This is a genomic window from Gaoshiqia sediminis (assembly GCF_025907915.1).
Classification (GTDB): domain Bacteria; phylum Bacteroidota; class Bacteroidia; order Bacteroidales; family Prolixibacteraceae; genus Gaoshiqia; species Gaoshiqia sediminis.
In genome coordinates this window covers 1-115,343 of record NZ_JAPAAF010000005.1, presented here as the reverse complement: position 1 = coordinate 115,343, position 115,343 = coordinate 1, and the positions used below count along the sequence as shown (strand labels likewise).

General features: G+C 44.9%; 88 protein-coding genes and 2 tRNA genes (1 of these 90 running past the window's edge). 47 read left to right on the top strand and 43 right to left on the bottom strand.

What is annotated here, in order from left to right:
• Positions 1–962: the 3' portion of an ABC transporter permease gene (locus N2K84_RS05495; RefSeq protein WP_282590782.1), read on the top strand. Its footprint begins 2,269 nt before the window's first position; 962 of the gene's 3,231 nt are visible here — the last part of the coding sequence; the start codon falls outside the window, past its left edge; it ends in the stop codon at positions 960–962.
• Positions 963–1,029: 67 nt separating this feature from the next.
• Here the strand turns inward: N2K84_RS05495 and N2K84_RS05490 are convergent, their stop codons facing one another.
• From N2K84_RS05490 to N2K84_RS05475, 4 genes are all read right to left on the bottom strand, one after another.
• A complete protein-coding gene (locus N2K84_RS05490; protein WP_282590781.1) occupies positions 1,030–2,631 on the bottom strand; it encodes a DUF5123 domain-containing protein in 1,602 nt (533 codons plus the stop codon).
• 64 nt (positions 2,632–2,695) lie between these two features.
• Positions 2,696–4,558, bottom strand: coding sequence for a RagB/SusD family nutrient uptake outer membrane protein (locus tag N2K84_RS05485; RefSeq protein ID WP_282590780.1), 1,863 nt, complete (start codon positions 4,556–4,558; stop codon positions 2,696–2,698).
• Positions 4,559–4,569: 11 nt separating this feature from the next.
• Positions 4,570–7,794: a SusC/RagA family TonB-linked outer membrane protein gene (locus N2K84_RS05480; RefSeq protein WP_282590779.1), complete on the bottom strand. Its 3,225-nt coding sequence runs from the start codon at positions 7,792–7,794 to the stop codon at positions 4,570–4,572.
• 154 nt (positions 7,795–7,948) lie between these two features.
• Entirely contained in the window at positions 7,949–9,331 is a 1,383-nt protein-coding gene (locus tag N2K84_RS05475) for a pectate lyase family protein (RefSeq protein ID WP_282590778.1), read from the bottom strand.
• Between the two features lie 937 nt (positions 9,332–10,268).
• Here N2K84_RS05475 and N2K84_RS05470 point away from each other — a divergent pair.
• On the top strand, positions 10,269–12,419 hold the full coding sequence (locus N2K84_RS05470; RefSeq protein ID WP_282590777.1) for an alpha-glucuronidase family glycosyl hydrolase: 2,151 nt from the start codon (positions 10,269–10,271) through the stop codon (positions 12,417–12,419).
• Between the two features lie 203 nt (positions 12,420–12,622).
• On the opposite strand, the gene N2K84_RS05465 is transcribed toward N2K84_RS05470, so the two are convergent.
• Together N2K84_RS05465 and N2K84_RS05460 are read right to left on the bottom strand one after the other, a co-directional pair.
• Positions 12,623–12,880, bottom strand: coding sequence for a hypothetical protein (locus tag N2K84_RS05465; RefSeq protein ID WP_282590776.1), 258 nt, complete (start codon positions 12,878–12,880; stop codon positions 12,623–12,625).
• A 216-nt stretch (positions 12,881–13,096) separates the two neighbouring features.
• The gene (locus N2K84_RS05460) at positions 13,097–14,926 is read right to left on the bottom strand and encodes a sodium:solute symporter family protein (protein ID WP_282590775.1); all 1,830 of its coding nucleotides are present in this window, start codon (positions 14,924–14,926) and stop codon (positions 13,097–13,099) included.
• A 287-nt stretch (positions 14,927–15,213) separates the two neighbouring features.
• On the opposite strand from N2K84_RS05460, the gene N2K84_RS05455 reads away from it, so the two are divergent.
• From N2K84_RS05455 to N2K84_RS05425, 7 genes are all read left to right on the top strand, one after another.
• Complete coding sequence (locus tag N2K84_RS05455; protein ID WP_282590774.1) at positions 15,214–15,786, top strand: RNA polymerase sigma factor; 573 nt, start codon at positions 15,214–15,216, stop codon at positions 15,784–15,786.
• A 49-nt stretch (positions 15,787–15,835) separates the two neighbouring features.
• Complete coding sequence (locus N2K84_RS05450) at positions 15,836–16,258, top strand: anti-sigma factor family protein (protein WP_282590773.1); 423 nt, start codon at positions 15,836–15,838, stop codon at positions 16,256–16,258.
• The gene (locus N2K84_RS05445) at positions 16,258–16,773 is read left to right on the top strand and encodes a Spy/CpxP family protein refolding chaperone (RefSeq protein ID WP_282590772.1); all 516 of its coding nucleotides are present in this window, start codon (positions 16,258–16,260) and stop codon (positions 16,771–16,773) included. Before N2K84_RS05450 ends, N2K84_RS05445 begins: the two co-directional genes overlap by 1 nt.
• Positions 16,774–17,044: 271 nt before the next feature.
• Positions 17,045–17,872 (top strand): sulfide/dihydroorotate dehydrogenase-like FAD/NAD-binding protein, encoded by an 828-nt coding sequence (locus N2K84_RS05440; protein WP_282590771.1) that lies wholly within the window; start codon positions 17,045–17,047, stop codon positions 17,870–17,872.
• 43 nt (positions 17,873–17,915) lie between these two features.
• A complete protein-coding gene (gltA, locus tag N2K84_RS05435) occupies positions 17,916–19,388 on the top strand; it encodes an NADPH-dependent glutamate synthase (protein ID WP_282590770.1) in 1,473 nt (490 codons plus the stop codon).
• Between the two features lie 134 nt (positions 19,389–19,522).
• Positions 19,523–20,509 carry a dihydroorotate dehydrogenase-like protein gene (locus tag N2K84_RS05430; RefSeq protein WP_282590769.1) on the top strand — a complete coding sequence of 329 codons (987 nt, stop codon included), beginning with the start codon at positions 19,523–19,525 and terminating at the stop codon, positions 20,507–20,509.
• A gap of 110 nt (positions 20,510–20,619) precedes the next feature.
• Positions 20,620–22,992, top strand: coding sequence for a LysM peptidoglycan-binding domain-containing protein (locus N2K84_RS05425; RefSeq protein WP_282590768.1), 2,373 nt, complete (start codon positions 20,620–20,622; stop codon positions 22,990–22,992).
• Between the two features lie 84 nt (positions 22,993–23,076).
• Here N2K84_RS05425 and rocD read toward each other — a convergent pair whose 3' ends face one another.
• The gene (gene rocD, locus N2K84_RS05420) at positions 23,077–24,300 is read right to left on the bottom strand and encodes an ornithine--oxo-acid transaminase (protein ID WP_282590767.1); all 1,224 of its coding nucleotides are present in this window, start codon (positions 24,298–24,300) and stop codon (positions 23,077–23,079) included.
• Between the two features lie 212 nt (positions 24,301–24,512).
• Between rocD and N2K84_RS05415 the strand changes: the two genes are divergently transcribed.
• On the top strand, positions 24,513–26,405 hold the full coding sequence (locus N2K84_RS05415; RefSeq protein ID WP_282590766.1) for a tetratricopeptide repeat-containing sensor histidine kinase: 1,893 nt from the start codon (positions 24,513–24,515) through the stop codon (positions 26,403–26,405).
• On the opposite strand, the gene N2K84_RS05410 is transcribed toward N2K84_RS05415, so the two are convergent.
• Entirely contained in the window at positions 26,386–28,440 is a 2,055-nt protein-coding gene (locus tag N2K84_RS05410) for a BatA domain-containing protein (RefSeq protein ID WP_282590765.1), read from the bottom strand. The two genes, N2K84_RS05415 and N2K84_RS05410, sit on opposite strands and share 20 nt — an antisense overlap.
• 227 nt (positions 28,441–28,667) lie before the next feature.
• On the opposite strand from N2K84_RS05410, the gene N2K84_RS05405 reads away from it, so the two are divergent.
• From N2K84_RS05405 to hemH, 5 genes are all read left to right on the top strand, one after another.
• Entirely contained in the window at positions 28,668–29,543 is an 876-nt protein-coding gene (locus N2K84_RS05405) for a MerR family transcriptional regulator (RefSeq protein WP_282590764.1), read from the top strand.
• Between the two features lie 169 nt (positions 29,544–29,712).
• Positions 29,713–31,089 (top strand): oxygen-independent coproporphyrinogen III oxidase, encoded by a 1,377-nt coding sequence (hemN, locus tag N2K84_RS05400; RefSeq protein ID WP_282590763.1) that lies wholly within the window; start codon positions 29,713–29,715, stop codon positions 31,087–31,089.
• A 62-nt stretch (positions 31,090–31,151) separates the two neighbouring features.
• Positions 31,152–32,498 carry a protoporphyrinogen oxidase gene (gene hemG, locus N2K84_RS05395; protein ID WP_282590762.1) on the top strand — a complete coding sequence of 449 codons (1,347 nt, stop codon included), beginning with the start codon at positions 31,152–31,154 and terminating at the stop codon, positions 32,496–32,498.
• 52 nt (positions 32,499–32,550) lie between these two features.
• Positions 32,551–33,447 (top strand): oxygen-dependent coproporphyrinogen oxidase, encoded by an 897-nt coding sequence (gene hemF / locus N2K84_RS05390; RefSeq protein ID WP_282590761.1) that lies wholly within the window; start codon positions 32,551–32,553, stop codon positions 33,445–33,447.
• Positions 33,448–33,460: 13 nt separating this feature from the next.
• A complete protein-coding gene (gene hemH / locus N2K84_RS05385) occupies positions 33,461–34,486 on the top strand; it encodes a ferrochelatase (protein ID WP_282590760.1) in 1,026 nt (341 codons plus the stop codon).
• A gap of 77 nt (positions 34,487–34,563) precedes the next feature.
• On the opposite strand, the gene rplT is transcribed toward hemH, so the two are convergent.
• The 5 genes from rplT to N2K84_RS05360 all read right to left on the bottom strand — a co-directional run bounded on the left by rplT (position 34,564) and on the right by N2K84_RS05360 (position 38,960).
• Positions 34,564–34,941 (bottom strand): 50S ribosomal protein L20, encoded by a 378-nt coding sequence (gene rplT, locus N2K84_RS05380; protein WP_428221980.1) that lies wholly within the window; start codon positions 34,939–34,941, stop codon positions 34,564–34,566.
• 62 nt (positions 34,942–35,003) lie between these two features.
• A complete protein-coding gene (gene rpmI, locus N2K84_RS05375) occupies positions 35,004–35,201 on the bottom strand; it encodes a 50S ribosomal protein L35 (protein WP_282590759.1) in 198 nt (65 codons plus the stop codon).
• Between the two features lie 27 nt (positions 35,202–35,228).
• Positions 35,229–35,726, bottom strand: coding sequence for a translation initiation factor IF-3 (gene infC, locus N2K84_RS05370; RefSeq protein WP_282590878.1), 498 nt, complete (start codon positions 35,724–35,726; stop codon positions 35,229–35,231).
• A gap of 81 nt (positions 35,727–35,807) precedes the next feature.
• Entirely contained in the window at positions 35,808–37,757 is a 1,950-nt protein-coding gene (gene thrS, locus N2K84_RS05365) for a threonine--tRNA ligase (protein WP_282590758.1), read from the bottom strand.
• Between the two features lie 144 nt (positions 37,758–37,901).
• Complete coding sequence (locus N2K84_RS05360; protein WP_282590757.1) at positions 37,902–38,960, bottom strand: DUF6588 family protein; 1,059 nt, start codon at positions 38,958–38,960, stop codon at positions 37,902–37,904.
• 172 nt (positions 38,961–39,132) lie between these two features.
• Between N2K84_RS05360 and N2K84_RS05355 the strand changes: the two genes are divergently transcribed.
• Positions 39,133–41,325, top strand: a complete 2,193-nt coding sequence (locus N2K84_RS05355; protein ID WP_282590756.1) for a S9 family peptidase — start codon at positions 39,133–39,135, stop codon at positions 41,323–41,325.
• A gap of 14 nt (positions 41,326–41,339) precedes the next feature.
• Here the strand turns inward: N2K84_RS05355 and N2K84_RS05350 are convergent, their stop codons facing one another.
• Together N2K84_RS05350 and N2K84_RS05345 are read right to left on the bottom strand one after the other, a co-directional pair.
• Complete coding sequence (locus tag N2K84_RS05350; protein ID WP_282590755.1) at positions 41,340–41,834, bottom strand: hypothetical protein; 495 nt, start codon at positions 41,832–41,834, stop codon at positions 41,340–41,342.
• Positions 41,835–41,856: 22 nt separating this feature from the next.
• Positions 41,857–42,522 carry a hypothetical protein gene (locus N2K84_RS05345; protein WP_282590754.1) on the bottom strand — a complete coding sequence of 222 codons (666 nt, stop codon included), beginning with the start codon at positions 42,520–42,522 and terminating at the stop codon, positions 41,857–41,859.
• 349 nt (positions 42,523–42,871) lie between these two features.
• On the opposite strand from N2K84_RS05345, the gene N2K84_RS05340 reads away from it, so the two are divergent.
• The 4 genes from N2K84_RS05340 (at position 42,872) to N2K84_RS05325 (ending at position 46,983) form a co-directional block, all read left to right on the top strand.
• Positions 42,872–42,955 (top strand) — tRNA-Leu (locus N2K84_RS05340).
• A gap of 85 nt (positions 42,956–43,040) precedes the next feature.
• Entirely contained in the window at positions 43,041–43,919 is an 879-nt protein-coding gene (locus tag N2K84_RS05335; protein WP_282590753.1) for a PfkB family carbohydrate kinase, read from the top strand.
• Positions 43,920–44,005: 86 nt separating this feature from the next.
• Positions 44,006–45,901, top strand: a complete 1,896-nt coding sequence (locus N2K84_RS05330; protein WP_282590752.1) for a SpoIIE family protein phosphatase — start codon at positions 44,006–44,008, stop codon at positions 45,899–45,901.
• Between the two features lie 38 nt (positions 45,902–45,939).
• Positions 45,940–46,983 (top strand): mechanosensitive ion channel family protein, encoded by a 1,044-nt coding sequence (locus N2K84_RS05325; RefSeq protein WP_282590751.1) that lies wholly within the window; start codon positions 45,940–45,942, stop codon positions 46,981–46,983.
• A gap of 37 nt (positions 46,984–47,020) precedes the next feature.
• Here N2K84_RS05325 and N2K84_RS05320 read toward each other — a convergent pair whose 3' ends face one another.
• Positions 47,021–49,534, bottom strand: a complete 2,514-nt coding sequence (locus N2K84_RS05320) for an ATP-dependent Clp protease ATP-binding subunit (protein WP_282590750.1) — start codon at positions 49,532–49,534, stop codon at positions 47,021–47,023.
• Between the two features lie 279 nt (positions 49,535–49,813).
• Here N2K84_RS05320 and gyrA point away from each other — a divergent pair, with 279 nt between their 5' ends.
• On the top strand, positions 49,814–52,318 hold the full coding sequence (gene gyrA, locus N2K84_RS05315; RefSeq protein ID WP_282590749.1) for a DNA gyrase subunit A: 2,505 nt from the start codon (positions 49,814–49,816) through the stop codon (positions 52,316–52,318).
• Positions 52,284–53,558: a tetratricopeptide repeat protein gene (locus N2K84_RS05310; RefSeq protein ID WP_282590748.1), complete on the top strand. Its 1,275-nt coding sequence runs from the start codon at positions 52,284–52,286 to the stop codon at positions 53,556–53,558. The genes gyrA and N2K84_RS05310 overlap by 35 nt, the downstream gene beginning before the upstream one ends.
• 636 nt (positions 53,559–54,194) lie before the next feature.
• Here N2K84_RS05310 and N2K84_RS05305 read toward each other — a convergent pair.
• The 8 genes from N2K84_RS05305 to N2K84_RS05270 all read right to left on the bottom strand — a co-directional run bounded on the left by N2K84_RS05305 (position 54,195) and on the right by N2K84_RS05270 (position 62,294).
• Positions 54,195–54,701 (bottom strand): flavodoxin, encoded by a 507-nt coding sequence (locus N2K84_RS05305; protein ID WP_282590747.1) that lies wholly within the window; start codon positions 54,699–54,701, stop codon positions 54,195–54,197.
• A 10-nt stretch (positions 54,702–54,711) separates the two neighbouring features.
• Complete coding sequence (locus tag N2K84_RS05300; RefSeq protein ID WP_282590746.1) at positions 54,712–56,757, bottom strand: alpha-ketoacid dehydrogenase subunit alpha/beta; 2,046 nt, start codon at positions 56,755–56,757, stop codon at positions 54,712–54,714.
• Positions 56,758–56,763: 6 nt separating this feature from the next.
• The gene (locus tag N2K84_RS05295; RefSeq protein WP_282590745.1) at positions 56,764–58,083 is read right to left on the bottom strand and encodes a dihydrolipoamide acetyltransferase family protein; all 1,320 of its coding nucleotides are present in this window, start codon (positions 58,081–58,083) and stop codon (positions 56,764–56,766) included.
• Positions 58,084–58,259: 176 nt separating this feature from the next.
• On the bottom strand, positions 58,260–58,706 hold the full coding sequence (locus tag N2K84_RS05290; RefSeq protein WP_282590744.1) for a hypothetical protein: 447 nt from the start codon (positions 58,704–58,706) through the stop codon (positions 58,260–58,262).
• A gap of 102 nt (positions 58,707–58,808) precedes the next feature.
• The gene (locus N2K84_RS05285; protein WP_282590743.1) at positions 58,809–60,083 is read right to left on the bottom strand and encodes a serine hydrolase domain-containing protein; all 1,275 of its coding nucleotides are present in this window, start codon (positions 60,081–60,083) and stop codon (positions 58,809–58,811) included.
• 48 nt (positions 60,084–60,131) lie between these two features.
• A complete protein-coding gene (locus N2K84_RS05280; protein ID WP_282590742.1) occupies positions 60,132–61,046 on the bottom strand; it encodes a dihydroorotate dehydrogenase in 915 nt (304 codons plus the stop codon).
• Positions 61,034–61,813: a dihydroorotate dehydrogenase electron transfer subunit gene (locus N2K84_RS05275; protein WP_282590741.1), complete on the bottom strand. Its 780-nt coding sequence runs from the start codon at positions 61,811–61,813 to the stop codon at positions 61,034–61,036. The genes N2K84_RS05280 and N2K84_RS05275 overlap by 13 nt, the downstream gene beginning before the upstream one ends.
• A gap of 37 nt (positions 61,814–61,850) precedes the next feature.
• Entirely contained in the window at positions 61,851–62,294 is a 444-nt protein-coding gene (locus N2K84_RS05270; RefSeq protein ID WP_282590740.1) for a helix-turn-helix domain-containing protein, read from the bottom strand.
• 742 nt (positions 62,295–63,036) lie between these two features.
• On the opposite strand from N2K84_RS05270, the gene N2K84_RS05265 reads away from it, so the two are divergent.
• Complete coding sequence (locus tag N2K84_RS05265; protein ID WP_282590739.1) at positions 63,037–64,449, top strand: metallophosphoesterase; 1,413 nt, start codon at positions 63,037–63,039, stop codon at positions 64,447–64,449.
• Here N2K84_RS05265 and N2K84_RS05260 read toward each other — a convergent pair.
• On the bottom strand, positions 64,441–67,335 hold the full coding sequence (locus N2K84_RS05260; RefSeq protein ID WP_282590738.1) for a TolB-like translocation protein: 2,895 nt from the start codon (positions 67,333–67,335) through the stop codon (positions 64,441–64,443). The genes N2K84_RS05265 and N2K84_RS05260 overlap by 9 nt on opposite strands.
• A gap of 503 nt (positions 67,336–67,838) precedes the next feature.
• Between N2K84_RS05260 and N2K84_RS05255 the strand changes: the two genes are divergently transcribed.
• Positions 67,839–69,677 (top strand): vWA domain-containing protein, encoded by a 1,839-nt coding sequence (locus N2K84_RS05255; protein ID WP_282590737.1) that lies wholly within the window; start codon positions 67,839–67,841, stop codon positions 69,675–69,677.
• Positions 69,678–69,687: 10 nt separating this feature from the next.
• A complete protein-coding gene (locus N2K84_RS05250) occupies positions 69,688–70,743 on the top strand; it encodes a DUF6340 family protein (RefSeq protein WP_282590736.1) in 1,056 nt (351 codons plus the stop codon).
• 15 nt (positions 70,744–70,758) lie between these two features.
• Here N2K84_RS05250 and lgt read toward each other — a convergent pair whose 3' ends face one another.
• Entirely contained in the window at positions 70,759–71,574 is an 816-nt protein-coding gene (lgt, locus tag N2K84_RS05245; protein ID WP_282590735.1) for a prolipoprotein diacylglyceryl transferase, read from the bottom strand.
• Positions 71,575–71,586: 12 nt separating this feature from the next.
• Positions 71,587–74,901 (bottom strand): preprotein translocase subunit SecA, encoded by a 3,315-nt coding sequence (gene secA / locus N2K84_RS05240; protein WP_282590734.1) that lies wholly within the window; start codon positions 74,899–74,901, stop codon positions 71,587–71,589.
• 244 nt (positions 74,902–75,145) lie between these two features.
• Between secA and N2K84_RS05235 the strand changes: the two genes are divergently transcribed.
• The gene (locus N2K84_RS05235) at positions 75,146–75,370 is read left to right on the top strand and encodes a hypothetical protein (RefSeq protein ID WP_282590733.1); all 225 of its coding nucleotides are present in this window, start codon (positions 75,146–75,148) and stop codon (positions 75,368–75,370) included.
• A 61-nt stretch (positions 75,371–75,431) separates the two neighbouring features.
• On the opposite strand, the gene N2K84_RS05230 is transcribed toward N2K84_RS05235, so the two are convergent.
• The 4 genes from N2K84_RS05230 to N2K84_RS05215 form a co-directional block, all read right to left on the bottom strand.
• Positions 75,432–75,902 carry a hypothetical protein gene (locus N2K84_RS05230; RefSeq protein ID WP_282590732.1) on the bottom strand — a complete coding sequence of 157 codons (471 nt, stop codon included), beginning with the start codon at positions 75,900–75,902 and terminating at the stop codon, positions 75,432–75,434.
• Between the two features lie 235 nt (positions 75,903–76,137).
• Complete coding sequence (locus N2K84_RS05225; RefSeq protein WP_282590731.1) at positions 76,138–77,280, bottom strand: pyridoxal phosphate-dependent aminotransferase; 1,143 nt, start codon at positions 77,278–77,280, stop codon at positions 76,138–76,140.
• A gap of 645 nt (positions 77,281–77,925) precedes the next feature.
• A complete protein-coding gene (locus N2K84_RS05220) occupies positions 77,926–78,516 on the bottom strand; it encodes a porin family protein (RefSeq protein ID WP_282590730.1) in 591 nt (196 codons plus the stop codon).
• Positions 78,517–78,698: 182 nt separating this feature from the next.
• Positions 78,699–79,307, bottom strand: a complete 609-nt coding sequence (locus N2K84_RS05215) for a thioredoxin family protein (protein ID WP_282590729.1) — start codon at positions 79,305–79,307, stop codon at positions 78,699–78,701.
• 296 nt (positions 79,308–79,603) lie between these two features.
• Between N2K84_RS05215 and N2K84_RS05210 the strand changes: the two genes are divergently transcribed.
• Complete coding sequence (locus tag N2K84_RS05210) at positions 79,604–79,810, top strand: hypothetical protein (RefSeq protein ID WP_282590728.1); 207 nt, start codon at positions 79,604–79,606, stop codon at positions 79,808–79,810.
• 25 nt (positions 79,811–79,835) lie between these two features.
• Here the strand turns inward: N2K84_RS05210 and N2K84_RS05205 are convergent, their stop codons facing one another.
• On the bottom strand, positions 79,836–80,804 hold the full coding sequence (locus tag N2K84_RS05205) for a D-2-hydroxyacid dehydrogenase (RefSeq protein WP_282590727.1): 969 nt from the start codon (positions 80,802–80,804) through the stop codon (positions 79,836–79,838).
• 156 nt (positions 80,805–80,960) lie between these two features.
• The gene (locus N2K84_RS05200) at positions 80,961–82,004 is read right to left on the bottom strand and encodes a Kelch repeat-containing protein (protein WP_282590726.1); all 1,044 of its coding nucleotides are present in this window, start codon (positions 82,002–82,004) and stop codon (positions 80,961–80,963) included.
• Positions 82,005–82,319: 315 nt separating this feature from the next.
• Here N2K84_RS05200 and N2K84_RS05195 point away from each other — a divergent pair, with 315 nt between their 5' ends.
• The gene (locus tag N2K84_RS05195; protein WP_282590725.1) at positions 82,320–83,645 is read left to right on the top strand and encodes a DUF4270 family protein; all 1,326 of its coding nucleotides are present in this window, start codon (positions 82,320–82,322) and stop codon (positions 83,643–83,645) included.
• On the top strand, positions 83,638–84,900 hold the full coding sequence (gene bamG, locus N2K84_RS05190) for a BamG family beta-barrel-assembly machinery protein (protein ID WP_282590724.1): 1,263 nt from the start codon (positions 83,638–83,640) through the stop codon (positions 84,898–84,900). Before N2K84_RS05195 ends, bamG begins: the two co-directional genes overlap by 8 nt.
• A 260-nt stretch (positions 84,901–85,160) precedes the next feature.
• On the opposite strand, the gene odhB is transcribed toward bamG, so the two are convergent.
• From odhB to N2K84_RS05170, 4 genes are all read right to left on the bottom strand, one after another.
• Positions 85,161–86,405: a 2-oxoglutarate dehydrogenase complex dihydrolipoyllysine-residue succinyltransferase gene (gene odhB, locus N2K84_RS05185; protein ID WP_282590723.1), complete on the bottom strand. Its 1,245-nt coding sequence runs from the start codon at positions 86,403–86,405 to the stop codon at positions 85,161–85,163.
• Positions 86,406–86,421: 16 nt separating this feature from the next.
• Positions 86,422–89,148, bottom strand: coding sequence for a 2-oxoglutarate dehydrogenase E1 component (locus N2K84_RS05180; RefSeq protein ID WP_282590722.1), 2,727 nt, complete (start codon positions 89,146–89,148; stop codon positions 86,422–86,424).
• Between the two features lie 248 nt (positions 89,149–89,396).
• Positions 89,397–90,143 carry a 3-oxoacyl-[acyl-carrier-protein] reductase gene (fabG, locus tag N2K84_RS05175; protein ID WP_282590721.1) on the bottom strand — a complete coding sequence of 249 codons (747 nt, stop codon included), beginning with the start codon at positions 90,141–90,143 and terminating at the stop codon, positions 89,397–89,399.
• A gap of 174 nt (positions 90,144–90,317) precedes the next feature.
• Positions 90,318–91,088, bottom strand: coding sequence for a glycosyltransferase family 2 protein (locus N2K84_RS05170; protein WP_282590720.1), 771 nt, complete (start codon positions 91,086–91,088; stop codon positions 90,318–90,320).
• Positions 91,089–91,261: 173 nt separating this feature from the next.
• Between N2K84_RS05170 and mnmE the strand changes: the two genes are divergently transcribed.
• A complete protein-coding gene (gene mnmE, locus N2K84_RS05165) occupies positions 91,262–92,656 on the top strand; it encodes a tRNA uridine-5-carboxymethylaminomethyl(34) synthesis GTPase MnmE (RefSeq protein WP_282590719.1) in 1,395 nt (464 codons plus the stop codon).
• Between the two features lie 15 nt (positions 92,657–92,671).
• A complete protein-coding gene (locus tag N2K84_RS05160; RefSeq protein ID WP_282590718.1) occupies positions 92,672–93,007 on the top strand; it encodes a 4a-hydroxytetrahydrobiopterin dehydratase in 336 nt (111 codons plus the stop codon).
• 17 nt (positions 93,008–93,024) lie between these two features.
• Here N2K84_RS05160 and N2K84_RS05155 read toward each other — a convergent pair whose 3' ends face one another.
• Positions 93,025–94,932, bottom strand: a complete 1,908-nt coding sequence (locus tag N2K84_RS05155) for a RecQ family ATP-dependent DNA helicase (RefSeq protein ID WP_282590717.1) — start codon at positions 94,930–94,932, stop codon at positions 93,025–93,027.
• Between the two features lie 145 nt (positions 94,933–95,077).
• Between N2K84_RS05155 and guaB the strand changes: the two genes are divergently transcribed.
• The 6 genes from guaB to N2K84_RS05125 are packed head-to-tail and all read left to right on the top strand — an operon-like array spanning position 95,078 to position 103,256.
• The gene (gene guaB / locus N2K84_RS05150) at positions 95,078–96,553 is read left to right on the top strand and encodes an IMP dehydrogenase (RefSeq protein ID WP_282590716.1); all 1,476 of its coding nucleotides are present in this window, start codon (positions 95,078–95,080) and stop codon (positions 96,551–96,553) included.
• A 45-nt stretch (positions 96,554–96,598) separates the two neighbouring features.
• On the top strand, positions 96,599–98,545 hold the full coding sequence (locus tag N2K84_RS05145; protein WP_282590715.1) for a peptidylprolyl isomerase: 1,947 nt from the start codon (positions 96,599–96,601) through the stop codon (positions 98,543–98,545).
• Positions 98,545–99,396, top strand: a complete 852-nt coding sequence (locus tag N2K84_RS05140) for a hypothetical protein (protein ID WP_282590714.1) — start codon at positions 98,545–98,547, stop codon at positions 99,394–99,396. Before N2K84_RS05145 ends, N2K84_RS05140 begins: the two co-directional genes overlap by 1 nt.
• A 6-nt stretch (positions 99,397–99,402) precedes the next feature.
• On the top strand, positions 99,403–100,752 hold the full coding sequence (locus N2K84_RS05135) for a peptidylprolyl isomerase (RefSeq protein ID WP_282590713.1): 1,350 nt from the start codon (positions 99,403–99,405) through the stop codon (positions 100,750–100,752).
• A gap of 16 nt (positions 100,753–100,768) precedes the next feature.
• Entirely contained in the window at positions 100,769–101,731 is a 963-nt protein-coding gene (locus tag N2K84_RS05130; RefSeq protein WP_282590712.1) for an AAA family ATPase, read from the top strand.
• The gene (locus N2K84_RS05125; protein ID WP_282590711.1) at positions 101,718–103,256 is read left to right on the top strand and encodes an OstA-like protein; all 1,539 of its coding nucleotides are present in this window, start codon (positions 101,718–101,720) and stop codon (positions 103,254–103,256) included. Before N2K84_RS05130 ends, N2K84_RS05125 begins: the two co-directional genes overlap by 14 nt.
• Positions 103,257–103,414: 158 nt before the next feature.
• Here the strand turns inward: N2K84_RS05125 and N2K84_RS05120 are convergent, their stop codons facing one another.
• From N2K84_RS05120 to N2K84_RS05110, 3 genes are all read right to left on the bottom strand, one after another.
• Positions 103,415–103,636: a DUF2795 domain-containing protein gene (locus N2K84_RS05120; protein WP_053183863.1), complete on the bottom strand. Its 222-nt coding sequence runs from the start codon at positions 103,634–103,636 to the stop codon at positions 103,415–103,417.
• Between the two features lie 77 nt (positions 103,637–103,713).
• A complete protein-coding gene (locus N2K84_RS05115) occupies positions 103,714–104,286 on the bottom strand; it encodes a cob(I)yrinic acid a,c-diamide adenosyltransferase (RefSeq protein ID WP_282590710.1) in 573 nt (190 codons plus the stop codon).
• On the bottom strand, positions 104,286–104,984 hold the full coding sequence (locus tag N2K84_RS05110) for an ABC transporter ATP-binding protein (RefSeq protein ID WP_282590709.1): 699 nt from the start codon (positions 104,982–104,984) through the stop codon (positions 104,286–104,288). The genes N2K84_RS05115 and N2K84_RS05110 overlap by 1 nt, the downstream gene beginning before the upstream one ends.
• 59 nt (positions 104,985–105,043) lie before the next feature.
• Between N2K84_RS05110 and recG the strand changes: the two genes are divergently transcribed.
• The 8 genes from recG to rsxA all read left to right on the top strand — a co-directional run bounded on the left by recG (position 105,044) and on the right by rsxA (position 112,984).
• A complete protein-coding gene (recG, locus tag N2K84_RS05105) occupies positions 105,044–107,143 on the top strand; it encodes an ATP-dependent DNA helicase RecG (protein ID WP_282590708.1) in 2,100 nt (699 codons plus the stop codon).
• A gap of 278 nt (positions 107,144–107,421) precedes the next feature.
• Positions 107,422–107,853 (top strand): SoxR reducing system RseC family protein, encoded by a 432-nt coding sequence (locus N2K84_RS05100; protein ID WP_282590707.1) that lies wholly within the window; start codon positions 107,422–107,424, stop codon positions 107,851–107,853.
• A 6-nt stretch (positions 107,854–107,859) separates the two neighbouring features.
• On the top strand, positions 107,860–108,789 hold the full coding sequence (locus N2K84_RS05095; RefSeq protein WP_282590706.1) for a Fe-S cluster domain-containing protein: 930 nt from the start codon (positions 107,860–107,862) through the stop codon (positions 108,787–108,789).
• Positions 108,790–108,804: 15 nt separating this feature from the next.
• Positions 108,805–110,136, top strand: a complete 1,332-nt coding sequence (gene rsxC / locus N2K84_RS05090) for an electron transport complex subunit RsxC (RefSeq protein ID WP_282590705.1) — start codon at positions 108,805–108,807, stop codon at positions 110,134–110,136.
• 57 nt (positions 110,137–110,193) lie between these two features.
• Complete coding sequence (locus N2K84_RS05085; RefSeq protein WP_282590704.1) at positions 110,194–111,177, top strand: RnfABCDGE type electron transport complex subunit D; 984 nt, start codon at positions 110,194–110,196, stop codon at positions 111,175–111,177.
• Positions 111,177–111,818, top strand: coding sequence for an RnfABCDGE type electron transport complex subunit G (locus N2K84_RS05080; protein ID WP_282590703.1), 642 nt, complete (start codon positions 111,177–111,179; stop codon positions 111,816–111,818). Before N2K84_RS05085 ends, N2K84_RS05080 begins: the two co-directional genes overlap by 1 nt.
• Entirely contained in the window at positions 111,815–112,399 is a 585-nt protein-coding gene (rsxE, locus tag N2K84_RS05075; RefSeq protein ID WP_282590702.1) for an electron transport complex subunit RsxE, read from the top strand. Before N2K84_RS05080 ends, rsxE begins: the two co-directional genes overlap by 4 nt.
• 12 nt (positions 112,400–112,411) lie before the next feature.
• Positions 112,412–112,984 carry an electron transport complex subunit RsxA gene (gene rsxA / locus N2K84_RS05070; protein WP_282590701.1) on the top strand — a complete coding sequence of 191 codons (573 nt, stop codon included), beginning with the start codon at positions 112,412–112,414 and terminating at the stop codon, positions 112,982–112,984.
• A gap of 140 nt (positions 112,985–113,124) precedes the next feature.
• On the opposite strand, the gene N2K84_RS05065 is transcribed toward rsxA, so the two are convergent.
• Positions 113,125–113,196: transfer RNA gene (locus N2K84_RS05065), tRNA-Arg, on the bottom strand.
• Positions 113,197–113,357: 161 nt separating this feature from the next.
• On the opposite strand from N2K84_RS05065, the gene N2K84_RS05060 reads away from it, so the two are divergent.
• Together N2K84_RS05060 and N2K84_RS05055 are read left to right on the top strand one after the other, a co-directional pair.
• Positions 113,358–114,143, top strand: a complete 786-nt coding sequence (locus N2K84_RS05060) for an HD domain-containing protein (RefSeq protein ID WP_282590700.1) — start codon at positions 113,358–113,360, stop codon at positions 114,141–114,143.
• A gap of 62 nt (positions 114,144–114,205) precedes the next feature.
• Positions 114,206–114,415: a (2Fe-2S)-binding protein gene (locus N2K84_RS05055; protein WP_282590699.1), complete on the top strand. Its 210-nt coding sequence runs from the start codon at positions 114,206–114,208 to the stop codon at positions 114,413–114,415.
• 38 nt (positions 114,416–114,453) lie between these two features.
• Here the strand turns inward: N2K84_RS05055 and N2K84_RS05050 are convergent, their stop codons facing one another.
• Positions 114,454–115,212 carry a ThuA domain-containing protein gene (locus tag N2K84_RS05050; RefSeq protein WP_282590698.1) on the bottom strand — a complete coding sequence of 253 codons (759 nt, stop codon included), beginning with the start codon at positions 115,210–115,212 and terminating at the stop codon, positions 114,454–114,456.
• Positions 115,213–115,343: the final 131 nt, after the last annotated feature.

Here is a 115,343-nt window from a genome sequence, read left to right as displayed (position 1 = left end):
TGTTACATGATTTGAATAGCGCAGAAGGTCGTTTTGAAGTGGGTGTGGAGGAACTACAGGCTGATTTTGTGCAGTTTCAGGCGGTGCCGGGTGACGATGCCAGCTGTCTGAACCTGAACCGGGTGAGCCGTCCGCGACTGTTGGGTTTCGATCCATCCTCGCTGGATAAACGGCAGGCGTTTTCATTTACCACAAAAACGGACGAGTTGGATGCGGAACATCCCTGGTTGTCGCTCAACAAACTTTTGCCAAACGGACAAATACCAGCCATTGCTGATCAAACGGTAATTAAATGGGGGCTCGGCAAGTCGGTGGGCGATACGCTGGTCTATCAGAACGAAGCCGGTGAACCGGTCGTGTTGAAATTGATCGGGGGATTGGCTAACTCCGTTTTTCAGGGAAACATCCTGATTGGTGACAGTCTGTTTTACGCTAATTTCCCGTCGGTGAGTGGATCACAGGTATTTTTAATTCAAGCACCGGAACTGGAAGAAGAAGCTCTTCGCTCGGCCTTTCGGAACTATGGTTTGGAGCTTACCACAGCTAAAGAACGCCTGTTGTTGTTCTATCAAATCGAAAACACATACTTGAATATCTTCTTGATGCTTGGCGCTTTAGGGCTGCTAATCGGAACAATCGGTTTGGGTATTATTATTTTTCGTAGCATCTTTGAGAAGCAGTCCCAATATGCCCTGCTGGAGGCTATTGGTTTCCGGAGAAATGTGATTAGGAGAATGGTTCTTCGTGGTAATTTATTTCTGGTTGTGTTGTCTCTTTGCATCGGATTGATACCTGCCGTGCTGGCTGCTTTGCCCAGCCTCCTTTCCTCGTTATATGCCGGATTGTTGTACTGGAGTTTGTTCATCTTTTGGGTTGTACTTGCCAATGCCTGGTTATGGGTATTTATTGGCAATCGCCTGGCTATGAAATCCAATTTATACGAAGCTCTTCGGAATGAATAGGGTACAAGGAAAACAAAAAAAACTGCCCCCGAAGGAGCAGTTTTGAACTAGTTAGAACTTTTATTTTTTATTGAAATCTCCAGCGAGGATCACCTGCCGAACTCTTTCCATCAAAAAGTTCGTCTTTGATGGTGAAATCGCCGTTGGCCGGATCGGCAAACAAGTCGGTTGAAAGTCCCAGATAGTCGATTAAACCACTGATGGAACTTCCGCCTAATACAAAGTCGGAAGTTGCAAAGGTGTTCGTGACAACCGGAGCGCTTGCTGCGCGGATACCACGAGCGTTATCATCCGCTGTATCGCCAAAGATACTGTTGGTGATTTTAAATTCGCTTGTTGGTCCATAACTGGTGCTCATATCGATGAAGTAACGACCTGAAGCCAATACATTATTGAACGTACAGTCTGAAATAACCAGGCTCTCGTTATTGGAATTCGTATGCATGATCATGCGCATGATGTTGTGGAAGGTCGAGTTGGTGATGCTGATATTCGCCATCTGACAGGTACTGACATTTGAATTGATGAAGTAGTATGAATCCGGCATGTTGTAAACCAGGCAGTTGTCGATTTTAACCAACCCAATATATTTGTTGCTTCCACTACCCTGTAAGCGGAGCGGTGTTCTGCCGAGGTCGCGGATCAAACAGTTGGAGAATTCAATTGATCCAACTGTTGCTTCATCCGATTGGTTGAATAGGTAGTCGTACACAGCTCCTGTGGGAACACCATTTTCGTAAACCATCCCTGTTACATCCAGGTTGATGAATTTGATGTACTCGTGGTTGGTCCCCATGTTAATTTGCTTGATGTTCAGAATAGCTTTTGTATCCCCGGGCAAGCCGAAGAAGTTGAAAGCCACATCAGTCGGCAACTGCAACGTTTCGCTGAAGTTATAATAGGTACCCGCCGGGAAGGCAAAGGTTACCGACGAAACAGTCAGCGTATCGAAGGTCTCCTGAGTAAGCACATCAGTTGCCTCCATCATAAACAGCAGGTCGGCGTCGGGCACATCCGGATAAGTGGTGAACGTAGCCGAACCTCTTTGTTTGGTACCATTCAGCAATACGGCAGTATAGCTGGTTTCCGGCGACAGACCAGTTACTTTCAAGCTTCCGGCAGCCATCGTTTCGGCGCTGATAGCCAAATTCATCACTTCAGTGCCATCTCCGTCCAAAATCTGAAGATTGGTAACGGTAGCGCCGGCTGTCCAGCGTAGGTTAACGCTGCGGCTCATGATATCACCCGGTAAAACGGGTTCCATGATTTGCTCGGCACGGGTATTAAAATACAATTCACTCCAGGCCGATGAAGGTTTGCTGGCATCTGCAGAGATAGCTTGCACTCGGATGGAGTATGGGCTGTTACTTTCCAGATTCTGTAGTGTAAATTGGTTGGCAGTTGTGTCCAAGGTGGCTACAATGCTTTCGAACACCAGGCTGTCCTGGCTCAACTCCACTAAATAGTAAGCCGATCCGGGAATGGCTACAAAGTTTACATCGGCGGTGGTGGCAGTAACACCCGTTACGGCCAGGTTTGCCGGGCGGAACATGCGGCTGTACGAGCTGTCCACGTCCCAATCATTTTTGTCAACACAGGCATTGAACAGCAGGAGTCCGGCCAGGGTCGCAAAAATCAGACGGATATTTATTGTCTTTTTGAAATTCATTTTTTAAAAGTTTAAGGGGGCATTTGTGTTTCGCCAGCGAAACACAAATGCCCGGTTGATTGATTTAGAAATTGTACGAATTCTGAATTGTCCCGTTTGACTGGGTTACAATTTCCTGATAAATCGGGAACAGGTGACGGTTGGGAACTTCAGCATCCAAACCTGAGCTGAACTTCTCAACAGTTTCCAGGTAAATATCTTTATTGGTATCCGAGAAACCAGTCATCCAGCCAATCGGATCGGCATAGCCGCTGATGATATCATTGCCTTTGTCTTCGTAAAAGTTCACTTCGTTTTCGTTGATGGTTTCTTCGTCATCGTTGTATTTCACAAAGATGGCTTGCGGAATGGTAATTTCCTGACCCAGTTCATTCGTCAGGGTACCTTCGTTAATCATGCTGCGGAAACCTTCGCGCTGTTTTTCGATTTTCGCGCCCAACAGGTTCCAGCGAATCAGGTCATATTTGCGGATCCCTTCGCCACCAAACTCGAACATGCGTTCGTTCACAATGGCATTGAAGAATTCTTCTTTGCTACCCAAATTATTGACGTAAGCTTCAACCTTAACAGCCTGGTCGGCTTCGGCAAAGGCGCGGCTGCGAACTGCTTTCATGGCATCTTTTGCGGCTTGCGTGGGGCCGTTCAGTTCGTTTTCGGCTTCGGCAAACATAAGCAGGATGTCGGAGTAGCGCATCATCACCCAGTTAATCCCTGAACCGATTTTTGATGTAGCAGGAAGGTTAATGTTTTTAAATTCCTCGCTCATCCAGCGCTGATCGTATTTGGCGATGGTCCAGAAGAACGGGTTGCTTACGAAAGTTTCTTTCGGAACATTCTTGTCGTCGGGACGATATTCGTAACATGCAACCGACACGTCGCGGCGCAAGTCGGCCTGATCGAACTGGTAGAAGTAATATGGGGTGGTTGATACCACGTTGGCGTTGTTGCCATAGCCATATTTCGTGTTTGTACGGAAACGGACACCAATAGAATAACCAACTTCGCTACTGCGTGAAAGTCCCATTGCTACTTCAAACAGGTTTTCGTACGACGACAGGTCCAAATCCAGGGCACAAAGCTTCTTAAATACATCTACATAGTTGGTGTTAAGTTTGTGCGGGCCTTCGTTGATTACTTTGGCGGTGGCATCGCGAGCGATCTGGTAATAGTATTCGTGGTTGTCGCCACGCTCGGTAGGGAAGCCTTCTTTATTACGGATGGAATAACCACCTCGCCACAAAGCCATTCTTGCCTGCAAACCAAGTGCAAAGCCTTTGCTCATCCTTTCAGGGGTGGTTCCCCAGTCCATTATCTCGGCTGCTGTTGCCAGGTCTTCGATCATGTATTCCAGGATTTCGTCGCGATCGGCAACAGCCGGGTAAAAGTTTGAACCATCCGAAAGCGTTGGATCCAATTTAAAAGGAACATCACCCCAATGACGGACCAGCTCAAAGTAGAACAAGGCACGAAGAGTCAAAGCTTCTCCATAGTAGTTTTGCATGGCCTTTTTGGTGTCTTCATTGGTATAGGCAGCACTTTGCGGAATTTCCGCAATGGCCAGGTTGGCGCGTTCAATGGCTTTGTACAGCGCTTTCCAGGTACGGTCGAGATGGCCCGACCAGCTGGGAGTTGCCGTGTAATTACTGATCCCACGGTTACCTTGTTGGTTGAAAGAGTTGCGGTCGGCGCCAACGATTTCGATATCTGAGTTTTCACTGTACATCAGTGCCATGCGCGACGAATACATTTCGTCGAGGGTCATCACCGAGTAAATACCCATGATGGCAGAGTTGGTATAAGCCGGCGTGGAGAATACCACGTCGCTGGTGTATTCTGAATCGGAAGTCTGCTCCAGGAAATCGGTACACGACGCGAAGCCCAGAGTCAGAACGGCTAAAATTGCTATTAGAAATTTATTTTTCATCATTGTGCTTGTAATTAGAATGATAAGTTAACACCAAAAACATACTGGCGGCTGCGCGGATAAGCGGAGTAATCAACCGAAGGAGTCAGCGGAGTGCTTCTGCGGGTATCCACTTCCGGGTCGAAACCGGTATAGTTTGTCCAGATGGCCAGGTTGTACCCGGTGAAATAGAAACGAAGTGTTCCTTTGTTTTCGCCGGCATTCCAGCTCAGAGGCAGGGTATAACCTACGGTAACATTGTTCAAACGCAGGAACGAACCATCTTCGATGGCATATGAATGAAGGGCTGTCGTGGTGTGCAAAGGCATCCACATTTTTTTACCTTCGTTCAGGCTTTGCAACAGGGCCGGGTCGGCATTGTTTCCACTGTAAATGTTCAGGCCGGTTGCCGGGTCAATGGTGGTGAAACGGTTTTCCAGCGACATGTCAGTAATCAGGTTCTGATACTTACGCGACAACAGCAAGCTGGTATAGTCGAGCTTGTTGGCATTGTAAACCTCGTTTCCGTACGACCAGTTGAAGAAGGTAGAGAAATCGAAGTTTTTGTAACGCCCCGAAATGTTAAAACCACCGGTATGGATGGGTTGGGCCGATCCGAGTATGGTTTTGTCTTTTTCATCAATCACAAAGTCGCCATTCAAATCTTTGAATTTCAAAGCACCAGGGCCGAAATAAGCGCCGGCCGAAGTCAGTGAACTGTTGCTGGCCACTTCCTCATTAATTTTCCAGGTATTGGTTGCATTGTCAAACGTAAAATCATCAAACGAGTACATGCCTTCGGTTACATAACCGTACATTTGGCCCACTTCTTCGCCTTGACGGACAATGTAGTCGGAGGTTGGGGCAGCCGATCCGTTCCAGCCCGAAGAGTACGTTTTGAAGTTCTCAGCTCCATTCGAGAATTTGTCCACCTTATTTTTGTTGAAAGTGATATTGAACGATGCATTCAACGAGAAGTCTTTCTTTTCAACCAATACCGCATCTACTACCAATTCGATACCGCGGTTCGAAGTTTGTCCCACGTTCATCATCTGCGTGGAGTAACCTGTACTTTCCGGCACAGGCTGGTCAATTAGCAGGTCCACCGTGCGGTTGTAATAAGCATCCAACGACCCGTTAATGCGGCCGTCGAACAGACCGTAATCGATTCCAAGGTTTGCCGTATGGGTGGTTTCCCATTTCAGGTCGGTGTTGGCCAGCGATGAGCTGGGGATCAGCTGTGAGGCTTCGCTTTCGTTCGGGAAATAAGGCTTGTTCTCATTTGAGGTACTGTAGCTGGTACGCCACAACCCGCTGCTAATGCGGTTGTTACCCGACGAACCATAGCTGGCACGCATTTTCAGGTTGTAGAGCCAGTCCGAGGTCGATTCCATGAATCCTTCCTGGTTCATTCGCCAACCAAAAGCCAGCGATGGGAAATACCCCCACTGATTTCCTTCGGCAAACTTACTGGAACCGTCTGCACGCATGGTCGCAGTGATCAGGTACTTGTCGTTAATCGAGTAATTAACGCGACCAAAGAAGGACGACAAGTTTTCATCAGCCGGAATGCTTGTGATGGTTGGGATCGCCGTCCCCAGGTTGAACATAGCCAGCACATCGGTGGCAGCCATACCATTCGGGAAGAAACGAGACTCATTGGTGATGCTTTTTGCCGAGTTGGAAGACATTTCCTGGCCAATCATCACCGTGATGTCCTGCCCGGGAGCGAATTTCTTTTTTTCGAATGTCAGCGTGTTGGCAAAACGCCAGTTTTCGCCATCGTAATTGTACACACGCCCAACCGGCTGTCCGGCATATTGCTTGGCGGTGCTGGTACCAGGACCCCAAACATAGTCAGTGCGGTTTTGGTTGAATGCATAACCCCATTCGGTGCGGAAAGTCAGGAGTTTGGTGATTTCCCAGTTCAGGGCAGCATTGAAGTTCATATTCAGCCTAAACTGTTTTTTGTATTCATCCAGTACCGACTCTACCGGGTCGAACAACAAGCTGGTTGCTTCGGGTGAGTTAATGTCGTCGTCGGCCAGGTCGCCTTGGCTGAATTCGCGCAAACCACGAGTGGGTGCATATTTCACCGCATTACGCAGTTTGGTGTTAGCCCCCGATTTGTCGGATGATGTACCGGCACCTTCAATAATAGTATGCGACATGCGGGTGTTGAAATCCAGCGAAACAGCATCGCTGATTTCGGTTCTAAGTTTGAAGTTCAGGTTGTTGCGTTCAAAGCCGGAGCCAATCATAATGGCTTCTTCGTCCGAGCGGGTTAAACTGAGGTTATATGTACTGGCCTTTGTTCCGCCGCTAACACCCAGGTTGTAGTATTGCTGCATAGCAGTGCGTCCAAACACTTCGTCTTGCCAGTCGGTACCTTCTACCGATCTGTAAATGTCCAGATCATCGTAAACCCCGTAGTATCCCTGAAAGGTGGACGACTGGTCAACTTCATACTGGTACATCACATACTCGTAAGGACTCAGCACCGGCAGCGATTTCACCCGCTGGCGTACACCTACATACGAATTGAAGTTTACGTTGATTTGTCCTTCTTTACCACCTTTGGTCGTAATCAGAATTACACCGTTTGCACCACGTGCACCATAAATGGCGGTTGATGAGGCATCTTTCAGCACCGTGATGTCCTGAATGTCGGTTGGCGGAATATTGCTGATTGAGCTTACCGGGAAGCCGTCAACAATGTAGAGAGGCGAGTTGTCCTGTGAGATGGAGCCGCCACCGCGTACGCGAATCTTCACCTCGGCATCGGGCGAACCTTCGGTAGTAATTACCTGCACCCCGGCCATACGTCCTGTAATGGCCTCCGAAGCTGAGCTTACCGGGATGTTCCGGAGCGCATCTGCATTTACAGTAGATACCGAACCGGTCAGGTCTTTCTTCTTCATGGTACCGTAACCTACGGCAACGATCTCTTCCACCATTTGTACCGAACTTGTCAAGTGTATTTCAATACCGGTGGTTTTTTGGGCCAGCGAAAATTCGGCTGTTTCGAACCCAATGCTGCTGATTTGCAGGGTTTGGCTGGCTGCGTTACTTACGTTGAGTACAAAATTACCGTCAAAATCGGTAGAGGCGCCGTTGGCGGTGCCTTTTACAATAACTGATGCTCCCGGCAGGGTTTCACCCTGATCGTCGTAAACGACTCCGGTTACCTGTGTGGTTTGGGCAAAAGCGCCAAACGAAACCAGGAACAACAGTAAAAGACTAAATAGCTTTTTATTCATAGGATAATTTTTAATTGATGCAGTTGGAATCAAATCTCTCATTACTGATCTGCTTAGGTGATTCAACTGACTAGTTTGTAATTGATTAATGATTAATTAACTGATTGATTAATTTTTGATTGTTTGTCTTCCATACACTCTATTTTCATTCTTCTTATTTCTGAATAGAATTTTTCCGGTTTGCCAACTGGTTTAGGTAAACTTCCAGGTTGGTATAACCACTTTTGTGGATTGCATTTCCGTCTTCCGAATCATTCGGATTGAGCTTGCTTTTCAACTCCCACGCATCGGGCATGCCGTCTTCGTCGGAATCCTGCGGAGCAGCGGCAGTTCTCAGCAACGGCCATCCGCCAACATCCTGCTGACTGTCGATAATACCGGCAATGTTTTCTTTACTGCCCGAATAAGTTGTGGTTCCGTTTTTTACTTCACCGACGATGCGCTGGTCAACTTCATCGCGGACGAGCGAAGCTCCGGCATGTTTTAAAACCTGCTTAAAAGCTTTTTTGGCCGGTTCATATTTCTGTTGACCGGCAATGGCAAATGGGGCAGGAGTCAGGATTTCGCTTACTTTACCATCATCTTTTAGATCTACTCCGAGGGAATTGTCTTTGATAATCTCCCGATTTCCTTCAACCACATTTCCGGCGATGTAGAATGAGCCGTATCCGTATGCTTCTGCATAGGCCTGAAAAAACTGATCAGTCCGTTTCGACTGTTTGCCTGGCTTGTAGTAATTGTTGACGATATTGAATTGTCCGGCCTCGCCGCCATAGCTGGCATGGTTGTACCAGTTGTAAACAACGTTGTTCGAAAAGTCAACGTTTCCGCGGTATTCGCTCATCTGCTCGGGCGAATCGTAAATGCCGGGATGATCGAAACGCGGATTCCGGCTGTTGTGGTGGGCCAGCAGGTTGTGGTGGAACGATGCATTTTTGCCGCCCCAAATGGCCCCGTACCCATGATTGCCTTTAGCGTGTACGGAGTGGTTTAAACTTTCGGAAAGGATGCACCATTGCATGGTAAAGTTTTCATTTCCGTAAAAGGAAGCAGATTCGTCGGTGCTCCAGCTCACGCTGCAATGGTCGATGATGATATTTTTGCGAAACTGCCCTTCCAAAGCGTCAGACTGCTGCCCGGTTTGGTCGCCCATGCGAAAACGCAGGTATCGGATGATTACATTGTCAGCATCAATTTTTACCGGGTAGTTTTTGATGGTGATTCCATCACCCGGGGCGGTTTGTCCGGCAATAGTCAGATCGTTGCTGCGGATGAGTAATTTCTTGGTCAGCTCAATGGTTCCTGAAACTTTGAAAACCACAATTCTGGGGTATTTGCGGGTAGCAGCCCATCTCAACGAGCCCTTTTCTCCATCGTCGCTCAGATTATTCACATATAGCACTTTGCCTCCACGGCCGCCTGGGGTGTACTTCCCGCCACCTTCAGCGCCTGGGAATGCTGGTGTAGACTGAGCGTTTACGGTGAATGAAAACAGTACCATCAGGAAAATACCTACAGCTTTTCGTGTTTGATTCATTGTTTGTGTTTGTTTATTATTAAGGGACATTGATGGATTATTTAGTTCAAATTTTTTGAGAAAAAGCACCTAATCCAACAGGATTTATTGAACGTGCCATATTAGTTCCGTCAACGTTAACGGAACTATTTAAAAAAAATGTAACGACTGAATCAAAGATGTTTATGATGTTTAGGCGAGCCGATGGACTTTCTTTCGAAAAAGATCGGTTCAGCGGCGGGAAAACTATTTTTCTTTTAATCTTCAACCATATTGATTGCAAAAATATTTTTCCGTTTGCGCAAACGGAACCCAGGTAAAAAAGGGGCTGTGAAAAGATATTCATGTACTGATCGTATGTCATAGTTTAGTTTTCTGAATGATTAAATAATCAAATTAGGAGCTTACGGTTTGTAAGCCATTGGAGTAGTTAAGTCGTTTTTTTAGGGACAGCAAAAATAGTATATTTCGAATATCTTCAAAATGATTTTGTCAGTTATACAAAAACGATCCAGTCAATGGGGGATTTTTTTAATGACAAGTATATCAATTTGTTAATGATTTTTAAATGGGTATAATGATTTGATCGCTAGGGCTTTTTTTCGTGTAAGGACGAAATATATACTAGTAATATTCTCTTTAGATAGTTGTTATTTAGAATAATTCCAAATATTCTTAAATCAACAAAAAATTACCTGTAAACATAACTTATTTGAGCCTTTTTGAGTTGTAGTAAAGTTCATTATAAATGATTTGTATGTGGTATTTGAACCTATGTTTATTTGTGCCTTATTGTTTATTTCAGAGAGAGAAGATTCCGGTAAATGAGGGATTTTATTTTGACGAAATAATGACAATCGCAATGCAAAAATGATCGTGTTAGTTGCAAATATAGTACTGGTCGCAACGCAACAATTCAGTTAGTTTTATATCCATTTCTAATTCATATTTCCATCTTATGAAATTCAATAAATATTACCTGTTTTGTTACCTGTTTTGCCTGCCCTTTTGGGTGATGGCAGAAGATGGGTCGGAATTGTGGCTCCGGTACGAAAAATTGCCCGAAAATGTAGCTTCAAATTATCAGAATCAGATCGAAACGTTGGCCATACTTGGCCAATCACAAACCTTGAATATAGCCTCGGATGAACTGCAACAGGCTTTTCTGGGCCTGACGGGCTGTTCCTTAAAAACGGATAGTAAATTTGGTGAACGCAGTATTATATTGTCTTTGGCAAGTAATAAATCGGTCAGTCAATTTTTTACAAAAGACGAGTTGCGGTCTGTTGGCGACGAAGGCTATTTATTAAGGACCATACCTGTTGGAAAAGGCTCGGCCATTCTGATTGCAGCCAACACCGATGCCGGAATACTTTATGGCACTTTTGAACTGATTCGCTTGCTTCAAACGGGTCAGCCAGTTTACGCGCTCGAAAAAATCGAGTCGCCCAAATACGATTTGCGCCTGCTGAACCACTGGGACAATCTGGATGGCACAGTGGAACGTGGTTATGCCGGCCATTCCATTTGGTGGAATTACCCGAAAAATGATGAAGTGGTCCTTCAGCGTTATGTGGATTATGCCCGTGCGAATGCCTCTGTGGGTATAAACGGAACGGTTTTGAACAATGTGAATGCTTCTCCGCAGGTTTTAACGGATGAATATATCCGCAAGTTTGCCAAAGTGGCTGACGTGCTGCGACCCTACCACTTGAAAGTGTACATGTCGGTGAATTTCTCGTCGCCAGTTGTGCTCGACGGTCTTGCTACTGCCGATCCGCTGAATGAAGAAGTGATAAAATGGTGGAAACAAAAGGCCGATGATATTTACGGGCTGATTCCGGATTTCGGTGGTTTTTTGGTGAAAGCAAACTCGGAAGGACAGCCAGGGCCGCAGGATTTTGGCCGCACCCATGCCGACGGCGCCAACATGTTGGCCGCAGCGCTTAAACCACATGGTGGGGTGGTGATGTGGCGCGCATTTGTATATTCGCCTTCGGATACCGACAGGGCCAAGCAGGCTTACAATGAATTTATGCCGTTTGATGGACAGTTTGCCGACAATGTGATCATCCAGGTGAAAAACGGGCCGGTAGATTTTCAGCCGAGAGAGCCGTTCAGCCCTTTGTTTGGCGCCATGCAGCAGACACCGGCGATGATTGAGTTTCAACTGACACAGGAATATCTGGGTTTTTCCAATCACCTGGCCTACCTGGCTCCCATGCAGAAAGAGTGCTTTGAAAGCGACACTTGGGGAAAAGGGAAAGAATCCACCGTGGCAAAAACAACGGATGGATCGCTTTTCGCATCAGAAAAATCAGCGATAGCTGCTGTCGCCAATATTGGCCGCGATACAAACTGGTGCGGCCATCAGTTTGCCCAAGCCAACTGGTACGCTTACGGTAGGCTTGCCTGGAACCATGAACTAGCCCTGGATGAACTGGCACGGGAATGGGTAAGAATGACTTTTACGCTGAAACCTGAGTTTGAACAATCGGTTGTCGATATCATGATGCGTTCGCGTGAGGCGGTGGTAAACTATATGACCCCGCTCGGCCTGCATCACCTGATGGGATGGAGCCATCACCACGGCCCCGAACCTTGGTGCGAAGTGCCCGGCGCACGCGAGGATTGGCTGCCTTCGTACTTTCATAAAGCCTCGGAAGATGGCATTGGGTTCGACCGTTCAGAAACCGGAAGTAAAGCAACGGAACAATATTTCTCACCTCTGAAAGAACTCTACAATAACAAGCAAACTTGTCCGGATGAACTCTTGCTGTGGTTTCATCATTTGCCATGGGACTACCGGATGAAATCGGGCAAAACGCTATGGGAAGAATTGTGCTATCATTATTATGCAGGTGTGGAAGAAACCCGTTTATTTCAGCAAAAGTGGGATGCCCTGGATGGAATAATTGACACGGAACGTTTTGCTCATGTACAGCAAAAATTGAAAATACAAACCACCGAAGCCATTTGGTGGCGCGATGCTTGTTTGTTGTATTTTCAAACGTTTTCGAAAATGCCAATTCCACTCGAACTCGAACGGCCAATACACGATCTGGATGAGCTGAAAAAAATCAAATTCGATATGACGCACCATAACTGATTGCGGGAAGCGGGAGAATAGAGATGAAAATACATTGAAAATGGAAGCATGCCACTTGGTGGTGTGCTTTCTTTTTTGAATGCAAGTGAAACCTCAGCATATAGGAACCGGGGTCAAATGGCGAAACATAATTTTTCGGGTAGAGCTGATTTTATCTTTGCGCCGCCTGGAAAGTAGGCCGTAGTCCTGAATACGGCTAGATGTTATTCAATTTTATCAATTGGATGAACAGGCTTGGGAGCGGTTAGCGGATTGGAACCGCTGGTGGATTGCGGGGCTTTTTCATCTTTGCCCGGTTCAAGGATCAGTTTGCTGGTATCATCGGGCTGCATTAGTTTTTGCTCGGCGGGAATGCTGATCCGCACGGTATCCATGTCCATTTTTTGGTTCATCTCGATGTTGTGGGTCATCTTTAATCCCAGCAAATAAAAGATGGAGGAGGAGAGTATGAATAATTTCATAGCGTGGTTGTAAAATTTCTATAAAAGTAAATCATCCAATCGATTTACTATAAAATTATCGGCCAAAACAGCTATTTTTTCGGCGAACGATTTTTGCCAATTGGACAAATGAACAGAAAATTTATTGCAAATTTCATGAAAAAAGACAGGCTATTGCAGAAAATGATTTCTATATGAGATTCATTTGCCGCTGTAACGATTCCCGGATTTTCGCGTTTAGCGTTCCGGCAGCCTGTCCCACCAGGTTTTTTTCAGGATTGCCCCGCAAATAACGGTAATGATCACTGTAAACCAGACTGGCAGGAAATCTTGCAGCACAATGTATATCGGCATGGCAACCAACGCTGTTTGTGCAATAGTGCCTATTAGCACGTTAAACATGTCGAGCTTAAAGTTTTTGTTGGGTAAAAACGCAGGATCTTCAACCATCACCTTTGCTTTAATTGGTCCCCAGAATCCCCAGGGACGCACGGAGCGGTAAAATTCTTTCAGCACCACTTCGTTGGTGGGCTTGGTGAGGAAAGTCCCGAGTAGTGCGCCTGCAACGGAGATGAGCAGCAGCCAGGGAAAATAGTACAGATCGAGCGTTCCGCTGAAAACATACGGAAAAATCAGGGCAGGGATCAACCCGGCCACCATCCCCCAGAAGTAGCCGTAGCCGTTGAAGCGCCACCAGTACCATTTCAACACGTTCGATACCACGTAGCTTCCATACAGGGCCGATACAATCCATTGCAACATGCTGTTTACGTTTTGGGCAAAAACACCAAAGATAATGCTGATGATTACCACGATAATTCCCGTGGCATAATTGATGTTTTTGATTTTATTGTTGGACGCTTCGGGGTTGACGTAGCGCAGGTAAATGTCGTTTACTACGTAGGCCTGTGCGGCATTCAGTGTACCGGCAAAGGTCGAGTTGAAGGCAGCGAGCAACCCGGCCAGCAATAACCCCATAAAGCCTACCGGAACAAACTGGGCAATGGACGAAGGTAGAATCTGTTCAAAATCAATCTTCCCGGCAACCATTAGGTTGAGCTTATCGAAATACAAAATGGCCAGCACGGCAAAACCGGCAATCATGAAGTACCGGATGGGCATGAGCACCACCGATACAAAGGCGCTCATCTTGGCAGCTTCTTTCGGCGTTTTGGTCGAAAGGATCTTCTGCATGTCGTAGGTAGGGGCCGGGCCTGCAATCGAAACCAACAATCCTTTAAATACCATCATCATAAAGAAGATGGTGAAGAGCGAATAGCCGTCGCTGGCAATCTTTTCGTTCACTTCGTCAATCAGGCCATGCCAGTCGAGCTCGTCGAGCCGCCAGCCAAAAAACGGACTGTGCCATCCTTCAGGGACCAGCAGTTGTTCAACGGTGAGGGCTTTCATGGCCAGAACACCAATCAGAATGGCAGAAACGGTCATGATGATGTATTGAAGCACATCAGCCCAAACGATACTGGTCATCCCACCCAACACGGCGTAAAATACAGCAAACAGCGTGAAAGTTATTCCATAGATGTGGGGCACGTAAGCTTCGGGAACAGTGAATGGAATGTATGGGGCCACCACGTCCCAGGGAATGAAGATCATGACGAATTTTCCGAGACCAATAAAACCGTAAGCCAGATAGCCCAAACACAGGATCAGTGCGAAAATAACGACCACCCCGTGCGAGAGGTTGCTGTCGCGCGTGCGGCCAAAGCGCGTATTGATCCATTCGGCGCCTGTAGTTACGTTAGATCGGCGCAGCCAAATACTCAGGAAAACCATCAGGAAGATTTGGTTGAACACCGGCCAAAGCCATGGAATCCAGATACTTTTCAAACCATAAACAAACAGAAGCGTGACCAGCCACATGGTGCCGGAAATGTCAAACATTCCGGAAGCATTTGATAAACCGAGCATGTACCAGGGTAACTTGTTTCCTCCAAGCAGGTAATTGGATTTGCTTTTTTGAGCTACTTTTTTAAGAACGAGGCCAATGACAACTGTGGATAATAGGTATAACGCAATGATTATAACGTCAATAATCGTCAGATTCATAAATTGTTGGTTTGTAAGAGGCTACTAAAATAGCAATTTATTGGACTTTGAATTCGCTGAAATTAGCTTTTTGTCTTCAAAAAGAATGAATACCTTTTTTCTCGATTTTCCGGCTTAGTTGCTAAATCGGCAAAATCCATTCAACAGCTCTGCTTTTATAGCTTCCCGCATCTTTTTGTAACTTTGGTTTCCGGATAGATTTTCACCAGCTGTAAATATTATAGGACTACGGACGCAAGTTTGTTGTCAGTCTGGTGTCAAACACTGAAAATTGAACCCTAACGTACATGAATGATCAGGAATTGGTCCGATCGGTAATTAGCGGAAATGAAAAAGCCTTTCAGGTCCTGGTTGAACAACATCAGCAAATGGTGCTGAATACCTGCATGGGCCTGGTTCATCAGCGAAATGATGCGGAAGATCTGGCCCAGGAGGTTTTTGTGGAAGTGTACCGTTCTATGGCAGGGTTTCGGTCCGACTCAAAACTGTCCACCTGGATTTACCGCATTGCCATCAATAAATCCCTGAACTTTATCCGCGACAACAAACGCCGAAAACTGTTCCGCTCTTTCGAAACTATTTTTGGACAGGGGCAGCCCAATTTGCCTTCCGAAAGTTCGAGCGACCGGCCCGATCGTGGGTTGGAAAACAAACAGCGGCGCGAACGGCTGCACGCGGCCATCGATAGCCTGCCCGAACGGCAGCGCGTAGCCTTCACCCTCAATAAATTCGAGGATTTGCCTTACCAGAAAATTGCAGAGGTAATGGGACTTTCACTGGCTTCGGTGGAGTCACTGATTCACCGGGCAAAACTCAACCTGCAAAAAAAGTTGTACAAGTGTTATAAAAAAGATGATTGAATGCGCCAGTTTTACAAGAAAAATGTGTCACATCCAAAAAGAGCGAGTTATGAGCCATAAAACCATACAAGAACAATTGATTTTCTTTCTGGAAGGGAGCTTGCCGGATGAACAAATGAAGCAGGTAGCCGCCCACCTGGAAAGCTGTGGCAGCTGCCGCAGGCTTTTTCAGGAGTTGAAAGCTGATATGGCCTTGCTGGAAGATGACCGCAACCTTCCCTTCGATCCTTATTTTTATGCCAAGGTGAAACATAAAATCAGCTCAACGCGGGAACTACCGGTCTGGCAGTCGAAAAGGGTTCTACAACCGGCCTTTTTCTTGCTGGTGCTGGCACTCGGAATTCAGTTCGGCATTTGGGTTGGCGGGCATTATGATTCCCCGCGCCAAACCGTAAGCCAGGAAGCGGCTCTTTTCCCATTGAATGATTTATCGCACGAACCGATTGAACTGTTTCTACTAAATTTGGAATAATGTTTAAAAGTGTAAAAATATTGACATGGTTGGTTGTTATCTTATTCGCGACCAATCTCGCCACCATCCTTTCAGTGGCTTATCATATCCGGGCTGAACAGCAAAAAGCACCGGTTGCCCCGACAACCGAAGTGCCCGGAGACCAGCGCACCCGGTTTTTTCGCGAACAGCTGACACTGAGTGAAGAGCAGGTGCTCACTTTTCGGGAAGCCAACCGTGCCTTTAATCGAAAAGCCCAATCCATCACCGGACGACTAGATATTTTGCGGAAAAGGATGGTAGCTGAATTGACTTCGGAAGCTGCCGATCCGCAACAATTGGCCCAGCTGGCCAACGAAATTGGAGAAGAACATGAACGGCTGAAAATGGCCACCGCTGATTTTTACCTCGAAGTGAAAACTATTTGCGACGACACGCAAAAAGAAAAGTTGGCCGGAATTTTCAGGTCCTTACTGGACAGCGATGAAAAAGTTAACCTTCCGCAACGACAATTTCGCCACAAAAATCGCCCCTAGAACTATATCTGTTGGGTTTTAAAATTATTAAAGCTTATGTGCTCTCCCGGGTGGAAAAATATTTGTCGTTGATCTGGTCATTTGTGAAGATTCCTGTGTCATAATTTGGTCAATGGCATGTTTGTTTCATGTGCTGCTTTCCAAAACCGGGCCTACCTGTTGCTGAAATGTTAAAACCCGTGAAAAAAAACGGGAATATGCCGCATGTTGCCCTCTACAATGTTATTTTTGCCCCGTCAAAAAAATCAGACAAAAATCGATTAAATCCGATATGAACCAAATTATCAAAACCGAGCAATTTTCGGAGAATGTAGTGAAGCTGGTGGTACATGCGCCGCGCATTGCACGCGCCCGGAAACCCGGACATTTTATTATTTTGCGCATCGACGAAAAGGGTGAACGCATTCCATTAACCATTGCCGGAGCCGACGAAAAAGCCGGCACCATTACCCTGGTTGCCCAGAAGGTGGGAGTAAGTTCACAACGTTTATGCGAATTGCAGCCTGGCGACGAAATTCTGGATATGGTAGGCCCGCTGGGCCGTGCTACCGAAATCCACAACGTGGGTACTGTGCTGGCTTGTGGGGGCGGGGTAGGCGTGGCGCCGTTGCTGCCTATCGTTGAGGGCTTTAAGAAGGCCGGAAACCGCGTCATCAGTATTTTGGCTGCCCGGAGCAAAGATTTGATCATCCTGGAAGATGAAATCAGGAAATGGTCAGACGAAGTCATTATTATGACTGATGATGGCTCGTATGGGAGAAAAGGCTTGGTTACCGCCGGTGCCGAGGAAGTTATTTTGCGCGAAAAGGTGGATGAATGTGTGGCTATTGGTCCGGCAGTGATGATGAAATTTACGGCATTGCTGACTAAAAAATACGACATTCCCACGCAGGCCAGCCTGAACGCCATCATGGTGGACGGTACCGGCATGTGCGGCGCTTGCCGGGTTACTGTTGGCGGCGAAACCAAATTCACCTGTGTGGATGGGCCCGAATTTGATGCGCACCAGATCGATTTTGACGAGTTGCTGCTTCGCCTGGGCGGTTACAAACAGGACGAAGTGGACGCTTTTGAGCGGTATTTAAGTACTCAAAAATAAGGATTAGGTCTGTGACCGTACAAAACCAAATCAGCTAAATGACATGCAGGAATACCTGAAAATGGAACGTGAGCAAGCGTGGCGGATTGAGCTGCGTAACCAGATAAAGAATAAAGAACGAACAGCTCTTCCCCGGGTGAAAATGCCCGAAATGGATCCGCAGGAGCGTATTTGTTATCAAGATCGGGAAGTAAACCTGGGATTGGACGTGGAAAATGCACGCCGTGAAGCTTCGCGCTGCATGGATTGCGTGAACCCCACCTGTATCGAAGGTTGCCCGGTGAGCATCAATATCCCTAAGTTTGTTAAGAATATTGAGCGCGGAGAATTTCTCGAAGCTGCTAAAACACTGAAAGAAACTTCAGCACTGCCAGCAGTTTGTGGCCGTGTTTGCCCGCAGGAAAAACAATGTGAAGCCAGCTGCTTCTATACCTTGAAACTGAAAAAAGATCCCGTGGCTATTGGTTATCTTGAGCGATTTGCCGCCGATTACGAACGGGAAAGCGGACAGATTTCGGTACCCGAAGTGGCGCCTAAGAACGGGATGAAGGTAGCTGCCATTGGCTCAGGTCCTGCTTCGCTGGCTTTTGCCGGCGATATGATCAAACTGGGCTACGAGGTGACCGTATTTGAGGCCCTGCACGAAATTGGCGGAGTGCTGAAATACGGCATTCCCGAATTCCGCCTGCCCAACCACATTGTAGATGTCGAGCTGGACAATTTAAAGAAGATGGGGGTTCGTTTTGAACGAAACTTTATTGTGGGGCGCACCGCCACTTTCGAGGATCTGAAAGAAGAAGGCTATTGCGCATTTTTTGTGGCCAGCGGAGCCGGTTTGCCGCGTTTCATGAACATTCCGGGTGAGAATTACAACGGCATCCTGTCATCAAACGAATACCTGACACGGGTGAACTTGATGAATGCTGCCAATGATGAATTTGATACCCCTGTTTTGAAAGGGAAAAATGTGGCGGTAGTTGGCGGTGGCAATACGGCCATGGACTCGGTGCGTACCGCCAAACGCCTTGGCGCAGCGCGGGCCATGATTATTTACCGCCGTTCGCGCGAAGAAATGCCTGCTCGCGTGGAAGAGGTTCACCACGCCGAAGAAGAAGGCATCGAATTTATCAACCTGGCCAACCCGGTTGAATATTTTGCCGATGAAAAGGGCCGCGTAAACCGGATGCGCATTCAACGCATGGAACTGGGCGAACCCGATGCATCGGGCAGAAGGCGCCCGGTAGTGGTGGAAGGCTCGGAAACTGATATCGATGTGGACGTCGTGGTGGTAGCAATTGGCGTTTCGCCTAACCCGCTCATCCCTTCGGCTTTGCCCGAGTTGAAGGTGAGCCGCTGGGGCACTATCGAGGTGGACCCGGAATCGATGCAAAGTTCCATCCCCGAACTTTTTGCCGGCGGCGATATTGTGCGTGGTGGGGCAACCGTCATTTTGGCCATGGGCGACGGTCGGCGTGCTGCGGCCGGGATGCACCGCTATCTAACCGAATCAAAATGATACAGCGTTAATTAGCTTGCTGCTCTGCAGTCTTTTAATGTCAGATTTGCAATGTATTATGAATTCTGACTTTTAATTTTTTACTTTTGACTTGACACGATAAACGATTATATTTAAGCTCAAATCATAAGCTTATGGCAAATTTATCAACCCGCTTTTTCGGTTTAGAATTGAAAAGCCCGGTCGTTGCAGCCAGCTGCAGCATGACCGGAAACCTCGATCAGATCAGAAAAATTGCGCAGGCCGGCGCCGGCGCCGTGGTACTGAAATCGTTGTTTGAAGAGGAAATTTACGTTCAACTTCAGGAAGAATTGAACGAACGTAAAGAACTGGCAGCAGACCCGGAATACCTGGATTATTTCGATTATGTGATCAAAGAGGAAAACCTGAACAAATACATCAGCCTGATTCGCGAGGCCAAATCGGAGGTCGATATTCCGGTAGTGGCCAGTGTCAGTTGCATCAGCTCGTCGGAATGGACGCTTTTTGCCCGCAAATTGCAGGATGCTGGCGCCGACGCCATCGAACTGAATTTGTTTATCATTCCATCCAACCTGGATAAAAACCACGAGGCGAACGAGCAGTTTTATTTTGAGACAGTAAAAAAGGTGCTTGAGGTAGTGACCATTCCGGTAACCATCAAAATCAGTCCTTATTTTTCAAACCTGGGGCGGGTCATCAAAGATATGTCTGCTACCGGAATTGCCGGGATTACCTTGTTCAACCGCTTCTATTCACCAGATATCGATATTGAAAAGGGAAGTTTAATCTCGGCAGACGTGTTTAGTTCGGAGAAAGAATATCTGCAACCCTTGCGCTGGACCGGGATTATGGCGCCCAATGCGGATTGTCCGCTGGCGGCCACAACCGGCATCCACAACGCCGAGACGGCCCTGAAAATGTTGCTTGCCGGGGCCAGTGCGGTACAGGTGGCTTCAGTGTTGTACCAGGAAGGTATTTCTGCCATCAGTAAGATAAATGAAGGAATTGCCCGCTGGATGGATACCAAAAAATATGGCTCGATTACCGACTTTAAAGGAAAACTCAGCATTCAGGCCGATCATGCTGTGGCCTATGAACGCTTTCAGTTTATGACTTATTTCGGAGGTAAAGGGTTTTAGGGATTAGTGGTTGGCCATTATTCTGTCAGGGAACAATGAACCGCGATGCTGACCGTTTTATAACACATCTGACTATGATGTGTTAATTTTGAGATTCAAAAAAATAAGAAATGAAGAATTCTGTTCTTGTTGCCTTTTTCGTGCTGGTTTTGATGGTGGTTGCCGCTGCGCAGACCAGTAACAACCTTGGTTTTGTCATGCATCAGGTAAAACCGGGCGAAACAATTTATTCCATCAGCAAGGCCTTTGGTATCGAACAGAAAGAGCTGGTGAATGCCAATCCGGATTTGGTGCTTGGACTGAAAGCCGGTCAGCAATTGCGCATTCCATCCCTGCAAACAAATCCAACGAAAGCAGTCTATCCACAGCAGCAAGAGGAATTGCCATCGTTTGTTCACTATAAAGTGAAACGAAAAAATACCTTGCATTACATTGCCAGACAGTTTGATGTGGATGTGGAGGACATCCTGAAATATAACCCGGAAGCCCGTACCGGCATCAACAAAGGTCAGGTATTACGCATCCCCGTAAAAGCTGACCTGGAACGGATCGCTGCTCAACAAGCTGAAAAGGCACTATTGGAACCCGAAGTGCCCGGCGAGGTTCTCCATCGCGTAGTGGGCAACGAAACTTTGTACTCCATTTCGAAGAAATACAATTGTAGCATTGCATCCATTTTAGCGATGAATCCGGGAGCTGTCAATGGTCTTCGTATTGGCATGGAGCTGAAAATACAGCCGGAGGAGGGCCCGCAAACGACGGGAGCTGTTGCATCTGAAGATGGGTATTTCTGGCACCGGGTGGTGAGCGGCGAGACATTCTGGGGCTTGGAGAAAAAATATGATATCACCAAGGATGAATTGACTGAACTGAACCCCGTGCTGAAAAACGGGTTGCAGAGCGGATTGCAGATCCGTATTCCCATGCAAAAGGTGCCGGAAATTCAAGTGGTGCCAGCCGATGAATCTGCCTTTGAAAAGTATGAAGTTGGCAGGGGTGAAACATTGTATAGCATTTCCCGCCGTTTTGATGTAAAAATTCCGGAATTGAAACGCGTTAACCCGGTATTGAATTACCGCGGTTTGGTGGCCGGAGAAACCATTCTTGTCCCCAAAAAGAAAGAAAAAATTCAACCGGACACCGAATTCATGATCAAAACGCCGGTTTCGCCAGCTGATAAAACGGACTATTCGATTGAAGTTTATGTGGAGAATACTTCGTCTGTTTGCCCGCCCAACCCGGCAGCACGCACCGGCTTTTATCAGGTTGGATTAATGCTGCCGTTATATTTACCGGCCAACGACACCATAAACCGGGTGCGTGTGAGTGTGGAAGAAATGCTCGCCGATACGTCCCTGTTGAATCAGGTGAAGAATGTATCGGAACTCCCGGTTGATTCTTTCTATATTCGAAAAGACAAACAGGTTTATGCCCGTTCAGACAACTTCCTTCATTTTTATGAAGGTGTTTTATTGGCTGTCGACAGTTTACAGCGGGCGGGTATGCATGTACAGCTGAATGTGTTTGATACCAATCAAAGTGCTGCGGTCATTGATTCGTTGATCCGACTGGACATTTTCAGGGAGCTCGATTTGATCATCGGGCCGGTATATCCCGAGCAACAAAAGCAGGTAGCCGATTTTGCATTTAAAAACCGCATTCCGATGGTTTCTCCCTTGTCGGCAGCGGGTACCTTCGAGCAAAACAATCCGTATTATTTCAAGGTAAATCCGACTAAAGAATACTTGATCCGAAAAACGGCGGATTACATTGCAGAGGAATATTACGATAAAAACCTGATTGTGCTGAAGATGGGAGAGTACAAGCATCTTCCGGAAGCGGAACTGGTGAGCCTCTGCCGGGAAAAGCTGTTCTTTTCGGACTTCAATAACCACTCCAACCGGGTGCTTTTTCACGAGTATAACTTTCAGGAAGAAGGTACCTGGGGGTTGTCACGGATTTTAAGCAATGATCAGGAAAATGTTTTTATCATCCCTTCCGAAACCGAAGCGCAGTTAAGTGTGGCCATCACCAACCTTAACGGGATTGCCGAGAAATATCCGGTGACGCTTGTGGGGCAGTCTAATTTTCAGCGTTATAAAAGTATCCAAACGGAATATTTTCATCATACAAACCTGAATTTTCTCAGTCCGTATTTTGTCGATTACCAATCACCCGTAGTGAACCACTTTGTTAGCAGATTCAGACGCAACTTTGCTGCCGAACCCAACCAGTTCAGTTTTCAGGGATACGATGTAGCTTTCTACTTTATGTCGGCCCTGTTTAATTATGGTGAAAATTTCATCGATTGTCTTTTTGGCTTTCAGCCTGATTTGACGCAATGCGTGTTTTCGTTTGACAAAGTGAGCCGGATGGGAGGCTACATGAACCAGGGACTTTTTGTAACTGAATATGGCAGGAATTACAATGTCAGTATGAAGGGAATTATTGGCAAACATGCCGGTTATTTGTCCGGAGAATAATGGTAATTCAGGACGTGATTGAGAAAAAATAAAAAAGGGAAATGATTGCTCACTTCCCTTGTCAGGCCATTACTGGCCATATTGCTAAAAACCAAAATCCGCAATTGTTTTCTTAATACGGTCAAGTGCTTCGCGCATCTGCTCTTCGGTAATTACCAACGGTGGCGTGAAACGAATGATGTGCTGGTGTGTGGGTTTGGCAAGAATGCCGTTTTCTTTCATCGCCAGGCACACGTCCCAAGCTGTTTTGCCCCCTGTTGGCTTGATGGCAATAGCATTCAGCAAACCTTTTCCCCTAACAATTTCAATCATTCCCGACTGGACAGCACGCATCTCACTACGGAAAATCTCACCCATACGTGTGGCATTTTCAGCCAGATTTTCGTCCCGGATGACGTTGAGTGCGGCGATGGCCACCTGTCCGGCAATAGGATTCCCGCCGTAGGTAGAACCATGTTCACCTGGCTTGATGGTCAGCATGATTTCATCGTCGGCCAATACGCAAGACACAGGAAACATGCCGCCCGAAATAGCTTTTCCCAGGATCAGGATATCTGGGCGCACGTTTTCGTGGTCGCAGGCCAGCATTTTGCCCGTACGGGCCAAACCTGTCTGCACTTCATCAGCAATAAAAAGGACATTGTATTTTTTGCATAATTCAGCAGCTTTTCGCAGATAGCCGTCCTCGGGGACGTAAACCCCGGCTTCGGCCTGGATGGGCTCAACCAGGAAACCCGCCACGTCCGGATCTCGGAGCGCTTTTTCAAGTACTTCCGGATTGTTGTAAGGTATGTTGACAAAACCTGGTGTGTAGGGGCCGTAGTCGTTATATGCATCCGGGTCGGACGACATGGACACAATGGTGATGGTGCGCCCGTGAAAGTTGCCGTTGCAGACCACAATTTTGGCCTGATTACGCGGGATGCCTTTAACTTTGTAAGCCCACTTCCGGGTCAGTTTAAGGGCTGTTTCGTCGGCTTCGGCACCCGAGTTCATCGGTAACATTTTATCGTAGCCAAACAGACCGGTCATGTACTCTTCCCATTCGCCCAACACATTGTTGTAAAAGGCACGCGAGGTGAGTGCCAGTTTTTGTGCCTGGTCGGTCAACGCCCGAACAATACGCGGGTGGCAATGTCCTTGATTGACAGCCGAATAAGCAGCCAGAAAATCGAAATATTTGTTGCCTTCCACATCCCACACAAACACACCTTCGCCACGTTCCAGAACAACCGGAAGCGGATGGTAATTGTGGGCTCCGAAACGGTCTTCGCGATCGATGTAATACTGCGCATTGTGTGTACTCATAGGTTTTCTTTTGTCTTATTTTTTTACAGAATTAAGCAATCTATAAATGATTTCAAAGACATTTTGTCTGTTAAAAAAAAGGTGGGGAGATAACCTGGGTTGTTCCTGTTTTCAAATTTTTTATCAAACACCATTGGTTTGTGCCAATTTGGAAGCTACTTGGCGGTTTTGTTTTATATTTGTTTTAGGATTCAGGAAAACGGTTGATTGTCATGATGAAAAGATTTTGCTCACTATCTTTTTTCTTCGTATTAGTAATTGTTGCTGCTTTTGGGCAAAACCGAAGGCTGGAAAAAACGGATCAAGCCGGAGAGTTGGCCCGATTGCTCGAACGTGCCAGTCGATCGCTTGATTTTGCCGAGTTATTTGATACAACGTTATCATATCTGGAACAGGCCCAGCGTCTGGCCAACCAATTGAACCACGATTCGGCCCTGGTCGTTATTCAGAATTATTATGGATTGGCAAACTTTAACCGGGGTAATTTTCATGAAGCTACTGCCTGTTATTATGCCGGTCTTGAACTGGCCGAGGCCTCGGGCAATCTGGCCCAGAAAAGTAAACTGCTCAACAACCTGGGCATGATATACGATGAACTTGAAGATTACGATAAGGCCATTTCGCTTTACCGGCAATCGCACACCATCGACAGTTTGGCCGGAAACGAGGCTGGTGTGATGCGTTCGTTCATCAACATGGCCATCGGCTTCCAAAACAAAAAACTAATGGATACGGCCTTCGTTTTAAATAAAAAGGCTTTGATTCTGGCCGAAAAATTGAAAGATAGCTTGTCCTTGGTCAATATCATCAATAATCAGGGTACAATTGAATATGATCGTAAGCATTATGATGAAAGCCTGTCTTTTTACCAGAAAGCGCTTGCTTTGTACCGCTCGATGAACAACCAGGACGGTGTTGCTACAACGCTTAATAACATTGGCCTGGTTTATCTCGACCAAAAAAAATATCCGCAGGCCCTTTCCAACTTTTTGTCCGCATTGGATATTGTAAATGATATCGGATTATACAATTTATCAGGCGATGTTTACAGCAACCTGGCCGTTTATTACGAAGAAGTGGGTGATTATCAGAATGCTTACCAGTATTATAACCTGTTTAACGAAGTTTATGATAGTTTGATTGGCGAGAAGAAAAATCTGATGATCCGAAAACTGGAGGCGCAATATAACCTTGAAAAAAAACAGCGTGAAATATTGGAGCTGCGGCAGCAGAACCATGCCCAGCTGGAAGAAATAGAGGCCCGGCGCATAACACAGTCGTACATGTACCTGATTATTTTTCTGGTGATTTTTAGTTTGGCGGTGGTTTTCTATTTGCTTCACAAAGAGCGGAAACTTAGCCTTGAACTGAAAGAAAAAACCGAGGAGTTGAAAAAGCTAAACAATGCGAAAGACAAGTTTTTCTCTATCATTGCACACGACTTGAAAAATCCGTTCAATGCCCTGGTAAGTTATACCAGCCTTTTGAGAGAGGATTTTGAACGTTTTTCGCGCGATGAGATCAAACAGATTATTGTCGATTTGAACAACGCTACCGAACAGGGTTTCAAACTGCTTGAGAATTTGTTGTACTGGACCCGTTCGCAAACCAACCGTATAAAAGTGTTCCGGACCAGATTTAACCTTCGTCAGATTTGCGAAGATGTGGAAGATCTGGCCAAATCGAACTTGCACGAAAAATCACAGCAACTGGTGTTGGATATGCCTTCAGAGACCATCGTCTTTGCAGATAAGGATATGATTTCAACAGTTGTGCGAAACCTGGTTTTTAATGCGATTAAGTTTTCACACCGGGATACCGATATCCGTATTACCTGCGAAAGACTGCCTGGTGAGGTGAAAGTTCTCGTAATCGACCAAGGTGTAGGTATTCGGGAATCCGATTTGGAGCGCATTTTTCAATACACTGAAAACACAACCACGTATGGTACCGAAGGCGAATCAGGAAGTGGGCTCGGCTTGGTTATTTGCCGCGAATTTGTCGAAAAAAACGGGGGCAAAATCGGTGTCAACAGCAGTCCGGACAAGGGGGCAACATTTTACTTTACCATTCCTCTCGCCGAAACTACTTCCAAAAACGGATAATTGCAGCTTCTGTCAATACAAATAGTAAAGCCAGCAGAATGAAATATTTCCAAAGCTCAGTGCCCTTGTTGGCCTCCTTAATCCGTTGCTGAAAATCAGGCAGTTTACTGTCGATCACCTGCGGTGTATTTTGCCAATGCCCGGTGAGTTTCACCAGTTCAGCTACCGCATAAAACGGTGACAGCGATTCTTTTCGGTTGTAATTGAAGGCCAGTGTCATAAACGTTTCTGAAGCGTTGCTTAACCGGTAAAAACCGGCGTCATTTGCAAATGGAGTGGGGTTGATGGTAAAATAATCGCCACGATCGTTTAGTACCGGCAATTGGCTTTCGTCTCCACTTTCAGCCCGGGTAATGGTAATCAAGTTGCTTGGCAGGAATTCTGCCTTTTTTCGCAGCTCAATCGCTTGGTAACCGCCCAGCGGGTATTGGATCACCTGTGGTTCGCTACTGTTTAGTGCCATGTTATATAGCACCGGCACAAACAGGGCTTGTTTGTAAAAGTCGGTCACTGCCTGATCAAGCGGAAAACTAAACTGGTACAGTCGCCCCAGCCCGTAAGGATATTCGGCCAAAGCCGGATTTCCGCTGTTAGTGGTGATGATCCGTGTTTCGGGTGAATTTGTTCCTGTTTGCAACCGGTAGGTGACTTTCAGAAAGGGAAGTTCCGGTTTTTCTTTTTCATGAAGAAAGACCTCCCGGAAAAGCAGGTGTTTGTAATTAATTTCAGCCATTCGCTGGCTGCTGGTGTCTTTCCGCCCAATGCTCCCGGATGCCAGTTCGCTGAACAATTGATTGTAGGCAGGCAGGTCAGCATCATTACCGGGGAAGATACACAGGGTGCCGCCTTGCCGTACAAAATCCAGTAATGCCGCTGTTAATCCACCAGGAAGCTCATCCAAATTCAACAAGAAAATACATTGGTAACGATTGATTTGGCTTAGCTGAATTTTCTTGTCCTCCACATGCTCAAAGAGCATGTTTTCATCGTCCCGAAAAAGCTTTTCCAGGTACCGGACAGCTACCTGCCCCGAAGGCGAAACGGCCAGCACATTCACTTTCGGCTCTACTTGGTAACTAAAGTAACAGGTGTTATCGAAAACAACCGGGTAGTCATCAATCCCAACTTTACCCAAGTGAGTCCCTTGCCTGTTGTTTCGGTAATTCAGCTGAAATTCTGCTGTTTCATTCGGACCGATCGTGAGTGTGTTTACGGCTTTCAGCGAGTCGTTCAGCATCAGCCTGACAGGCAGGTTTTGGACGGTTTGTCCCGATAAGTTTTTCACCCGAACATGCAGGTTTTCAGCTTGGTTCGGTCTCCTTCCCGGTGTTTCAAACCAACATGAGTCAATCATCAGATTGTTATCGGCTGGCGCTTCAAAAGGCACTAATAAAACATTCAGGTTGCTGTCGGGGGCAAGCTGGTCGAAATCACTGCTGAATTGCTGAAAATCGGAAAGCAAGTAAACGCTCTTCCCAGAGCTGCCCGAAGTTTTATCCATTCGGTTTTCCAGCAAGCGCATGGCCCGAGACAAAGGAAGCGAAACCGGGCTTTCGTCCGTTTTGGCAACCTGGGCAATAAACTGTTCACGTGTTAATACTTGCTGCAGCCGGATATCATCCTGGTTGGTCAATAACATGAAATCGGTGCCAGGTCCGTAATTATTAACAATCTCCACCGCCTTGTTTTTGGCGAGTTCCAGCAAACTTCCGTTTTCAGCCATACGTTTCATGCTGAACGAGTTGTCGATGTACACACCAACCAATTGCCGTGCGGTTTTCCTTTCTTTTTGACTAACCGGAATATAGGGCTGCGAAAAGGCCAGTACCAGGAAAATAATCGCCAATATTCGCGACAACAAAATGAGTAATTGCTTGACGTCGTTCTTTTTTTTTGATTCTTGTCTGATGGCTTTCAGAAAACCAACCTGGCTGAAATAGACGGTTTTATAGCGCTTAAATTGAAAAATATGAATAAGAATAGGCAGAAGTACCAATAGCAGCGCATATAAAAATAGAGGGTCAATAAATCTCATTGTTTCCGGTGGTTTTTCAGATAGTCCAAAAATAGTGGAAAAGTAAGAATCTGTTTACACCCGGTTTGGATTATATTTGTGTTTATTTTTTTGTCGATATCATGAAACAAAAAGGCTCTTTGACTGTTCTACTGGTAATTGTTTCTTTTGTAAAATAAATGAAGCAGATCGTGATAGTCATAAAATTATAGCAGCTTTGGATCTTCTGAACACACAAATGCAACAACATGAACTACTATACCATTAAAGATTTGGAAACGCTTTCGGGTATAAAGGCGCACACCATCCGTATTTGGGAGAAACGCTATGGCTTGCTGGTGCCGCACCGTACCACTACCAACATTCGGTATTACAGTGATGAGGAATTAAAGCGCCTGCTGAATGTATCGGCGTTGGTAAAGAATGGCTTTAAGATTTCGAAAGTTTCCGGCTACGATGATCACCGCATACACGACGAGGTGTTGAAATTGAGCCGACAGGTTACCGGTATGGAAAATATCATCGATCAGCTCGTGATTCACATGGTGAATTTTGACGATGAGCAGTTCGAGATATTGCTCGATCGGCAAATTAATGAACATGGCTTTGAACAGGTTGTACTGGAAACCGTTTTCCCATTGTTCGAAAAGATTGGCATTTTTTGGCAAATTGGTTCCATCTTTCCGGCACAGGAACATTTCGTTTCCAATTTGTTGCGCCAACGCCTAATTACCGAAGCGGCTGCTTACCGCAATTACCAGGCCGATAAAACCGTATTATTCTTTCTTCCCGAAAATGAAATGCACGAACTGGGGCTTCTTTTTTACAATTACCTGGCACTGAAATACGGCTACAAGACCATTTACCTAGGGCAAAATGTGCCGTTCGAAGACTTATCCGGTCTTACCGATTTGACGAAAGTCGATTATGTGTTTACGGCTTTTATTAATGCAATTGAAAAGGAAGAGCTTGAAGCGTATTTTAACAAGTTGAATACGGTTTTTAAAAAGAAAAAAATCTTTGTAACCGGTGCTCAGGTGATGAAACACGAACCTCATCTTCCTGCAAATTTCAGGACGATCAGCCAGGTAAATACTTTCAAAAAATACTTTTTAAACGTATGATCCACAATTTTACTTCCTAATATTTGGACAATTGGACGAATTTGCAACAGCTGATATTTATCAAGTCCATTTCGGGCGCCATCATTTTTTGTTATTTTTAGCACATACTGAAAATGCATCCGGCATCATTCAGCCCAACTTCCTTTTTTAATTGAAATACATAGCTATCATGAAGATACCTCAAACATTGATTGAGAAATATAATGTACCTGTACCACGCTATACCAGTTATCCGCCGGCAAATTTTTTTGGCGACGATTTCGGGACTGCCGAATATTTGAAAGCAGTGGAACAATCCAATCAGGAAAAACCGGAAAATATAAGTATCTACCTGCATATTCCTTTCTGCACACAGTTGTGTTTGTATTGCGGATGTAACACCCACATCACGAAAGACCGGAAACTGATGCGAACATATGTGGATGCGCTGAAAAAAGAGATTGCCATGATCAGGCCATTACTTGACAAAAACCGGAAAGTGTCTCAAATCCACTGGGGCGGCGGTACGCCCAACGCGCTTCCGTCGTCGTATATTGGCGAAATTATGGGTATCCTGACTTCGGAATTTCAATTTATTGACAAACCCGAAATTGCTGTGGAGTGTAATCCTGCCCACTTGGATGCGAAGTATATCGCCGATTTGGCATCATTTGGTTTCAACCGCATTAGCATGGGAGTACAGGATTTTCGTGAAGATGTACTAAATGCCGTTCGCCGCGAAGTGCCCGTTATTTCTATCGAAGAGCTGTATCAGCTGATCAAGTCGCATCCGGGGATGTCAGTCAATCTCGACTTTATTTACGGGTTACCGTTTCAAACAGCCGAATCTTTTGCCAAAACGATGGAAAGGGCATTGGCTATTTCGCCAGACAGGTTGGTGACCTTTTCGTATGCGCATGTGCCATGGGTGAAAAAGGCCCAGCAAAAACTGGAAGATTATGGCTTGCCATCGGCCGATGAAAAGGTGAAAATGTTCGAGGAGGCCTGGGCACTGATGAAGGCAGCCGGCTACATTCCGATTGGTTTGGATCATTATGCCAAACCGGAAGACGACATGGCACAGGCCTTGCAAAGCCGTAGCCTGCACCGAAATTTCCAGGGATACTGTACCCGCGAAACCACCGGGCAGGTTTATGCGTTTGGCGTTACCGGGATCAGCCAGCTGGAAAACGTATATGCGCAAAATGCCCGGACGGTGAAAGAATATATTGAACACATCGAAAAGGGCGAAATCCTTGTCGTAAAGGGCTATTCGCTGTCACGACCCGAAAAAATTATCCGTCAGATCATCAACGAAATCATGTGCAACCAGTACCTTTCGTGGCAACAGGTGGCAACAAATTTTGGAACAACAGTCCAGGAAATAAAAGACATGCTGAATTTCAGCAACAAAAAACTCGATCCGTTTAAGGCAGATCAATTGCTCGATTATAACGATGATGAACTGGTGATCCACGATCTTGGCCGTTTCTTCTTGCGCAATATTGCTGCAGTTTTCGATATTCATGCAGGCGATACCACCCGAAAGTTTTCGCAATCGGTATAAATTGAAATTGACAGTTTGTGTTTCGTCATAAATTAATAATGAATACGCATATAAAATAAGCTATGAAACGAGTTGCCGTTATTGGAGCCGGACTTACCGGCCTGACCACTGCCTATTATCTTCGGAAGAAAGGGGTTGATGTTACCATTTTTGAAAAAGCAGATCGGGCAGGAGGGGTGATCCAAACGGTACAAAAGGATGGTTTTATTTTCGAAAACGGACCGAGTACGGGCGTTTTGGGTACGCCGGAAGCTGCTGAACTGATTGAAGAATTGGGAGGACATTGCCAGCTTGAGATCGCCGATGAAAACGCCAAATTCCGCTGGATATGGAAAAACGGGCGCTGGCATACTTTGCCATCCGGATTGATCGGGGGCATTACTACGCCCCTGTTCACCTTTGCAGATAAGTTGCGGTTACTGGGCGAGCCTTTCTGCCAGCCGGGCGCCGATCCCAACGAATCGCTGGCCGATATGGTGCGGCGGCGCATGGGGAAAAGCTTCCTGGATTATGCGGTCGATCCATTCATCCTGGGCATTTATTCCGGCGATCCGGAAAAGTTGGTCACCAAATATGCCCTGCCCAAATTGTATAACCTGGAGCAGAAATACGGTAGTTTTATCGGTGGTTCAATTAAAAAGGCCAAAGAACCTAAAACAGAACGGGATAAAAAAGCGACCCGACAGGTTTTCGCCCTTTCCGGAGGGCTCTCCACCTTAATTGCCGCGTTGGTGAAAGAAATAGGGAAGGAGCGCATACAATTAAATTGCGGAAAAATCAATGTCGGGCGTTCCGGTCCGGGGTATCTGATTTCGGGTGCTGACAGGCACGAAATGCCTTTTGATCAGGTAGTTTCAACCATTGGCGCATACGAACTTAAGAATATTTTCGAATTTTTACCAACCGAACAGTTGTCGAAAATAGAAAAGTTGCCATATGCCCGTGTGGTACAGGTTTCGGTAGGTTTCAAAAACTGGGAAGGTATTGAACTGAAAGCATTTGGCGGATTGGTGCCTTTTCGTGAAAACCGGCAGGTATTGGGTGCGCTGTTCCTGTCTTCATTTTTAAAAGGAAGAGCACCGGAAGGAGGTGTGCTGATTTCGACTTTTTTGGGAGGCGTGCGCAAACCTGAAATGGTTGATCTTTCGGATGATGAGATTAAAACGATCGTTTCTGTTGAATTAAAATCCATGCTTGGCTTAACAAAGTGGGCGCCTGATTTGTTGGTAATTAATCGTTATCAGCACGCCATTCCTCAGTATGGCATCGAATCAACCGAAAAACTGCAGGCCATTGCTGAACTGGAAGAAGCTTTCCCGGGCTTGATTTTGGCCGGAAACATACGCGATGGTATTGGCATGGCCGACCGGATCAAACAGGGAAAGATGATTGCTGAAACGATTGGATAGCCCGCCGATCAGACCGTTGTGCGGGAAAATTAACCGGATTATTTCAACTATTATGAGAAAAGAACGGGTGGCAACCACTTACCGCACCTTGCAACAACAAATTTGTAAACAATTGCAGACGGCCGATGGGAAATCGGCTTTTAAAACGGACAGTTGGAAAAAAGATATCGGATACGGGCATACCATGGTTTTTCAGGGAGGCGATGCGATTGAAAAAGCCGCGGTCAACTTTTCGGCTGTTGGTGGGCCCGTTACCGAAACGATGCGCCAGACCTTGAATATCGAAGAAGGCCAGGAATATTTCGCCAGCGGTATTTCTTCAATCATTCATCCCTGCAACCCGTATGTGCCCATCACCCATATGAATGTTCGTTATTTTGAGCTGAGCTCCGGACAATCGTGGTTTGGCGGTGGCATCGACCTTACCCCGCATTACGTGGACAGGCAGGAGGCTGGCTGGTTTCATCGCGAACTAAAGACTGTTTGCGACCGGTTCGATACCAATTTTTATCCCGACTTTAAGGTTTGGGCCGATGACTATTTCTATCTGAAACACCGGGAAGAAACCCGTGGCATAGGCGGAATTTTTTTTGATCATCAACCGGCAGTTGAAGAGAAGCAATTTGAAAAGTTGTTTGCCTTTACCATCGACCTGGCCAAAGCCTATCCGCGCGTCTATATTGAGTTGCTGAATAAAAACCGGAACAGGAAGTATTCCGACATCGAAAAAAAATGGCAATATCTGCGAAGAGGCCGCTATGTGGAGTTTAACCTGCTATACGACATAGGGACTAAATTCGGTTTGGAATCGAACGGACGCACGGAATCGATCTTTCTGAGTATGCCGCCAATAGCGTCATGGGCGTATGATTACGCGGCGGAAAAAGGCTCGAAAGAAGCAGAGACACTGAATTTATTGAAAAAAAATATTGACTGGCTAAATCTGTAACCCAAGACAATTTATGGCAACAAGAAACGATAATTCAAACCGCACCGCAGTTTTGCTGGTAAATGTTGGAACACCCGATGCGCCAACAGTACCTGCTGTCCGAAAGTATTTATTTCAGTTTTTGAATGACCGTCGCGTAATCGATTTACCGCTCATCCCGCAAAAAATCCTGGTGAACCTGATTATCGTTCCATTTCGGGCTCCCAAATCAACCGAATTGTACAAAATTCTGTGGACTGAAAAAGGCTCGCCATTAATGGTGAATGCTGAAAAAAACCGGACTAAGTTGCAAGAAGCGCTGGGGGACGATTATGAAGTGTTTACCGCCATGCGTTACCAGAATCCGTCGTTGAAGATGGTTTTGCGCGAGGTTCGGGACAAACGATTCGGAAAAATGATTGTGATCCCGGTTTTTCCCCAATATGCTTCGTCAACAACCGGAACCATTTTTCAATTTGTTTCTCAGGAAATTGCCCGCTGGGAAGTTATTCCCGAAGTGCGCATGGTGAGCCAGTTTTACGATCATCCGCAGTTTCTGGAGGCTTTTGCCGATCGCATTCGTGCGTACAACCCGGAAACCTGGGACCATCTGATTTTTTCGTATCATGGTTTGCCAAACCGGCAGGTGGATAAAGTTCATCCCGAAGTAAAATCGGTGAATTGCAGCTGCGAAACAGCCCTTCCACCGCACGGTAAATATTGCTACAAAGCAACCTGTTACGAAACCACCCGTTTGCTGGCTGCTGCCCTGAACCTGAAAAAGGAAGACTACTCGGTGTCATTTCAGTCGCGCCTAACCAAAAACTGGCTGAAACCTTTTACCGATGAGAACCTGATTGGCATGGCAAAAGCAGGCAAAAAACGCGTTTTGGTGGTTGCTCCTGCCTTTGTGGCCGATTGCCTGGAAACTACGGTGGAAATCGGTTGCGAATACCAGGAATTGTTTGTTGAACACGGCGGAGAGAAAGTACAACTGGTGAAAAGTTTAAACGATCACCCGCTTTGGATTGAAACGTTGAAACAACTGATTGAAGACTGAAATTAGCGTATATGAAAAAAAGGCTGCCCAAAAAGGACAGCCTCTATTCTGTTTATTTCAACCTTATTCGTCTTTGTTTATTTCACCTTATCAACGATTGCTTTGAAAGCAACCGGTTGATAAACGGCTAAATCAGCTAATACTTTACGGTTGATTTCGATGCTGTTCTTCTTCAACAAACCGATTAACTGAGAATAGCTCATTCCTTCCATACGAGCAGCGGCGTTAATACGCTGGATCCAAAGGGCACGGAAGTTTCTTTTTTTGGCTTTCCGGTCGCGGTAAGCATATTGTAACCCTTTTTCATAGGTGTTTTTTGCTACCGTCCAGACATTTCTGCGGGCACCCCAATTACCTTTGGTTTGCTTGAGGATTTTTTTTCTACGAGCCCGAGATGCTACGTGATTTACTGATCTTGGCATAATCTTACATTTTAAGCGGTTAGCGCCCGGCATGGCCGGAACTTTTTGGCTAATTCACTTGGTTTTAAACTCTAATTTTAACTCTTCGAAAAGGATTACTTCATGGCGAGCAACAACTTCACGTTGTTTTCGTCAGTTTTGTTCACCAACCCTGAATGGGTCAGATTCCGTTTACGTTTAGTGCTTTTTTTGGTCAGGATGTGACTTTTAAAAGCATGCTTCCTTTTCAATTTTCCGGTGCCGGTTAATTTAAACCGTTTTTTTGCGCCGGAGTTGGTCTTCATTTTTGGCATCTTTTCTAATTTAAATTATCAAAGAAATTACTTCTTCTTTTTAGGTGAAATAAACATCGTCATTCTTTTTCCTTCCAATTGCGGAAGTTGCTCTACTTTGCCGTAATCCTCCAGGGCGGTTGCAAATTTCAGCAACAGGATTTCGCCTTGTTCTTTAAACAGGATTGAACGTCCTTTAAAGAAAACATAGGCTTTAACTTTTGCTCCTTCGCCCAAAAATTTTTCGGCATGCCGCAGCTTAAACTGAAAGTCGTGCTCATCGGTTTGCGGACCGAAGCGAATTTCTTTTACCACTACTTTCACGGCCTTGGCCTTCATTTCTTTTTGTTTCTTTTTTTGTTGATAAAGAAACTTCTGATAGTCCGTTATTTTACAAACAGGAGGATCGGCATTGGGGGAAATTTCAACCAGGTCCAATCCGAGTCCTTCGGCCATGGCCAAGGCTTCTTTCAATGAATATACTCCCTGATTTTCAACGTTTTCACCAACAACGCGAACCTGATGAGATCTGATTCTCTCATTTATCCTGTGCTGAGGTGTTGTATCTACACGTGTTCCTCCGCGATATGGTCTTTTTACAGCGATAAGAAAACCTCCTATTCTTTTTTAGTTATAAAATGCTGATAATTGATCTTTTACTTCGTTGTTCAGGAAAGCTGCAAACTCTTCCATGGTCATGCTGCCTTTATCACCTTCGCCTTGTTTTCTCACTGAGACCAAACCGCTTTCGGCTTCTTTTTCCCCGACAATCAATAAGTACGGGATACGTTTTAACTCGTTGTCCCGGATTTTACGGCCGATTTTTTCATTGCGCCCGTCAACCAGGCTGCGAATATCGGAATTATTTAGATAATTTGAAACATTTTCCGCGTATTCATTATATTTTTCGCTGATCGGCAGTACAACAACCTGCTCGGGGGTCAGCCAAAGCGGGAATTTTCCGGCGGTGTGCTCAATCAACACTGCTACAAAGCGTTCCATCGATCCGAATGGCGCCCGGTGAATCATGATGGGGCGGTGGCGTTTGTCATCGGCGCCAATGTATTCGAGTTCGAACCGTTCTGGCAGGTTATAGTCAACCTGAATAGTTCCCAACTGCCAGTTGCGTCCCAATGCATCCTTGATCATGAAGTCGAGCTTGGGACCGTAGAAAGCGGCTTCGCCCAACTCAGTAACGGTTTTTAGTCCTTTTTCGGCAGCAGCTTCAATGATGGCTTGTTCGGCTTTATCCCAGTTTTCGGGCGAACCAATGTACTTTTCGGGTTTATTGGGATCGCGCAATGAAATCTGGGCGGTATAATCTTCAAAATTTAATGCTTTGAAAATGATGAAGATAATATCAATTACTTTTTTGAATTCGTCCTTTAGCTGGTCGGGCCGGCAAAAAATGTGGGCATCATCCTGGGTGAATCCGCGTACACGGGTCAAACCGTGGAGTTCACCACTTTGCTCGTAACGATAAACGGTACCGAATTCGGCCATCCGTATCGGTAAATCTTTGTACGAACGAGGTTTAAACTTGTACAGCTCGCAGTGGTGCGGACAGTTCATGGGTTTCAGCATATACTCTTCGCCTTCGGCCGGCGTTTTGATGGTTTGGAACGAATCTGCCCCGTATTTCTGAAAATGTCCCGACGTTTTGTACAGTGTAACATCTCCGATGTGAGGAGTCATTACCTGTTCGTACCCAAATTTCTTTTGTACTTTTTTCAGGAAATCTTCCAGCTGCATACGTAACATGGTTCCTTTCGGCAACCACAGCGGAAGGCCCTGACCCACCTGTTGAGAAAAAGTGAACAGTTCCATTTCTTTCCCGATTTTGCGGTGGTCGCGTTTTTTTGCTTCCTCCAACAGCACCAGGTATTCATCGAGCATTTTTTGTTTTGGAAAAGTTACACCGTACACGCGTGTCAGCATCTTGTTTTTTTCGTTGCCACGCCAGTAAGCGCCGGCAATCGAAGTCAATTTTACAGCCTTAATGTATGAGGTGTTGGGCAAATGCGGGCCACGGCATAAATCAGTGAAATTCCCCTGTTGGTAGAGGGTGATGGTGCCGTCTTCCAGTTCACTGATCAACTCTTGTTTGAGTTCATCATTTTTTGAAGTAAACATGGCCAGCGCGTCAGCTTTCGAAATTTCTTTGCGAACGATATCGGTTTTTGCCCGCGCTAACTCAATCATTTTCTTTTCAATTTCAGCAAGGTCTTTTTCCGTCAGCTGCTTTCCTTCCGGAAGATCGATATCGTAATAAAAACCGGTATCAACCGTGGGGCCAATGCCAAATTTGGTACCCGGGTAAAAGAACTCAATGGCCTCGGCCATCAGGTGGGCTGACGAGTGCCAGAAGGTTTCTTTTCCTTCCCGGTCGTCCCACGTGTACAGTTTGACGGACGCATCGGAGATCAACGGGCGGTTTAAATCCCAAACTTCGCCATTCACTGAAATGGCCAAAACATCTTTTGCCAGGCGGCTGCTAATGGCATTGGCAATATCGAGCCCGGTTGCCCCGGCTTCAAATTCCCGGATGCTATTGTCAGGTAATGTAATTTTAATCATTGGTCTTATCGTGTGATATCTTATTTTCAGGCTGCAAAGATAATTATTATTGAAGGATGGCATCAAATTGCACCTATGTTTTTGTCAAATTAAAAACAAAAAAGGCGCCTGTTCAGCGCCTCTTGAAATGTGTATTGTTATCCGCTAACGAAAACCGAGACTGATTCCCGCATTATAAGACGTATATTCCGATTTGTTAACCGATCCGTACAGGCTAAAGAAAGCCAGTTTTAGCCGTAAACCAGCACTAAGACTCAGATTAGAAGCTTCAAAATCGAGTTGGACCGGATCGGTTTCGCCGTAGATGACCACTTCATTGATGGCTTCACCGTCTTCAATAAAAGGATAACTTCCTTTCAGGTCGATATCTGTTTGGCTTTTGTTATTCCCGGCGCTGGCATACACGGTTAAAACACTTAGTTTTTTGGAAACAATCAGACCATAGCCAAAGGTTTGGGTTTTAAATTTCAGTTGCTGGTTGTCGTCTTGTATATAATTGTTTTGCACAGAAATCCCTTGTTCGAAGTCATACTCATCAGCTCCAAACATCAAATCGCCGGATGCATCGATGGTCGAAAAATTTAAATAAACGGAAGCATCAAAAGGGAGATGTTTCAAAAAGGGCAGCGATTCTTTAAAATTGTGTTTTAATCCGCCGCCAATCATGCCGACTTTTATTTCATCATCGTCGAACGACAATTCCGGCACATACCGAATGCTCAGATCCGTTTTTGGCAGAACGCCCAGAGTCAGTTGGGCCATAGGTACCGGTACCATGTCAAAGCCGGTACCCTGCGGGGTGTTAAATGTTACAACTTCACGATTGTCCAGGTAAACGCCCATTCTCGGGCCATCTTCTTCTGCCCCTGCAACGGTGGGAGCTATCGGTCCTCCCGAGATCAACCGGGTGTTATTGCTCAGACCAATTTCATTTACATTGAATGCTTGTCCGCTTGATGGGATCATTATGGCACTGACGTTGATCGCCAGGTCCATCCCAAACAACTTATGCGTCGCGGCACTGTTGTACCAGCAGTTGTTCAGGCCGTCGCCCAAGGCAAGCGCATAAGGATTCAGGTACGCTTGAATCAATTTGGTAGCATCATCTTTACCCGCCCGGATAAAATCAGCCACTTCGGATTGGGAATGCCCCACTTTCAGAATAAAAAGGAAAGCCAACGTTAAAATCAATTTACTCTTCATAATCTATTTTTTTCATTTAACAGAAAAAGTCCTTATTTTCGGGGAAAAGATAAGGATAAATCATGTAACTATCTGCTTGCCCAATTGACTTATCCACAAAAATAACCTGGAGTTTATCTTTTTTATTTGCGAAAATTTTCAAAGTTTTGATCATTCAATAAAAACGTTTACTATGCGCTATTTAATTTTTCTGTTTGTTCTTTTCATTGGGTTTGGAAACCCATTGTACGCTCAAAAAAAGATTAGCCTGGAGGATGTCCAGGCTTTCGGTACTTTTCGCGAAAAAAAGGTTGAAGGACTTCGGTCGATGAATGATGGACTGCACTACACCGTACTGGAAGAAGGTAGTAGAATTGTAAAATACAGTTATAAGGAAGGTAAAAAAATTGCCACTGTTTTCGATCTGTCAACGGTTGATAATGCCCCGATCAGCAGTTTTTCGGCTTACGAATTCAGCGATGATGAAACTAAACTGTTGCTGACTACCAAGGTGGAAAAGATTTACCGTCACTCATTTACCGCCGAATATTTTGTGTGGAATTCGGTAACGCAAGAGTTGACCGAACTTTCGGCAAAAGGCAGGCAGCAATTGGCTACATTTTCACCCGATGGCGAGCGAGTTGCCTTTGTGCGCAAAAACAACCTTTTTGTGAAAAGTCTGAAATTTGGCACCGAAAGCCAAGTCACTTTTGACGGGAAAAAGAACGAAATTATCAATGGGGCACCGGATTGGGTGTACGAAGAAGAGTTTGCGTATAACAAGGCATTTTCCTGGTCGCCCGATTCTAAATTTCTGGCCTTTATTCGTTTTGACGAGCGGGAGGTGAACGATTTTTCGATGACTATGTTCCGGGGGGAACAACCAAGTTTAAACGAGAATGAGCTATACCCGTCGGGCTACACCTTTAAATACCCTAAAGCCGGAGAGAAAAATTCGGAGGTGAGCGCGCATGTTTACGACCTGAAATCGAAAACCACCGTGGAGGCAGATCTGGGAACAGAAAAGGATATTTATGTGCCTCGACTGAAATGGACCGCCGATGCGGCCGAGTTGGCCATCATGCGTCTCAACCGGCGCCAGAATGTGCTGGACGTGTTGCTGGCCAACCCGAACACCGGCGATACCCGTTCGTTCTTCACCGAAAAAAATAACCGTTATGTGGCTGAAGAGTTTCTGGACGATTTCATCTTTTTGCCCGACAATGATTATTTTGTGGTAAACAGTGAGCGCAATGAATATTCGCATTTGTATTTATACGATCGGCAAGGTTTCCTGGTGAAACAGCTGACGGACGGTGCGTTTGATGTAACCGATTTTTATGGTTTCGATAAAAAGCGCAAGATATTTTATTACCAGGCTGCCAAGGAATCTGCTATGAGGAGAGAAGTGTATTACGTAAGCCTGGATGGAAAAAAGCAAGGTAAATTATCTTCGGCTCCCGGAACCAGTAAGGCCGAATTCAGCAGCGGATTCAATTACTTCATCAATTCCTGTTCTTCGGTAGAAAACCCGCTTCAGGTAACTTTACATGACAATACCGGAAAACTGTTGCGGGTACTGGAAGATAATGCTGATCTGAAGGCAAAGCTTAAGGAATACAACATTCCTCAAAAAGAATTTTTCGAATTCGAAACCTCTGAAGGAATATTGCTGAACGGCTGGATGATTAAACCGGTTGATTTTGATACTTCGAAAAAATATCCGGTGGTGATGACCCAGTACAGCGGGCCAAATTCGCAGGAAGTGCTGGACAAATGGTCAGTGGATTGGTACCATTATTTGGCCCAGGAGGGATTTGTAGTTGCTTGTGTTGATCCGCGCGGTACCGGAGCACGGGGAGAAGAGTTCCGGAAAGTTACCTATATGCAGTTGGGCAAATACGAATCGGACGATCAGGTTGAAGCTGCAAAATATCTGGGTTCATTGCCGTATGTTGATAAAAATAACATTGCCATCTGGGGTTGGAGCTATGGTGGTTTCATGACCTTGCTGAGCATGGAAAAAGGAGGCGATATATTTAAAGCAGGCATTGCCGTAGCACCGGTTACCCACTATAAGTTTTACGACACAGTTTACACCGAGCGTTATATGCGCACACCCCGTGAAAATCCTGATGGCTACGACGAAAATTCGCCCATGGCCAATCCTAGTAATATCACAGGGCGATTACTGATTGTGCATGGTTCGGCCGACGACAATGTGCATGTGCAAAACACGATGGAATTTACCGAAAAATTGGTGCAGGCCGGTGTTCAGTTTGATATGGCCATCTATACCAACAGGAATCATAGTATTTTTGGTGGAAATACCCGCCTTCATTTGTACCGGAAGATGACCGACTTTCTGAAAACACAATTGAAATAACAAGAAGCTTTTATTTATGATACAGCCTGTTGTTCGTTCAGCAGGCTGTTTGTTTTTAGAAAATCATACGAAAATTCGTCCCGTCCGTTTGCCGCCTGTTTCATGATCCGTTCAAATAACTGATCCTGGTAAGGCGAGAAGGAGCCGTTTTTCTTTTTAATAAATGAAAAGCGGAGGGGCGAGCATCTCTCAAATTTTCGGGCAAATTTTCGGCTGAAAAACGGGTGGTTGGTTATTACCGATTCCACCAAAAACAGTTCAATGCTCTTTCCCATAAGCGATTTAAAAGCCTCGGCATTGGGCGAATGAAGCTGGTCAACACAGCCCATTACTTCAAAGCCCAAATGGTACGCTTTGCACAACCAGCTATCCAGCATTTCCTTTTTGGCCTTCGTGGAGAAACTGGTCATCAGCCCGTCATTCAGGTCGTCCGTGGCGTCCTGTAAGTCGTCGAGCAGTTGCAGGTAGGCTCCGTAATAGTATAAAAACTCTTCCTCTTTGTCTGTCAAATTTCCCAAAACCAAATAGCCGTCAGCAATAACCGATGTGCCGCCTTTCTGTGTAACAGATACGAAAGATGTCGTCCGGATTCAATTGATCAGCCTGATGAATCAGGGCCAAACTTTGTGTTTGTGCATCATGAATGGCCAGCAAACTCTTATACATCAGGGGATGCTGCTCTCGGCTCCAATAGTCTTCAATTAGTTCAACCATGTGAAAGATTTTTTCTTCCTGCCCATTCCGTGCACTTACCTGATGCCCGGCCAGGCGTTTAGCAAAGCTATTGCTGAAATCAATTTTTTCAAAAGTCGAAATGGCTGGAGTGTCCAAATAATTATCCGTATAGGGGTAGAGCATACTGTAAGCGAAAATGGGCGGGGTAAGGCAAATGGGTTTTCCGCAAAGAAACTGAAGCCCATTCATGATCCAAACGTTTCGGCAAGCCTGGAAAATATCGTGAAAAGAAATCGCTGGATCAAAAACCTGAGCCGCATTAATAAACCAATAGGTCGAACGAACCATGTCGTCGGAAAGAATCACCTGGAGATTGTCGTCGGAATAACCCAGCGTTTCCCGAAAAAATGTGTGCAACAAAGCCAATAATTCCGGCTTTTTATATGCATCCGTATTAACTTCGGCCTCCAGCGAGGCGGTTTGAAGCTTGTCCAAAAACTCATCAAACTTTATTTCACGCAATTTTTGTTGTTTTTTGCTGAAAAAGTTCAAATCGTTTGGAAATGTAGTCGAACTTTGTGTCCAAAAATCTCTAAATCCGGCTGAATAATCCATAAGTTGTTGATTTATATTCTCGTTTAGATTTGATAACAAAGTGATGAAAACTTTTTCAAATACAAATGGTATTTCCGATGAACAGGCTCATTTAATAGGTGAGCAGGCCCGGAACAAAAAAAATCGCAGAAATGCTATAAAATTTGCCTTGGGCATGGCATCAAAACAAAAAATTTCTATATTTGCAACGCCTAAAACAAAAGGCACTACCGGTAACATAACTGAAAAGTCAGATGCACGATGTTCTGTAGAAAAAGCCCAGATGGTGGAATTGGTAGACACGCTAGTTTCAGGGACTAGTGTCCGTAAGGATGTGCAGGTTCGAGTCCTGTTCTGGGTACGCATAAAGCACTTAAGTTGACCAACTTAGGTGCTTTTTTGTATTTGTTAAAGCCTTTAATTTATCACGTAAAACTTTCCGCCCTATGTCCAACGTACTTTTTATCGGATTGACCACTTTGGATATTCAGTATTTTGTGGATGAGTTTCCCGGTTCAAACACCAAAGTAAAAACCGCTCCGCCGCAATTATTGGTGGGAGGACCAGCCACCAACGCAGCTGTTGCGTATGCCTTTTTTGCCGGGAAGGCACCGTTGGTAACAGTGATTGGGGATAACACATTTAGGCCTTATTTTGAGGCCGATTTCGATCAATGTGGAATTGATGTCGTGGATGTTTTAAATCAAACTCGGGTCAATCCGGTTTTGGCCACGGTGGTTACCAGTAAGGAAAGTGGAAACAGGACTATTTTTACTCACAACCCGATTGATGTACCGCCGGGATTTGATGCAAAGCCAATATTAAATAAATATTCCCCCGACATACTTCTTATTGACGGCTTTTACCCCGAACTGGCTCTGCCACTATGCCGGGAAGCAAAAAAGAAAGGCATACTGGTAATTTTTGATGGTGGCAGTTGGAAAGAGCATCTGTATGAATTATTGCCAATGGTAGATGTAGCTATTTGTTCAAGCGATTTCCTGCCGCCAGGCTGCAATCATCAGGATGAGATTTTTGAATATTTAACTGGTTTGGGAATCCCAAATGTTGCAATAACGCAAGGAGAGAAGCCAATCTTGTATTTAGAAGACGGCGAATATGGACACGTTTCGGTTGAGCCGGTTGCTGTGACAGATACCTTGGGGGCAGGCGATTTTTTTCACGGTGCCTTCTGCTATTTCTGGCAGCAGAACAAGCAGTTTCATTCGGCTCTGGCGAAAGCTGCACATTTTGCCTCAGCCACCTGCACGATGCCCGGTACCCGTATTTGGCTCACAAAGTTTGACAGGCACTCGTTTTTTTAGAGGCGGTGCAGTCGAATTTTAACTTTTGCCTGTTTTATTAGTCCTTCCAATTGCATAACTTGTATTTCATTTCATCAGAGTGCTAAATGAATAACAGAAGCATCGCTTTTCAGCTCAGTATTTATATTTTGACCGCGGTAACGCTGGTTATTTCAGTCATCGTTTTTTTGCATTACAATTTCAGCCGGAAAATTTTAATTCAAAAGATTGAGGAAAGTGCGATTCACCAATCAAAGCAGATCACCGCTCAGGTTACCCGAAATATTGTTACAGCACAGGAGGTAAGCCGCAATGTAGCCAACCAGGCGCTATACTACCAGTCGCATGGCGATTTGGAGTTTTTTTTGAGCCAGGCGCTGAATTCAAATCCGCTGATGACCGGATTTCACGTAGAGTTGTTCAGCCCATCCGGAAGTCAATATTTATCGGTTATCCGAACCGATTCAACTGCTCATCAGATTTTCAGGGATGACCGTTTTTGTTCGGCGAACATTACGCCAACTGTCCGGATACAAGTTGCAGGCGGCGAAACAGTATGGTCTGAACCATTTTATTGCCTGCTGGACACAAGCAGGCTGATAGCCAGTTATTCGCATGCCATTTACACACGGGACGGGGCAATTGGCGGAATACTATCGGGACAGATCAGTCTTGATTTTTTGAACAAGGTGGTTTCCGGAATGATGTTCGAAAAAGGTGGATTTGCATTCATTGTTGGAGAGCAAGGCACCTTCTTGACCCATCCAAAACAGGAATGGATCATGCAGCGCAATATTTACGAAATCTCACACCAAATATTCCCTGAAAACCGCGATAAATACGAACAGCTACTGCGATCGCACTTGGCAGGTTCCGGTTTTGCCTATCCGGAACTGTATGATTATAAAAAGAGTTGGTTTCATTTTTCCCCGATTCCGCATACTAATTGGTCTGTTATTATAATTGTGCCAGCTAAAGAGCTTTTTAATGATTTGGATCTCATTTTACGAGAAATCATTCTGGTTTCAGCCATTGGCTTGTTGTCGGTATTGGCAATTATCATATTGATTTTTCGGAAAATGCTACTTCCCCTGGCCAGCGTTGTAAAATCCATTCAACGCTTTAGCTTTGGCGACCGGAGAAGGTTGAACCGGAAAAATGAGGTAGAACTGCTGAACGACAGTTTACAGGAATTGCAACAGCAATACAACAGTTATCTGCAAGAGCAAAATCAAAGCCGGAAAGACCGCCGGAAATTTGAAAAAGACCTGAAATCGGCCAAAGAAATTCAAACAGCTATCATTCCCAAGGAATACACAACAGATCCGGATCACCCGGAAATCGAGCTGTTCGCAGCTCTACAACCAGCAGAGAGTATCGGTGGCGACCTGTATGATTATTTCTTCATCGACTCAAAGCACTTGTTGTTTACCATGGGCGATGTGTCGGGAAAAGGCATACCCGCTGCCTTATTCATGGCTGTGGCCCACACGATGATTAAAAACAAAGCCAACGCACTTTCAGCCAAAAAAATAATAGAGCAGGTAAATAAGGAATTAAGTTATCAAAATACCAATCAACATTTTCTAACCTTGTTTCTCGGTATTTTGAACACCGAAACCGGGGTGCTGAATTACTGCAATGCCGCACACAATTATCCGTTCGTCGTCCGACCCAACAAAGAGGTTAGCCTATTGGAGAAAACGCATGGATTGCCGGTTGGAGTGTATGCAAATAAACCGTATTCGGGTGATTACATGGTGTTGGAAAAGGGAGATATGCTTGTGCTTTACACGGATGGAGTTACAGATTGTAAGGACTCGAGCGATACTTTTTACGGAATCGACCGGTTAACTGACAACCTTAGCAACATGACTGATTTGCCCGCACCGGAATTGGTAAAAAGGCTGTTGAAGAGTTTGGCTGTGTTCCGTGGCGAAACCAGGCAGGCCGATGACATCAGTTTGATGGCGATCCGCTATCACGGAAAAGATCACGAATAAAGTCCGGATCACTAATCATGTTTTGTACAATGAATCAAATGAGCCATTTTCAACATATTTTACTTGGAGTATTCAGCCTGATTATTGGTATTCTACTGGCCATACTGGTTTACCGGGTACTACGAAAAGTAATCCTCAAAGAGGGTAACGAGTATGTTTGGATGAAGCTATTGAAACGAATCAGTATCCCACTGGGTTTGTTAATAATCATTACCATTTTATCGGTAATGTTGCCCATGGATGATTTAACAGGGTCAGCTATTGATTTTACGATTATGGCTTCTATTGCGTATGATGTCATTATCTCCTGGCTCATCATCATCGCCATAAAAAGTATCCGTCTGATAGTAATGGGCAGGTACGATCTGACCTCAAAAAACAATCTGAAAGCGCGTAAAATTCAAACTCAACTTGTTGTAATTGAACGCATTTTAATTACGTTGGTTTTGTTGATTGGCTTTTCGATAATGTTGCTCAGTTTTCCGAAAATCAGACAAATCGGTGTAAGTTTGCTGGCAAGTGCCGGGATTGCCGGTATTATTATCGGGTTTGCCGCCCAACGGAGTATTGCATTGTTCCTGGCTGGATTTCAAATTGCTTTCACCCAGCCCATTCGGTTGGATGATGTCGTGATTGTGGAAGGAGAGTGGGGGTGGATTGAAGAAATTACTCTGACCTATGTGGTCATTCGTATTTGGGACAAACGTCGTTTGATTGTTCCGATTACCTTTTTCATCGAAAAGCCCTTTCAGAACTGGACGCGCACAACTGCAGAAATTCTGGGTACGGTTTTTATCTATGTTGATTATGGTTTTCCGGTGGACGAGATGCGGAAACAGCTGGGTATCATATTGGAAAAGCAACCGGAATGGGATGGACAGGTCAATGTGCTGCAGGTAACCGATGCGAAAGAACAAACAATCGAGCTGCGAGCCTTGATGAGTGCGGCTGACTCACCCGCAGCCTGGGATTTGCGGGTGAAGGTTCGTGAGGAACTGATCGGGTTTGTTCAGGAGAAATATCCGCAATATTTGCCAAAAACAAGGGTACAACTTGGACAATATCCTGACACAAAAGCATAAAAAAACCAGTCATCGACTGGTTTTTTTTTTATATGCATCAGGCTTTTTGGGGTGTTCCCAGAATCCTGATTTTTATTTTTTCGTTTTTCTTGTCGAACCCAACCGAAACGGTATCGCCTTCCGAAATTGAAGCACGGATAATGACTTCGGCCATTTCATCCTCCAGGTATTTTTGGATAGCACGTTTCAAGGGTCTTGCACCGTATTGCGTGTCAAAACCTTTATCGGCGATAAACTCTTTGGCGGCTTTTGAGATTTTCAACTTGTAGTTTAAGGAAGTCACGCGTTCGTACAATCCTTTCAATTCGATATCAATAATTTTATAGATATCTTCTTTGGAAAGGGTGTTGAACATGACTACGTCATCGATACGATTCAGGAACTCGGGAGCAAACGCCCGTTTTAATGCTTTTTCGATAATGTATTTGGCATGGTCGGTTTCTTCCTCTGCCGTTTTTGGGGTTGTAAAACCAACGCCATGCCCAAAGTCTTTCAATTGACGCGAACCGATGTTTGAGGTCATGATGATGATGGTGTTTTTGAAATCGATATTTCGTCCCAAACTATCCGTCAATCGCCCTTCATCCAGCACCTGCAATAACAGGTGGAAAACATCCGGGTGTGCTTTTTCAATTTCATCCAACAAAACAACAGAGTATGGTTTACGACGGACCTTCTCTGTCAACTGTCCGCCTTCTTCATAACCAATATATCCTGGAGGTGCTCCGATCAAGCGGGAAACCGAGAATTTCTCCATGTACTCGCTCATATCAATGCGGATGAGCGAGTCGATACTGTCAAATAAATATTGGGCCAATACCTTGGCCAGCTGGGTTTTTCCCACACCTGTAGGCCCCAAAAAGATAAAAGAACCAATCGGTTTGTTTGGATCTTTCAGCCCGGCCCGGTTGCGCTGAATGGCTTTTACAATTTTGGCAATGGCCTCGTCCTGTCCAACCACGCTGCCTTTCAGTTGGTTGCCCATATCCATCAACCGTTTCCCTTCAGCCAGGGCAATTCGTTGCACAGGAATACCTGACATCATGGCTACTACTTCGGCAACTTTGTCTTCGGTAACCACTTCCCGATGCCTGATCAATTCTTTCTCCCAAGCTTCTTTTTCCTGTTCCAGCATTTGCAGCAGATTTTTTTCCTTATCGCGATGGCTGGCAGCCAATTCAAAGTTCTGACTTTTTACCGCCTTTATTTTTTCCTCGCGCGTAGTTTCAATTTTCTGCTCAAGTTTAACAATCCGTTCCGGAACATTTATATTGGAGATGTGAACGCGTGAGCCCGCTTCATCCAAGGCGTCAATAGCCTTGTCCGGTAAAAAGCGGTCGGTAATGTACCGGGCTGTCAATTTGACACAGGCGTCAATGGCTTCCGGGGTGTAAACTACATTGTGATGGTCTTCGTACCGCTCCTTAATATTATTAAGGATTTCTATGGTTTCGTCCACCGAAGTCGGTTCGATCATTACTTTCTGGAAACGGCGTTCCAAGGCTCCGTCTTTCTCAATTTGCTGGCGGTATTCATCCAGGGTAGTTGCCCCGATACACTGAATATCGCCACGGGCAAGCGCCGGTTTCAGCATGTTGGCAGCATCAAGCGAACCTGTCGCACCACCTGCTCCTACAATCGTGTGAATTTCGTCGATGAACAATATTACGTTGCTAACTTTAGACAACTCATTCAGAATTGCCTTCATGCGTTCTTCGAACTGCCCCCGGTATTTTGTTCCGGCCACAATTGATGCAATATCCAGACTCACAACACGTTTATCGAAAAGCACACGCGAAACTTTTTTCTGAACAATACGCAGGGCAAGACCTTCGGCAATGGCTGATTTACCAACACCAGGCTCACCGATCAAGATCGGATTGTTCTTTTTTCTCCGTGATAAAATTTGTGCCAAGCGTTCAATTTCTTTTTCACGTCCCACAATAGGGTCGAGGTTGTTTTCTTCGGCCGCTTTGGTGATATCCACGCCAAAGTTGTCCAAAACCGGGGTTTCCGATTTCGATGGGCCAGGCTTTTTCTGGGCTCCCGGACCGGTAGGTTTGGAGAACGGATCGTCTGCGTCGTCATCCTCGTCACCATAATCTGACTTTGCTTCAGGCTGTTTGTAATCTTCCAAACGGGATTTCAATATATAATAATTAATGTGAAAACCGTTTAAAATCAGGGATATCTGGCTATCCTTATCTTTTAGAATGGCTAGCAGCAAATGGCCCGTGTTAATTGTTTGGTTACCCATTGCACGAGCCTCCAGGTAAACTAGTTTAAGAGCCTTTTCGGCTGATTTCAAGAGTTGTACGGATGCTTGAGGATCAATCTCCTTATCTGTTCGCAGTGACAATTCTACGGTTTCCTTAATTTCTGATAAATTAACACCCAAATGCGAAAGTATGTCAATTGCAATGCCCTCGCCATCTCTCAAAATTCCCAGAAAAATGTGCTCCAGCCCAATTTGCTCGTTCCCTAATCGGATAGCCTCTTCTCGGCTATAGGTGAGAACGTCCTTTATCCTTGGTGAGAATTGAGAATCCATAATCTATTTTCCTTATTTTGATGTGGTTTTACTTTCTAACAAAAACTATTCCTAAATGTTGATCCGGAATGCCTGTCAAATATAGCATTTCCATTCCTAAAGTAACGCATTATTCAAAATCCCGATAATACAACCGACTGATTTTTTGAACATTGATTTGTTGAAATTTAATTCAATGTTGATCATTAAAAAGCACGTAAAGACGCCGGTTTTATTAGTATTTTTATATTTTTGTAAGTCAAAAATTTCAACATAAATAATCTTGAAAAGGAGGATTAAATGGCTGAAGGCGAAAGAATTATAAAGATCAATATTGAAGAACAAATGAAATCCGCTTACATCGATTATTCGATGTCAGTGATTGTGTCTCGGGCCTTGCCCGATGTTCGCGATGGCTTGAAACCTGTCCACCGGCGGGTTTTATTTGGAATGAACGAATTAGGTATTTTATCAAACCGATCATATAAAAAATCAGCAAGGATCGTGGGTGAGGTACTGGGTAAATACCACCCGCACGGCGATTCATCTGTTTACATGACCATGGTGCGTATGGCACAGGATTGGTCCTTGCGCTATCCGCTGATTGACGGACAGGGCAACTTTGGCTCCATCGACGGCGATAGCCCGGCAGCCATGCGTTACACCGAAGCCCGGATGGCTAAAATAGCCGAAGAAACCCTTAGCGACCTGGATAAGAATACGGTTGATTTTCAGCCAAACTTTGATGAGTCGTTGAAAGAACCAACCGTTTTACCAACGCGGATTCCAAACCTGCTGGTAAATGGCGCCTCGGGGATTGCCGTTGGGATGGCCACCAATATGCCGCCCCATAATTTAGCTGATACAATAGATGCGATCACGGCCTATATCGACAATAAAGATATTGAAGTAAGCGATTTAATTCCGATCATCAAAGCTCCCGACTTCCCAACAGGTGGAATTATTTCCGGGTACAAAGGAGTGGAAGAAGCATATGAAACTGGCCGCGGACGTGTTGTATTGAGGGGGAAAGCGCATGTCGAGATTTACGGTAACAATCGTGAGCGCATTGTGGTGACCGAAATCCCATACATCGTCAATAAGGCAGAGCTGATTATGAAGATCGCCGATTTGGTCAACGAAAAGAAAATCGAAGGTATTTCGAATGTTAACGACGAGTCGGACCGCGAGGGGATGCGCATTGTGATTGACATCAAAAAAGATGAGATCTCAAATGTTGTACTCAATAAACTATACAAATACACCCAGCTCCAAACATCCTTCAGTGTTAACAATATTGCCTTGGTGAAAGGTCGTCCAAAATTGCTAAACCTGAAAGACCTGATCCGCTATTTTGTGGATCACCGCCATGAAGTTGTGGTTCGGCGAACCCAGTTTGAACTGGACCAGGCTGAAAAGCGGGCTCATATTCTGGAAGGTTTAATTATTGCCAGCGATAACATTGACGAAGTAATTGCTATCATTCGCGGTTCCAAAACCCCCGATGAAGCCCGGGAGGGATTGATGTCACGTTTTTCATTGAGTGATGTCCAAGCCCGTGCAATCGTGGAAATGCGACTACGGCAATTGACTGGTCTTGAACAAGATAAGCTGCGGCAGGAATATGCAGATATTCAGAAGTTCATCGAAAGGTGTAAAGAAATTTTAGCCAACGAAGAATTGCGCATGCAAATCATTAAAGATGAACTGCTTGAAATAAAAGCGCAATATGGTGACGGACGAAAAACCGAAATCGTGCCAAACGCCGAAGAATTCAACCCGGAAGATTTCTATGCCGATGAAGAAATGGTTATCACAATTTCTCATCTTGGCTACATCAAGCGTACGCCGTTGGCCGAATTTAAAACACAAGGAAGGGGAGGGGTCGGATCGAAAGGAAGTACAACTCGTGACGAGGATTTCCTGGAACACCTGTTTATTGCCTCTATGCACAATACCCTCCTGTTGTTTACAGAGAAAGGCAAATGCTTTTGGCTGAAAGTATATGAAATTCCCGAAGGAACCAAAACATCCAAAGGGCGCGCTATCCAAAACCTGCTGAATATAGAGCAGGACGATCAAGTATTGGCTTACATAAACGTAAAGCGCTTGGATGATGCAGAATATATTAATAGTAATTTCATTATCCTTTGCACGAAGAAGGGGATTATTAAGAAAACATCTCTTGAGGCTTATTCTCGGCCACGACAAAACGGAATTAATGCGATTACAGTCAGGGATGGCGACCAATTATTGGAAGCTCGTCTCACAAATGGCAATCATGAAATTATCATCGCTGTCAAGTCTGGAAAAGCCATTCGTTTCCATGAGAACATTGTTCGTGCAATAGGGCGCACCGCTTCGGGCGTAAGAGGAATAACCCTCGGTAGTGATCAGGATGAGGTGGTTGGCATGATATGTGTTGAAAACGAATCCGAAGACGTTCTTGTCGTTTCTGAAAAAGGATACGGAAAACGTTCGGGTATAGAAGAATACCGCATTACCAATCGTGGCGGAAAAGGGGTGAAAACGATCAATATTACTGAAAAAACAGGCAGTTTAATTGCAATCAAAAGTGTGGTAGATACCAACGACCTGATGATTATCACTGAAAATGGATTGACCATTCGCCTTCCGATTTCTGAATTACGTGTTATGGGGCGCGCCACCCAAGGGGTTCGATTGATCAATTTGAGAGCAGACGACGCCATTGCTTCAATTGCACGGGTTCAAATAGAAGCGAATGCTGATGAAAATACAGAATTGGAGAATGACCAAGCTGAGGAGGAAGCAGAAACTATTTAATAATCAATTGAAAAAGAATAAATTTGAACTAAAAAAATATCTTAAATTAACTGTAATGATGAAGAAAACAATTTTATTATTTGCTTTTTTAATCTCTGTTGCAGGAGCTTACGCACAGAAAGGTAAGGTTGCCAGCGCACAGACATTAAAAGATACTCAAAAATTGGATAAAGCTCTTGAAGCGATCAATGAAGCGATTGATCCAACTAATGAAAAAGCTGAGAAGTCCATTCCATGGGCAAAAACATGGGAAGTACGCGGTGACATTTACCGGGCCATCTACCAGTCAAAAGATGAGAATATCAAAAAATTGGCTGACGATCCGCTTCAAACATCGTTGGAATCTTTCAAAAAAGCATTGGAGCTGGATGAAAAAGGAAGAAATGCCAACGGCGTAAAAATTAATCTAACGCTATTAATATCTGATTTCACAGATCAGGCTGTTAATGCATTCAACGAAAACAACTACGAACTGGCCCTAAAATCATTTGAAAGTATCCTTGATATCGAATCCATGCCGGTTATGCAGGAAGCTGGCCAAGCAGCGGTAGATACGGTTATTATCTTTAATGCAGGATTGGCTGCCTACAACGCAGAAAAATATGATGATGCAATCCAATATTATAAAGAGGCAGCCAAATATGATTACAATGGTGCACGCACGTATGAGTTGATAGCTTCGAGCTATACCAGCAAGCAGGATACAGCCAGTGCATTATTAACGCTTCAGGAAGGGTTTGAAAAATATCCTGAAAACAGTTCTATTTTGGTTTTAATGATCAATATCTATTTGAATGCCAATAAAGTAGATGATGCCATGAAATACCTGGAACTGGCGATCAAACAAGATCCGGAGAATGGATCGTTTCATTTTGCACAAGGTTCGCTTTACGATAAACTCGGTGAAACCGAAAAAGCAATTAAGGCTTACGAAAAAGCTATTGAGCTGAAAGAAGATTACTTTGATGCATATTACAACTTGGGTGCAATCTATTACAACCAAGGTGTAAAACAAGTTGAAGTGGCCAACGCTGTTCCAACCAATCAGCCAGATAAGTATGAAGAGGAAAAGAATAAAGCAGACGAAGAATTCAAAAAAGCAATTCCGTATATGGAAAAAGCTTCTGAAATCAACGCAGAAGATACTTTCTCTTTAGAGTCACTGAAAACGTTGTATTACCGTCTGAAGATGATGGACAAATTTGACGAAGTGAATAAGAAACTGGAAGATCTTAAATAAATAGAAAGAGGGAGTTTTTCCCTCTTTTTTAACGCCTACAATAATAACATAATATCAACTATAAGACAGTATGGTGAAGATTTTTTCCCGCTCCAGTTTGATCAAACTAACTCAAACCTCTTCGAATCATACCGCTTAGCCATACACTGAACAATCCTTATACTGAAATGATTTTTGTAACGCTTTATTTTGAAAAGATTTCAAACAAACTTATGCAATTGATGATAGATTCTACATTATTTTCTAATATGGGCTGATGGAGTCATGTTCTAAATATGCCAGGCATTTTCAGTTAATTATGACAACTATAATTTCCTGTATTCAAGGTAGCCGATTAGCAGGTCGGCAAATATTTAATTACATCTATACATCCAAATTGTAAGACGCATTTATACAAAATGATTTGATCTTATAAAAAACTTGAAAACAATTCGTCCCTGCATAAAAACTTTGATACCGTATTTTATTGAGGCTAATAGTCGGTTAAAAAGATTTACATATGTGACACGCATGGATTTAAAGCCTTATTGTCAGCATCTTATGTATTCACATATGTGACTTACTGATTCGGCTTATAAAATAAAAAGCATGAGCTTTTCGCCCATGCTTTCTGTCTTTTTCGTGTATCAGATACAATTAGCTAAATTGCTTTTTTAATTCATCCACCCATTTCTCAATTCTTCCCTTCGATAAACGCGCTTGGTTTTCCTGGTCGATGCACAGGCCAGAAAACTGGTCTCCACGTTCAGCTCTGGAGCTTTCGTAGGTGTATCCGTCACGCGACGTAAAGCCCACTATTTCAGCTCCTCTGGACGCTACCAAGTCTGCAAAAATACCGACACCATCGTTGAAGTTTTCGGGATACCCTTTTTGGTCGCCCAACCCGTAAATTGCAAATTTTTTACCTGACAAATCCATTTCTTCAATTGCCGGAACAAATTCATCCCAATAATTTGGTAATTCACCATCCCACCAGGTAGCTACCCCTATGATATAATTATCGTATTTCAGGAAGTTTTCTTCGTTTACTTCTTCGGCATTAATCACATCCAGATTTTCTTTACCATAAAACTCGATGATTTTTTCACTGATTTTAGCGGTTTTATTCGAGTGGAAGCTATAAAATATACCTGTTTTACTCATAATTATCTTTTTAAAATGCGACTAATTCTTTTGCTGCTGCAACAATTTTTTCGGCGTTAGGCAGGATAGCTTTTTCCAAAATGCGGTTAAATCCAACTGGCGTATACGTTGAACCAACCCGTTTTACAGGGGCATCCAGAAATTCAAAAGCTTCTTCCATGATAATGGAGGTAATCTCTGATCCAAAACCGGCAAATACTTTATCCTCGTGAACGACCATGACTTTATTTGTCTTTTTCACAGAGCTTAGTATTGTTTCCTTATCTAGCGGAACTATCGACCGCAAATCAATTACCTCGACATCAATACCTTCTTCAGCCAGTTTTTCGGCAGCCTCCAAGCTGTATATCAACGTGTTTCCGTAGGTGATGAGGGTTACATCCGCACCTTTGCGCCTGATACGTGCTTTACCAAATGGAACCTCAAAATCGTCAGGAACAACAGTGGCGGCTTGCGGTGAATTGTACAATGCCTTGGGTTCCATAAACACGGTCATACCTCGACTTCGCATAGCTGTACGCAACAAGCCGGCGGCATCATCAGCAAACGTGGGATATACAATACGGACTCCGGGGATGGTTGCCAGTGCGCCCTCGATGTTTTGTGAATGGTACAAACCTCCGCCGATGTAACCGCCCGATGCCAAACGAATAGTCATATTCGGCACAAACTGACCGTTTGAGCGCCAATAATCGTGGCTTGAATCGACATATTGCTCCATGGCAGGCCAGAAATAATCAGCAAACTCAGCCCCTTCAATCACAATGCGGATTTTATCATTGAAACGGCTCATGCCGTTGGCTGTTCCAACAATGTAATCCTCGGCAATCGGGGCGCTAAACACACGCTTTTCTCCAAATTCCTGCTGCATCCCTTTTGTAACGTTAAAGGCTCCGCCCTTCTCTTTGTTGGCAACATCCTGCCCCCAAATAAAGGTGTCCGGATTGCTTCGGAATTCTTCTTTCAAGGTTTTGTTAATGGCTTCAACCAATTTCAATTTATCTCCTTCTGCCTGATGTACACCATCCGGGTATTTGTTAGCCGGATAAGGTTCGGGCATCACAAAATCAAAAATGGTGGAAGGGTCCGGATCCGGTGCCTTCAACGCTTTTTTGTGGGCATCTTTTACGATCGTCGTTGCCTGCTCTTCAATGGCAAGTAACTCGTCTTCCGTAAAACGATTGTATTTCAATAACATCCGTTTGAATTTAGCCAGCGGATCATACTCACGAACGTAATTTCGCTCGAATTCATTCCGGTATAATTCATGACGGTCAGAATTGGAGTGTGATTCTATACGCACACAATTCGCCTGAAGAATGACTGGTTCACCAACTTCCAAAACATGTTTTTTGGCTTCGGCCATGGCATTCATCGAATCGAAAACATCTTTCCCGTTGCAGTGAATGATTCGCAGGTTTTTGAACCCGCTGAAGTTGTTTGCCGCTTTTCGGTTGGCTGTTTGCATATGCTTGGGAACTGAAATGCCGTAGCCATTGTCCTGCAAAACAAAAATGACCGGTAGTTTTTCGCGAGAAGCACCATTAATCGCTTCATAAACATAGCCCTCGCTGGTGGATGATTCACCGTGAGATGTGATTGATACACCTTTTTGACCGTAATATTTCATGGCTCGGGCCACCCCAACGGCATGAAGGTCGTGGTTACCTGTACAGGATGAAACGTTGTGAATGTTCCATTCCGGCTTGGCAAAGTGATTGGACATGTGCCGTCCGCCACCAGCCACATCCGTTGCTTTCGATATTCCGTTCAGGATGATCTCCTCCGCTGTTAGCCCAGCCGAAAAACAGGTCATCATGTCCCGGTAATACGGAAAAAGATGATCGGTTTCTTTATTGAAATGTTGGCCTATGGCAAACTGAATCCCGTCATGTCCGGCATAAGGAGCATGGTACGACCACCCAATTGCCTGTTTCAGGTAATTGGGGGCTCTTTCGTCGAGTTTTCGCCCAACTACAAGGGTTGTGTACCACTTCTCCAGCGCTTCTTTATCTACATTCTTTATGGTGTAAATCTTTGGATATATACTGCTCATGTGAAATTATATTTTTCTGTTTACGTCAAATTCTTCGAGAATGTCTGCAATACGTCTCAGGAAAGCACCTCCCATGGCCCCGTCAATGATACGGTGGTCGTACGACAGGGACAGGAACATTTTATGCCGGACCACAATAGCGTCGCCGGTTGGGGTTTCCATCACGGCAGGTTTTTTCTCGATGCTGCCGGTTGCCAGAATCGCTACCTGAGGTTGATTGATAATCGGTGTTCCAATAATATTGCGGAACGAACCGAAATTGGTTATGCTAAATGTGCCGCCTGAAATTTCGTCAGGTGATAACTTATTGTTGCGAGCCCTGTTAGCCAAGTCATTTAAGGTAGAAGTTAACCCAATCAGGTTTTTCTGATCGGCCTCCTTAATGACCGGAACAATCAGGTTGCCATCCGGTTTGGCAACGGCAATGCCTACATTTACCTTACTGCGAAGAATGATTTTATCGCCGTCAACCGAAGCATTGACCATCGGGAACTCGCGTAAGGCCATGGCAACTGCCTCGGTAAATACCGGCATGAAAGTCAGGTTCTGGTTGTACTTTTGCTGAAATTCGTCTTTCATTTTCTTGCGCCAGAGCACCAGATTTGTAACGTCGGCTTCGACTACCGAAGTTACATGAGGCGCTACTTGCACCGAATTCACCATGTGTTCAGCGATAATTTTGCGAACACGGTCCATTTCAATTATCTGGTCATCGGCTCCAATAGAGACGGAAACCTTTGGCGCAGCCGGTTTTTCTTTTGGCACAGATGCAGATGGGGCCGCCGGAGCCTCTTTTGCAGGTGCAGAAAACGCTTTTCCAGAAGTTTTTCCAGCAATGTAATCCAGTAAATCCTGCTTTTGTACACGGCCATTTGTCCCGCTTCCGTGAATCTTTTCAAGCTCTTCCAATGAGATGTTTTCTTCCTTGGCAATTGAACGTACCAAAGGAGAGTAAAAACGGCTGGCACCTTTAAAATCACCAGCGCTTTCTTCCTGCAAAAGCTGGCTATCGTTTTTATCCGTCGTTTCAGCTTTTTCCTGGCCTTTTGTTTCACCTTCCGTAGCCGTTTCTTCATCGGCATCTTCATCTGTTTCAATGTAGGCTACAACTTCGCCCACCGGAACAACAGCATCAACTTCGAACAGAATCTTTTTAATAATCCCGTCAACAGGTGAAGGAATTTCAGAATCAACTTTTTCTGTGGCAATCTCAAAAAGAACATCATCTTCTTCTACCTTATCCCCTTCTTTCACAAACCACTTGGTAATCGTCGCTTCCTGAACGCTTTCCCCCATTTTGGGCATTTGAATTTTGAATTCTGACATATTCAACTTATTTATTTAACATTCTATTATTCTTGAAATTTCAACTCTTAGAACAAGCCAAAAGTTGAAATGTTCAAGAACCGCTGGAGATAAACACAGAAGTTCAAATAAAAGAAATGAACAGGCCGCGGAAATGGACGCAGTAAAGGAAAACCCTTGGAATGAAATGGAATAAATTACTCTTGCTTGATAACTATTTTATCAAAAATACCGACGATAGCTTCGGGATTAGTTACGGCGCGTAGTTCGGCTTCGATGGGGGTAGTATCCTGCGAAAAAATCTGAAAACATTTATCGAGAATGGCCACCATTTCTGCTTCCGCTTCATCCTTGGTAATCGTGCCTTTTTTCATGCTCTTGCAGAAATACTTCGATAGTTTTTGAACGGAATAATACAAGTCAGGCTTAATGATTTCTGTTGACAATATGCATTGAGCCCCTCCAAACTCCACTTTTTTAGTATAAATCTGATTAAATTGCTCCAACTTGATCAGCACATTTTTGCTCAAGTAATTATCTTCGGGGCAATCGGATACTTTAGGGAAAACGACAGGAGTACTTTCAAAATAATAATTGTCTTGTGCGCTGGCTGCAAACGAAATGACACCTAGAATTGCTAACATCAATAACCTCATAATTCCTCCTCTTCGATAGTCACGATAAAAATAGGAATAATTCGAAGTGAAAAAGTCAGCGATGAGTTAAAAATGCTTAAAAACAAGTTTTTACTGGAAGGCCAAGGGTAATGAATCGATGGGATAATGTAGGAATAAATCCCGTTCCGGCCAGTGTTTTACTCGAGAGGTGACCTTGTTCATCAAACGATTTATTTCTGCCGGCAACAAGGATCCCTTCCAACTACTTGAATTTGAAATAAAAATCCAGGTTAGTCCATTTTGCTGGCGTTTTAGCATCGCGGAGGTCCCTGCCATACTTCCGGTACGATACCAGTCGCCATTGTCCAGGGCAGTTTTCCATCCTAGCGGGCCCTTCGCATAAGTATTGTCGGTCATCTCCCGTATAGATTTTTCGGAAAGAATATCTTCCACGCCTGGCTGGCCATCAATCAGGGTTATAAAACGGGCCAGCTCAACAGCCGAACTTACCCAGCCTCCTGCGGCACCCAGTAACTCAACCGGATTGCCGCCATTTGATTTGGTGACCAATCTGCCCGAACCAGTATATTCTGGTATTGGCAGGCTTCCTTCCTGTTCGAAATAGGATACTTCGTTTGGGAAACGTTCATCCTGAAAGCTTTTACCAATATGCATATCTCGAATACCGTTCGGTATCAGAATATTTTCACGGATATAAGCTTCATAAGGCTTACCGGCAACCGTACTAATAACGTCTTCAAGAAACATGTAGCCCATGTTGGAATAGGCCACCTGGCTTCCCGGAGGAAAAGATAAGTAGCGGGAAGCCACATATTTGTAATAAGTCCGGATAGTTGCCGGAGGCAAATCGCCCACTTTCTCGGCAATATTCAATGAGTTGAAAGCGGGATCGCCATAGCGCTGAGTCCATCCACCTGCATGCGCCAGCAAATGCCTGACCGTAATTTTATAGAGTTTTTTGTCCTTTACCCGATTGAAAACAGAATCTTTTACAATTCCATTCGGACCAAATACGGTATCGTCCAGCGATAATTTTTCGTCTTCCACTAGTTTCATGACAGCCACCGCAGTGATTAACTTCGAAACGCTGGCCAACCGGAACAAATTACCGGGCTGTACCTGGTTAAATTGCTCATCGGAAATTCCAAAACCACGTGCATAAACCAACCGCTCATTTTCGACAACTGCCAGCGTAACTCCTTTCAGACCCCAGACCGCCATGAAGCGCTCCACCTGCTTCTGGATATAATCAGAATAGCTGAAGTCCGAAACTTCATTACTGATCCTGTTATTTAAACCTTCCAGTTCAAGTTGGTAATAGGGCGGAATTTGCTTCTCTGTAAGATATCCTTTTGAACCGTAGGATAATACAAAGACAATCACAATAATTATATACTTTAAATATCTCAATATACAAATGTAAATTAGCGATTAGCCGATTTGTAAACTACCAATTAATTCATTAAAGGAATTCATGTTGTGCCTGTCCAGGTAATCATTTATACCAGCTACTACTTGAACAGGCAATGTTGGATCGATAAAAATACCTGTACCGATTTGTACGGCAGAGGCACCTGCCAGAATAAACTCGATGGCATCGGTGGCATTCATAATTCCCCCCATTCCGATTACCGGAATTTTTACAGCCTGGGCAACCTGCCAAACCATGCGCAATGCAATGGGCTTAATGGCCGGACCGGATAAACCGCCAGTGATCGTTGAAAGTACCGGTTTTCGTGATTCGGCATCAATGGCCATTCCTAAAAAAGTATTGACTAACGACACACTGTCGGCTCCCTGAGATTCAACAGCACGGGCAATTTCAGCAATATTGGTTACGTTGGGCGATAGCTTTACAATTAGAGGTTTGCTGTAAACTGCCCGTACTGCCCGCACAACGGCTTCGGCTGAAGGACAGCTAACTCCGAATGCCATGCCTCCTTCCTTCACGTTCGGACAACTAATGTTTAGCTCGATAGCCGGAATCTTGTCCAATTCATTGATACGCTCCGTTAATTCAACATATTCTTCAATTGTTGAACCATTCACATTCACAATAAAATTGGTTTCAATATCTTTTATATTCGGGTAAATATTCCGGATAAAATTATCAACTCCCTTATTTTGCAAACCCACGGCATTCAACATTCCCGAAGGAGTTTCGGCCATCCTTGGATAGTTGTTTCCTTCGCGATGCTTTAGGGTTGTACCTTTCATCACCACACCTCCCAGTTCAGACAAGTCAACAAAATCGGCTATTTCCTCTCCAAATCCACAGGTTCCCGAAGCTGTTAATACCGGATTTTTAAAAACCAGATCTTTTATTTTTACACTTAAATCTGCCATGTTAGTTCTTTAATATTGAATACAGGTCCGTCAGTACATACACATTTGTGTCCTGATGTGGTTTTTTCCACACAACACAGGCAAACCCCAAATCCACACGCCATCATGTTTTCCAGTGACACTTCACAAAAAACACCAGCCTTTGCCGCATCCTTGGCAATTGCTTTCATCATGGCATCGGGACCACAGGTGTAAATTTTATTGAAAGTTGACAATTCACTTTTGTACATAGAGTGATTAGTGACAAAGCCTTTCTCGCCCAAGCTGCCATCTTCGGTGGTAAAATAAAACTTGCCGTTGTGTTGGTAGGCGCTGACGTCCACATGATCGGCAATACTGCGGGCACCAAGTAAAATATGTACATTTTCCGGGTTCAAACCGCAAACTTTTGAAAGAAAAAGCATGGGAGCAACTCCGCTTCCTCCACCAATTAATAAGACTTTATCGGTAGTTTCCGGTTGCGAAAACCCTTTTCCCAAGGGATATATAACGCTGATTTTATCGCCTGGCTGATAAGTCGTCAAAACTCGTGAGCCTCGTCCCAGAATCTTCACCAACAAGGAGAAAGTCCTGTTTTGATAGTCAACATCCAATACCGAAAATGGCCGGCGCAGGAAAATCTCCGTTGCTTTTTTTATCTCAACATTTACAAATTGCCCGGGAAATATTTCAGGCAGTTCGGATCCGGCTTGTAATACCAACCGAAAATTGTCATGATTTAACTGAGTATTTTCGATGAGCACAAGCTCCTGAACAGTTTTTTTCATTCCGACTAATTATTTGCCGGCAAAGATAGGAGAAAAATTATTTTAAGGGAGTGTATTGTTTAAAAGTTTGGTCGGTGTAAAATACGACAATCCGCTCTACTTCTTTGCCTATTACAGTCGGCTCAACCGGTGGAGGCGCAGCTTCCATAGTTGGTTTAGGCAGTACCGTTTTTTCACTCTGCAAAGGTTCTTCCAATCTTTCGGGCTCTGCGGCAACAGTTTTTGTTTTCTCCTCTTCCCGGGGAAAAAGCGTTGCTGCTTGCTTCGTGCCGGTTACCAGCATCTCGCCTTCACCCATAATCAGCCATTTGGCGTCAATTTCGGGATAGGCTTCCAGCAGTTTTGAAATAAACGGAAAGCTAGGATTGTTTCGGCCATGCAATACATGTGTAACATTCGATCGCTGCACCCCAATAGAATCAGCCAACTCAGAAGAAGTTAACCCTTTGTATTCCATAAAACGTTTTATACGGCTATTCATGAATGTGAATTTAGCTTTTCACAAAAGTAATAATAAAATCGCTTTTGGCAAATTACATATTTAACCCCGACTGATTCGGAATTGTAAACTGCAATTCGTACCCGAATTCAAATCATCCTGATCACACCTAAATAATCACTTCGCTTAATACTATAAAATACCTGAATACTAATACATTAAAGTAAATAAATAACTTGAATATGATCATTATTCTACTCATGATCGACTCATTTTAGATATTTAGTTCAAATAGACATTGTATATTGCTGTTTATCAATACTTTTTGTTGGATATACACCGTGAAATGTTGTCTATTTCCGTTGGTGATTTTTGTAAACTACTCCTCTCCTATTCAAATTCGTTTTTGTGAAAATGCCTGGTTGTCATGGTAAAAACTACTATTCATATTAGTAAATTGTCAATTACATTCTGCCATGATCTGGTCGGTTACAATTGTTAATTCACTTTTGTATGGTGCATTTGCTTTCCCCCGATCAGCCTCATGCTCATGCGCAGAGAATCCGAACAGCATATTGGGGAATTTGGCCAATAATAATCTGTAGTCATTCTCAACTAAGAGGCAAGATTTCGGTTGACTCTTTTAACATTTATTGATCGACCTGTTTTCAGGTCAATGTTCATGTCTGTAAAAATCTCTTGATCCGACATTGGTCTTTCCGGCATTGTTTTATTTCGATTTAAACACGGCTTTATCCTATATAAATTCAACATTTGCGTAGATATGGCAAGGCTTGAGCAAATACGCGATCCTCATTCAGTTAAAAATGAGCAAAACAACCCATACTGTACTGACAAACAAACCCATAGAGCCTATTTTGTACGATTTTTTAGACACTTAAAACTAAAAAAGTTGATCAGAGAACTTCCATTAAGTGGACGATTATCATTTAAGATGCTTATTTTCGTATGTCACCAATTAAAAAAATTACTTATGCGTGGTATTCCATCTTCCAGTGTGTTTCTCTTTTTATTCATTATCCTCATGATCGAATTGTTGGCATACTTGGGATTGGTGCAGCTCGTTCATGAGAAAAAATTGAAACGCAAAGTGAGTTTTTTGTATTGGATTACTTCAATGTCTTTTTTGGCTATATGGCTCTTGGCATTTCTTAACCCTGAAAAAATAAGGCATACCACCAATTACCAATTCTTCTATTTTGTTATTTCAATTTCAGTGATGAATATTTTTCCGAAATCGTTACTGACCTTATTTACAATAGCAGCAGCGCTATTTCGATTTCTACGGGCGATATTTCTATCCAGGGTAATTTTGTTGTGTGGCATGATTATTAGCTTGGGCATGCTGACCAGCATTGGTTATGGCATTGCAGTGGGACGAAAAATCATCCGTACCGAGCGAGTTGAAATAAGACTTGTCAATCTGCCTGAAGCTTTGAATGGATTAAAGATCGTGCAAATCTCAGACGTTCATTTAGGAAGTTTTGAAGATGACGCCTTTCTGGCAAACTGTACCGATGAGATCAACAGGCAACAGGCAGATTTGCTATTGTTTACCGGTGATATTGTGAATAATTATTACCAGGAAATGGAGGGCTTTGAGGACCAGTTAAAAGGGATGAATGCCAAATATGGCAAGTTTGCCATTCTTGGAAATCATGATTATGGCGATTATTCTGATTGGAAGACACCAGCGGAAAAAGCTGATAACCAACAGAATCTAAATAAATCATTGGAAGAATCGGGATTTAATTTATTGCTGAACCAATCGGTAAAAGTTTCGCTGCATGATACTTCGCTCTACCTTGTGGGCGTTGAAAACTGGGGACACAAGCCTTTTCCGCAATATGCCCGGCTCGAAGATGCCTTACAGGAAGTGCCTGAAAATTCATTTAAAATTTTGTTGTCGCATGATCCGTCTCACTGGGAAGGTGAAGTTCTAAACCAAACCAATATTCCGTTGACATTAGCTGGTCATACACATGGCGCACAATTTGGAATTAGGTTGGCTGGAATTGAATTCAGTCCAATGTACCTGATCCAAAAATATTGGGGAGGACTTTATCGGCATGAAAATCAATATCTTTACGTGAACCGGGGAATTGGTTGCGTCGGCTTCCTGGGACGGATTGATATGGCTCCGGAAATCACAGTTTTAACGCTGCGGTCAGAGTGAATCAAAATTAACTGAAAGCATCAACTCTGTTCGGAACTCGCGAAGATCGTGCATGTAAATACCACGCATACCGATGGATACCGGGGCTGTCAAACGCAGGAAATGACCATCACCTGTAAGCTCTAGTCCAACGGATTTGAGGCTGCCGCTAAATTTTCCGCTGGCTAATCCATTTTCATCGTAAATAGTTCCTTTCAGATGGGCAAAATCATAGAATGCGGAAGAACGTATCCGTTTTAGAAAAAATAATCGTCCTAAACTTTTATCCGGATAGCAGATTGGCATGACATAATCTGCGGCAAACACATACAGCTTGTCATGCTGAAAGCGGTTAAAACCACGGGGGTACCGAACAATATCCGAGAAAGCCAGATCTTGATTATTATTTTTTTGCTGATAACCATTGTAGAAACGAATGCCATGGTTACAAACCAATCCCGGAATATACAAATACGACTGAAACGCCTTCAAATCACCAATTTCCGTTCCGCCCCCCAGGCTGTTCCGGTAGCTAAACTCAACAATCTGTCCCCAATCCGGCTGAATATCCAGCTCCGCCTGACGAATAATATTTTGAAAATAAAGCCGGTACGACATCGAATGGTAATGCCCTTGGTATAACTGATCCGGTGTTGTTTGATTATGAATCACTTTCCGATAGTTGTAGTTCACCTCCGGTTGCAAAATTTGCGTATATTTTCCTTTATTGAAATAGAATGGCATCCGGCTGCTCAACTCGAATTCCAGCTCATTCCACGAAAAATTCCGGATAGTTGTGTCACTTTCGAGGATATTCCCCAGCCGGTCAACCATGTTGGAAACCTCATAGTAGGCCGATCTTCTTCTTCCGTATCCAACTCCAGCCTTAATCACCGGAAACAATCCCGAATATTCAAAATCAATTTTATACTTTCCGGCTTCTTCTGCCAAATCATACTCATACCCCAACTGTGTATTGGCGGTACCCAGCTTGTTTTGCGACATCAGCGAAATGCCGGGCCTCACTTCATGATCATTTACATTGATGTAAGCCGGAGCCCAACTGTGAAAGTTGAACAAATGGGCTAATTTTCGGTAAGGCTTTGTATCGTAATTAACCGGGTCTTCAACACTGAAATCCAGCAAGGTATCTTCCTGCGCGGCCAATGCTTCGGCCAATTTATACGTGTAAGGAACAATTTCGCTATCCGGTTTCTGCAATAATTCGCCCAGTTTCAATCTGGCAACATGATAACCGTTTGAATTATAATTACTAAAGAAAAGCTTTTCAGCAACAACCGTCGGGTAATCTGCTCCAAACGGAACCGATGAAAGCTGACTTATCTGCCTTGCTTTCAAATCGAGGCAAAAAATATTATCGATACCTGTTTTTGAGGAAGTGAAATACAACTTATTATTATGAAATTCGGGATTTCGGATATCGTAAAAATGGGCAGGTGTTAGCTCCGTGAACTTGCCCGTCTGGGTGTTAAGAGAAGATAGGTATTTGCCTTCATCGGAGAGCGCAATGAAATAGAGCATTTCCCCGGCATCGTCCCAGCTTGGGGTGAAAAGGTAGTGATTGCCGGGGATTGAAAAGTTTCGGATAAGTTGTCCGCTTTCCAAATTGTAAATGCCTAGTTCATATTCATTTGAATGATTTACCGTTACTGCCGCAAAACTATTTAGGTTGGGCGAAACCACCGGACTAAAGATTTTCTCTTTCATCGGAAATTCCTTTATCGCGTTGGTATCCAGGTTGAAAAGGACAATCACAGATTTATCGGCATGTGTCCACCGCAAATCAAGCCTTCGTTCCGACCAGATCAACAAATTACCTGTCCGTGAAAACGATTCTTCGAAAATGGTTCCCGGTGTGTGGAGAACCTTTTCTTTTCGGTTGGTAACCAACACAATCCGGCCAATGTCATCCCGGCTTTCTTTGTAAGCCACAAATGAAGAATCGGTGATTGCCGAAACGTACCTGTAATTGGTAACCTGTTTATTTTCGGGACTTACACGCATCGTTGGTGTTTGCTTCGTTGATTCCAGTTCTGCATTCCATGCTGATAAATAATTCTGAAACAGGATTTTGTACAGCCCTTCTTTCCCCAGGCCCGTGCGTTTTTTCAACACCCTGTTCAACGGACTGACAGATAACGGACGGCTTCCAATTTCGGCAAGAACTTCAGACCACAACGTGGCGCCATATTTTTCACGGATCCCACCTGCCAGCCAATAACCAAACTTATACCGATTGGGGACAAAATCTTTGTACGAACCCAGCGCCGCTTTATCATACGAATACAAACCTTTTTCAAGGGCCTGTGCCTTGTTTTCCATCAAAAAATAGGGCAACCGGCCCCGACCGGCATGGGACAAAGCAGTTTCGGTGATAACGGCATCGCCTTCCAAAAACCAAAACGGCAAATAAGCCCCAACCGCAGCAGCGGCGGCCTGTTCGCCAAACAAAACTGGCAATATCGCCGGCAATTCATCCTGAATTTTATCCATTTGCACCACGTGCCTGAACTCGTGAATGGCCAATTGTTCCAACCAATCCTGAGCATATATTTTTTGGTGCGGCGTAGGGAAAAGTTCGACCCGTTTTGGCGACCAAGCCACCAAGCCATTCGACTTAACCGTATGGGTATGCAAAATCACCGAAATCTTTTTGGGAGGGTGATCAAGTGTTTTGTATCCTAATTGGTAAACCATTTCAAAAAGGTGGGCAACCTTTATCGCTTTTTGCTCATATTCCTCCGGAAAAATCAACTGGAAATTGGCTGTACGAATCTTCCGCCATTTAATACCGGCCGGATCTTCGCCGGTTGAAAAATACTGCGCAAACAACGATAACCGGCAAGCCAGCAACAGGGTGAGCGCCGCGATTTTAATCAGTCGCATAATCAGCTTGGTCTAAAAATGATCTTGAAATATAGATAAAAAAAGCCGGGAAGCATCTCCCAGCCAAATCATTTTAGCTAATTAAAATAGCTATCAATATTCAATTGTTCCGTTTTCGCGGTTTAGCGCTGCCTGAAAGATCGTTGCGAACGACGAATCCTCCTTAAAATAACTCTTGATTTAAAACCGCACAAATATTTTAGGGCCGAAACCAAAGGAAAGATTCCAGTTGTAAGCATAAGAATATTAAATTTGAGTTCTAAAAATCCGGAGAATTGAAAATTTATTTCGATCAACCATACGCATTCCTGCTTGTATTTTTCTGTGCCCTGTTTGCAGCGGCCCTGTCCTACCTGCTTTACCGCAACAAAAAAAATCGGTCTATTTATACGAAGAGGCAATTGCACATCCTATTTGCATTACGCTTCTCCTCGATTCTTTTATTAACCTTATTACTGCTCGGACCAGCCATCAGAAGGATAAAGCTATACCGAACCCAACCCATGTTAATATTTGCCATTGACAATTCACAGTCGATGCAGCCATTTAAAAAACTAAGCGAAGAGCTCATCAACCGGGCAAAAGAGACATTGGGCGAGTATCAGCCAGAGTTTTGGACTTTTGGTGAAAAGGCAGCGAAAGATGTTCATCCCGACTATTCAGCGTTACGGTCCGACTACGCTAATTTAATACATGCGGTAACCGAAAACTACCAGGTTTCCGATATTGGCAGCCTGGTGATTTTAGGCGATGGGCTGTACAATTCGGGCAACGATCCGGTGTTTGAAAGCCGTGCGCTCCCCTTTCCGGTTTACACGGTGGGAATTGGCGACACAACCCTCAGGACAGATGCAGCCATCCTTCAAATAAACACCAATAAAACAGCCTATTTGGACAGTTATTTTCCTGTGGATGTCGAATTGTCGTTTCTAAAAGCTGGCGGAAATTCGTTAAAATTCACCGTTTATCAGGCTGATAAACCAATTTACGAAACAACGGTCCGCATTCCTTCTGATAAACATTTTCGTCAGGAACGGATTAGTTTAAAAGCTACCCAAACGGGTATTAACAATTTTACGGCTGTTGTTGAATCCTTTCCCGGCGAAGAGAACACCTCGAATAACCGCTATGATTTTTCGGTGCATGTGATTTCAGAAAAACAAAAGATTCTCGTCTGGCAATATGGCACGCACCCGGATGTTTCAGCCATCATTCAAGCCATAGGCCACGAAAAAAGCTATACCTGGGATCTTATTTCAGGTCAGGAAAAAGAAATTTCTTTTGCCGAATATGATCTGGTGATAATGCATCAACTTCCGGATGAAAATGCTGCGAATGGCGCACTGGCCGAGGATTTGCTTAAAAGTCGCCGGCCAATCCTTTTCATTGTCGGACAGTCCACGTCAATCCCTCGCCTGAACAGTTTGCAGGCCGGGGTGGAATTTCAACCAATCACTGGATACGAATATGCCAATCCAATTTTAAATTCAAACTTCAGCCTGTTTTCGATTGAAAAGGAACAGCAAAGAACGATGGCCAATTGGCCGCCCTTATCAGTTCCGTTTGGCGAAATTGAGCTCGACGGAGAATTGCAACCACTTGTTCGCCAGCGATTGCAATCCATTGAAACGGATCGACCGCTGTTGGCGGCTGGCCGGGTACAAGGAGTTAAACGCGGTTTTATTTTGGGTGAAGGACTTTGGCGCTGGCGTATGCAAAATTACCTGCAGAATGGGTCTCATCAGGCTTTCGACTACCTGATCCAAAAATTAGTGAATTACCTGATTTTGAAGCCAAATGAGGATAATTTCAATGTTTTTTATCAAACTGAATATGCCGAAGATAGCCCGGTAATCATGCAGGCGGAATTGTTTAATGATAGCTTTGAACCGGTGAACACACCCGAGGTACATCTCAGTCTAACTTCAGATAACGGTACCAATCTCTCGTTTACATTCGACCGGACAGATATGCATTATAAATTGAATATGGGCAATTTAGATACGGGTAAGTATTCGTTTGAAGCCTTTGTGAAATTGGGTGAAACAAACTACCAGGAAACAGGCAGTTTTCAAGTCAGCCAACTTCAACTGGAACTGGCTCGCACAAATGCCAACTTTCAGGTGTTATATCAGATAGCCCGAAATACCGGAGGCCAATTTTACACGACAGACGCGTTTAATGAGTTAATTGACAAACTAAAAGAAAACGAGAAACTAAAGGTACAGAAGACCAGGCAGCTGATTTTTCAGGATGTGATCGTAATGAAATGGTTGTTTTTCTTCGTTCTTTTATTACTTTGTATGGAATGGTTTTTGAGAAAATATTGGGGCTCTTACTAATGCATATAATATGACAACAAATAGATTTAAAATATTATTATTCACTGGATTGTCATATCTGGTGTTTTTCATTTCCTGTACATCCTCCTTAAAAACAGTATCCATAGAATCGGCCAAACCCTCGAGCGATCTCCTGCCCGATCAAATAGGAAGCCTTACGCTGATGAACCGTGCTATTTCAGGGGATTTTCAAAATTACCACAAGGACAGCTTGCAACGCTATTTTTATAAAAACGGGTTCAATGTCAGCTCAATCGTTTTGGACAGCCTGGCTGCCGATACCACCTTAAAAGTGCTGGCCGAGTTGTTGTTTGCATCGGGTCGGTACGATGTCGTCATTCCCCAGGAATATAATTTTCACCGGGACCTTAAATTTCATCAAATCCCGGTAGAATTGCCCTGGGCTCAGGTTCGCCGGATTTGCAGCGACTTCAATACGGATGCCCTGCTTGTTATTGAGCGTTATTACAATAAATTGATCACAAATTATACGGTGCATCCTGCCTTGCTGGGCTACGAAGAATATGCTTCGGCAGCTATCGACTCGAAATATGATGCTGTAGCTAAAATTTACGACCCGGCGAGCGAAACGGTTATCCGGCAACTACTTGTGGCCGATACTATTTCGTGGTACGAAACCGACACGTCAACCGAACGTTTATTTCGCCGCTTACCGTCAATAAAAGAATGTTTGGTACAAACCGGGATTCAGGTAGCGCTTGAATTGGATAGTAAACTTTCGCCCACTTGGGTGCAAGAAAACCGCTCCTGGTTTTTGATTGACAAGAAGGATTTCAACCTGATTGACAGATACATTCGCGAAAATAACTGGCAAGCCGCCTACGACTATTGGCTGCCTTTTGCTGCATCTTCCAAAACTTCGACAAAAAGCCGGGCTGAATACAACCTGGCACTGGCCAGCGAAATGTTGGGTGATGTTGACCTGGCCATCGAATGGGCCAACAAATCTTATTTCACCCAATACCACAAGCAAACAGAAAATTACCTGTATAAGCTGAAACGCCGGAAAGAAATTATGCTGAGCTTTCAGAAATTAAATGAATAGCCCAAATGCGTGGTTTTATTTGGCCGGATAATTTACATCCGGCCTTTTTAATGCCCGTAAAACCAGGAAAAGACCTCCCAAAACGAAAGGAATGCTCAACCATTGCCCCATGTTTAAACTCATGGTGGCCTCAAAAGCTTCCTGATCTTCCTTGATAAATTCAATCAGGAAACGAGACAAAAAGATCATGATGAAGAAAACCCCAACAATCAGACCTTCGCGTTTGCGCAGGTTGGTTTTCCAATACAGGAAAAGCATTACGCCGTATGTGGCCAGATAGGAAAAGGCTTCATAAATTTGGGTTGGATGTTTGGCCACCGTTTCTCCATTCCGTTCAAAAATAAAGCCCCACGGCAGGCTGGTTTCAACACCATAGATTTCTGAATTCATCAGATTACCGGTCCGGATGAGCGCAGCTACCAGCGCGGTTGGCACCACTACCCGGTCGAGCACCCAAAGCACCGACCGTTTCGATACTTTCCGGCTCCACAAAATCAAGGCAATAAAAATACCCAGCGCCCCGCCGTGGCTGGCCAGTCCACCATGCCACACCTTCAGAATTTCTGCCGGATGTTGCGAGTAATAGTCCCAGCCGTAAAAAAGTACATGTCCCAGCCGCGCACCAATCACCGTGGCAACTATCAGATAAATAAACAGGCTTTCGAGCCACCTGGTATCGAGTTTCTCGAACTTGAACATCCATTCTCCCTGATAATACCCAAATAAGAATCCGGTAGCAAACATCAGTCCGTACCAACGAACTGACAGAGGCCCCAAATGAAAAATCTCCGGGTCAACATTCCAATGGATGAAAGCGATAAGTGATTGCATGTGCGCTAATTTTTATTCCAAACCTTTTCCGTGACAACTCTTGTATTTTTTTCCGCTACCACAGGGGCACGGATCGTTGCGTCCAACCTTTTTCTCAACGCGTACCGGCTGTACTTTTTGCGGCTCGCGCGTTTCAGCAGCTTGCCTGCGTCCGGCCAGTTCGGGCATTTCGGATTTTTGAGTTGAATAGCGGCTCATATCTGTCCGGCGGGCAGCTTCGGCTTCACGCACCTGGCTTGGGTCCGAGATTGGGATATGCCCTTTCATCAGCGTAGAAACAATATCCTTGTTCACTTTCTGAATCATCTGCTTGAACAGGTTAAACGATTCAAACTTGTAGATAAGTAGCGGGTCTTTCTGTTCGTAGGCCGCATTCTGAACCGACTGTTTCAAATCGTCCATCTCGCGCAATTGCTCCTTCCAGGCTTCGTCAATAGTGGAGAGAACAATTTGCTTTTGATATGATTTCACCAACTCCTTGCCTTTATTTTCATAAGCCTTCTGGAGGTTGGTGATGATTTGGTAAATGCGTTTGCCATCTGAAATAGGCACTACAATATTTTGGTACAGATGCGATTTGTTTTCATACACATCTTTGATCACCGGGTAAGCTTGTTTGGAAATGGTTTCCACCTTGCGCGAATAGGTGTTGATCATGACCTGATAAATACGTTCGACGATCTCCTCCGGCTTGAGTTTCGTAAATTCATCCTGATGAACCGGTGAATCCAGTGACATCAACCGCATTAGTTCCAGGTTGAAATCTTCAAAATCACCTTCATGATATTCGTTGACCAGATTCTCAAGCGAATCGTACATCATGTTCAGCACATCCACTTCCAGACGCTCTCCAAATAAAGCGTGCCGGCGTTTTTTATAAATGACCTCCCGCTGAGAGTTCATGACATCGTCATACTCCAGCAAACGTTTACGAATGCCAAAGTTGTTTTCTTCCACTTTTTTCTGAGCCCGTTCTATCGACTTGGTAATCATGGAATGCTGAATCACTTCGCCTTCTTCCAATCCCAAACGGTCCATGATGCCGGTAATTCGTTCGGAGTTGAACAGGCGCATCAAATCGTCTTCCAGCGAAACGAAAAACTGCGAACTACCAGGGTCTCCCTGACGTCCGGCACGACCGCGCAGCTGGCGGTCAACGCGGCGTGAGTCGTGGCGCTCTGTACCGACAATGGCCAAACCACCGGCAGCCTTCACCTCTGGGGAAAGCTTAATGTCGGTACCACGACCGGCCATGTTGGTCGCAATGGTAACCATTCCTTTTTTACCGGCATCTGCCACAATTTCGGCCTCACGGGCATGTAATTTCGCGTTCAGCACATTGTGCTTGATACCACGTATTTTCAACATCCGGCTAAGCAATTCCGAAATTTCAACAGAAGTAGTACCCACGAGGACAGGACGTCCGGCTTGGTTCAACTCAACAATTTCCAGAATGACCGCATTATATTTTTCGCGTTTTGTTTTGTAAACCTTATCGTTCCAGTCGTTCCTGACAATCGGACGGTTGGTGGGAATCACCACAACATCCAGTTTATAGATGTCCCAAAGTTCTCCTGCTTCCGTCTCGGCTGTACCGGTCATACCGGCCAGCTTGTGGTACATGCGGAAATAGTTTTGCAGGGTAATAGTCGCAAAGGTTTGTGTGGCGGCTTCCACTTTCACCCGCTCTTTAGCTTCGATGGCCTGGTGCAGCCCGTCAGAGTAACGACGACCTTCCATAATACGGCCGGTCTGTTCATCCACAATTTTCACCTTATTGTCGATCACCACATATTCGATGTCTTTTTCGAACATGGCATAGGCTTTCAGTAACTGGTTGATGGTGTGGACACGTTCTGATTTTACCGCGTAGTTTTGCAGCAAGACATCTTTCTTTTCAATACGTTCCTGACTGCTCAGTGAAGCGTTATTCTCAATCTCTGCAACCGAAGAGCCAACATCGGGCAGGATGAAGAATTCCGGATCGTCCACGTCGGCCGAGATCAGGTCAATTCCTTTGTCGGTCAATTCGACGGAATTCAGTTTTTCGTCGATGATAAAATATAGCGGATCGGTAACCACATGCATGTTTTTGCTGTTATCCTGCATGTAGAAGTTTTCCGTTTTTTGCATCGCGGCTTTAATTCCCTCTTCACTCAGGAACTTAATCAACGACTTGGTTTTCGGGAGACCTTTGTGAGCGCGCAGCAACTGTATTGCGCCTTCTTCTTTCTCTTCTTTTGTTGCATTTTCCTTCGTCAGCAACCGTTTGGCATCAGTCAAACACTGATTGGTATAATTACGTTGGGCGGCCACTAGTTTCTCAACTTTCGGCATCAATTCCTCAAACTTCTGGTTGTCGCCTTTTGGTACCGGACCGGAAATAATTAACGGCGTACGGGCATCATCAATCAATACGGAGTCCACCTCGTCCACAATCGCATAATGGTGTTTGCGCTGCACCAGGTCGCGCGGGTTGATGGCCATGTTGTCACGCAGATAGTCGAAGCCAAATTCGTTGTTGGTACCATACGTAATGTCAGCATTGTATGCTTTGCGCCGGGCATCGGAGTTGGGCTGGTGCTTGTCGATGCAATCCACGCTTAACCCGTGAAATTCGAAAATTGGCCCCATCCACTCCGAGTCACGTTTGGACAGGTAATCGTTTACCGTTACCACATGGACACCTCTGCCAGACAAGGCATTCAGGAAAACCGGCAAAGTAGCGACCAGGGTTTTCCCTTCACCGGTGGCCATTTCAGCAACTTTTCCGGAATGCAGCACAATACCTCCAATCAACTGGACATCGTAATGCACCATTTCCCAGGTAATTTCGCTTCCGCCCGCAATCCAGGAGTTGTGCCAAATGGCATCATCACCGTCAATTTCTACGTTGTCCTTCACTGCTGCCAGATTCCGGTCAAAATCGTTGGCGCTGACAATTACTTTTTTGTTTTCGGTAAAACGTTTGGCGGTTTCTTTGATCACGGAAAAAGCTGCAGGAAGTATTTCACTCAACACCTCTTCAATTTTCTCGTTGATGCGCTCTTCCAGTTTATCGATTTCCTGGTATATTTTTTCGCTTTCCTGAAGGTCGGCCTCTTCAGCCCGTTGTTTTAACGATTCGATCTGGTCTTCTTCCGGTCTGATCCGTTCGCGGATGACATCCCGCAAACGATCTGATTCCAAACGTAATTCATCGTTGGAAAGTTGAGTAATCCGGGTGTATTCTTGTCTGATTTTTTCCAGGATTGGAGTAATTTCTTTAATGTCCCGATCGGACTTACTTCCGAGAAATTTCCCCAAAAATTTTGTTACAAATGCCATTATTTAAGGTTTTTCTATGTTTTCAAATTGACGCACACAAAAGTAATTATATTGTATAAGTATATTTACCGGCCTGCTGTTTTTTTTCAATAATAATCGTGCCACGCCGGATCTGGCGATAAAAGTGGACAGATTAACAGACGGGGGCAATTTAACTGCCATTAAAACAGCCAGGCCCTCCATTACTTGACCAAACCCTCCAAATCCGTCATTGAAGAGTCTGATTTGATGAACGTAAATCGGGATGAAAAACCACTATCTTTGCCCACTCGAAATTGACGTTAAAATGAATGATTTTAGTTCGGTGTGTTTTGTCTGCGGTCATCCGGTTGATCCATCGGACAGCCTGAAAAATGAAGAACTGAACCTGCCGGTGTGCATGGAATGCAGGGGAAGTGAGCGCGAGAAACAAGCTATAAGCGAACTGCGGGATGGGATGGCTGAAGGTTTTGTGTGCGGTTGTATCTAAAAAAACCGCCTTCGGGGGAGAAAGCGGCTTTCTTGTTGGTGCTGTTTAGATATTAAAAGTGCTAGTTCAACAAATGTTGATAGCTCGGATTTACCAAGTCGGGCAAATAAGCTGCAATAAGGCCCAGCGCCTTTTCGTCATCCATCGGATTTGACGAAATCAACCGTTGTTTTGCCAATTCATTGGCATTAATGACCTGACTGGTTAATTCAACCGGAAGTTTGCATTCGGACATTTTTGCTGCCCGAGCACCAAATCCATTTCCCGAACACACATAGACCACTTCGAAATGATCACCGCGGACGATGTAATTTTTGCAACGCTTTGTCCTTTGTAACTCAATCATAATCTGTGATTCATTTTCGTTGTAAGTCAGCAACCAGGCACACTCGGCACCGGTTTTCAGTTCCTGGTTTTCAACCGGTGTAATTTTGTAATCAGCAAAAGCACGGTCGCCCGCAAGCGCGTTTACTGAAAAAGCCACCGCCAGTAGGGCTACGATAGCAAATAGTTTAAAAAAGCTTTTTTTCATGACTCTTAATTTTAATAGTTACGTTTCTGAAATCTGAATTAATATATCTGCACAAATAGCTCATTTTGTGCAACATTTGCTTTTGGATCGTTTACCTAATAGACGGGGATTTTTTTGGAAAATTACAGCAGATAGCCTTGTTTTCGGTCAACAGGACATTTGTGCAGGCAAACAGGACTGGTTCGTCTGTAAACCTGCTCTGAAAAATAAGAATGAAGTAGTAATAGTTGGTTCGTTATCTAATTTCGCTGATGTATTTTTCCAGGCGATTCAATCCTTCCCGGATGTTTTCGAGCGAATTGGCATAGGAAAATCGCAGATATCCTTCACCTCCCGGCCCAAAATCAATGCCAGGAGTTACACCAACTCCGGTTTTTTCAAGAATATCAAAAGCCAGTTGATACGAGTTGCCTGATAAGTGTGAGGCATCCACAAAAATGTAAAAAGCGCCTGTGGGTTCAACCGGAATGATGAAACCCAGTTCGCGTAACCGTTTGATCATATATACCCGGCGTTCGTTGTAAATACGGCGCATTTGCTCCACCTCCGGATCGGCATCCTGCAGAGCTGCAATGCCGGCACGCTGTGCTACGGAGCTGGCGCAGATGAACAGGTTTTGCTGCAACTTCTGCAAGGATCGGACATATTTCTCAGGCGCAATCAGGTAACCCAGCCGAAGTCCGGTCATCGCGTAGCGCTTCGAGAATCCATTCAGGATAAAGGCATTTCTGGAAAACTCTAACATACACCGGGCTTTCTGCCCATAAACCAACCCATGATAAATTTCATCCGATATGATGGGCACTCCCAGTTCAGCTAGTTCATTCATGGTGTGCGGCGAAAGCAGGTTGCCGGTAGGATTAATGGGACTGTTGATCAGAATGGCTTTGGTGTTTTCGCGGATATGCTGCCTGACCGCATCGGCGTGTAACTGAAAACCATCGGCTGCTGAAACCGGTACCCTCACGGTTTGGGCACCAATATAGCGGATAAAGTTTGCATAGCAGGCATACGCCGGATCAGAAATAATAACTTCATCGCCTTCACAACATAAAGCGGATAGTGCCATCAAAATGGCGGGAGAACTGCCGGAAGTTACAATTATTTGATTGGGACTGACCGAGACCTGATACTCCTGTTGATATTTCTCGGCAATGGCCTCGCGTAATTCCGGATCGCCCAGGCTATGGGTATAGTGGGTCCTTCCCTCGCCGATTGCCCGTATGCTGGCCTCACGAACACATTCCGGTACTTGAAAATCAGGTTCGCCAACTTCGAGATGAATAATATGCCGACCTGCCTTTTCCATTGCAGCAGCTTTTTCAAGTACTTCCATCACAATAAACGGGGAAATTTCAGTCAGCCTCGAAGCAGTCATCTGATTTTTGATTTTTGCCAACGAAAATACACAAGATTATCGGGCAAAACAACAGACAATGGCACCATTCAAGCCTACTTTAAAAGTCCGTTTTCGAGTCGCAATGACAATTTTTTCTTAAAATCAATACGGATTGTTCCGGTTAACTAGACCAATACTGCCACCGATCCGCACACTTTTCGAAACTTTATATTCCAGAAACATAGAAGCCCCTTGAAAATTTCGGTTTTGATTCCAGAAATTTGCCCCAACAGGGCTGAAAATAGAATGTTCAGAGAAGCTGCTTCCTCCCAATTTCAGTTTATCATTCAATCGATATTCGGCATAATTATTCAACGAAAAGAAACTGACAAAAGGACTGAAGACAGGTTGATTGATTGAAAAAGAAATATTCTTTACTGGATTGGTGGAATTGAAATCAAAAGCCAACGACTGGCCGGGGATAAATTTTTGCTGTAAAGACAAAGGCATTTGGACTAATTCTCTAAAAGTTGAATTAGGGCTGAAATTGAAGAGCTCGTGGTAAAGAAAATCATACATCGTCTTATCTTCCGGCAGAATTAGTGTATCGGCCTGGGAAAAACCTCCCAGGCTAACACACAACAATATTATTCCACTGATAATTGATTTCACGGCAACAATATCCTACAATAATTTGATCCCCAATGTTACCAAAAAAGTTTGGGTTTTCTCGTCGCCCCTGCCCGAGTAAATATCGCCAAAACTATTTTCCATCCGCACATCCAGCGACAGAACCCAAAGGTCAATCCCTGCTCCGTATTGGTATCCAAAATAATGATCCTTCAGTTGATCAACATCCATGACGGCAGCCTCGTTAAGTTCTTTTTCCAACAGGAATGAAAGAACAGGCCCGGCATTTAACCTCAGGTTAAATGCTTCCTTGTCGATCAGTTTATAACCGAGTAAAACGGGAACATCAATTGCTTTCAGGTCAAATGAGTTTACAGCTTCGGTCGCACCTGATCCGGTAATTTCGCTAAGTTTTCCGCCTTTCGAACTAAAATAAGCTTCCGGTTGCAGGTAAATTTTCCCCAGGTTTACTCGCAAAAAGGCTCCGGCAAGATAATTATTCACACTGCTTTCATCAAAATCATCCAGGTTTGTGGAAATTTTCGAGCTGTTAAAACCAGCTTTAAGTCCTAAATTTACAGGCGATTGGGCCTGGGATAATTGGAAAGTCAGAAATGCGAGCAGGAACAATGTTAATTTTTTCATAGGATTAAAATTTATTGTTTACACCACTTAACGCCAAAATTGACACGTCTAGTATTTTTTCGCTGTTATCAAATTGGGAAATAAATGGTTGTCAAAATTACAGAATCTGCCCGGTAAATAACAAACCTTTGCCTTCCTTTTCGCTCAACGACTTGACCTTCATCCAGAAGATAAGATTGAGTTCAATCACTTTTTTTATGCTTTGGTTCCCAAACCAGGTCGCAGGCATCAGCAGGCATCCAGTGTTTCTCTTTGCCTGCCCATTTCACATTGCAGCCAATTGGGTTGGTTACCGGAATACTAATCGGGTTCCCCTGAGTAATTTCCTCCAATGCTCGTTCCAAGTCGTATTCCGTTGCTTTCAGAACATCCTTCGGATTGTCAACTGCCCTGCCGGTATAAACCAACTTGCGGTTTTCATCAAAAAGAAAAAAATGCGGTGTGCGTAAAGCTCCGTAAGCACGCGCGGTATCCTGGCTTTTATCATGCAGATAAATCCAAGGGAATTTCTTTTCGTTCATCCGTGCTACCATGTGTTCAAAATCATCTTCCCGGTAGGTATTCTCACTGTTCGAGTTAATCGCGACAAAACCAACTCCTTTTTCCCGATACCTATCTGCAATTTTGCGGGTAAGTTCATCACTACCTGTGACATACGGGCAGTGGTTGCAGGTAAAAAAAACAACCAGATACTTGAACTCATGAAAATTGGCCAGGATGTAACTTTTTCCGTCGGTAGCGGGTAAATTGAAATCAACGGCCTGTTGCCCTATGTTTAACGTAAATCCCATTGCAAAATACATTTGTTTGTTTTTATAACACGAAAAACAGGAACAAGTTTTAACGAAACGGTTGAACTTTCAGAAGCGTTTTATTGCGTTCTTAACTTAAGCAGGGTATTCTTTGAAAGAAACAAAATTAAAATAGCTAATAACGAAACGCATTAAGCTGTTGGCCAGTAATTACCCGAAAAAAAACGGCTCGAGGTATTGGAAAAATAAAAAAAAATCGAGTAGTTTACGAAATCGTAAAATAACAGTTGTTTTTATTTATAATTTATTGAATTTTAAGTAAATAGTTCTTAAAAATGAAATCAAACAAAAACTCAAAAAAGAATTTCAAACATTCTGACATTGAGAAAAATGACATTGGCAGTCAGTTTGGAAAAGCAAAGAAAGACAAAAGTACCAAAAAGCGGTTGTCTATTTATGATGAGTTTGACGATGAACCGCTGGATGAACTGGACTACCAACTGAATGCCGGTGATTCACTGGACGAAGACGACGAATACTAGTCGTTCCGTCACTTCAAAAACACCATTAACGTAAAAGCGGCAGATTTACTACATTTTGAGGTTTATTCTTCAAATAAGCCTCAAAATTTTTTGCGGCAATATTCATCAGTCGTTGACGTGCTTCTCTGCTGGCCCAGGCAATATGAGGAGTGATATAACAATTTACGGCTGTCAGCAGTGGATTATCCGACTGGGGAGGCTCTACCGCAAGCACATCCAGGCTTGCAGCGGCAATTGTACCACTATTCAGGGCTTCAGCCAGATCAGCCTCATTAATCAGGGGGCCTCGGCCGGTGTTAATCAAAATGGCTGACTTCTTCATCATGCACAGTGTATGGCGATTGATGAAGCCAGCGTTTTCGCTGGTCAGCGGACAGTTAAGACTTACAACATCAGAAATAGCCAACAATTCCTCCAAATTTACTTGACGGTAATCCTCCGGCAAATCCTTCTTTACTGACCGGTTTTGAAAAACAATTTTCATCCCCAACGCTTTTCCCAGTAGCGCAACTTGTTGACCAATCTTCCCAAAACCAATAATTCCGAGCGTTTTACCGGCCAATTCGGTTTGTGGTGTCAGGCAAAAAGAAAAATCGATACTCTTTGACCAAGCGCCATTCCGAACTTCCCGGGCATGACGTTCTACTTGGTTGGTAATATTCAACAAATGCGCGAATACCAGTTGAACCACCGAATCTGTGCTGTACGCCGGAATATTGGTTACCATTATGCCTGCCTGGTTGGCAACCTCCAAATCCACCACATTATAGCCGGTTGCCAGAACGCCAATATATTTCAGGGAGGGCGAAGCATCAATTATTTTTTGATCGATGATGACTTTATTCGTGAAAATGGCTGTTGCATGAGCCATGCGCGCCAAACGGTCCTCCGGGAGGGTACGGTCGAAAATCTCCAGCTTGCCCAATTTAGCTAAGGGCTCCCAGCTCAAATCACCGGGATTCAATGTATAACCATCCAACACTACTATTTTCATAATCGCTGTTTTTTTTCTATATTTTAGACAATACCCAATCAGGTTTCAGGTTGAAGCCGGATACTGGCAGCTTCATTAAGATTAGACCTAAAAAAAATTACTCCTGAGAAACTCAGGAGTAATACTATATCTTATTCCGAAAAGGAAATTAAATTTTTAGTCCTCTTCGTTGTATTCGCTGTTGGGTTCGAAACGATACAGGTCGTCAAAATAATAACCGCTATTGCGTCCTAAGGCTAAATAGCCGATGTCATTGATCGAGAAAGCGACCGATTCCATACGCGCAGCACCCTCAAATTCTTGTTTTTCCTGCCATCTGTCGGTAGTTGGATTATATTCCCAAACGTCAGTACCTGTCGAACTTTTTCCACCGGTTGTAATATATCCCTTACCATTCATGACAAATGCGACACCGTTGTTACGAACAATCGAATATTCATCATCGAAGCTTTCAGAGGTAGCGTCTGAGATTTTTGCCAGTTTTGTCCATGTTCCGGATGTCCCAGAAGTCGGATCGTACGAATAAAAATCATTCTCAAAAGTACCACTATTTAAACCACCAACAACGTACGCCTTTCCATCAATAACAAAAGCCATTGCATCGCGGCGTTTTTCACCACTGTATCCAAGAACGATATTCCATTCGTCTGTAGCAGGATTATATGAATAAAAATCTTTCAGATAATTACCATCAAATCCGGTACCTACGTATCCAATTCCATCAATACTGAAGGCAACGGCTCCGTGACGCTCTGAACCAGGGAAAGAGCTTACCTGTGTCCAAACATCAGTAGCCGGATCATACTTCCAAAAATCATTTAACCGATTGGTGCCATCGTATCCGGTTCCAACAAAGAGTTTACCACCAGCTTCAAAAGCAACCGCACCAGTCCGTCCGCTACCACCAAAATCAGCTATTCTTGTCCAGTGATTATTCTCCGGATCGTATCTCCAGAAGTCTTTCAAACGGTCTTCTCCGTTGTATCCGGTCCCCACATAGGCATAATCCTCAACTGTTGCAACAACAGCCTCTGCACGGGCATTACCGTCAAAAGAGGACAGTCGAACCCAATTACCTACTAACTCTTCATCATCGCTACCACCGTTACATGCAACAAACGGCAACAATATGGCAAGAGCAATTACAAACTTTAGCATCCTAAATGACAAGTTGTTCACAAAAAATTTCTTTTGAATCATTGCTTAAAATTATTCAGGTTTTACCGCAAATATAGCGGATTAACGATATCTAAAAAAACGATAGACAAAAATAGATAATTTTGTGAGAAAACAACACAAAATCCATTTAAGAGCAAAGTTTTATGACGCGCATATTGCATTTGTTAATTAAATTAACTGATTTTAACAAAACTTAAGAAATGCCTCATTTTTATAGTATGTATAACGCTGAAAACCTTTTTTACCGATATTTCTTTTTCAGGAAATGCCAATCGGTTTGCTTTGCAGCCACAGTATCTTTTCTTATAATTGCACTAAATTTATTTCAAGCTTTATATGAATAAAAATTACATTCTGGTATTTCTAATGATCGTCATGGCGGCATGCAATACCGATGTTGGAAATTTTCAGATTGGGGAAGATTTGGTGGAAACCAAGTCGCGTATTGTCATGATTGACAGCTTTTCCGTGAAGTTATCCACTGTTTTGTTGGATTCGATAGCCACATACAGTGCTGATCCGGCCCTGGTGGGCAAGTATGAAAACGAAACAATTGGCACCACCGAGCTTCGCCATTATTTTAATTTTGATCTCAGCGAAACTTCGGGTTCCCTGACTGACAAAGACATCCTGGATTCTGTAACGATTAAATTAAGTTATTCTGGTTACTATTACGGAGATACGACCCAAGTTCAAAAATTGCAGATCCACCAGCTAACCAAGGAGCTTGCTTTTTTTAAAAATGATGTTGGACAAACCTCACTCGTAAATCATAACTCGTTTGATTACGAAACTGAGCCCATCGGCAGCCTGGAATTTTACCCATTCCCATCAACTGACAGTATTGAAATCCGTCTGGATGATTCATTCGGACAGGAGTTGATAGACTTGTTCCTTGCAAAATCAGATGATGTATCTACAAATGATAAGTTTAATTCATACCTGAAAGGGTTCATTATGAAAGCTGCCCCGGAAAGTAAAGCCGTTATCGGCTTCAACACTTCTTCATCGGGCATACAACTCAAATTATACACGCACCGCGTTGAACTGGAAAAAGTAGAAATTGAATATGATTTTGAGTTGGCGTCAGAAGGGACCCATTTTAACCAATCGCTTGCTGACCGAACAGGAACCGACTATGCTTCACTTTTTAGTCAACGGGAAGAACTCCCCGCGACGCAAACCAGCAACCTGTCGTACATTCAGGGAAGTGAAGCTGTGGTAACACGAATTGACTTCCCTGCCTTAAACGAGATTTACACCTATGGAGACCGGGTACTCATTAAAGCGGAACTGGTGCTTGTGCCTTCAACTCTAAATGATCCCAAAAAGCTCCCGACGGCTTTAAATTTTTATACTTCCGACCGTATCAACCAACTGCGCGAAAACCTGGCCATAACCTCATCCTCGGGAACATCAGTAAGCGTAGCTGCTAACTTGGTCGAAGACGTCATGTATCCGGAAAATAATTATTATATCGCAGACATTTCAACCTGGATGCAAACGGAGCTGGCCAATAATTTTTACGATACAAATAACGGTTTACTGATTACTTTCCCCTTTTCAAGTTTAAGGAATAGTTCAGACCTGCTGATCCTTAACGGGGAAAACTCAAGCAAATACAAACCCAAATTAAATCTCTACTTCCTGAAATATGAATAAGCCACATTATCTATTATACTGCCTGAGTCTGCTTGCAGCTTTATTTATTTTTGAAACGGAGATTGTCCATGCTCAAAACAGTACCAGTTCCCCCTACTCCATGTATGGATTAGGTGAATTGAGATCGCAAACAAATGCGCGTAATGCCGGGCTTGGAAATGCAGGCATTGCCCTTTCATCCAACAGTTTTCTGAATACATTGAATCCTGCTTCATATCAGGGAATTGACAGTTTGAACTTCATTTTGGAGATGGGTGTTGACGGAAAATACTCGAACTTCAAATCGCAGGGAAAATCAGCGAATTTGTCCGACGCCAACTTCAGTTATTTGGCTATGGGCTGGCGAATCAACCAATGGATTGCTGCGGGCATCGGGGTAAATCCATTTAGCTCAACTGGCTATGAAATAAATACCACTGCCCTGGTTGATGGCATTCCGGCTGAATACCCGCTTAGCATTTCAGGTTCAGGCGACATTAGCCGTGCGTATGCCTCCGTGTCACTAGTTCCCGTAAAAAACCTGGCTCTGGGCGTAAAAACATCCTTTCTGTTTGGTTCACTGAACCAAACGCAGTACCACAACCTGACATACATTGGCAGCAATGCCATCAGCAACGAAACGACCGATTATTTCCACAATTTTTATTGGGAATTTGGCCTGCAATATACGTTTCAGGTGAAAAGTAACACATTAACGTTGGGTGCCATTTACAACCCGGGACAGTCGCTGGTTACTGAACGTGAAAACTCGACCTACAATTCTGCCGGAGCAATTTTTGAAAATACGACAGAGTCAAAAGATGATTTTGTTATTCCTGAAGAGTTCGGTGTTGGATTAGCCTTTAACAACAATAAAAATTTGCTCTACGTATTGGATGCGGGATTGCAAAAATGGTCGGATTATTCGTATGACCTAAGCGGGGTAAAACTGAAAAATAACCCGTATGTACGCACAGGAATTGAATATACACCAACCACTAATTTTCTGGCTGATTTTTACAAGCGGGTGAATTACCGGCTCGGTTTTCAATACGCCAAATCGTACCTTGATTTGCGCAATAACCAGCTTGATGAAACAAGTATTTCCCTTGGTTTTGGCTTGCCTATCCGCAATCAGAGATCGCGCGTGGACGTTAGTTTTGAAGCCGGCCAAAAAGGAACAACTACCAACCGCCTGATTAAAGAAAACTTTTTCAGAGTACGGGTAGGCTTTTCGCTGAGAGATTTGTGGTTCCAGCACAGGCAATTCAATTAGTAGCAACACAAACGGGCAAAAACAGAAAAAACCGGTTTTCAGTAACCAATTTTAACAGGTCAACAGTACAAACAACCGTTTTAGGAACATATAAAAGTGGCTGGCAGCTAATCTGTCAGCCACTTTTCTTTTTAAATCCAGCATCCTGATCATCAAAATTCCCCTATTAGGCTTGGTGAAAGCGCAGTAATAGGATGCTCCATATTGAAAGAGCCACATTTTGACAAATGCAGCTCCTTTTTTAAAATTACTTTTTTGACTTAAAGTTCCAATAGAAGGGCTTCCGGGGTTTTCCCGTTTGTCAGCAAGCGCTCCGGATGCTCCAGTAATTCTTTCAGCTTTACCAAAAAACCAACAGAATCTTTTCCATCAATAACGCGGTGATCGTAGGATAAGGCCACATACATCATAGGACGAATAACCACCTGACCGTCAACAGCCACAGGGCGGTCAACAATATTGTGCATGCCCAAAATAGCCGATTGCGGTGGATTAATAATCGGGGTGGAAAGCAACGAGCCAAACGTACCGCCATTGGTGATGGTGAAGGTTCCTCCGGTTAGTTCTTCCACCGAAATCATTTTATTCCGGGCCTTCTCTGCCAACTCCTTTATTTCTAATTCAATGGATGGAATGGACTTACTTTCGACATTACGAACAATGGGCACCATTAAACCTTTGGGCGTTTGAACGGCAATGCCCACATCCACAAAATCCGGTGTCAGTACTTCGTCGCCATCGATCATCGAGTTTACAGTCGGATGAAATTGCATGGCCATCGCCACTGCTTTTGTAAAAAATGACATGAAACCAAGCTTAAAGCCGTGCTGCTCAACGAACTTGGTTTGATACTGTTTCCGGATTTCCATAACCCGGCTCATGTCCACTTCGTTGAAAGTGGTCAACATGGCTGTTTCGTTTTTCACCGAAACCAGGCGCTCGCTAAGTTTTCGGCGCAGCAGGCTCATCTTCTCACGTTTTTCTTCGCGCGAAAAAGCTGCCGGTTTCGACACAAAACTTGATTTGGTCTCCTCCGGCAAATGTAGCACAGCCTCTACTTCTTTCTTGCCAATCCGCTGCAGTCCCCGGATAATATCATCGACCGACAAGTTGTTTTCTTCCATCATTTTTTGAGCAACCGCCGTTGTTTTTACCTTGGGTTGATCGGAGCCTGTTTTTTCTTTTACAGCTTTTGTTTCAGCCGGTTTTTCTTCTATTTCAGGGGTTCCGGCTTTCTCCTTTTTCACCGCTGACAGCTGAACGTCTCCTGCTTCGGTGTCGATGGTACAGGCTATTGCGCCAACAGGAACCGCTTCACCTTCTCCAACCTGTATCTTTATTTTCCCTGCTTCAGAAGCGACCAGGGTCAGGGTAGCTTTATCCGATTCAATTTCGGCGATTTCCTGATCCTTATCAACGGTATCCCCATCTTCAACCAGCCATTTCCCCAGTTCCACTTCGGTAATGGACTCGCCGGGCGTGGGAATTTTAATTTCAATAATCATATTTGTTTTTTTTCGTTTAAGCTAATACCTTTTCGCTAAATATACTATTCAGAATTTTTTCCAGCCTCAAATTGTGTTGTTTCATTAATCCTCCGGCAGGGCTTCCGCTTTCAGGCCGCGATATCAGTTCAAAATTAATCCCCTTCAGTTTTCGCTGGATGAACGGCCAGGCCCCCATATTTTCGGGTTCGTCCTGAGCCCAAATCAGGCGACTGGCGTTCTTGTATTTTTTCAAAACGGCCTCAATCTGACCTGTTGGCAGCGGGTAAAGCTGTTCCAACCGTACAATGGCGGTGGAATCATCCCCGTTGTCAACCCGCTTTTTGATTAAATCGTAGTAGATGCGTCCATACGTAAATACAAGTTGCTTCACATTGGCTGGTTTTACCATCTGATCGTCAATCAACTCGCGGAAACCACCTTCTGCCAGTTCGTCAAGGGTGCAGCTCACCATCGGGTGACGAAGCAAACTTTTGGGGGTAAATACAACCAACGGTATGCGGGTTTCCCATTTCAGGTGGCGGCGCAACACATGAAACAAATTATCGGGTGTGGTTGGTACAATTACCTGCATGTTATTATTGGCCGCCAGTGTCAGAAAACGCTCAATCCGGGCGCTGGAGTGCTCCGGCCCCTGCCCTTCGTACCCATGTGGAAGGAACAAAACCAGGTTGTTCATCAAGCCCCATTTTTCTTCGGCTGAAGTAATGTACTGGTCGATGATAACCTGGGCCACATTACTGAAATCACCAAACTGTGCTTCCCAAATCGTCAGGGCGTTGGGTTGGGCCATGGCATAACCATATTCAAAGCCCATCACCCCATACTCCGACAAGTGTGAATTGTAAATATGAAAGGGTGCCTGATTGGGTGAAACGTGTTTTAGCGGGAAGTATTTTTCATCCATATCTTCTACCACAAAACTGGCATGACGGTGTGCGAAGGTCCCGCGTTCACTGTCCTGGCCACTAACACGCACCGGATGTCCTTCATCCAGAAGCGAGGCATAAGCCAGTAATTCGGCCATGGCCCAGTCCAGTTTATTATCCAGGATCATCATGCGCCGGTCCGACAAAATCCGGTTAACCTTACTAAAGAACGGCTTGTCTTCGGGGACCGAATTTACCCGTTCAGCCAACTGGATGAGTTTAGTTTTTGCCACCCGGGTATCAATCCGGCTGGAAAAATCAACCTTCGATGGTTTGTGATAATGATGATATTCTTCAACCAGAAATTTCTTTATTTTGAGTTTGTCTATTTTCTCCGATTCATGGTATTTTGTTTCCAGGAAACTGTCAAACAACATCACTTCGTTTTTCGACTCTTCTTCAGTCATAATCCTCAAATCAGCCAATTTATCGGCATAAATATCCCTTGGGTTTTTATGCTCCGAGATAGCCTTGTAAAGGAACGGTTGGGTGAAACGCGGCTCGTCGCCCTCGTTATGCCCGTATTTTCGGTAGCAAAGGATGTCGATAAAAACATCGGAATGAAATTTCTGACGGAATTCCATGGCCAGTTTGATGGTGTAAATCAGCGCTTCCACATCGTCACCATTCACATGAAAAACGGGCGAACGGGTTACTTTGCCAACGTCGGTGCAGTAGGTGCTCGAACGGGCATCGAGGTAATTGGTCGTAAAACCTACCTGGTTGTTGATGACCAGATGAATGGTGCCGCCGGTTTTATAACCTTTCAACTGCGACATTTGGATGACTTCGTACACCACACCCTGCGCAGCAATAGCTGCATCGCCATGAATGAGGATGGGGGCCAGTTTCGTGTCTTCCCCATTGTACAAGGATTCAATCCGGGACCGCGACATGCCCTCGACCAACGGCCCAACAGCCTCAAGATGCGATGGGTTGGGCACCAGGCTCAGTTTTATATTTTTGCCGGTATCCGATTTTATGATATTTTCAAACCCAAGATGGTATTTCACATCGCCCAGCGAAATATCTTCTTCGTATTCGGTACCGTAAAATTCCTTGAAAATATTTTCATATGGTTTTTTCATGATATTGCTCAGCACGTTCAGTCGTCCGCGGTGTGCCATACCAATGATAAATTCCTGAATTCCCAGTTCTGCGCCTTGTTCAATCACCGCATCCAGCGCTGGGATCAACGATTCGGCCCCTTCGAGCGAAAAACGCTTTTGGCCAACAAACTTTTTATGAATGAAATTTTCAAACCCAACCGCTACTTTCAGGTGGTAAAAAATATGTTTCCGTTTTTCATCGGTAAATGGTTGTGAATTTTTGGTGCTTTCCATTTTTTGCTGAAGCCACTGCAGCACTTCCGGATGGCGCATGTACATGTATTCTACACCGATAGAACCGCAATAGGTGGCTTCGAGATGGGCAATGATATCTTTTAACCGGGCAGGCCCGATACCGATTTTATTGCCTGCCTGAAACACCTTTTCCAGGTCGCTTTTTTCCAGACCAAAATTTTCGATGTCCAGCGTGGGCGAATATTTACGGCGTGCCCTCACCGGATTGGTTTTAGTGAACAAATGACCGCGCTGGCGGTAGCCATGAATCAGGTTCAGAATAGCAAACTCCTTATCGATATTACTCCCCGACAATTCCGGTTTATTTTGGTAATTTGTGCGGGCAAGTTCAAACCCCCTGAAGAAGTTTTTCCAGCTTTCATCCACACTGTCAGGATCTCTCAAAAAATCCTCGTACAACTCATCAACAGCAGCAATCTCCTGATTGCCTACTTGCGAAAATTTATCCATACGTTGAAACTTCGGTTTTTATAGTCAAAATAACTTTGGTAAAGTAACAATTCACCTGTTTTTAATGTTTAGCTAAGATTTGAATAATAAACACGAAGATTGAACTCTCGTACTATTTATGAATAAAATGTAACAAACAATGCTCTTTGCGATATCATCGCGCACGTAGGAATGGCCGTTCGCGAAAATGAAAACAGCCATCCATTATTGGACAGCTGTTTAATATGCGTTCATTTTTTTACTTCACATTAAGTATTCATGGCGCCGCAAACGTTCACCACTTGTCCGCTCACATACGATGACAGGTCAGATGCCAGGAACAAGGCCACTTTGGCCACTTCTTCAGGAGTACCGCCGCGTTTCATCGGGATGTTGGCTTCCCAGGCTTTGCGTGCTTCTTCAGGAATGGCGCCGGTCATTTCGGTAATGATGAAACCCGGGGCGATGGCATTGCTGCGAATACCGCGCGAACCAAGCTCTTTGGCGATCGATTTGGTGAAGCCAATGATACCGGCTTTGGAGGCCGAATAGTTGGATTGTCCGGCATTGCCACTCACACCAACCACCGAGCTCAGGTTAACGATGGAGCCTGATTTCTGTTTCAGCATCACTTTCTGGGCCGCTTTGGTAAAGTTAAAAACCGATTTCAGGTTTACATTGATCACGGCATCCCATTGTTCTTCGGTCATGCGCATCAACAAGGTATCTTTAGTAATACCGGCATTGTTCACCAGCACATCAATGCGTCCAAAATCATCAACAATTTTATTGACCACTTCGTCCGTCTCGGCAAATAAAGCCGCGTTTGAAGCGTAACCTTTTGCTTTAACGCCCATAGCTGCCAACTCGGCTTCGGTAGCCTTCATGGCGTCGTTTTCAAAAAGGTCGGTAAATGCAATATTACAGCCTTCTTCGGCAAATTTTAAAGCAATGGCTTTGCCAATTCCCCGGGATGCACCGGTGATAATGGCGGTTTTACCTTCAAGTAGTTTCATTTTTTACAATTTTTATTTTTGCTGAACAAATATAGTGCTTTGATTGGTCGCCTTATCAACATGAGGTTAATTTTTAACAGATGCAGGATGAAACTTCCGTCAGACCGTAGAATGTTTGACTGAAAAGTTTTATCGGTGAAAGACTGCTTCCGAAAAAATATACTGGCGTGTTTGTTAAACAGGGCTAATTCTGAAAAAATTAAATATTTTCGACCATGACCGTTGATAATGCAACGGTCCATTCAAATGCTGACGGACAAAATCCGCATGTTTTTCATTGATCAGTTGAATGGTTTTTTTCTTTGCTTCTTTGTTCGTGCTTTTTCGTCTCGAATTTTGCCGGACCCTGTACCTGAAACCGACAATTGGTAATTTAACAACTTCCCCTCCATTTTTCAGCAAAGAGATCCAAAATTCCCAATCCTCCCATCCCCAAGTCATACGTTCGTCGTAGCCTCCAGCTTTTTTCCAATCCGATTTCCGGTAAACAGCACTGCAAAAGATCATATTATCCTTTGCCAACTTATCAATCCTGAAATCCGGCAATTGCCAAATTCCACTTCTCTCCCCAAAAAACTCAGCTTCACAATAAACCAGTTTTACTTGCGGTTGTTCCTCCAATATGGCGACTGCCCTTTCAATGTAATCAGCAGATATCAGATCATCAGCATCCAAAGGCAAGATATACTCTCCGTTAGCTTCAGAAATGGCTCGGTTACGGGCAACAGCTGGCCCCCCGTTTGGCTGGTTATACAACACAACACTTTCGTACTTTCGCGCCAGCTTGTTAACAACAGCTTCTGACTGGTCGGTTGAACCATCATTAACTACTATTATTTCGAGAGGCTTGTAGCTTGATTTCAATACTGACAAAATGGTTTCTTCAATGTAAGCTTCGTGATTGTAACACGGTATAACAACACTTATCAGGGGTTTCTTCTCCATTAATTATCTTTTACTTGAAGGCAAAAGTAAGCTAAAATGATTATGGCGATGTTTTGGAAGTATTTTTTTTGCCAACAAATTAGACTTTAAATAACAGGCGTGCCTGATGTTTCGGGTAATTACTGAATGATGGATAGATGTATTTTGTATTTTTGAAGTCTGAAAAATTCATTATGCTCGATCAAGCTACGATATGTGCCATCGCCACTTCACCCGGAATGGGGGCCATTGCCACCATACGTTTATCAGGTGAAAAGGCCATCGAAATTACCGAACAGGTTTTTCATTCGCCAGTAAAAAATAAAATACTGGCCAGTCAAAAAGCCAATACCCTGCACGTAGGCACCCTCCGCGAAGGGGCCGAGATTATTGATGAAGTCGTCGTCTCTCTGTTCCGCGCCCCGAACTCTTTCACAGGCGAAGATGTGGTGGAAATTGGCTGCCACGGCTCAGTGTATATCCAGCAACGGATTTTGCAGGTATTGATTTCGCACGGAGCCCGCATGGCCCGCCCGGGCGAGTTTACCCAGCGTGCATTCCTGAATGGGAAAATGGACCTCTCGCAGGCCGAAGCCGTTGCCGACCTGATCGCCTCTACCAACCGTACTTCGCAAAAGGTGGCCATCAACCAAATGCGCGGCGGATTTTCAGCCGAAATCTCTAAACTGCGCCATCAGTTGCTGCATTTCATCGCCCTGGTTGAACTGGAGCTTGATTTCAGCGAGGAAGATGTGGAGTTTGCCGACCGTTCGCAACTGAAGCAGCTGGTTGACCAGATTGCGTCAGTGGTGCTGAAACTGAAGAACTCGTACCAACTGGGCAATGTCATTAAAAATGGGATACCGGTAGCTATCGTCGGCGAAACCAACGTGGGCAAATCCACTTTGCTGAATGCCTTGCTGAATGAAGAACGCGCCATCGTGTCCGACATTCACGGCACCACGCGCGATGTCATTGAAGATGTGGTGAACATTCACGGTACGGCTTTCCGCTTTTTCGATACAGCCGGAATCCGCGAAACCAGCGACACCATCGAAAACCTCGGCATTGAGCGCACCTACAGCAAACTGGAACAGGCCAGTGTTATACTGCTGGTTGTAGATACGACCAATCCATTGCTCCTGGTTTCTGAGCGGATCGAAAAAATACGCGAACGCCTCACCGACCAGCACCTGATCATTACTGCCAATAAAGTGGACACCGGCAACAGCGAAACCATCGAGGGGCTGAAACACCTTCACCTGAAAAAGCAAGAGAAATTGGTTTTCCTTTCTGCCAAAAACAAGGAAAACCTGGATGAACTGATCACGAAAATGCAGCATGTGGTGTCGCTCGACAACATTGGCGAGGAAGATACCATTGTGACCAATGCCCGCCACTTCGACGCACTCACCCGCGCCTACGAAGCTATTGAACGAGTCCAAAGCGGCATGGAACAACACATCTCCGGCGATTTTCTGGCACAGGACATCCGCGAATGCCTGTATTTCCTGGGCGAAATCACTGGTGAAATCAGCAACGACGAAGTACTTGGACATATCTTTAAGCATTTTTGTATCGGAAAGTAACCAGCACAAAATAGGATGAACAAGCTAAACGAACAAATCTGTGAAGTGTGCCGGGTTGGGGCGCCGCAGGTTACCGACGAAGAGATAGCCTGGCTAAAACCGCAAGTGCCGGAGTGGAAAATCGTTAAAAACGACGGGATCAAAAAGCTAACGCGCACCTATTCGTTTGCCAATTTCAGAGAGGCAATCAATTTTACGCAAAAGGTAGGTGCGCTGGCCGAAGAGCAGGGCCACCACCCTGCCCTGCTTACCGAATGGGGAAAGGTAACCGTCACCTGGTGGACCCACAAAATCAGAGGGCTGCACCGCAACGATTTTATCATGGCCGCAAAAACCGATCTGCTGATTTGAGTCTTTTCTATACCGCATTATACCTCCTGCCTCCACTCCAACCGGTTGTCGATGCGGTGGATGATTTTGCCGTTATCGATCAGCCAGCGGATTACCTGGATGATTTTGTCTTCGTTATGGTTGATCTTAAAAATCAGCTCCTCAAACAGGCAGGGTTCGTGCAGGTATTCTTTCAGTTGGCGGGCAATATTGTCAAACTCAAGCTGGCTCAGTCCAAGCTCGTTCCGCTCCAGACAGATATCGCACTTCCCGCAGCGAACCGAACCTTTCTCACCAAAATATTCGAGCAGTAATTGGCTACGGCACTTCAACTTGCTGGTTGAATAGCGCAGCATAGCATCAATGCGTTCCTGATACTCATTTTTTCGATCTGTATAGTTTTCTTTCGATATTTTCAGGCGCCCTATTTCCAGGCGTTCGCGGGTAAAAATAATGAAGGGCGTTTTCTTCCGGGGGATATAATGAATGATTTTGTGTGAATTCAGATGGTTCAGGAAACGATAAACCACGTCGATGGAAATATTGGCCCGTTTGGCCAACAAATCTTCGTCAATTCCCACGTAGTTCTGAAACAGCCCCGAATACGAGCGCAACAGCAACTTGATAAACCCGTCGAAACTGGCATTGGCCACCTGAAACCGGTACAGGTCGTCGCGTTCTACCTGAAAATGCACCCGTGAGGGATTGTCCAGCTCTTCCGTCAACTCCAGGTAGCCTTCGCGTTGCAGAATTTTCAGGCAGTTCAGCACCGTGGTAATGGGCAGATTGTAACGCCCGGCAAAATCACCAATGCTAAAATCCAGGATTTGGTCCTTGCCAAAACCCACCGCCAGCTGAAAGTAATTGCCCAGCGCATCGTACACCCGCTTAATAACGTCAACCGGTGGAAAAGCCTTCTCCACCTGCTTTTTCAGGGCCAGCAGGTCCGACTTGGCAGCAATCAACACCGCGTAGGCCTTTTTCTCGTCGCGCCCTGCCCTGCCCGCTTCCTGGAAATATGCTTCGGGCGAATCGGGCGGCCCCAGGTGGATCACAAAACGCACGTCCGGCTTATCGATGCCCATCCCGAAAGCATTGGTCGCCACAATTACCCTTGTGCGGCCATCTTTCCAATCCTCCTGCTTTTTGGTGCGGCTGGCTGCGGTCAACCCGGCATGGTAATAATCGGCCGAAACCTTGTTTTTACGCAGGTAATCGGAAATTTCCCGGGTCAGTTTACGGCTTCGCACATACACAATGCCGGTACCTTTTGCTTTTTGTACCGATTGAAGGAGGTATTGCAATTTATCTTCGCGCTCGCGCACCAGGTAAGCCAGGTTATCGCGAAAGAAGCTTTTCCGCAGCACATTTTCCGATTTGAAATTCAGCTGTTGCTGAATGTCTTTTTCAACCTTTAACGTGGCCGTAGCCGTAAGGGCCAGCACCGGCACATCTGGCAGCAGCTCGCGTAGCTCACGGATCCGCAGGTACGACGGGCGAAAGTCGTATCCCCATTGTGAAATACAGTGCGCCTCGTCCACCGCAATCAGGTTCACCTTCATTTGTGGCAAACGTTCGCGAAACCGTTCGGTGGCAATGCGCTCAGGCGACAGATACAAAAACTTGAAATCACCCCAAGCCGCGCTGTCAAACGCCAGCCGCACTTCCTGCATGCTCATCCCCGAATGAATGGCCATCGCCTTGATGCCCTTCTTCTGCAAATTCTCTACCTGATCCTTCATCAGCGAAATCAGCGGGGTGACCACCAGGCAAATGCCGGGCCGCGACAACGAATACACCTGAAACGTTATGGATTTACCTCCCCCGGTAGGCATCAGCCCCAAGGTATCTTTTCCTTCGGCAATCGAATGAATGATTTCTTCCTGCAAGGGTCGGAACTGCGAATAGCCCCAGTATTTGGTCAATATAGCTTGAAACTCGTTCACGTTTTCAGTATTTCGGCAATGAAACCAACTTAACAAATTTTAGAGAAAATTAATCTTTTTAGGGCTTTGCCGCAAACTTCAAATAAAAGCATTATCCGTTTATTTTTCGTAGTTTTGACCATTAAACACGCAAAAACCGCAAGCAATGTCTTTTTTTACGGATAAAGTAGTTTCTGAGGGATTGACATTCGACGATGTCCTTCTGATCCCATCCTATTCGGAAGTCCTGCCCCGCGATGTTGACCTCACCTCCTGGTTTACCCGCTCAATCCGGTTGAACACGCCGATCGTTACTGCTGCCATGGACACGGTAACCGAAGCGCCGATGGCTATTGCCATTGCCCGCGAAGGTGGCATTGGCGTGATCCACAAAAATATGAGCATCGATGAGCAGGCGCGCCAGGTAATGAGCGTGAAACGGGCAGAAAACGGAATGATCTTCGACCCGATTACCATCTCCCGGGAAAAGCTGGTTGGCGATGCGCTTGGACTGATGCACTCCTTCAAAATTGGCGGTATCCCGGTGGTTGACGACCAACGCAAACTGGTGGGTATTGTCACCAACCGCGACCTGCGCTTCGAAACCGACATGAACAAACCCATTTCGGAGGTGATGACTTCGGAAAACCTGATTTATACAACCGAATCGACCGACCTGGAACGGGCCGCCGAAATCCTTCAAAAACATAAAATAGAAAAACTGCCGGTTGTTGATAAAAGCCACACGCTGATTGGACTGGTGACTTACAAAGACATTACCAAGGCCAAAGATAAACCGCTGGCCTGCAAGGACGAAAAAGGCCGCCTGCGGGTAGCTGCCGGCGTAGGCGTTACCGCCGATGTCCTCGACCGCATTCACGAGTTGGTAAAAGCGCAGGTGGACGCCATTGTAATCGATACAGCCCATGGGCACTCAAAAGGAGTATTGGAAACCCTGCGGAAGGCCAAGGCGCGCTATCCTGAAATTGACTTTGTAGCCGGCAATATTGCCACTGCCGAAGCAGCAACTGATTTGGTGCTGGCAGGCGCCGATGCCGTAAAAGTGGGAATTGGTCCCGGATCGATTTGCACCACGCGGGTAGTTGCCGGAGTGGGCATTCCGCAGCTTTCGGCCATTTACGCCGTTGCCAAGGCATTAAAGCACAGCGATGTTCCGGTGATTGCCGATGGCGGCATCCGCTATTCGGGCGACATCGTGAAAGCGCTGGCTGCAGGCGCCAACAGCATCATGGCCGGTTCCCTCTTTGCCGGTGTAGAAGAATCGCCGGGCGAAACCATCATTTTCCAGGGCCGGAAATTCAAAACTTACCGCGGAATGGGTTCGGTTGAAGCTATGCAGGCCGGTTCAAAAGACCGCTACTTTCAGGATATGGAAGACGATATGAAAAAACTGGTCCCAGAAGGGATCACCGCTCGAGTGCCCTACAAAGGTTCGTTGTACGAAGTACTCTACCAAATGATTGGCGGACTTCGCTCGGGGATGGGCTATTGCGGCGCCCGGAATATCGAAGAGCTGATGCATGCGAAATTTACACGCATCACCGCCCATGGTGTCCAGGAAAGCCACCCGCACGATGTCGCCATCACCCGGGAATCGCCCAATTACAGTTCGCGCCAGTAGCCTTTTTGCCTTTTGTATTAAGCTGTTAAAATTGAATAGGTCCAGATGATTAAGATAGTTTTCCTTCTTTTTATGGCCATCCCGCTTTGGGGATTTGCCCAACCTGGCGGCGAGGTTATTATGACCATTGATAACCAGCCGGTTTTAAAAGAAGAATTTGTCCGCCTGTACCGGAAGAACAACCAAAATCTGATGGCTGGCGCCGAAAAGAAAAGCCCGGAAGAATACCTTGATCTTTTTATCAACTACAAACTGAAAGTATATGAAGCCCAAAAACTGGGGCTGGACACTCTGCCCGAATTCAGGAACGAATTTCGAAAATACAGGGCTGAGCTCGCTAAACCTTACCTCAACAATGCCGAATTTACCGAAGCGCAGGTAGAAACGGCCTACTACCGGACAACCCACGAAATTAAAGCCAGTCACCTTCTTCTTTTGCTGGATGAACAGGCCGCTCCTGCCGATACGCTGGCCGCCTGGAATAAGTTGATGGAATTGCGCAAACAGGTTTTGGAAGGGGCAGATTTTAACGAATTGGCCGCGCAGTATTCACAAGACCCTTCAGCCAAACAAAATAAAGGACTGTTGGGCTATTTCAGCAGTTTTCAAATGGTGTTCCCCTTTGAGGATGCCGCCTTTAAAACCCTGGTGGGCGAAGTGTCCATGCCCGTGCGTTCACGCTTTGGCTACCACCTGATCAAAGTACACGATTTGCGCCCGGCCGCCGGACAACTAAAAGTAGCCCACATCATGAAACGAATTCCCCCGGATACCAGCGAAGAGGCCGTCATGCGAATGAAACACGAATTGGACAGCTTAGGCATGCTGGCCCGACGCGGAGCCGATTTTGCACAACTGGCACGCCAGCATTCCGACGACCAGCGCTCGGCATCGGTTGGCGGTGAACTGCCGTGGTTTACACGGGGAAACATGCTGCCCGAATTTGCAGAAGCTGCCTTCGCTCTGCCTGCGGATGGCGCAATTTCGAAACCTATCCGTACTTCATATGGATGGCACCTGATCAAACGGTTGGAACACAAACCGGTTCCCCCGCTGGAGGAGATGCGCGAATCGCTGATTGATCAAATCCGTCGCAATCCTGACATCAACAGACTGAACCACGAAACATTGATTAACCGGTTAAAATTGGATTGGGACTACCGGCCATTTGAAGATAATTTCGATGAATTTGCCCGGCAGGCCGAAAGGGCCATTACCGGAGGGCGAATCCAACCAGCCGATATTTCCCCCGCGGAGGAACTTTTATTCTCCTTCAGCAATGGCAATATAACGTTTGCCGATTTTGCCAGATACTTGGCGATGAACCGATTTGAACAATCAGCAACATTCCACAGCCAACTGAAACAGTTATACGAACAGTTTGTAGCCAAAAAACTCATGGAAGCCGAGGACGAGCAATTGGAAGAAAAACACCCTGAGTTCAGGCACCTGGTGCAGGAATATCACGATGGCATCCTGCTTTTTAATTTGTCTGAAAAGAGAATATGGCAGGTCGCCGCCGAAGATTCTCTTGGACTGGAACGCTATTTCAAACAAGCCAAGTACAAGTATCTGTGGGGGGAACGGTTCCAGGGCTGGGTGATTCAATGCCAAAGCCAGGAAGAACGTGATTTTGTTGACCAGGTGCTGGCTGCCGACAGCCAGCTTCCGGTTGAAGAACTGAAGGATCGTTTCAAAATTGAGTTTAACAAGGAACTGACCGCACATAAAGGCGCTTTTGAAAAAGGTGATCATTCGCTGGTTGACCATTTAGTGTGGTTCGGACCGAAACCAACCGATTTCATTGAACACCTGCACTTTATACATGGGAACAAAGTCGGGCCCCAACCCAAAACGCTCCATGAAGCCCGGGGGCAATATATGGCCGATTACCAGCAATACCTCGAAAACAACTGGATAAAAGAACTCCGAAAGAAATACCGGGTGAAAGTGAATAAAAAGATCATTGAAAGCATAGAATCTGTAAAATAATGAAGCAAAACTGGTATCTAATTTTTCTGCTGGCCGCGGTAATGTCCTGTCAGCAGCAACAACCTGACCTGACCCCACTGGCCAAAGTGGGCGAAAATTATTTGTACCTCGAAGACGTTAAAAAAGTCCTTCCTGAAAACCTGGCACCGGCCGATAGTGCTCTGTGGATGGACGATTTTATCAAGAAATGGGTCCGTTCGGAACTGGTCATCCTGAATGCGGAACAAAACCTGACACCGGATCAAAAAAATGTCGAAAAAGAACTGAATGAATACCGCAACTCACTGATTACCTATCGTTACAAAAAAGAACTGATGGCCCAAAAGATGGATACCACCATCCGTGCAGAAGAAATAAATGCCTATTATGAAAGCCATCAGTCAGCGTACAGTTTGAAAAACATAATCGTCAAGGCCGTTTATCTGAAAATACCTCTGGAGGTAGCCAATCCCGAAATCATCAAACACCTGACGATGGATGAAGATCCGCAAAAACTGGCCCAGCTCGACGAGTATGGAATTCAGTACGCCAAAGCATACGACCGCTTCAACGACAAGTGGATCAATTCGAGCCAGGTATTGAACCAAATACCGGAAGAAATAACCGACGAGGAACGATTTTTGCGTAGAAACAAGTTCATTGAAAGCAGCGATACAGATTATTATTACTTTATTTGTATCCGCGATTTTCGTGTTCAAGGCCAGGCTGCCCCCGTTGAGTATGTCGAAGCTGATATCAGGAACATTTTGCTGAACGAACGTAAGGTGAAATTCCTCCGGAATATCGAAGACGATATTTACAAAGAAGGTTTGGCATCCAATAAGTTTAAAATTTATAATATTCAAAAATAGACAGATATGTTCAGAAAAGTATTGGCTGGTTTGATGGCCGTATGTAGTTTGATTATTGTTTCCAACACGCAGGCACAGGACAAAATTATTGATCAGATTGTAGGCGTTGTCGGGAGCAATATCATCATGAAATCAGACATTGAAGCCATGTACATGCAAAACCAGGCACAGGGAATTGTATCGGAAGGCGATATGAAATGTGAAATCCTGGAAGAATTCTTGATTGAAAAATTACTGATTGCCGAAGCGCAGCTGGATACCACCATTGAAGTGACCGACAGCCAGCTGAACCAACAACTCGACCAGCGGATGCAGTATTTCATTAAAAACCTGGGGACGGAACGGGCGGTAGAAGACTATTTTAAAAAGCCCATCAGCCAAATAAAATCAAGCCTGGAAGAAGTAATACGCAATCAGCTTATGACCAGCCAGATGCGAAATAAAATCATTAGTGAGGTAACGGTAACCCCGGCCGAAGTGCGCTACAATTACCGCAATATGAAACCGGAAGAAATCCCGGTAGTGGAACCACAAGTGGAATACGCACAGATCAGTATCTTCCCGCCTATTGAACTGGAAGAAGAAAACCGCATTAAAGCCCGCTTACGTGAGTTCAAGAAACGCATTGAAGACGGCGAAAACTTTGCCACCCTGGCAGTACTCTATTCCGAAGGACCCTCGGCGCCAAACGGTGGTGAATTGGGCTATATGGGGCGCGCACAACTCGATCCCGCTTATGCAGCTGCTGCCTTTAACCTTCGCGGCGACCGTGTTTCCAATGTCGTGAAAAGCGAATTCGGGTACCATATTATCCAACTCATCGACCGCAAAGGCGAACAAGTAAACACACGCCACATCATCCTTAAACCCAAGCCGACACCAGAAGCCCTGGAACAAGCTGGAGAACGGCTGGACAGCCTGGCCAGCAGCATTCGCCGCGGAACCCTGACCTTTGAAGACGCGGCCATCCGTTTTTCTGCCGATAAAAATTCACGCAACGGCGGCGGCATTGCGATTAACCCCTACACCATGTCTTCCAAATGGAAAAAAGAAGAGCTGGAGCCGGATATCAGTAAAGTATTGGATAAACTGAACGAAAACGAAATTTCTGATCCTTTTCGGACCATGGACGATAAACAACGTACCGTCTTTAAAATTGTGAAACTGATCAGCCGGAGCAAAGAGCACAAGGCCAACTTGCAGGAAGATTACCAGCTGCTTTCGGAATTGTACCTGGAGAAGAAACGGGAAGAAGCCTTGAATAAATGGATTTCTGAGCGGCAGTCAAAAACGTATATCCACTTGGACGACACGTATGTGAACTGTAATTTCCGGTTTCAGGGCTGGATAAAATAAAACCGACAAGGAGAACATGAATTTCAAAAACGAGGTAGAAGCTGTTGATGCCCTGAAAGCCAGGATCGACCTGCTCCGGGACGAAATCAAAAAACGCATCTTCGGACAGGACGAGATCATCAAACAAGTGATGATTTCGATGCTTAGCCGGGGACATTGCTTGCTGATTGGCGTTCCAGGCCTGGCGAAAACCTTGCTGGTAAACACCATTGCTGAAGTTTTGGGGTTAAAATACAGCCGCATTCAGTTTACTCCCGATTTGATGCCTTCGGATATCATTGGCACCGAAATCCTGGATAAGGAGCGTGAATTCAAATTCGTTCGGGGCCCATTGTTTGCCAACATTATTCTTGCTGATGAAATAAACCGTACCCCGCCTAAAACGCAGGCGGCCCTGCTCGAAGCGATGCAGGAACGAGCGGTTACCGCTGCCGGCGAACATTTTGAACTGGACAAGCCCTTTTTTGTGCTGGCCACGCAAAACCCCATCGAGCAGGAAGGAACTTATCCCTTACCCGAAGCCCAGCTCGACCGGTTTATGTTCTCCATCTGGCTTGATTATCCGGCATTTGAGGATGAACTGACCATTGTCAGAAACACTACTTCCGACTATTTCAACGAGCTGTCAACCATAATTTCGGCTGAAGAGATTCGCTATTTTCAAAAACTGGTGCTAAAAGTACCGGTTAACGACAGCGTATTACGCTATGCAGTTAACCTGTCGGCCAAAACCCGACCCGGAACCGAATTGGCCCATGCCATGACTAACAAGTACCTGAAATGGGGAGCCGGTCCGCGAGCATCGCAGTACCTGGTGCTGGGCGCTAAGGCCCATGCAGTAATTTCGGGAAAATACTCGCCCGACATTGCCGATGTGAAAGCGGTGGCCAAAAATATTCTTCGCCACCGAATCATTAAAAACTACAAAGCTGAAGCCGAAAACATATCGGTTGACCAGCTTATCGATGAATTACTTTAATCCTTTTGTTACTACCATGGCTGGTAAGCTTTCCAAAATCATACTGCTCCTGCTCTTTTCGATTCCCTTTGCTGGCTTTGCCCAAAGCAAAAAGAAGGTGGACATTGAACAAGCCGATGCGATGCAGTTTGACGAAAAAATTGTTGCCAACGCCCATCGGCTGCTGGGAAATGTCATCATTCGCCACAACAACATCCGGATGTGGTGCGACAGCGCTTATTCATACACCCATGCAAACATGGTAGATGCTTTTGGAAACGTTCACATTCTGAAAGATGACACCTTGCACCTGTATGCTAACTTTGTGAACTACAATGGCGACACCAAGTGGGCCGAAGCGTACGGGAATGTGAAACTGGTCAACAAAGCGGTTACCTTGACCACTGACACCCTGAATTACGACATGAACCGAAGTATCGGTTATTATGATGATTATGGTACGGTGCAGGACAGTGCCAATACGCTCAACAGCAAAATAGGCGAATATTACACCAACATCGACAAGGCCTTTTTTAAAACCGATGTCGATGTGGTTACGTCAACCTACCGGCTACTATCCGACACGTTGATTTACGAACCGCAAACCGGAATTGCTTCTATTGTTGGCCCCACTACCATTTACGATGAGAAAGATACCCTGATTGCTTCCGAAGGTTTCTACAATACAAAAACAGGTTATGCAGAACTGTTCAAACGTCCGGTAATAAAAACCGAAGAACAGGAAGTTATCGCCGATTCCATCTTCTACAACAAAACAACAGGCGACGGGCTAGCCCGCGGGGACGCCAGTGTGCATGACATTAAAAATAAAATATTCGTAAAAGGTAAACATATTGCCTACAACGAATTACAGGAAACCGCCCTGGTAACCGATTCGGCACATCTCCTGTTTTACTCTGAAAAAGATACGCTCTTTCTGCACGCCGATACACTTCGGATGGTTCCTGACACGATCCCCAACGAAAAACTAATCCTGGCCTACTTCAAAGTAAAATTTTTCCGGGAAGACTTGCAGGGAAAATGCGACTCGCTGGTCTATTGGTCAAAGGACTCAACCATCCAGTTGTATCACCAGCCGGTAATTTGGACCGGCGATAATCAGATGAGTTCTGAATTTATCGAAATGATTTCGATCGACAAAGAGAACCAGCGTATCGAAATGAAAAGGCAAGCTTATATCATTGCCATGGAAGATTCCGCAAAATTCAACCAGATAAAGGGCCGCAACATGACCGGCTTTGTGCGCAGGAATGATTTGTACAAGATTGACGTGGATGGAAACGGACAATCAATTTATTACGCCCGCGACGACAAGGGCATTCTTGGGCTAAACAAAGCCGAAAGCAGCAATATCCAGATAAAACTGCAGGAGAGTAAAGTAACCCGAATTGCTTTTTTAACCTCGCCGGATGGAGAGCTGCTACCATTGCCCGAGGTGGCAGAAGAAGACAAGCAATTGCCGGGCTTCATTTGGCTCGATGCTATTCGTCCCAAATCGTTTAAAGATATTTTTATCCGGGAGTAGCTTCAAAGCAGCTATCACTAAAACCAGTGATTGGATCTGTCACTTGTCAATCAGTTGGAATGGTCAGAACGGATGAGCTCGAAACTTCTATTTCATATTAAACAAAAAATAGCAGAAGAAATCTCCTGCTATTCATATCGTAACTGCCTGAATGGTAATTAATACTCATCTTCATTGAAGAAAAAGTCATCTTTACTCGGATAATCGGGCCAGATGTCTTCAATGCTTTCGTAGATTTCTCCTTCGTCCTCAATCTCCTGCAAGTTTTCAATTACTTCCAACGGAGCTCCCGAACGGATAGCATAATCAATCAGCTCATCTTTGCTGGCAGGCCAAGGTGCATCTTCCAGTTTTGATGCGAGTTCTAGTGTCCAGTACATATTCGAAGGTATTTTTAGTTTGATTCTTTTTTGTTTTTGCGAATATATAAAAAAATACATCAAAAACTACAAAATATTTATTCCACATTTTTCCCCGGAATCCAAAGGGTTTCCGGCAGTTTCTGATCGTAGTTTATTTTTCGTGCCAGCACAAAAAGGTAGTCAGAAAGACGATTAATGTATTTCACCAGATTATGATTGACGGCTGTTCTTTCCGACAGTTCCACAATGCGTCTTTCGGCCCTCCGGCAAACGGTGCGGGCCACATGTGCATAAGCTGTCCCCTGGGCGCCTGCCGGCAAAATAAAATGCGAAAGCTTGGGCAAAAGATCGATCATCCAATCCATTTCCTCTTCCAGCAATTCAATATCTTTTTCGGTGCACGGGAGTTGCTCTTTAAGTACACCGGCATTGTCATCAGTCGCCAATTGGGCGCCAATGACAAACAAATTGGATTGCACGCCTGTCAGCACTTTTCGTGCCCGCTCATCCAGCGCAGTAGATAAAATCAGGCCGATGTAGCTGTTCAGTTCATCCACCGTGCCATATGCTTCCAGCCTGAGATCGTATTTTTTGACGCGGCTGCCTCCAATCAGTCCGGTGGTGCCGTCATCGCCGGTTTTGGTATATATGTGTACTTCTTTTGCCATTAATAAACAGGGTTGGGATTAATTACATCTGTTTCAATCTGCCCGTCTTTCAACCGGATGATACGGTGTGCATGATGAGCGATATCTTCTTCGTGGGTTACAACAATCAAGGTGTTGCCTTGTTTGTGGATTTCGGAAAACAAATGCATAATTTCTTCCGAAGTTTTGGAGTCGAGGTTCCCGGTTGGTTCGTCTGCCAGCAAAATGGCAGGCTGGTTAATCAGCGCCCGGGCGACAGCCACGCGCTGCCGCTGGCCTCCCGACAACTCGTTCGGTTTATGCTCAACACGATCAGCCAAGCCTACATCGCTCAGCATTTTTTCAGCCCGCTCCAGCCGTTCCTGCTTCTTGATTCCGGCATACACCAGGGGCAACATCACATTTTCAAGGGCGCTGTTACGTGGCAACAAGTTGAATGTCTGAAAAATGAAGCCAATCTCCGAATTCCGGATTTCGGCCAATTCATCATCACTCAAATGACTGACATCTTTGTCGTTCAGCTCGTACCGTCCGCTGGTTGGTGTATCCAAACAGCCAATCACGTTCATCAAGGTCGATTTTCCTGACCCGGATGCACCCATAATTGCCACATATTCTCCCTGATTGATTTGTAAACTAACCGAGCGAAGGGCTCTAACGACCTGTGTACCAACCTTGTAATTCTTCACAATGTCAGTTAATCGAATGACTTCTTTCATGTTTGCGGGTTGAATGTGTTTCATTGATCTGTTAATACGATAATTTTTATCTTTGCTACATGCCTGAATTTATCGACCAAGATATAAAATTTCTCCCCGGGGTTGGTCCCCAAAGGGCCGAATTACTCAAAAAGGAATTGAGGATTTTTACTTTTCGCGATCTGTTATATTATTTCCCCTACAAATATATCGACCGAACCAAGTTTCACAAGGTTTCGGAAATTAATGCCAATCAGGCATATATCCAGGTAAAAGGGAGAATAAAACATTTTGATCTACATGGAGAAGCCAGGAAACAACGGTTGTCAGCCGTTTTTTATGACGAAACGGGCAGTCTCGACCTGATTTGGTTTTCGGGTATAAAATATATCCGCGAAAACCTGAAGCCCGGACAGGAATATGTGGCTTTCGGAAAGCCGTCGGTCTTTAACGGACGAGTCAACCTTATCCATCCGGAGCTGGAGGGGGCCGAAAAGGAACAGATTACGACCGGCGTGTTACAAGCTTATTATAACACCACTGAAACGCTGAAAAAACGGTTTTTAACGACACGGGCTATCAACAAACTTCAATATAACCTCGCCATCCAAATCGACGGGAAGATTTATGAAACCTTGCCCCCACATGTCCGGGAGAAGTTGAAATTGCTCCCATTAAACCAATCGTTACGGCAAATCCATTTTCCGGAAAATACGCACACGTTGCAAAAAGCAACTTACCGGTTGAAATTTGAAGAACTTTTCTACATCCAACTGAAGATCCTTAGCCTGAAACACAAGCGGGAAGAAGCCTTCAAAGGTTTTATTTTTTCCACCATCGGATACAATTTCAATAAATTTTACGAAAATAACCTGCCGTTCAATCTGACCAATGCCCAAAAGAAAGTTATTAAGGAGATCAGGCGCGACCTGGGAAGCGGCAAACAGATGAACCGCCTGCTTCAGGGCGATGTGGGCAGCGGAAAAACGCTGGTGGCCCTGATGGTGGCCCTCATTGCATTCGACAATGGGTTCCAGGCCAGCCTGATGGCCCCCACCGAAATTTTGGCCATTCAACATTTTAACACCATAAAAAAGATGCTGGACGGTATCGGGGTGAAAATTGCCCTGCTAACCGGATCGACCAAAAGCCGCGAACGGAAGATCATTCATCACGGCATTGAAACGGGCGAAATTCAATTATTGGTCGGAACCCACGCATTGATTGAAGACACGGTCAGCTTTCATAAACTGGGGCTGGTAATTATTGACGAACAACACCGATTTGGTGTGGCGCAGCGGGCCCGGCTTTGGAAAAAAAACAGCGGGATACCCCCGCACGTGCTGGTGATGACAGCCACGCCCATTCCACGTACCCTGGCCATGACTCTGTATGGCGACCTGGATGTATCGGTTATCGATGAGCTTCCACCCGGACGTAAACCAATTGAAACACGGCATTTTTACGAAAACCGGCGAAAAGAAGTCTATCAATTTATCCGTCAACAAATTGAGTCCGGGCGACAGGCTTATATTGTGTATCCGCTGATCAGCGAATCGGAAAAGCTGGATCTTAAAAACCTGGAAAATGGCTACGAATTGCTAAAAGAAGTTTTCCCGCGCTACAAACTCAGCATGGTTCACGGACGCCTGAAACCAGCCGAGAAAGATCAGGAGATGCAACTGTTTAAGGAAGGAAAAACCCAAATAATGGTGGCCACCACGGTGATTGAGGTAGGTGTGGACGTCCCCAACGCCTCAGTGATGATTATTGAAAGTGCCGAGCGGTTTGGACTTTCGCAACTACACCAGTTGCGCGGGCGTGTTGGCCGGGGAGCTGAACAATCCTACTGTCTGCTAATGTCGTCGTACAAAATCAGCAACGAAAGCCGCAAACGGCTGGAAACCATGGTGCGGACAAACGATGGTTTCGAGATTGCTGAAGTGGACTTGCAACTGCGCGGTCCCGGCGATCTGGAAGGGACACAGCAAAGCGGGCTGGGCATCAACCTGAATATTGCCAGCTTGGGCAAGGACGGCGAAATATTGCGCGTTGCCCGTAACATGGCTTCGGATGTGCTCGACGATGATCCCCGGCTTGAAAAACACGAAAATCAATTATTGCTCTACCACCTGCAACGCATGAAAAACACCGAATTTGACTGGAGTGTAATTAGTTAGCAAGAGGTGTCTATAGCAATCCCTCCATCAAAAAGCACATTTATCCCGAAAGTTTTCTTCATAATAAAATGAAAAAGTTATTTTTGCTGCGCAATCGATTACGCAACTTACAAAAAAACGTACAAATCAGCAGTTCATGTAATTGATATACAGACTACAAACATCATTCAAATCCACTATTTAAAATCAATACAAATAGGGTTAGATGTTATAAAAATGATTTTTCAACACAAACAAGTTATGCAAACATCTATAGTTTTGCAGACGAAAAAAAAGCTTTGGAGCGAAATAGGATGTCGGAAGGAATTGAACACACGGGGATCATTAAGAAGCTTTCAGGAGAAAAAATAATTGTAGGCATTATTAACGAATCTGCTTGCGCCTCTTGCCATGCCAAAGGGGCCTGTACAGCCGCAGATATGAAAGACAAAGACATTGAAATCGAACATTTCACCGGCGATTTCCGCCTGGGCCAGCAGGTTCGTGTGATCGGGAAAACGTCGCAGGGTTTCAAGGCCTTATTCTATGGTTATGTGCTTCCTTTTCTGTTGCTGATGGCCACTCTCATCATCTCCCTTCAAATCACACAAAACGAAGGCCTGAGCGGACTTTTTGCCTTGGGCATTCTCGTCCCCTATTACTTTGTCCTGTACTTATTCAGGAACAAATTAAAACGAAGCTTTGAATTTGAAATCAAGCCTTTACAATAATTTATTATGAGCATGACAATTGTTTATACAATTATTACCCTGAGCGCAATCGGGACACTGGCAGCAGTGATCCTGTATTTTGTGGCCCAAAAATTTAAAGTATATGAAGATCCACGGATCGACGATGTTGAAAAAGCCTTGCCGGGCGCGAACTGCGGTGGTTGCGGCTTTGCCGGCTGCCGTGCTTTTGCCGAAGCTTGTGTAAAAGCGGATGACCTGGCATCGCTATATTGCCCGGTAGGCGGAAATGACTGCATGTCGGGTGTAGCTGGAATTTTGGGCCTGGAAGCCGTGGTACAAACACCCAAAGTGGCCGTGGTGCGTTGCAACGGCTCGTGCGAACACCGCCCCAAAACCAACCAGTATGACGGAGCTTTATCGTGCGCGGTTGCAGCTTCGCTGTACAGCGGAGACACCGGCTGCCAATACGGCTGCCTGGGATGTGGCGATTGCGTGGTTGCCTGCGATTTTGACGCGATCCACATGAACCCCGAAACCGGCTTGCCCGAAGTGATAGACGACAAGTGCGTGGCCTGTGGAGCCTGTGTGGAGGCCTGTCCGAAAACGCTGATCGAACTACGCAAAAAAGGCCCGAAAGACCGGAAGATCTATGTGGCTTGCCGCAACGAAGACAAAGGCGGTATTGCCAAAAAATCGTGTGAAGTGGCCTGTATCGGTTGCAGCAAATGCTTCAAGGTATGTCCGTTCGATGCCATCACCATGAGCAACAACCTGGCCTTTATCGATGCCGATAAATGTAAGTTGTGCCGTAAATGTGTTCTCGAGTGCCCAACAAACGCCATCATCGAGGTAAACTTTCCCCCGCGGAAAATAAAAGAAGACCTTCCGCCCAAACCAGCTGAAAAAGCGGAAAAACCGGTTGCAGCACCGAAGTCGGCTACAGACAAAAATCAACCAGATAATACTGAAAACTAATAAAGGAGGCCAATCGTGTTAAAAACTTTTAAACTTGGAGGGGTCCATCCGGCTGAAAATAAGCTGTCAGCCGACAAAGCCATCGAAAAACTGGCTTTACCCAAAAGCGTTTTTATACCCATTGCCCAGCATATAGGAGCACCAGCACAAGCCCTGGTAAAAAAAGGCGATCAGGTAAAAGTTGGACAACTTATCGCTCAGGCCGGCGGTTTTGTTTCTGCCAACATTCATTCTTCGGTATCCGGAACCGTCAAAAAAGTTGATATGGCCCCGGATGCCTCGGGCTACCCGAAGCAAGGTATTTTTATTGATGTGGAAGGAGATGAATGGATGGAATCGATCCATACGGGCGACGACCTGGTCACGGATTTTCAGGCCGACAGCAAGGCGATCATCGACAAAATTAATGTTGCCGGTGTAGTTGGATTGGGTGGGGCCACCTTCCCTACTCATGTAAAGCTGATGCCTCCTCAGGGGATGAAAGCTGAGATGCTGATCATCAATGGCGTTGAGTGCGAACCCTATCTTACATCCGACCACCGGCTGATGCTCGAAAAAGGAAGCGAAATCATGGTGGGCATCCGCCTGCTGATGTGTGCCTTGCAGGTAAACAAAGCCTATGTCGGCATCGAAAATAACAAAAAAGACGCCATCGCCCACCTGAGAAACCTGGTATCAGCTGACTCATCGATCGAAGTGGTGCCGTTGAAGGTAAAATATCCGCAGGGTGGCGAAAAGCAGCTGATTAAAGCAGTTACGGGCCGTGAAGTCCCCTCGGGCGCCCTGCCGATTGCCGTTGGCGCTGTGGTGAGCAATGTGGGAACTGCTTTTGCCGTGTACGAAGCCGTTCAGAAAAACAAACCCCTGATCGAACGGGTGGTAACCATTACCGGAAAATCCGTTAAAAAACCGTCAAACTTCTTGGTACGTGTGGGCACCCCCGTGCAGGATTTAGTTGACGCGGCAGGCGGCCTTCCCGAAGATACCGGTAAAATTATCAGCGGCGGCCCCATGATGGGAAAAGCCATTGCCTCACTGGAAGTGCCCGTTACCAAAGGGACATCGGGCATCACGATCATGCCCGCGCCGGAGGCTAAAAGGGAAGTGATGAAAAGTTGCATCCGTTGCGGTCGCTGCGTTACCGTTTGCCCAATGGGACTGGAGCCCTACTACCTGATGACTGTTTCGGACAAACAAATCTGGGACAAAGCCGAAACCAACCGGGTGATGGATTGCATTGAATGCGGATCGTGCAGCTACACCTGCCCTGCCGATCGTCCGCTGCTCGATTATATTCGGTTGGGAAAAGGGAAAGTGGGACAAATCATCCGCAGCCGTAAAAAGTAGGCACAAAATCATCAAACCAATAATCAAAATTTATCATTTTTAATTCAGAACTATAAAATGAGTAAACTGCTAACGATATCACCTTCACCGCATGTGCACACAAGCGACTCGGTGAATAAAATTATGTACCGGGTCCTCCTGGCTTTGCTGCCGGCGTTGGTTTGGTCGGTATTTATGTTTGGGCTCGATGCTGTCCGTGTCACTCTGCTGGCGGTGGTTTCCTGCATGGCTTTCGAGTACTTGATCCAGCGTTTTATTATGAAGGAAGTTCCTAAAATCACTGATGGTTCGGCCGCTTTGACCGGCATTTTGCTCGCCTTTAACGTTCCGGCCTCCATCCCAAGCTGGATCATCATTACCGGAGCATTGGTGGCCATCGGCGTGGGAAAACTGTCTTTTGGCGGACTGGGCAACAACCCGTTTAACCCGGCGCTGGTTGGCCGCGTGTTTTTGCTGATTTCGTTTCCGGTACAAATGACCAGCTGGCCCGTGAGCCAACACGCCGCAGTTGATGCACTAACAACCGCTACCCCTTTGGGTATTTTGAAAGAAGGCGTTAAAAGCGGCCAACCGGTAAGCGCATTGATGGATAGCCTACCCTCGGGAATGGACCTGCTTTACGGAAACATGTCGGGTTCGATGGGCGAAATTTCGGCCCTGCTCCTGCTACTTGGTTTTGGCTACATGCTTTGGAAAAAAGTAATCACCTTCCATATCCCGGTTTTTGTGCTGGGAACCATTTTCGTATTCCAGGGAATTTTATGGATGGTAAACCCTGAAAACTTTATCGAACCGGTATTTCACCTGCTCACCGGCGGGGCCATGCTGGGCGCCATTTACATGGCCACCGACATGGTGACTTCGCCCATGACCCACCGAGGACAGTTTATTTACGCTGCTGGTATTGGTGTAATTACCGTACTGATCCGAAACTTTGGAGCTTATCCCGAAGGAATCTCATTTGCCATCTTAATTATGAACGGCTTTACACCGCTAATCAATTCGTATGTAAAACCTAAACGATTTGGAGGAACGAACTAATGGCTGGAAAAAAATCGACATTTTTAAGCATGGTGCTGACCTTGTTAATGGTTTCTCTAATATCGGCAACCATTCTTGGTTTTGTGCACAGCATGACCAAAGAGGCAATTGATGTTGCCAAACTAAAAGCGCAAAACGAGGCTATAAAAAATATCCTGCCCGAATATAACGAACTGGGTGCTTCGTGGAAAGCCGCACCGGAAGATGGAGGTGACAGTCTGATATTTTTCCCGGCATTCAACAGTTCGCAGGAGTTGGTCGGCGTAGCTGTCAAAACATACTCCAAAAATGGTTTTGGCGGATTGATCCAGATTATGGTTGGCTTTAAACCGGATGGCGTCATCAGCGGGTATCAGGTGCTGGAACATAAAGAAACGCCAGGCCTGGGATCGAAAATGGATACCTGGTTTAACAATACTGCTAAAGCCGGCCAGAACATCATCGGTAAAAATCCCGGAACAGCCAAGCTTTTGGTGACCAAAGACGGCGGCGAAGTGGATGCCATTACCGCGTCCACCATCACTTCGAGAGCCTTTTTGGAGTCCATCCGAAAAGCGTACAAATCATTTCAGGCTGCTGCCCAACACGAAACTGAGGGACCAATTTCACACGATGAAGAAACCGAAGGAGGTGCATTATGAATCAATGGAATAATTTCACAAAAGGTTTTTTAAAGGAAAACCCAATTTTTGTTTTACTGCTGGGAATGTGCCCCACGCTGGGTGTTACATCGTCAGCCATCAACGGTTTAGGTATGGGATTGGCTACCACTTTTGTGTTGCTGATGGCCAACATCGTGGTTTCGTTGGTGAAAAATGTCATTCCCGACAAAGTCCGCATCCCGAGTTTTATCGTCATTATCGCCTCATTTGTAACAGTGGTCGAATTGTCGATGCAGGCATATCTGCCCGAGCTGTTTAAAAGTCTTGGGCTGTTTATCCCGCTGATTGTGGTTAACTGCATTGTTTTGGGACGCGCCGAAGCATTCGCCTCGAAAAACAATGTGCTTTCTTCGGCCATTGACGGTTTGAGCATGGGACTTGGCTTTTCCATGGCATTAACGATACTGGGCGCCATCCGTGAGTTTCTGGGAAGCGGCAAAATCTTCAACATCTCCGTATTTCCTGAAGATTATGGCATGCTACTTTTTGTATTGGCCCCCGGGGCATTCATTGTGCTTGGCTATTTGATCGCCATTTCCAACAAAATCAAAAAAGCGTAGGAGGAATAATACATGGAATATATCATTATCATTATATCAGCGGTCTTTGTCAATAACATTGTATTGACCCAATTTCTGGGCGTTTGTCCGTTTCTGGGTGTTTCCAAACGTATTTCAACAGCTGTGGGAATGGCCGGGGCTGTCACGTTTGTAATGGTCCTTGCAACCATCGTTACTTACCTCATTCAGCTTTACATCTTAAATCCGTTCAACATTGGCTACCTGCAAACCATTTCGTTTATTCTGGTGATTGCGTCGTTGGTTCAGCTGGTTGAAATTATCCTGAAAAAGGTAAGTCCGGCGCTTTACCAGGCGTTAGGCGTTTTCTTGCCCCTGATTACCACCAACTGTGCTATTTTGGGGGTAGCCATTCTCACCATCCAGAAAGAGTTTAATTTAATGGAAGGTGTGGTTTTTGCTATCAGCAATGCAATAGGTTTTGGCCTGGCGCTGGTGTTATTTGCCGGGCTGCGCGAACACCTCGACCTGATTGATGTACCAAAAGGATTAAAAGGAACTCCAATTGCGCTTATCGTTGCTGGCATTTTAGCCATGGCATTCATGGGTTTCAGCGGATTGGTTTAGTCAACAATACCATTTCTCATAATTCAAAAAGACTGCTCTTCCAACGGCAGTCTTTTTTTATTGAGCAAATATTCAATGACAAAAAGATAAATTGCAACGAGCCTAAAACAACAAAAGCCGCTGTTTAAGCGGCTTTCCTGTGATCCCATCGGGACTCGAACCCAAATCGTCAGAACCGGAATCTGATATTCTATCCATTGAACTATGGGACCAATGCGGCTGCAAAAATAGTAAAACATTCGTTTTTTTGATAAAAAAAGTGAAAAACTTAAGCAAAGATTATCAAGCTGAGAAATGTTGATAAATCTTGGATGCTGGCAGTCAGTGGATAACTGAAATAAGCTATTTTTGCTTCATACTTGGAGAAATTGCAATGACGAAAAATATTCTGGAAGAAGGGATTAAGTTTTTTGAAGATTACACCAAAAAGCTGGTTAAAACAAAAGATCACTACGTGGCAGAAAGCCTGCAACTTAAGCTTGACCACTCCTTGCGTGTGGCCAAACTTTCGGCACTGCTGGCCCAAAGACTGGAGCTGGATGAACCAGAGTGCGAATTGGCCGAATTCATCGGATTGTTTCACGATTTGGGGCGTTTTGTGCAATTTACCGAACACCAAAGTTTCGACGACACTAAGTTCGGTGACCATGCCGCCCAAAGTGTTTCCATGCTGAAGGAACAAACCTTTTTCAGTGTATTGACCGAAACGGAACAGCAACTGGTTTTATTTGCCATTGAATCGCACAATAAAGCTTCCGTGACCTCGAAAGACAAACAACAAATGCTTTTCAGCCAGCTACTGCGCGATGCCGACAAACTTGATATTTGGGAGATATGCGTCAGCTTTTTGAAGCGCGATGGCTCATTCAGTCTTCCTTCCATCTGCTATAACCTGCCACATACGCCGGGCATTAGCGAGGCTGTCATTAAAAGCCTGGCAGTTGGAAAACCGGTTGTCAGGAAAGACGTCCAGTCGGTGAATGATTTTAAGCTGATGCTAATGGGGATGGTTTATGATCTCAATTTCAAAAGCAGTTTCCAGCTTGTAAGCGAAAAACAACTGATCAAAAAGATTTACGACACAATGCCCAAAAGGGACGATGTGATTGATGCCTACCGCCAAATCAGGCTTTTTATCGAGAATAAATTTGTTGAATAAAAACATCCGTCTCGAGTGACAGTAAAAATACACACCCGGAAAACAGCTAAGAAGTTTGAGATATGAGTAACCGCTTGGTTTGTATATGTAACATGGTTTCGGAACAGGAAATCATCAACGAATTGAAAAAGGGGGCAAAAGACACCTCCGACATTCAATATGCTACACGCGCAGGCACTAGTTGTGGTAAATGCCTGCTGACTATTGATGCGATTGTTGACGAGTTTTTTGCCACGCAACCACAAGATCCACAGGGAAAACTAAATTTGTGAGATAAAAAAACCGGACTTTAAGAATCCGGTTTCTTTTTTTATTTTCTTTTCCCCGCCCATTCCACGGCATCGGAAATGTGTTTTTTCACCTTAACATCGTCAAACGCTTCCGGTGTGTGTCCAAAAACCGTATAAAACGAACGGATATTATCATACTCCTGCCACCAAATCAGGGGATGGTCGCCCATTTTCCATTTGTCATTGTCCGCTATTTTGATGGATGATTCGTCCAAACGGGCCAGCACATGTACTTTTTCGCGCGGATTTGCCTTGAACGAGTACCATTCGTCAAATGTCGTATAAGATTTCATGCCTTTAAAGACTTCCATAGCCGGGTGGTTGGTATCCTCAAAAATCACGGTCCCTTCTTGTGCTGGCGGATGGGTCAGAAAATAAGCGCCATTTAGCTTACCAAACCAGTCCCAGTCGTATTCACAGTCGGCTGCCGCATGGATCCCCACGAATCCTTTTCCCGTATTCAAAAAGCTGGTGAATGCTTTTTGTTGGTTGTTGTTCAATACGTCACCGGTGGGATTTAAAAACACAACCACATCAAAATTCATTAAAAAATCAGTTGTAAACAACTTACTGTTTTCGGTCGCGGTAAGGTTCCAGTTGTTTTCCTGAGCCAATTCACTCATCATTTTAAGTCCGTTGGCAATTGAATTGTGCCGAAAGCCACTTGTTTTTGAAAATACCAACACACTAAGTTGTGGTGGCGGAAGTTCTTTATTCTCTTGAGTAAAAGCTGAATTGGCCAGCAAGACGACCAAAAGCGCTAAAACGAGTTTTTTCATGATTATCAGTTTAGAATTGGTTTATGCAATGATACAAAAAAAGCTCCTCTTTTGGGAGAGAAGCTTTTCGATTATCAGGTGAATTTGATTACATCAGGAAGCTCAACAGAATACCGGCAGCTACGGCAGAA

Excerpts from the sequence above, each read along its gene's own strand:
- N2K84_RS05490 (WP_282590781.1), bottom strand. The coding sequence starts at position 2,631 with ATGAATTTCAAAAAGACAATAAATATCCGTCTGATTTTTGCGACCCTG.
- N2K84_RS05485 (WP_282590780.1), bottom strand. The coding sequence starts at position 4,558 with ATGATGAAAAATAAATTTCTAATAGCAATTTTAGCCGTTCTGACTCTG.
- N2K84_RS05480 (WP_282590779.1), bottom strand. The coding sequence starts at position 7,794 with ATGAATAAAAAGCTATTTAGTCTTTTACTGTTGTTCCTGGTTTCGTTT.
- N2K84_RS05475 (WP_282590778.1), bottom strand. The coding sequence starts at position 9,331 with ATGAATCAAACACGAAAAGCTGTAGGTATTTTCCTGATGGTACTGTTT.
- N2K84_RS05470 (WP_282590777.1), top strand. The coding sequence starts at position 10,269 with ATGAAATTCAATAAATATTACCTGTTTTGTTACCTGTTTTGCCTGCCC.
- N2K84_RS05465 (WP_282590776.1), bottom strand. The coding sequence starts at position 12,880 with ATGAAATTATTCATACTCTCCTCCTCCATCTTTTATTTGCTGGGATTA.
- N2K84_RS05460 (WP_282590775.1), bottom strand. The coding sequence starts at position 14,926 with ATGAATCTGACGATTATTGACGTTATAATCATTGCGTTATACCTATTA.
- N2K84_RS05455 (WP_282590774.1), top strand. The coding sequence starts at position 15,214 with ATGAATGATCAGGAATTGGTCCGATCGGTAATTAGCGGAAATGAAAAA.
- N2K84_RS05450 (WP_282590773.1), top strand. The coding sequence starts at position 15,836 with ATGAGCCATAAAACCATACAAGAACAATTGATTTTCTTTCTGGAAGGG.
- N2K84_RS05445 (WP_282590772.1), top strand. The coding sequence starts at position 16,258 with ATGTTTAAAAGTGTAAAAATATTGACATGGTTGGTTGTTATCTTATTC.
- N2K84_RS05440 (WP_282590771.1), top strand. The coding sequence starts at position 17,045 with ATGAACCAAATTATCAAAACCGAGCAATTTTCGGAGAATGTAGTGAAG.
- gltA (WP_282590770.1), top strand. The coding sequence starts at position 17,916 with ATGCAGGAATACCTGAAAATGGAACGTGAGCAAGCGTGGCGGATTGAG.
- N2K84_RS05430 (WP_282590769.1), top strand. The coding sequence starts at position 19,523 with ATGGCAAATTTATCAACCCGCTTTTTCGGTTTAGAATTGAAAAGCCCG.
- N2K84_RS05425 (WP_282590768.1), top strand. The coding sequence starts at position 20,620 with ATGAAGAATTCTGTTCTTGTTGCCTTTTTCGTGCTGGTTTTGATGGTG.
- rocD (WP_282590767.1), bottom strand. The coding sequence starts at position 24,300 with ATGAGTACACACAATGCGCAGTATTACATCGATCGCGAAGACCGTTTC.
- N2K84_RS05415 (WP_282590766.1), top strand. The coding sequence starts at position 24,513 with ATGATGAAAAGATTTTGCTCACTATCTTTTTTCTTCGTATTAGTAATT.
- N2K84_RS05410 (WP_282590765.1), bottom strand. The coding sequence starts at position 28,440 with ATGAGATTTATTGACCCTCTATTTTTATATGCGCTGCTATTGGTACTT.
- N2K84_RS05405 (WP_282590764.1), top strand. The coding sequence starts at position 28,668 with ATGAACTACTATACCATTAAAGATTTGGAAACGCTTTCGGGTATAAAG.
- hemN (WP_282590763.1), top strand. The coding sequence starts at position 29,713 with ATGAAGATACCTCAAACATTGATTGAGAAATATAATGTACCTGTACCA.
- hemG (WP_282590762.1), top strand. The coding sequence starts at position 31,152 with ATGAAACGAGTTGCCGTTATTGGAGCCGGACTTACCGGCCTGACCACT.
- hemF (WP_282590761.1), top strand. The coding sequence starts at position 32,551 with ATGAGAAAAGAACGGGTGGCAACCACTTACCGCACCTTGCAACAACAA.
- hemH (WP_282590760.1), top strand. The coding sequence starts at position 33,461 with ATGGCAACAAGAAACGATAATTCAAACCGCACCGCAGTTTTGCTGGTA.
- rplT (WP_428221980.1), bottom strand. The coding sequence starts at position 34,941 with ATGCCGGGCGCTAACCGCTTAAAATGTAAGATTATGCCAAGATCAGTA.
- rpmI (WP_282590759.1), bottom strand. The coding sequence starts at position 35,201 with ATGCCAAAAATGAAGACCAACTCCGGCGCAAAAAAACGGTTTAAATTA.
- thrS (WP_282590758.1), bottom strand. The coding sequence starts at position 37,757 with ATGATTAAAATTACATTACCTGACAATAGCATCCGGGAATTTGAAGCC.
- N2K84_RS05360 (WP_282590757.1), bottom strand. The coding sequence starts at position 38,960 with ATGAAGAGTAAATTGATTTTAACGTTGGCTTTCCTTTTTATTCTGAAA.
- N2K84_RS05355 (WP_282590756.1), top strand. The coding sequence starts at position 39,133 with ATGCGCTATTTAATTTTTCTGTTTGTTCTTTTCATTGGGTTTGGAAAC.
- N2K84_RS05335 (WP_282590753.1), top strand. The coding sequence starts at position 43,041 with ATGTCCAACGTACTTTTTATCGGATTGACCACTTTGGATATTCAGTAT.
- N2K84_RS05330 (WP_282590752.1), top strand. The coding sequence starts at position 44,006 with ATGAATAACAGAAGCATCGCTTTTCAGCTCAGTATTTATATTTTGACC.
- N2K84_RS05325 (WP_282590751.1), top strand. The coding sequence starts at position 45,940 with ATGAGCCATTTTCAACATATTTTACTTGGAGTATTCAGCCTGATTATT.
- N2K84_RS05320 (WP_282590750.1), bottom strand. The coding sequence starts at position 49,534 with ATGGATTCTCAATTCTCACCAAGGATAAAGGACGTTCTCACCTATAGC.
- gyrA (WP_282590749.1), top strand. The coding sequence starts at position 49,814 with ATGGCTGAAGGCGAAAGAATTATAAAGATCAATATTGAAGAACAAATG.
- N2K84_RS05310 (WP_282590748.1), top strand. The coding sequence starts at position 52,284 with ATGACCAAGCTGAGGAGGAAGCAGAAACTATTTAATAATCAATTGAAA.
- N2K84_RS05305 (WP_282590747.1), bottom strand. The coding sequence starts at position 54,701 with ATGAGTAAAACAGGTATATTTTATAGCTTCCACTCGAATAAAACCGCT.
- N2K84_RS05300 (WP_282590746.1), bottom strand. The coding sequence starts at position 56,757 with ATGAGCAGTATATATCCAAAGATTTACACCATAAAGAATGTAGATAAA.
- N2K84_RS05295 (WP_282590745.1), bottom strand. The coding sequence starts at position 58,083 with ATGTCAGAATTCAAAATTCAAATGCCCAAAATGGGGGAAAGCGTTCAG.
- N2K84_RS05290 (WP_282590744.1), bottom strand. The coding sequence starts at position 58,706 with ATGTTAGCAATTCTAGGTGTCATTTCGTTTGCAGCCAGCGCACAAGAC.
- N2K84_RS05280 (WP_282590742.1), bottom strand. The coding sequence starts at position 61,046 with ATGGCAGATTTAAGTGTAAAAATAAAAGATCTGGTTTTTAAAAATCCG.
- N2K84_RS05275 (WP_282590741.1), bottom strand. The coding sequence starts at position 61,813 with ATGAAAAAAACTGTTCAGGAGCTTGTGCTCATCGAAAATACTCAGTTA.
- N2K84_RS05270 (WP_282590740.1), bottom strand. The coding sequence starts at position 62,294 with ATGAATAGCCGTATAAAACGTTTTATGGAATACAAAGGGTTAACTTCT.
- N2K84_RS05265 (WP_282590739.1), top strand. The coding sequence starts at position 63,037 with ATGGCAAGGCTTGAGCAAATACGCGATCCTCATTCAGTTAAAAATGAG.
- N2K84_RS05260 (WP_282590738.1), bottom strand. The coding sequence starts at position 67,335 with ATGCGACTGATTAAAATCGCGGCGCTCACCCTGTTGCTGGCTTGCCGG.
- N2K84_RS05255 (WP_282590737.1), top strand. The coding sequence starts at position 67,839 with ATGTTAATATTTGCCATTGACAATTCACAGTCGATGCAGCCATTTAAA.
- N2K84_RS05250 (WP_282590736.1), top strand. The coding sequence starts at position 69,688 with ATGACAACAAATAGATTTAAAATATTATTATTCACTGGATTGTCATAT.
- lgt (WP_282590735.1), bottom strand. The coding sequence starts at position 71,574 with ATGCAATCACTTATCGCTTTCATCCATTGGAATGTTGACCCGGAGATT.
- secA (WP_282590734.1), bottom strand. The coding sequence starts at position 74,901 with ATGGCATTTGTAACAAAATTTTTGGGGAAATTTCTCGGAAGTAAGTCC.
- N2K84_RS05235 (WP_282590733.1), top strand. The coding sequence starts at position 75,146 with ATGAAAAACCACTATCTTTGCCCACTCGAAATTGACGTTAAAATGAAT.
- N2K84_RS05230 (WP_282590732.1), bottom strand. The coding sequence starts at position 75,902 with ATGAAAAAAAGCTTTTTTAAACTATTTGCTATCGTAGCCCTACTGGCG.
- N2K84_RS05225 (WP_282590731.1), bottom strand. The coding sequence starts at position 77,280 with ATGACTGCTTCGAGGCTGACTGAAATTTCCCCGTTTATTGTGATGGAA.
- N2K84_RS05220 (WP_282590730.1), bottom strand. The coding sequence starts at position 78,516 with ATGAAAAAATTAACATTGTTCCTGCTCGCATTTCTGACTTTCCAATTA.
- N2K84_RS05215 (WP_282590729.1), bottom strand. The coding sequence starts at position 79,307 with ATGGGATTTACGTTAAACATAGGGCAACAGGCCGTTGATTTCAATTTA.
- N2K84_RS05210 (WP_282590728.1), top strand. The coding sequence starts at position 79,604 with ATGAAATCAAACAAAAACTCAAAAAAGAATTTCAAACATTCTGACATT.
- N2K84_RS05205 (WP_282590727.1), bottom strand. The coding sequence starts at position 80,804 with ATGAAAATAGTAGTGTTGGATGGTTATACATTGAATCCCGGTGATTTG.
- N2K84_RS05200 (WP_282590726.1), bottom strand. The coding sequence starts at position 82,004 with ATGATTCAAAAGAAATTTTTTGTGAACAACTTGTCATTTAGGATGCTA.
- N2K84_RS05195 (WP_282590725.1), top strand. The coding sequence starts at position 82,320 with ATGAATAAAAATTACATTCTGGTATTTCTAATGATCGTCATGGCGGCA.
- bamG (WP_282590724.1), top strand. The coding sequence starts at position 83,638 with ATGAATAAGCCACATTATCTATTATACTGCCTGAGTCTGCTTGCAGCT.
- odhB (WP_282590723.1), bottom strand. The coding sequence starts at position 86,405 with ATGATTATTGAAATTAAAATTCCCACGCCCGGCGAGTCCATTACCGAA.
- N2K84_RS05180 (WP_282590722.1), bottom strand. The coding sequence starts at position 89,148 with ATGGATAAATTTTCGCAAGTAGGCAATCAGGAGATTGCTGCTGTTGAT.
- fabG (WP_282590721.1), bottom strand. The coding sequence starts at position 90,143 with ATGAAACTACTTGAAGGTAAAACCGCCATTATCACCGGTGCATCCCGG.
- N2K84_RS05170 (WP_282590720.1), bottom strand. The coding sequence starts at position 91,088 with ATGGAGAAGAAACCCCTGATAAGTGTTGTTATACCGTGTTACAATCAC.
- mnmE (WP_282590719.1), top strand. The coding sequence starts at position 91,262 with ATGCTCGATCAAGCTACGATATGTGCCATCGCCACTTCACCCGGAATG.
- N2K84_RS05160 (WP_282590718.1), top strand. The coding sequence starts at position 92,672 with ATGAACAAGCTAAACGAACAAATCTGTGAAGTGTGCCGGGTTGGGGCG.
- guaB (WP_282590716.1), top strand. The coding sequence starts at position 95,078 with ATGTCTTTTTTTACGGATAAAGTAGTTTCTGAGGGATTGACATTCGAC.
- N2K84_RS05145 (WP_282590715.1), top strand. The coding sequence starts at position 96,599 with ATGATTAAGATAGTTTTCCTTCTTTTTATGGCCATCCCGCTTTGGGGA.
- N2K84_RS05140 (WP_282590714.1), top strand. The coding sequence starts at position 98,545 with ATGAAGCAAAACTGGTATCTAATTTTTCTGCTGGCCGCGGTAATGTCC.
- N2K84_RS05135 (WP_282590713.1), top strand. The coding sequence starts at position 99,403 with ATGTTCAGAAAAGTATTGGCTGGTTTGATGGCCGTATGTAGTTTGATT.
- N2K84_RS05130 (WP_282590712.1), top strand. The coding sequence starts at position 100,769 with ATGAATTTCAAAAACGAGGTAGAAGCTGTTGATGCCCTGAAAGCCAGG.
- N2K84_RS05125 (WP_282590711.1), top strand. The coding sequence starts at position 101,718 with ATGAATTACTTTAATCCTTTTGTTACTACCATGGCTGGTAAGCTTTCC.
- N2K84_RS05120 (WP_053183863.1), bottom strand. The coding sequence starts at position 103,636 with ATGTACTGGACACTAGAACTCGCATCAAAACTGGAAGATGCACCTTGG.
- N2K84_RS05115 (WP_282590710.1), bottom strand. The coding sequence starts at position 104,286 with ATGGCAAAAGAAGTACACATATATACCAAAACCGGCGATGACGGCACC.
- N2K84_RS05110 (WP_282590709.1), bottom strand. The coding sequence starts at position 104,984 with ATGAAAGAAGTCATTCGATTAACTGACATTGTGAAGAATTACAAGGTT.
- recG (WP_282590708.1), top strand. The coding sequence starts at position 105,044 with ATGCCTGAATTTATCGACCAAGATATAAAATTTCTCCCCGGGGTTGGT.
- N2K84_RS05095 (WP_282590706.1), top strand. The coding sequence starts at position 107,860 with ATGAGCATGACAATTGTTTATACAATTATTACCCTGAGCGCAATCGGG.
- N2K84_RS05085 (WP_282590704.1), top strand. The coding sequence starts at position 110,194 with ATGAGTAAACTGCTAACGATATCACCTTCACCGCATGTGCACACAAGC.
- N2K84_RS05080 (WP_282590703.1), top strand. The coding sequence starts at position 111,177 with ATGGCTGGAAAAAAATCGACATTTTTAAGCATGGTGCTGACCTTGTTA.
- rsxE (WP_282590702.1), top strand. The coding sequence starts at position 111,815 with ATGAATCAATGGAATAATTTCACAAAAGGTTTTTTAAAGGAAAACCCA.
- rsxA (WP_282590701.1), top strand. The coding sequence starts at position 112,412 with ATGGAATATATCATTATCATTATATCAGCGGTCTTTGTCAATAACATT.
- N2K84_RS05060 (WP_282590700.1), top strand. The coding sequence starts at position 113,358 with ATGACGAAAAATATTCTGGAAGAAGGGATTAAGTTTTTTGAAGATTAC.
- N2K84_RS05055 (WP_282590699.1), top strand. The coding sequence starts at position 114,206 with ATGAGTAACCGCTTGGTTTGTATATGTAACATGGTTTCGGAACAGGAA.
- N2K84_RS05050 (WP_282590698.1), bottom strand. The coding sequence starts at position 115,212 with ATGAAAAAACTCGTTTTAGCGCTTTTGGTCGTCTTGCTGGCCAATTCA.